93 protein-coding genes and 1 tRNA gene (1 of these 94 cut by a window edge) are annotated in these 115,343 nt (G+C 72.8%); 48 read left to right on the top strand and 46 right to left on the bottom strand.

What is annotated here, in order from left to right; genetic code table 11:
* The 4 genes from ACIRNI_RS13855 to pepN all read left to right on the top strand — a co-directional run.
* Positions 1-286, top strand: the 3' portion of a protein-coding gene (locus tag ACIRNI_RS13855) for a CGNR zinc finger domain-containing protein (RefSeq protein ID WP_403551276.1). 263 nt of this gene lie to the left of the window's left edge; the window shows 286 of its 549 coding nt (coding positions 264-549); its start codon lies beyond the left edge, outside the window; its stop codon occupies positions 284-286.
* A gap of 228 nt (positions 287-514) precedes the next feature.
* On the top strand, positions 515-3,862 hold the full coding sequence (locus tag ACIRNI_RS13850) for a S8 family serine peptidase (RefSeq protein ID WP_403551274.1): 3,348 nt from the start codon (positions 515-517) through the stop codon (positions 3,860-3,862).
* Positions 3,863-4,041: 179 nt separating this feature from the next.
* The gene (locus ACIRNI_RS13845) at positions 4,042-5,058 is read left to right on the top strand and encodes an aspartate-semialdehyde dehydrogenase (protein WP_403551272.1); all 1,017 of its coding nucleotides are present in this window, start codon (positions 4,042-4,044) and stop codon (positions 5,056-5,058) included.
* A 152-nt stretch (positions 5,059-5,210) separates the two neighbouring features.
* The gene (pepN, locus tag ACIRNI_RS13840) at positions 5,211-7,790 is read left to right on the top strand and encodes an aminopeptidase N (protein WP_403551270.1); all 2,580 of its coding nucleotides are present in this window, start codon (positions 5,211-5,213) and stop codon (positions 7,788-7,790) included.
* Between the two features lie 293 nt (positions 7,791-8,083).
* On the opposite strand, the gene alc is transcribed toward pepN, so the two are convergent.
* Positions 8,084-9,235, bottom strand: a complete 1,152-nt coding sequence (gene alc, locus ACIRNI_RS13835; protein WP_403551268.1) for an allantoicase — start codon at positions 9,233-9,235, stop codon at positions 8,084-8,086.
* A gap of 113 nt (positions 9,236-9,348) precedes the next feature.
* Positions 9,349-9,954, bottom strand: coding sequence for an NAD(P)H:quinone oxidoreductase (wrbA, locus tag ACIRNI_RS13830; RefSeq protein WP_403551266.1), 606 nt, complete (start codon positions 9,952-9,954; stop codon positions 9,349-9,351).
* Positions 9,955-10,111: 157 nt separating this feature from the next.
* On the opposite strand from wrbA, the gene ACIRNI_RS13825 reads away from it, so the two are divergent.
* Complete coding sequence (locus ACIRNI_RS13825) at positions 10,112-10,768, top strand: TetR/AcrR family transcriptional regulator (protein WP_403551264.1); 657 nt, start codon at positions 10,112-10,114, stop codon at positions 10,766-10,768.
* A 37-nt stretch (positions 10,769-10,805) separates the two neighbouring features.
* Here the strand turns inward: ACIRNI_RS13825 and ACIRNI_RS13820 are convergent, their stop codons facing one another.
* Positions 10,806-11,708, bottom strand: coding sequence for a LysR family transcriptional regulator (locus ACIRNI_RS13820; RefSeq protein WP_355360901.1), 903 nt, complete (start codon positions 11,706-11,708; stop codon positions 10,806-10,808).
* A gap of 191 nt (positions 11,709-11,899) precedes the next feature.
* On the opposite strand from ACIRNI_RS13820, the gene ACIRNI_RS13815 reads away from it, so the two are divergent.
* Positions 11,900-12,442 carry a peptidase inhibitor family I36 protein gene (locus ACIRNI_RS13815; protein ID WP_403551262.1) on the top strand — a complete coding sequence of 181 codons (543 nt, stop codon included), beginning with the start codon at positions 11,900-11,902 and terminating at the stop codon, positions 12,440-12,442.
* A gap of 208 nt (positions 12,443-12,650) precedes the next feature.
* Here the strand turns inward: ACIRNI_RS13815 and ACIRNI_RS13810 are convergent, their stop codons facing one another.
* On the bottom strand, positions 12,651-13,571 hold the full coding sequence (locus ACIRNI_RS13810) for a DMT family transporter (protein ID WP_403551617.1): 921 nt from the start codon (positions 13,569-13,571) through the stop codon (positions 12,651-12,653).
* Between the two features lie 37 nt (positions 13,572-13,608).
* Positions 13,609-14,550 carry an EamA family transporter gene (locus tag ACIRNI_RS13805; protein WP_403551261.1) on the bottom strand — a complete coding sequence of 314 codons (942 nt, stop codon included), beginning with the start codon at positions 14,548-14,550 and terminating at the stop codon, positions 13,609-13,611.
* Positions 14,551-14,654: 104 nt separating this feature from the next.
* Here ACIRNI_RS13805 and ACIRNI_RS13800 point away from each other — a divergent pair, with 104 nt between their 5' ends.
* Positions 14,655-15,185, top strand: coding sequence for a MarR family winged helix-turn-helix transcriptional regulator (locus ACIRNI_RS13800; RefSeq protein WP_403551259.1), 531 nt, complete (start codon positions 14,655-14,657; stop codon positions 15,183-15,185).
* Between the two features lie 123 nt (positions 15,186-15,308).
* On the opposite strand, the gene ACIRNI_RS13795 is transcribed toward ACIRNI_RS13800, so the two are convergent.
* Genes ACIRNI_RS13795 through ACIRNI_RS13785 form a run of 3 tightly spaced genes read right to left on the bottom strand, consistent with a single transcriptional unit; the run spans position 15,309 to position 17,980 of the window.
* Positions 15,309-15,539, bottom strand: a complete 231-nt coding sequence (locus ACIRNI_RS13795) for a hypothetical protein (RefSeq protein ID WP_403551257.1) — start codon at positions 15,537-15,539, stop codon at positions 15,309-15,311.
* 20 nt (positions 15,540-15,559) lie between these two features.
* Positions 15,560-17,686, bottom strand: coding sequence for a 4-alpha-glucanotransferase (gene malQ / locus ACIRNI_RS13790; protein WP_403551255.1), 2,127 nt, complete (start codon positions 17,684-17,686; stop codon positions 15,560-15,562).
* Positions 17,687-17,980, bottom strand: a complete 294-nt coding sequence (locus ACIRNI_RS13785; protein ID WP_403551253.1) for a hypothetical protein — start codon at positions 17,978-17,980, stop codon at positions 17,687-17,689. It lies immediately after the preceding gene.
* A 267-nt stretch (positions 17,981-18,247) separates the two neighbouring features.
* Between ACIRNI_RS13785 and ACIRNI_RS13780 the strand changes: the two genes are divergently transcribed.
* Positions 18,248-21,217, top strand: coding sequence for a beta-N-acetylglucosaminidase domain-containing protein (locus ACIRNI_RS13780; RefSeq protein ID WP_403551251.1), 2,970 nt, complete (start codon positions 18,248-18,250; stop codon positions 21,215-21,217).
* Positions 21,218-21,245: 28 nt separating this feature from the next.
* Here the strand turns inward: ACIRNI_RS13780 and ACIRNI_RS13775 are convergent, their stop codons facing one another.
* On the bottom strand, positions 21,246-21,812 hold the full coding sequence (locus ACIRNI_RS13775) for an HNH endonuclease (RefSeq protein WP_403551249.1): 567 nt from the start codon (positions 21,810-21,812) through the stop codon (positions 21,246-21,248).
* A gap of 247 nt (positions 21,813-22,059) precedes the next feature.
* Here ACIRNI_RS13775 and ACIRNI_RS13770 point away from each other — a divergent pair, with 247 nt between their 5' ends.
* Positions 22,060-23,178, top strand: coding sequence for a mechanosensitive ion channel family protein (locus ACIRNI_RS13770; protein ID WP_403551247.1), 1,119 nt, complete (start codon positions 22,060-22,062; stop codon positions 23,176-23,178).
* Between the two features lie 76 nt (positions 23,179-23,254).
* Here ACIRNI_RS13770 and ACIRNI_RS13765 read toward each other — a convergent pair whose 3' ends face one another.
* The gene (locus ACIRNI_RS13765) at positions 23,255-25,093 is read right to left on the bottom strand and encodes a LamG-like jellyroll fold domain-containing protein (protein WP_403551245.1); all 1,839 of its coding nucleotides are present in this window, start codon (positions 25,091-25,093) and stop codon (positions 23,255-23,257) included.
* Between the two features lie 411 nt (positions 25,094-25,504).
* Between ACIRNI_RS13765 and ACIRNI_RS13760 the strand changes: the two genes are divergently transcribed.
* The 10 genes from ACIRNI_RS13760 (at position 25,505) to ACIRNI_RS13715 (ending at position 39,815) form a co-directional block, all read left to right on the top strand.
* Entirely contained in the window at positions 25,505-26,713 is a 1,209-nt protein-coding gene (locus ACIRNI_RS13760) for an ROK family protein (protein ID WP_403551615.1), read from the top strand.
* A gap of 18 nt (positions 26,714-26,731) precedes the next feature.
* Positions 26,732-28,000, top strand: coding sequence for a 6-phospho-beta-glucosidase (locus ACIRNI_RS13755; RefSeq protein WP_403551243.1), 1,269 nt, complete (start codon positions 26,732-26,734; stop codon positions 27,998-28,000).
* On the top strand, positions 27,991-29,007 hold the full coding sequence (locus ACIRNI_RS13750; protein WP_403551241.1) for an N-acetylglucosamine kinase: 1,017 nt from the start codon (positions 27,991-27,993) through the stop codon (positions 29,005-29,007). The genes ACIRNI_RS13755 and ACIRNI_RS13750 overlap by 10 nt, the downstream gene beginning before the upstream one ends.
* A 337-nt stretch (positions 29,008-29,344) precedes the next feature.
* Positions 29,345-30,730 (top strand): hypothetical protein, encoded by a 1,386-nt coding sequence (locus ACIRNI_RS13745; protein WP_403551239.1) that lies wholly within the window; start codon positions 29,345-29,347, stop codon positions 30,728-30,730.
* A gap of 17 nt (positions 30,731-30,747) precedes the next feature.
* Positions 30,748-31,797: a glutamate ABC transporter substrate-binding protein gene (locus tag ACIRNI_RS13740; protein ID WP_403551237.1), complete on the top strand. Its 1,050-nt coding sequence runs from the start codon at positions 30,748-30,750 to the stop codon at positions 31,795-31,797.
* Between the two features lie 31 nt (positions 31,798-31,828).
* Positions 31,829-33,097: a hypothetical protein gene (locus tag ACIRNI_RS13735; RefSeq protein ID WP_403551235.1), complete on the top strand. Its 1,269-nt coding sequence runs from the start codon at positions 31,829-31,831 to the stop codon at positions 33,095-33,097.
* Positions 33,094-35,685 (top strand): tetratricopeptide repeat protein, encoded by a 2,592-nt coding sequence (locus ACIRNI_RS13730; RefSeq protein ID WP_403551233.1) that lies wholly within the window; start codon positions 33,094-33,096, stop codon positions 35,683-35,685. The genes ACIRNI_RS13735 and ACIRNI_RS13730 overlap by 4 nt, the downstream gene beginning before the upstream one ends.
* A 2-nt stretch (positions 35,686-35,687) precedes the next feature.
* A complete protein-coding gene (locus tag ACIRNI_RS13725) occupies positions 35,688-37,118 on the top strand; it encodes a PP2C family protein-serine/threonine phosphatase (RefSeq protein ID WP_403551231.1) in 1,431 nt (476 codons plus the stop codon).
* A 56-nt stretch (positions 37,119-37,174) separates the two neighbouring features.
* A complete protein-coding gene (locus ACIRNI_RS13720) occupies positions 37,175-38,536 on the top strand; it encodes a VWA domain-containing protein (protein WP_403551229.1) in 1,362 nt (453 codons plus the stop codon).
* Between the two features lie 52 nt (positions 38,537-38,588).
* Positions 38,589-39,815 carry an FHA domain-containing protein gene (locus tag ACIRNI_RS13715; protein WP_403551227.1) on the top strand — a complete coding sequence of 409 codons (1,227 nt, stop codon included), beginning with the start codon at positions 38,589-38,591 and terminating at the stop codon, positions 39,813-39,815.
* On the opposite strand, the gene ACIRNI_RS13710 is transcribed toward ACIRNI_RS13715, so the two are convergent.
* On the bottom strand, positions 39,812-40,813 hold the full coding sequence (locus tag ACIRNI_RS13710) for a methyltransferase domain-containing protein (protein WP_403551225.1): 1,002 nt from the start codon (positions 40,811-40,813) through the stop codon (positions 39,812-39,814). The two genes, ACIRNI_RS13715 and ACIRNI_RS13710, sit on opposite strands and share 4 nt — an antisense overlap.
* Before the next feature lie 86 nt (positions 40,814-40,899).
* On the opposite strand from ACIRNI_RS13710, the gene ACIRNI_RS13705 reads away from it, so the two are divergent.
* Positions 40,900-41,304, top strand: coding sequence for a globin (locus ACIRNI_RS13705; RefSeq protein WP_403551223.1), 405 nt, complete (start codon positions 40,900-40,902; stop codon positions 41,302-41,304).
* An 89-nt stretch (positions 41,305-41,393) separates the two neighbouring features.
* Here the strand turns inward: ACIRNI_RS13705 and ACIRNI_RS13700 are convergent, their stop codons facing one another.
* The 7 genes from ACIRNI_RS13700 to ACIRNI_RS13670 all read right to left on the bottom strand — a co-directional run bounded on the left by ACIRNI_RS13700 (position 41,394) and on the right by ACIRNI_RS13670 (position 49,970).
* Positions 41,394-42,065: a hypothetical protein gene (locus ACIRNI_RS13700; protein WP_403551221.1), complete on the bottom strand. Its 672-nt coding sequence runs from the start codon at positions 42,063-42,065 to the stop codon at positions 41,394-41,396.
* On the bottom strand, positions 42,062-42,535 hold the full coding sequence (locus ACIRNI_RS13695) for an acyl-CoA thioesterase (RefSeq protein ID WP_403551219.1): 474 nt from the start codon (positions 42,533-42,535) through the stop codon (positions 42,062-42,064). Before ACIRNI_RS13695 ends, ACIRNI_RS13700 begins: the two co-directional genes overlap by 4 nt.
* Before the next feature lie 10 nt (positions 42,536-42,545).
* The gene (gene ettA, locus ACIRNI_RS13690) at positions 42,546-44,210 is read right to left on the bottom strand and encodes an energy-dependent translational throttle protein EttA (protein WP_403551217.1); all 1,665 of its coding nucleotides are present in this window, start codon (positions 44,208-44,210) and stop codon (positions 42,546-42,548) included.
* 164 nt (positions 44,211-44,374) lie between these two features.
* Positions 44,375-45,793 carry a Cys-Gln thioester bond-forming surface protein gene (locus ACIRNI_RS13685; RefSeq protein ID WP_403551215.1) on the bottom strand — a complete coding sequence of 473 codons (1,419 nt, stop codon included), beginning with the start codon at positions 45,791-45,793 and terminating at the stop codon, positions 44,375-44,377.
* Positions 45,794-46,041: 248 nt separating this feature from the next.
* On the bottom strand, positions 46,042-46,488 hold the full coding sequence (locus ACIRNI_RS13680; RefSeq protein WP_403551213.1) for a single-stranded DNA-binding protein: 447 nt from the start codon (positions 46,486-46,488) through the stop codon (positions 46,042-46,044).
* 180 nt (positions 46,489-46,668) lie between these two features.
* The gene (locus ACIRNI_RS13675; RefSeq protein WP_403551211.1) at positions 46,669-48,393 is read right to left on the bottom strand and encodes a GTPase; all 1,725 of its coding nucleotides are present in this window, start codon (positions 48,391-48,393) and stop codon (positions 46,669-46,671) included.
* Positions 48,390-49,970 (bottom strand): dynamin family protein, encoded by a 1,581-nt coding sequence (locus ACIRNI_RS13670; protein WP_403551613.1) that lies wholly within the window; start codon positions 49,968-49,970, stop codon positions 48,390-48,392. The genes ACIRNI_RS13675 and ACIRNI_RS13670 overlap by 4 nt, the downstream gene beginning before the upstream one ends.
* Before the next feature lie 316 nt (positions 49,971-50,286).
* Here ACIRNI_RS13670 and ACIRNI_RS13665 point away from each other — a divergent pair.
* Positions 50,287-50,362, top strand: a tRNA-Arg gene (locus ACIRNI_RS13665).
* Positions 50,363-50,419: 57 nt separating this feature from the next.
* On the opposite strand, the gene ACIRNI_RS13660 is transcribed toward ACIRNI_RS13665, so the two are convergent.
* Genes ACIRNI_RS13660 through ACIRNI_RS13650 form a run of 3 tightly spaced genes read right to left on the bottom strand, consistent with a single transcriptional unit; the run spans position 50,420 to position 52,187 of the window.
* Positions 50,420-50,755: a GYD domain-containing protein gene (locus tag ACIRNI_RS13660; protein ID WP_403551209.1), complete on the bottom strand. Its 336-nt coding sequence runs from the start codon at positions 50,753-50,755 to the stop codon at positions 50,420-50,422.
* A gap of 31 nt (positions 50,756-50,786) precedes the next feature.
* Complete coding sequence (locus ACIRNI_RS13655) at positions 50,787-51,425, bottom strand: class F sortase (protein WP_403551207.1); 639 nt, start codon at positions 51,423-51,425, stop codon at positions 50,787-50,789.
* Positions 51,426-51,461: 36 nt separating this feature from the next.
* The gene (locus ACIRNI_RS13650; RefSeq protein ID WP_403551205.1) at positions 51,462-52,187 is read right to left on the bottom strand and encodes a DUF4142 domain-containing protein; all 726 of its coding nucleotides are present in this window, start codon (positions 52,185-52,187) and stop codon (positions 51,462-51,464) included.
* A 434-nt stretch (positions 52,188-52,621) separates the two neighbouring features.
* Between ACIRNI_RS13650 and ACIRNI_RS13645 the strand changes: the two genes are divergently transcribed.
* The gene (locus ACIRNI_RS13645) at positions 52,622-53,335 is read left to right on the top strand and encodes a DNA-binding response regulator (RefSeq protein WP_355360806.1); all 714 of its coding nucleotides are present in this window, start codon (positions 52,622-52,624) and stop codon (positions 53,333-53,335) included.
* Between the two features lie 76 nt (positions 53,336-53,411).
* Here the strand turns inward: ACIRNI_RS13645 and ACIRNI_RS13640 are convergent, their stop codons facing one another.
* Positions 53,412-54,281, bottom strand: coding sequence for an ABC transporter permease (locus ACIRNI_RS13640; protein ID WP_403551203.1), 870 nt, complete (start codon positions 54,279-54,281; stop codon positions 53,412-53,414).
* Positions 54,278-56,986: an alpha/beta fold hydrolase gene (locus ACIRNI_RS13635; protein ID WP_403551611.1), complete on the bottom strand. Its 2,709-nt coding sequence runs from the start codon at positions 56,984-56,986 to the stop codon at positions 54,278-54,280. Before ACIRNI_RS13635 ends, ACIRNI_RS13640 begins: the two co-directional genes overlap by 4 nt.
* A 133-nt stretch (positions 56,987-57,119) precedes the next feature.
* Between ACIRNI_RS13635 and ACIRNI_RS13630 the strand changes: the two genes are divergently transcribed.
* Positions 57,120-57,554 (top strand): GNAT family N-acetyltransferase, encoded by a 435-nt coding sequence (locus ACIRNI_RS13630; protein ID WP_403551201.1) that lies wholly within the window; start codon positions 57,120-57,122, stop codon positions 57,552-57,554.
* Between the two features lie 74 nt (positions 57,555-57,628).
* Positions 57,629-58,819 (top strand): S8 family peptidase, encoded by a 1,191-nt coding sequence (locus ACIRNI_RS13625; protein ID WP_403551198.1) that lies wholly within the window; start codon positions 57,629-57,631, stop codon positions 58,817-58,819.
* A 4-nt stretch (positions 58,820-58,823) separates the two neighbouring features.
* Here ACIRNI_RS13625 and ACIRNI_RS13620 read toward each other — a convergent pair whose 3' ends face one another.
* The 6 genes from ACIRNI_RS13620 to iolC form a co-directional block, all read right to left on the bottom strand.
* Positions 58,824-59,423, bottom strand: a complete 600-nt coding sequence (locus ACIRNI_RS13620; protein WP_403551196.1) for a DUF4291 domain-containing protein — start codon at positions 59,421-59,423, stop codon at positions 58,824-58,826.
* A gap of 64 nt (positions 59,424-59,487) precedes the next feature.
* Positions 59,488-60,990 (bottom strand): CoA-acylating methylmalonate-semialdehyde dehydrogenase, encoded by a 1,503-nt coding sequence (mmsA, locus tag ACIRNI_RS13615; protein ID WP_403551194.1) that lies wholly within the window; start codon positions 60,988-60,990, stop codon positions 59,488-59,490.
* Between the two features lie 22 nt (positions 60,991-61,012).
* Complete coding sequence (gene iolD / locus ACIRNI_RS13610; protein ID WP_403551192.1) at positions 61,013-62,902, bottom strand: 3D-(3,5/4)-trihydroxycyclohexane-1,2-dione acylhydrolase (decyclizing); 1,890 nt, start codon at positions 62,900-62,902, stop codon at positions 61,013-61,015.
* Complete coding sequence (gene iolB, locus ACIRNI_RS13605) at positions 62,899-63,717, bottom strand: 5-deoxy-glucuronate isomerase (RefSeq protein WP_403551190.1); 819 nt, start codon at positions 63,715-63,717, stop codon at positions 62,899-62,901. The genes iolD and iolB overlap by 4 nt, the downstream gene beginning before the upstream one ends.
* Positions 63,718-63,747: 30 nt before the next feature.
* On the bottom strand, positions 63,748-64,659 hold the full coding sequence (locus tag ACIRNI_RS13600) for a deoxyribose-phosphate aldolase (protein ID WP_403551189.1): 912 nt from the start codon (positions 64,657-64,659) through the stop codon (positions 63,748-63,750).
* The gene (gene iolC, locus ACIRNI_RS13595; RefSeq protein ID WP_403551187.1) at positions 64,656-65,615 is read right to left on the bottom strand and encodes a 5-dehydro-2-deoxygluconokinase; all 960 of its coding nucleotides are present in this window, start codon (positions 65,613-65,615) and stop codon (positions 64,656-64,658) included. Before iolC ends, ACIRNI_RS13600 begins: the two co-directional genes overlap by 4 nt.
* A 139-nt stretch (positions 65,616-65,754) precedes the next feature.
* Between iolC and ACIRNI_RS13590 the strand changes: the two genes are divergently transcribed.
* From ACIRNI_RS13590 to ACIRNI_RS13575, 4 genes are all read left to right on the top strand, one after another.
* Entirely contained in the window at positions 65,755-66,708 is a 954-nt protein-coding gene (locus ACIRNI_RS13590) for a sugar phosphate isomerase/epimerase family protein (RefSeq protein ID WP_403551185.1), read from the top strand.
* Positions 66,709-66,933: 225 nt separating this feature from the next.
* Complete coding sequence (locus ACIRNI_RS13585; protein ID WP_355360774.1) at positions 66,934-67,131, top strand: MerR family transcriptional regulator; 198 nt, start codon at positions 66,934-66,936, stop codon at positions 67,129-67,131.
* 217 nt (positions 67,132-67,348) lie between these two features.
* A complete protein-coding gene (locus tag ACIRNI_RS13580; RefSeq protein ID WP_403551183.1) occupies positions 67,349-67,669 on the top strand; it encodes a heavy-metal-associated domain-containing protein in 321 nt (106 codons plus the stop codon).
* Between the two features lie 93 nt (positions 67,670-67,762).
* Positions 67,763-70,030, top strand: coding sequence for a heavy metal translocating P-type ATPase (locus ACIRNI_RS13575; protein ID WP_403551181.1), 2,268 nt, complete (start codon positions 67,763-67,765; stop codon positions 70,028-70,030).
* A gap of 413 nt (positions 70,031-70,443) precedes the next feature.
* Here the strand turns inward: ACIRNI_RS13575 and ACIRNI_RS13570 are convergent, their stop codons facing one another.
* The 5 genes from ACIRNI_RS13570 to ACIRNI_RS13550 form a co-directional block, all read right to left on the bottom strand.
* Positions 70,444-71,733, bottom strand: coding sequence for a citrate synthase (locus ACIRNI_RS13570; RefSeq protein ID WP_355360765.1), 1,290 nt, complete (start codon positions 71,731-71,733; stop codon positions 70,444-70,446).
* A gap of 133 nt (positions 71,734-71,866) precedes the next feature.
* Positions 71,867-74,152, bottom strand: a complete 2,286-nt coding sequence (locus ACIRNI_RS13565) for an ATP-dependent RecD-like DNA helicase (protein WP_403551178.1) — start codon at positions 74,150-74,152, stop codon at positions 71,867-71,869.
* 272 nt (positions 74,153-74,424) lie between these two features.
* Positions 74,425-75,204, bottom strand: a complete 780-nt coding sequence (locus ACIRNI_RS13560) for a sugar phosphate isomerase/epimerase family protein (RefSeq protein ID WP_403551609.1) — start codon at positions 75,202-75,204, stop codon at positions 74,425-74,427.
* 26 nt (positions 75,205-75,230) lie between these two features.
* Complete coding sequence (locus ACIRNI_RS13555; protein ID WP_403551177.1) at positions 75,231-76,376, bottom strand: dihydrodipicolinate synthase family protein; 1,146 nt, start codon at positions 76,374-76,376, stop codon at positions 75,231-75,233.
* A complete protein-coding gene (locus ACIRNI_RS13550; protein ID WP_403551175.1) occupies positions 76,373-77,524 on the bottom strand; it encodes a Gfo/Idh/MocA family protein in 1,152 nt (383 codons plus the stop codon). The genes ACIRNI_RS13555 and ACIRNI_RS13550 overlap by 4 nt, the downstream gene beginning before the upstream one ends.
* A 162-nt stretch (positions 77,525-77,686) precedes the next feature.
* Here ACIRNI_RS13550 and ACIRNI_RS13545 point away from each other — a divergent pair, with 162 nt between their 5' ends.
* From ACIRNI_RS13545 to ACIRNI_RS13535, 3 genes are all read left to right on the top strand, one after another.
* Positions 77,687-78,751 (top strand): LacI family DNA-binding transcriptional regulator, encoded by a 1,065-nt coding sequence (locus ACIRNI_RS13545; protein ID WP_403551173.1) that lies wholly within the window; start codon positions 77,687-77,689, stop codon positions 78,749-78,751.
* A gap of 57 nt (positions 78,752-78,808) precedes the next feature.
* Positions 78,809-79,585 carry a sugar phosphate isomerase/epimerase family protein gene (locus tag ACIRNI_RS13540; protein ID WP_403551171.1) on the top strand — a complete coding sequence of 259 codons (777 nt, stop codon included), beginning with the start codon at positions 78,809-78,811 and terminating at the stop codon, positions 79,583-79,585.
* 169 nt (positions 79,586-79,754) lie between these two features.
* Positions 79,755-81,563: a glycoside hydrolase family 3 protein gene (locus ACIRNI_RS13535; RefSeq protein ID WP_403551169.1), complete on the top strand. Its 1,809-nt coding sequence runs from the start codon at positions 79,755-79,757 to the stop codon at positions 81,561-81,563.
* A 48-nt stretch (positions 81,564-81,611) separates the two neighbouring features.
* Here the strand turns inward: ACIRNI_RS13535 and ACIRNI_RS13530 are convergent, their stop codons facing one another.
* The 4 genes from ACIRNI_RS13530 to ACIRNI_RS13515 form a co-directional block, all read right to left on the bottom strand.
* Positions 81,612-83,024 (bottom strand): S28 family serine protease, encoded by a 1,413-nt coding sequence (locus tag ACIRNI_RS13530; RefSeq protein WP_403551167.1) that lies wholly within the window; start codon positions 83,022-83,024, stop codon positions 81,612-81,614.
* 85 nt (positions 83,025-83,109) lie between these two features.
* Positions 83,110-83,442, bottom strand: a complete 333-nt coding sequence (locus tag ACIRNI_RS13525; protein ID WP_403551165.1) for a hypothetical protein — start codon at positions 83,440-83,442, stop codon at positions 83,110-83,112.
* Positions 83,443-83,637: 195 nt separating this feature from the next.
* Complete coding sequence (locus tag ACIRNI_RS13520; protein WP_403551163.1) at positions 83,638-87,351, bottom strand: ABC transporter ATP-binding protein; 3,714 nt, start codon at positions 87,349-87,351, stop codon at positions 83,638-83,640.
* Positions 87,352-87,409: 58 nt separating this feature from the next.
* Positions 87,410-88,348, bottom strand: coding sequence for a serine hydrolase (locus ACIRNI_RS13515; protein ID WP_403551607.1), 939 nt, complete (start codon positions 88,346-88,348; stop codon positions 87,410-87,412).
* 144 nt (positions 88,349-88,492) lie between these two features.
* On the opposite strand from ACIRNI_RS13515, the gene ACIRNI_RS13510 reads away from it, so the two are divergent.
* The gene (locus ACIRNI_RS13510) at positions 88,493-88,870 is read left to right on the top strand and encodes a hypothetical protein (RefSeq protein WP_403551161.1); all 378 of its coding nucleotides are present in this window, start codon (positions 88,493-88,495) and stop codon (positions 88,868-88,870) included.
* Here the strand turns inward: ACIRNI_RS13510 and ACIRNI_RS13505 are convergent.
* Together ACIRNI_RS13505 and speB are read right to left on the bottom strand one after the other, a co-directional pair.
* Positions 88,854-90,569, bottom strand: a complete 1,716-nt coding sequence (locus ACIRNI_RS13505; RefSeq protein WP_403551159.1) for a thiamine pyrophosphate-binding protein — start codon at positions 90,567-90,569, stop codon at positions 88,854-88,856. The two genes, ACIRNI_RS13510 and ACIRNI_RS13505, sit on opposite strands and share 17 nt — an antisense overlap.
* 114 nt (positions 90,570-90,683) lie before the next feature.
* Positions 90,684-91,655, bottom strand: a complete 972-nt coding sequence (gene speB, locus ACIRNI_RS13500) for an agmatinase (protein WP_403551157.1) — start codon at positions 91,653-91,655, stop codon at positions 90,684-90,686.
* A gap of 122 nt (positions 91,656-91,777) precedes the next feature.
* On the opposite strand from speB, the gene ACIRNI_RS13495 reads away from it, so the two are divergent.
* The gene (locus ACIRNI_RS13495) at positions 91,778-93,190 is read left to right on the top strand and encodes a PucR family transcriptional regulator ligand-binding domain-containing protein (protein WP_403551155.1); all 1,413 of its coding nucleotides are present in this window, start codon (positions 91,778-91,780) and stop codon (positions 93,188-93,190) included.
* Positions 93,191-93,246: 56 nt separating this feature from the next.
* Here ACIRNI_RS13495 and ACIRNI_RS13490 read toward each other — a convergent pair whose 3' ends face one another.
* On the bottom strand, positions 93,247-93,852 hold the full coding sequence (locus ACIRNI_RS13490; protein ID WP_403551152.1) for a hypothetical protein: 606 nt from the start codon (positions 93,850-93,852) through the stop codon (positions 93,247-93,249).
* A 167-nt stretch (positions 93,853-94,019) separates the two neighbouring features.
* On the opposite strand from ACIRNI_RS13490, the gene ACIRNI_RS13485 reads away from it, so the two are divergent.
* The 3 genes from ACIRNI_RS13485 to ACIRNI_RS13475 all read left to right on the top strand — a co-directional run bounded on the left by ACIRNI_RS13485 (position 94,020) and on the right by ACIRNI_RS13475 (position 97,332).
* Positions 94,020-95,201: a helix-turn-helix domain-containing protein gene (locus ACIRNI_RS13485; protein ID WP_403551150.1), complete on the top strand. Its 1,182-nt coding sequence runs from the start codon at positions 94,020-94,022 to the stop codon at positions 95,199-95,201.
* Between the two features lie 104 nt (positions 95,202-95,305).
* On the top strand, positions 95,306-96,463 hold the full coding sequence (locus tag ACIRNI_RS13480; RefSeq protein WP_403551148.1) for an acyl-CoA dehydrogenase family protein: 1,158 nt from the start codon (positions 95,306-95,308) through the stop codon (positions 96,461-96,463).
* Positions 96,464-96,468: 5 nt separating this feature from the next.
* Entirely contained in the window at positions 96,469-97,332 is an 864-nt protein-coding gene (locus ACIRNI_RS13475; protein ID WP_403551146.1) for an acyl-CoA thioesterase, read from the top strand.
* Positions 97,333-97,374: 42 nt separating this feature from the next.
* Here ACIRNI_RS13475 and ACIRNI_RS13470 read toward each other — a convergent pair whose 3' ends face one another.
* A complete protein-coding gene (locus tag ACIRNI_RS13470) occupies positions 97,375-98,142 on the bottom strand; it encodes a phosphatase (protein ID WP_403551145.1) in 768 nt (255 codons plus the stop codon).
* Between the two features lie 112 nt (positions 98,143-98,254).
* Between ACIRNI_RS13470 and ACIRNI_RS13465 the strand changes: the two genes are divergently transcribed.
* Positions 98,255-98,656 carry a hypothetical protein gene (locus ACIRNI_RS13465; protein ID WP_403551143.1) on the top strand — a complete coding sequence of 134 codons (402 nt, stop codon included), beginning with the start codon at positions 98,255-98,257 and terminating at the stop codon, positions 98,654-98,656.
* On the opposite strand, the gene ACIRNI_RS13460 is transcribed toward ACIRNI_RS13465, so the two are convergent.
* The 4 genes from ACIRNI_RS13460 to ACIRNI_RS13445 form a co-directional block, all read right to left on the bottom strand.
* Positions 98,653-99,891 carry a DUF418 domain-containing protein gene (locus ACIRNI_RS13460; RefSeq protein ID WP_403551141.1) on the bottom strand — a complete coding sequence of 413 codons (1,239 nt, stop codon included), beginning with the start codon at positions 99,889-99,891 and terminating at the stop codon, positions 98,653-98,655. The two genes, ACIRNI_RS13465 and ACIRNI_RS13460, sit on opposite strands and share 4 nt — an antisense overlap.
* Before the next feature lie 165 nt (positions 99,892-100,056).
* Entirely contained in the window at positions 100,057-100,266 is a 210-nt protein-coding gene (locus ACIRNI_RS13455) for a helix-turn-helix domain-containing protein (RefSeq protein ID WP_403551139.1), read from the bottom strand.
* Entirely contained in the window at positions 100,266-100,742 is a 477-nt protein-coding gene (locus ACIRNI_RS13450; RefSeq protein WP_403551137.1) for a DUF2975 domain-containing protein, read from the bottom strand. The genes ACIRNI_RS13455 and ACIRNI_RS13450 overlap by 1 nt, the downstream gene beginning before the upstream one ends.
* A gap of 137 nt (positions 100,743-100,879) precedes the next feature.
* A complete protein-coding gene (locus ACIRNI_RS13445) occupies positions 100,880-101,491 on the bottom strand; it encodes a TetR/AcrR family transcriptional regulator (RefSeq protein WP_403551136.1) in 612 nt (203 codons plus the stop codon).
* Between the two features lie 76 nt (positions 101,492-101,567).
* On the opposite strand from ACIRNI_RS13445, the gene ACIRNI_RS13440 reads away from it, so the two are divergent.
* The 11 genes from ACIRNI_RS13440 to ACIRNI_RS13390 all read left to right on the top strand — a co-directional run bounded on the left by ACIRNI_RS13440 (position 101,568) and on the right by ACIRNI_RS13390 (position 115,226).
* Positions 101,568-103,184 (top strand): carboxyl transferase domain-containing protein, encoded by a 1,617-nt coding sequence (locus tag ACIRNI_RS13440; protein WP_403551605.1) that lies wholly within the window; start codon positions 101,568-101,570, stop codon positions 103,182-103,184.
* Between the two features lie 7 nt (positions 103,185-103,191).
* Positions 103,192-105,138, top strand: coding sequence for an acetyl/propionyl/methylcrotonyl-CoA carboxylase subunit alpha (locus ACIRNI_RS13435; protein WP_403551134.1), 1,947 nt, complete (start codon positions 103,192-103,194; stop codon positions 105,136-105,138).
* Positions 105,135-106,082, top strand: coding sequence for a hydroxymethylglutaryl-CoA lyase (locus ACIRNI_RS13430; protein WP_403551132.1), 948 nt, complete (start codon positions 105,135-105,137; stop codon positions 106,080-106,082). Before ACIRNI_RS13435 ends, ACIRNI_RS13430 begins: the two co-directional genes overlap by 4 nt.
* A gap of 7 nt (positions 106,083-106,089) precedes the next feature.
* Positions 106,090-107,250, top strand: a complete 1,161-nt coding sequence (locus tag ACIRNI_RS13425; protein ID WP_355353697.1) for an acyl-CoA dehydrogenase family protein — start codon at positions 106,090-106,092, stop codon at positions 107,248-107,250.
* 75 nt (positions 107,251-107,325) lie between these two features.
* Positions 107,326-107,757 (top strand): hypothetical protein, encoded by a 432-nt coding sequence (locus ACIRNI_RS13420; RefSeq protein WP_403551130.1) that lies wholly within the window; start codon positions 107,326-107,328, stop codon positions 107,755-107,757.
* Between the two features lie 66 nt (positions 107,758-107,823).
* Positions 107,824-108,882 carry an ABC transporter substrate-binding protein gene (locus ACIRNI_RS13415; RefSeq protein ID WP_403551128.1) on the top strand — a complete coding sequence of 353 codons (1,059 nt, stop codon included), beginning with the start codon at positions 107,824-107,826 and terminating at the stop codon, positions 108,880-108,882.
* A 4-nt stretch (positions 108,883-108,886) separates the two neighbouring features.
* Complete coding sequence (locus ACIRNI_RS13410; protein WP_403551126.1) at positions 108,887-109,750, top strand: siderophore-interacting protein; 864 nt, start codon at positions 108,887-108,889, stop codon at positions 109,748-109,750.
* Positions 109,751-110,181: 431 nt separating this feature from the next.
* The gene (locus ACIRNI_RS13405; protein WP_403551125.1) at positions 110,182-111,624 is read left to right on the top strand and encodes a pyridoxal phosphate-dependent decarboxylase family protein; all 1,443 of its coding nucleotides are present in this window, start codon (positions 110,182-110,184) and stop codon (positions 111,622-111,624) included.
* On the top strand, positions 111,608-112,879 hold the full coding sequence (locus tag ACIRNI_RS13400; RefSeq protein WP_403551123.1) for a lysine N(6)-hydroxylase/L-ornithine N(5)-oxygenase family protein: 1,272 nt from the start codon (positions 111,608-111,610) through the stop codon (positions 112,877-112,879). The genes ACIRNI_RS13405 and ACIRNI_RS13400 overlap by 17 nt, the downstream gene beginning before the upstream one ends.
* Positions 112,876-113,445 (top strand): GNAT family N-acetyltransferase, encoded by a 570-nt coding sequence (locus ACIRNI_RS13395; RefSeq protein WP_403551121.1) that lies wholly within the window; start codon positions 112,876-112,878, stop codon positions 113,443-113,445. Before ACIRNI_RS13400 ends, ACIRNI_RS13395 begins: the two co-directional genes overlap by 4 nt.
* Positions 113,442-115,226, top strand: a complete 1,785-nt coding sequence (locus ACIRNI_RS13390) for an IucA/IucC family protein (RefSeq protein ID WP_403551119.1) — start codon at positions 113,442-113,444, stop codon at positions 115,224-115,226. The genes ACIRNI_RS13395 and ACIRNI_RS13390 overlap by 4 nt, the downstream gene beginning before the upstream one ends.
* Positions 115,227-115,343 lie beyond the last annotated feature (117 nt).

Below are 115,343 nucleotides of genomic sequence, written 5' to 3'. Positions count from 1 at the left end.
CGAGGTCCTCGGACACGGCCGGATCCGCGCCCTGCTCACCGCGGAAGGCCCCGCCGAGGAGGCGGAGTTCGCCGACCCCTCCTGGGGCCCCGGCTGGCTCGCCGCCCGCGACTACCTGGACCTGCTGCGCACCGCACCCGACCGGATCCGCGCCTGCGCGCACGAGGCGTGCGTCCTGCACTTCTTCGACACCTCGCGCAACGGCACCCGGCGCTGGTGCTCCATGGCGGTGTGCGGCAACCGCGCGAAGGCGTCCCGCCACTACGCGCGCACCAAGGACAGTTGAGCGCTCAGCCATTGAATACTCAGCCGTTGAAGGCTCAGCCGAACAGCCTGCAGCAACCGGGGAATTGACCCGGTTTCTCCCCGCTGGCGTATCGGCGCCGGTGGCGGATGTACGCCAAGACCCGCATCCCGCCCCCGGCGCCCTCCACAAACCCCTGTCTCGTGCGTAAGGGTGAGCGGTCATCCGGCACCACATACCGGACCGTCTCTTTCACCAACAGGGATGCAGATGACCACCCTCGAATCCCAGAGCTCCATACCAGGGAGCTCGACCCCCGGCCACAGACGGACGGCTCGGCGCACCGCCCGCGTCGTCGCCGCCGCCGGCCTGGTGGCCGCGCTGGTCGCGGCCGGCACCGCCCCGGTGTTCGCCGCCGACGACCCGGCGGGCACCCCGGCGGGCACGGCCCCGGCCAAGTCGGGTGCCTCCTCCGCCGCCGACGCGAAGCTCGGCGCCGCCGACGCCGAGCGGCTGGCCGAGGCGGAGGCCCAGGGCGACCGGACCGTCACCGTCATGGTGGCCACGGCCCCCGGCCAGACCGAGCAGGTCGCCCGGCAGCTCGACGGCGTCGACGGCGCCACGATCGGCACGACGTACGACAAGCTCGGCTACGTCCGGGCCACGCTGCCCACCGCGAAGGCGAAGTCCGCGCTCACCGCGGCCGCCAAGCTGTCCTCGGTGCAGGGCATCGACCTCCAGTACGAGATCGCGCTGGAGGACCCGTCGCCGGACGCGGGCACCGTCGGGGAGGGCGGCGCCACGACCGGTTCGACGGCCACCACGTACCCCGGTCCCGACGCGCGGACGCCGGCGAAGAACCCGTACAACCCGTCCTTCGAGACCGGCGCGGTGGACTTCGTCAAGAAGTACCCGAAGGCCGACGGCCGCGGCGTGACCATCGGCATCCTGGACTCCGGCGTGGACCTGGGCCACCCGGCGCTGCAGAAGACCACCACCGGCGAGCGCAAGATCGTCGACTGGGTGACCGCCACCCACCCCGTCACCGACGGGGACGGCACCTGGCGGCCCATGAACAACCCGGCGGTGGCCGGCCCGACGTTCACCGCCGACGGCCGCACCTGGACGGCGCCCGAAGGCTCGTACCGCTACCGCGACTTCAAGGAAGCCGCCACCAAGGGTGGCGACATGAACGGCGACCTGAACCGCGACGGCGACACCACCGACGTGTGGGGCGTGCTGTACGACGCGGCCGCCGGCACCGTCCGCGTCGACCTGAACGGCAACAACGACTTCACCGACGACGTAGCGATGAAGCCGTACAAGGACGGGTTCCAGGTCGGCTACTTCGGCACGGACAAGCCGGAGACCGACGTCGTCGAGCGCATCCCGTTCGTGGTCGAGATCCGCAAGGACGTCGTCTACAACGCCAACAAGGACAAGGCCGACTTCGTCAACATCGGCGTCGTCAACTCCGACCACGGCTCGCACGTCGCCGGCATCACCGCCGCCCACGGCCTGTTCGGCGGGAAGATGAACGGCGCCGCGCCCGGCGCCAAGCTCGTCTCCTCGCGCGCCTGCACCTGGTCCGGCGGCTGCACCAACACCGCCCTGACCGAGGGCATGGCGGACCTGGTCGTCAACCGCGGTGTCGACATCGTCAACATGTCGATCGGCGGACTGCCGGCGCTCAACTCCGGTGACAACGCGCGCGCCGCGCTCTACGGCCGCCTCATCGACACCTACGGCGTCCAGCTGGTCATCTCGGCCGGCAACTCCGGCCCGGGCCTGAACACCATCGGCGACCCCGGCCTGGCCGACAAGGTCGTCTCGGTCGGCGCCGCGATCTCCAAGGAGACGTGGGCCGCCAACTACGCCTCGGTCGTCGAGAAGAAGTACGCCATGTTCCCCTTCTCCTCGCGCGGCCCGCGTGAGGACGGCGGCCTCACCCCGACGATCTCCGCGCCCGGCTCGGCGATCAACACCATCCCGACCTGGATGGCGGGCGCGGGCGTCCCGGAGACCTCCTACAAGCTGCCCGCCGGCTACGGCATGCTCAACGGCACCTCGATGTCGTCGCCGCAGGCGGCCGGCGCGAGCGCGCTGCTGATCTCCGCCGCCAAGCAGCGGAAGGTGGAGCTGTCCCCGCTATCCCTGCGCACCGCGCTCACCAGCACCGCGAACCGCATCTCCGGTGTCGCGGCGCACGAGCAGGGCGCCGGTCTGATCGACGTCGTCGACGCCTGGGAGTCCATCGAGGACGGGGCCACCGCGCACGAGTACACGGTCGCCGCGCCCGTCGACACGGCGCTGGAGCAGGAGCTGAAGAAGCCCGGCACCGGCATCTACGACCGTGAGGGCGGCCTGAAGGCCGGCCAGAAGAAGGTCTACGACGTCACCATCACGCGCACGACCGGCCCGGACCGGCCGATCGAGCACGAGCTGGACCTGAAGTACAACGACGGCACCTTCCGCATCCTCGGCGACGACGAGGTGGACCTGCCGCTGAACAAGCCCGTCACCGTCAAGGTGCAGGCCAAGCCGGGCTCCGCGGGCGTGCACAGCGCCATCCTGGAGGCCGACGACGAGGACACCGAGGGCGTCGACAAGCAGATCCTCGCCACCGTCGTCGTCGCGCACGACCTGGCCGCGCCGAGCGCGTACGCGTACAGCGCGACCGGCACCGTGCAGCGCAACAGCCACAAGTCCTACTTCGTCACCGTGCCGAAGGGCGCCAAGGCGCTGGAGGTCGCGCTCGGCGGGCTGAAGGAGAAGAGCCAGACCCGGTTCATCGCCATCCACCCGTACGGCGTGCCCGTCGACACCACCGCGTCCAACGCGTGCTACCCGCACTACAACCCGGCGAACACGTGCCGCCCCGACGCGCGCTCGTACGCCGACCCGACGCCGGGCGTCTGGGAGATCGAGGTCGAGGCGCGGCGCACGTCGCCGGACCTGGACAACCCGTACAAGCTGGACGTGTCCCTGCTGGGTGCGGCCTTCGACCCGGCGGTGCGGACCGTGCCCGAGGCGAAGATCGGCACGCCGGCCGCGGTGGACTGGAAGGTCACCAACGGCTTCGCCGCGATCGACGGCACGCTGAAGGGCGGCCCGCTCGGCTCCGCGAAGGTCGCCACGCCGAGCATCGCCAACCACGCCACGCAGACCAGCACGGTCACCATCGGTGAGGGCGTCGACCGCCTCGACATCGCCATCGGCAACACGTCCGACAAGGCGGCCGACCTGGACCTGACCGTCTCGCGGGACGGCGTGGAGGTCGGCTCGTCGGCGGACGGCGACTCGGAGGAGTCCGTCTCCCTGATCAAGCCGGCCGCCGGTACGTACACGATCGAGGTCATCGGCTACGAGATCCCGGCCGGTACGACCACGTACGACTACAAGGACGTGTACTTCTCGTCCGCGCTCGGCACGGTCAAGGTCGACGCCTCCAAGCCGGTCAAGCTGGCGACGGGCGCGTCGGCGCAGGTCGCGGCCGAGGTGCTGGTGAACGGCGAGGCCCCCGAGGGCCGGCAGTTCTTCGGCGAGGTGTCGCTGGTCACGGCGCGCGGCACGGCCGCGGGCAGCGGCAGCGTCATGATCGGCAAGGTCACGCCGTAGCACTGGGCACACGGTGAGTAGGGGCGGGCGTCCGGTTCGGGCGCCCGCCCTCCCTCGTCCCCGGGCGTGCTGCTTCTCACGTCGCGGACAATGAATTGGACAAGCCCGGTCAGGTGATACGCATCATGGGTGAGGCACCCAGGCCGCCAGGGCCGACAAGCACGTACGGAGGAGTCCCCGTGAAGGTAGGAATCGTCGGAGCGACCGGTCAGGTCGGCACGGTCATGCGCAAGATCCTTGCCGAGCGGAAGTTCCCCATCGACGAGCTGCGGCTGTTCGCCTCCGCCCGTTCCGCGGGCACCGTGCTGGACGGCGTGACCGTCGAGGACGCCTCCACCGCCGACTACACCGGCCTGGACATCGTGCTCTTCTCCGCCGGTGGCGCCACCTCCAAGGCGCTCGCCGAGAAGGTCGCCTCGCAGGGTGCCGTGGTGATCGACAACTCCTCCGCCTGGCGCCGGGACCCCGAGGTGCCGCTGGTCGTGTCCGAGGTGAACCCGCACGCGATCAAGGACCGCCCCAAGGGCATCATCGCCAACCCCAACTGCACCACCATGGCCGCCATGCCGGTGCTGAAGCCGCTGCACCAGGAGGCGGGCCTGACCGCCCTGGTCGCCACCACCTACCAGGCCGTCTCCGGCTCGGGCCTGGCGGGCGTCGCCGAGCTGGACGGCCAGGTCAAGGCCGTCGCCGAGCGCGCCACCGAGCTCACCCACGACGGCGAGGCCGTCGACTACCCCGAGCCCGGCGTCTACAAGCGCCCCATCGCCTTCAACGTGCTGCCGCTGGCCGGCTCCATCGTCGACGACGGCTCCTTCGAGACGGACGAGGAGCAGAAGCTCCGCAACGAGTCCCGCAAGATCCTGGAGATCCCGGAGCTGAAGGTCTCCGGCACCTGCGTGCGCGTCCCCGTCTTCTCGGGCCACTCCCTCCAGATCAACGCCCGCTTCGAGCGTCCGATCAGCGTGGAGCGCGCCTACGAGCTGCTCAAGGACGCCGAGGGCGTCGAGCTCTCCGAGATCCCGACCCCGCTGCAGGCCGCCGGCAAGGACGCGTCGTACGTCGGCCGCATCCGCGTGGACGAGACCGTCGAGCACGGCCTCGCCCTCTTCCTCTCCAACGACAACCTGCGCAAGGGCGCGGCGCTGAACGCCGTGCAGATCGCCGAGCTCGTCGCCGCCGAGCTGAACGGCTGACCGAGCTGATCGGCTGACCTTCGCTGAAGCGCTGACCTCCGGGTTCGTACCGATGGGGCCGCCCCGCCGTAACGGTGGGGCGGCCCTTCGGCGTCCGTGGAAGGATGGCCCGAAACGTCGCACAAAACGTCACACCACGAGGAGATGACCGGGTGCCTGGCACGAACCTGACCCGTGAAGAGGCGCAGCAGCGGGCGAAGCTGCTCACCGTGGACTCGTACGAGATCGACCTGGATCTCAGCGGCGCGCAGGAGGGCGGCACCTACCGGTCCGTGACCACTGTGCGCTTCGACTCCGCCGAGGAGGGCGCGGAGACGTTCATCGACCTGGTGGCCCCCGCCGTCCACAAGGTCACCCTGAACGGCCACGCGCTGGACGTCGCGGCCGTCTTCCGGGACTCGCGGATCGCGCTGAAGCACCTGAAGCAGGGGCGCAACGAGCTGACGGTCGTCGCGGACTGCGCGTACACGAACACCGGCGAGGGCCTGCACAAGTTCGTCGACCCGGTCGACGACCAGGCGTACCTCTACACGCAGTTCGAGGTGCCGGACGCGCGGCGGGTGTTCGCCAGCTTCGAGCAGCCGGACCTGAAGGCGACCTTCCAGTTCACCGTGAAGGCGCCGTCCGGCTGGACCGTCATCTCGAACTCGCCGACGCCGGAACCCAAGGACGGTGTCTGGGTGTTCGAGCCGACGCCGCGGATCTCGACCTACATCACGGCCCTGATCGTCGGCCCGTACCACGCGGTGCACAGCACGTACGAGGGCCCGGACGGGCAGGTCGTGCCGCTGGGCATCTACTGCCGTCCGTCGCTCGCCGAGTTCCTCGACGCGGACGCGATCTTCGAGGTGACGCGGCAGGGCTTCGACTGGTTCCAGGAGAAGTTCGACTACGCGTACCCCTTCGCCAAGTACGACCAGCTGTTCGTGCCGGAGTTCAACGCGGGCGCGATGGAGAACGCGGGCGCGGTGACCATCCGCGACCAGTACGTCTTCCGGTCGAAGGTGACGGACGCGGCGTACGAGGTGCGCGCCGAGACCATCCTGCACGAGCTGGCCCACATGTGGTTCGGCGACCTCGTGACGATGGAGTGGTGGAACGACCTGTGGCTGAACGAGTCGTTCGCCACCTACACCTCGATCGCCTGCCAGGCGGCGGCGCCGGGCTCGCGCTGGCCGCACTCGTGGACGACGTTCGCGAACCAGATGAAGACCTGGGCGTACCGGCAGGACCAGCTGCCGTCCACGCACCCGATCATGGCCGAGATCCGCGACCTGGACGACGTCCTGGTCAACTTCGACGGCATCACCTACGCCAAGGGCGCCTCGGTGCTGAAGCAGCTGGTGGCGTACGTCGGCGAGGACGAGTTCTTCCGGGGCGTGCAGGCGTACTTCAAGCGCCACGCCTTCGGCAACACGCGCCTGTCCGACCTGCTGGGCGCGCTGGAGGAGACCTCCGGGCGCGATCTGAAGACGTGGTCGAAGGCGTGGCTGGAGACGGCCGGCATCAATGTGCTGCGCCCGGAGATCGAGGTCGACGGGGACGGTGTCATCACCTCCTTCGCGGTGCGGCAGGAGGCCCCGGCGCTGCCGGCGGGCGCGAAGGGCGAGCCGGTCCTGCGGCCGCACCGGATCGCGATCGGCCTGTACGAGCTCGACGGGTCGGGGAAGCTGGTCCGTACGGAGCGGGTCGAGCTGGACGTCACGGCGACCGAGCGGACGGAGGTGCCGCAGCTGGCGGGCGTGCGCCGCCCGGCCGTGGTGCTGCTCAACGACGACGACCTGTCGTACGCCAAGGTGCGCCTCGACGAGGAGTCGCTGGCCACGGTCAAGCAGCACTTGGGCGACTTCACGGAGTCCCTGCCGCGCGCGCTGTGCTGGGCGTCGGCGTGGGACATGACGCGTGACGGGGAGTTGGCCACGCGCGACTACCTGGAGCTGGTGCTGTCGGGCATCGCGAAGGAGTCGGACATCGGTGTGGTGCAGTCGCTGCACCGCCAGGTGAAGCTGGCGCTCGACCTGTACGCGGCGCCCGAGTGGCGCGAGACGGGTCTCGCCCGGTGGACGGAGGCGGCGCTGACGCACCTGCGCACCGCCGAGCCGGGCAGCGACCACCAGCTGGCGTGGGCGCGCGCCTTCGCCGCGACCGCCCGTACGCCGCAGCAGCTGGACCTGCTGGCGGCGCTGCTGGAGGGCGGCGAGACGATCGAGGGCCTGGTCGTGGACACCGAGCTGCGCTGGGCGTTCGTGGAGCGGCTGGCGGCGACGGGCGTGTACGACGAGCCGGAGATCGCCGCCGAGCACGAGCGCGACAAGACGGCGGCGGGCGAGCGGCACGCGGCCACCGCGCGGGCGGCGCGCCCGACGGCGGAGGCCAAGGCCGAGGCGTGGGCGTCGGTCGTCGAGTCCGACAAGCTGCCGAACGCCGTGCAGGAGGCCGTGATCGGCGGCTTCGTCCAGACCGACCAGCGCGAGCTGCTGGCCCCGTACACGGAGAAGTTCTTCACGGTGGTCAAGGACGTGTGGGCGTCCCGCTCCCACGAGATGGCCCAGCAGATCGCGGTCGGCCTCTACCCGGCGGTCCAGGTCTCCGAGGAGACCCTGGCGGCGACGGACGCCTGGCTCGCGAGCGCGGAGCCGAACGCGGCGCTGCGCCGCCTCGTCTCCGAGTCCCGGTCGGGCGTGGAGCGGGCACTGAAGGCCCAGGCGGCGGACAGGGCGGCGGGTGCGTGAGACCTCGCGAGTGAGGTGAAGGGGCGCGGCGGTGTCGAAAGGGATGGGGGTCCCCCCGCCGAAGGTAGGGGGAGCGCGGAGGGTCGTGAGGAACGATCGACCCGAGCACGATCGACCGTCGACCCCGTCTTAGGCGCCCCGGAGCCGAACCGAGCGCCAAAAAAAGGGGCGCCCTCCCCCGGGGGGCGCCCCTTCGTCGTCGTGTCGCCGTGGTGAAATCCGCCCGGCGGGCGGGGGTTCGTGCGCGCCGCTCCGCCGGGCGGAAGCCGTCAGCCGGTCAACCCTTCAACCCTTCAGCCGTTCAGCCGCGCGTACCGGGCGCGCAGCTCGGCCGCGCCCTGCTCCGTGAGGGAGCCGTGCAGGCGCATGCGGGCGATGCCGCCGTCGGGGAAGGCGTCGAGGCGTACGTGGGTGACGACGGCCTCGGCGGGCAGCTTGAAGCGGTGGAGCGTGTCCGGCTGGAGCCGGGTGCGCGGGATGATCTCGAACCAGTCGCCGTCCTCGCCGTCGCGGCCCTGGAGGGAGATCCAGCCGGCGGAGTTGCCCTTGAGGTACGCGGTGTCGATCTCGACGGCCCGTACGGCGCCCTGCGCGGCGAGGCGGAAGCGCACCCAGTCGTTGGTGCCGCGGACGCGGCGGCGGCGGTTCTCCCAGCCGTCGTCCATCTTGCGGGAGGTGCCCGGCAGGATGATCTGCGTCGGCGACGAGTAGAACTTGTCGGACGCGTCCTCGTACACACCTCCGTTGAGTACGGAGACGAGGTCGAGGGTGCCGAGCAGGTCCAGCCACTCCGGGTCGGGGACGACCTCGCCGTGGACGCGGAGGCGGGCGACGCCGCCGTCGGGGTGCTGGCAGAGGCGCACGTGGGTGAAGCGGCGCTCGGCGTCGATCGCGAAGCCGTTGGCGGCGTGGCCGCGCACGGGGGTGGGCGGGAGGATCTCCTCCCACTTCACGTCGTCGGAGAGGAGCTGCTCGGGGCTCGGGGTTCCCTCGACGGCGGTGGCCTGGAGCGAGACGCGCTGCGGGTAGTTGCCGCGGAAGTGGGCGGTGTCGACGATGACGCCGCGGATGACGCCGGGGGCGCCGAGGCGGACGATCGCCCAGTCGTGGTCCTCGGGGGCGGGGAAGGGGTGTTCGCCGTCGGCGCCGCGCCGACGGCGGGTCTCCCAGCCGTCCATGATCTTGCCCTTGTGCCCGAAGTGCTCCGGATCGAACACCGCGCGCTCGCGCACCAGCAGGTTCTCGCGCTCGGCGAAGAACTCGTCGTTGGCGGCGACGACTCCCGCGCCGAGGCGGCGGTCGGCCAGGTCGACGAGGTCGGTGAACGGGAAGTCACCGGCGCGGTAGTCGGCGTACGGGTCGCCACCGCCGTACGGCGCGGCGTCGTTGGCGTGCGGGTCCTGGTCCTGGTCCGGGGCGTCCTGGGTGCTCGGGTCGAAGGTCATGGACCTACTGTCGGACCTGCGGAACGGACAGGTCCATCGAAAGTTCCTTCAATGGATCTTCAGTTCAGCTGAAAGGTCGGCCGGCCGGACGGCGGCCGGCCGGACGCGGTCGGTCAGACGGCGGTGGCGGCGAGGCGGGCGGTGATCGTGGCGAGGCGCCGGCCCTGGTAGCGGGCGGCGGTCAGCACGTTGTCCCCGGGGGCGCCGGCGCCGGAGGCGTGGGAGGTGCCGTAGGGGTTGCCGCCGGCGGCGTAGATCGCCGGGTCGGTGAAGCCGGGCGAGACGATGAGCGAGCCCCAGTGGTGCATGGTGTTGTAGAGCGCGAGCAGCGTGGACTCGTTGCCGCCGTGTGGGTTGGCCGCGCTGACGAAGCCGGTGGCCGGCTTGTCGGCGAAGGTGCCGCGCTGCCACAGGCCGCCGGTGGAGTCGAGGAACTGCTTCAGCTGGGCGGCGATGTTGCCGTAGCGGGTCGGCGTGCCGAAGGCGTACGCGTCGGCCCAGGCGAGGTCGTCGAGGGTGGCGACCTCCACGTCACGGGTGGCCTCGACGTGCTCGCGCCAGGCGGGGTTGGAGTCGATGGCCGCCTCCGGGGCGAGCTCGGGGACGCGGCGCAGCCGGACCTCGGCACCGGCCTTCTCGGCGCCCTCGGCGACCGCCTCGGCGAGGCGGTGGACGTTGCCGGTGGAGGAGTAGTAGACGACGGCGATCTTCGGAGCCATGACGAACCCTTCGACACGAACGACACGAACGACACGAACAGGGAAAGCGGATGGCTATCCGCTTCCGGTTCACGAGTTAAGCGGATAGGAATCCACATGGCAAGAGCTTTGCGGAGCGAAACCGGATAGTTTTCCGGTACTCCGCTATGCTCGGGCCATGAGCACGCCGCCGTCGTCGCGCCCGCCCCGCCGCATCGACCTGCCGCTGGTGGCGGGGCCCGCCGCCGCGCGCCCGGAGCGTCCGGAGCGCGCGGACGCCGCGGACAACCGCCGCCGGATCCTGGAGGCCGCCGCCGCGATCGTGGCCGAGAAGGGCCCGGCCGCCCTGACCATGAACGCGGTCGCGCACGCGACCGGCATCGGCGTGGGCACGGTCTACCGCCGCTTCGGCGATGTCGCGCAGTTGCTGTTCGCCCTGCTCGACGAGCGCGAGAAGCGCTTCCAGCAGGCCTTCATGTCCGGCCCGCCGCCACTCGGCCCAGAGGCGCCGCCCCTCCAGCGCCTGCGCGCGTTCCTGCACGCGCTGGCCGACCGGGTCGCCGAGCAGCAGGAGATGATGCTGGCGGCGGAGGAGGCGGCGCCGCTGGCGCGCTACGGCAGCGGTGCGTACGGGACGATGCACACGCATACGGCGATGCTCGTGGCCCGGATCCGCCCCGACGCGGATGCGGCGTTGCTGGCGCACATGCTGCTGGCGCCGTTCATGCCGAGCCTGATGCACCGGGTGACGCACATCGAGGGCCGCACGCTCGACGGCGTCAAGGCGGCGACGGACGAACTCCTGCTGGGGCTGGCGAGACCGCCGGCGGCCTGACCCGGTGCGGGCTCCCCGAGTGCCGCGCCGCAGGGCCCTACCGCAGTGACGCGACCTCGCGCAGCGCCGCCAGCACGCGGGCGACCGCCGGGGCCGACTCCGCGCCGCGGCGGGCCGCCGCGATGACGTGGCGGCGGGGCTGATCGGCCTCCAGGACCCGCATCACCACGCCCGTCGCCCGCTCGGCCGCCGCCATGCGCGGCACCAGGGCGATGCCCATGCCCGCCTCCACCATCGCGAGGATGGCCGTCCAGCCCGCCGCCGAGTGGGCCTGCTCGGGGACGAACCCGGCCGCCTCGCACGCCGCCGTGGTGATCTCCGACCAGGGGCCGCTGCCCCCGAAGATCCAGCGCTCCCCGGACAGGTCGGCCAGCCGCAGCCCCGGGGCCCCCGCCAGCGGGTGCGCCGCCGGCAGGGCGACGTCCAGCGGGTCGGCGAGCAGCGGCACCCGCGTGAACTTCGGGTCCCGGGCCGTCGGCGCGTGCGCCGCCAGCGACAGCGCCAGGTCCACCGCCCCCGCCGACAGCAGCTCGTACGCCTCGGCCGCCTCCGCCTCCCGGACCCGTACCTCCAGGCCCGGGTGGGCGGTGCGCAGCCGCAGCACCGCGGGGACCACGAGACCGGGCACGGCGGTGGAGAAGGCCCCGACGCGCACCTCGCCCGCCTCGCCCTGGAGGTATCCGGCCAGCTCCGCGTCGGCCCGCTCCAGCTGCGCGAACACCACCTCCGCGTGGCGCAGGACGAGGTGGGCGGCGTCGGTGAGCCGCACCCGCCGCCCGTGCGCCTCCAGCAGCCGTACGCCCAGCTGCCTGGAGAGGTTGGACAGCTGCTGCGAGACGGCCGAGGGGGTCATCAGCAGCGCCTCCGCCGTCGCGGTCACGGTGCCACGGTCCCGCAGCGTGCGCAGGATCTGGAGCTTCTTGATGTCCCACTCGGTCATGCCCCGCAACCTATCCGCCGCCGCCCGGACCCCTCCTCCGGCCCCGACAGGCCGCGCGCCGGGCGCCTTTGGCGTCTACCGGACATCCCGGCGGTAACCGGTTGCCCGGCGCTCGCACAGGCTTGGACACTCAGAGTCATGCCCGCCGCACCAACGAAGGGCATTCGTCCCGAAAACAGGGGGAACACCGCATGACACTGCGCAAGCTGACCGCGGCGCTGTTCGCGGTCATGGCACTCGTCGCCGCGATGGCGTTCGGCCTGACCAACCCGGCCGCCGCCGCGTCCGTCCCGGTGCACCACGACTTCGCCGCGGAGGCGGAGGCGGCGGGCCTGGACGACGACGAGGCCGAGGACCTTCAGGAGCAGGTCGACACCCACCTCGCCCGCCACGGCGGGACGCAGGTCGCCCTCAACCGGATCGCGATCGCCGACAAGGGAGAGATCGTGCTGCCGCTGCCGGGCGCACGGCAGGGCCGCGCCAGCTGCCCGGCCCAGAACTTCTGCATGTTCACCGGCACGAACTTCACCGGCGCGCAGTTCAACCTCTACCGGTGCGCCACGTACGCCCTCGACAACTGGACCGGCAACGGCTCCTGGATCAACAACCAGACGGCGGGCACCCGGGCCCGCTTCCTGGACAGCAACCGGAACACCATCTACACCACGCCGGGCGCGTACTCCGCCTCCTCCAGCTACAACTGGAACCCGGTCTGGTACGTCGTCAACTGCTGACACCCCGCTGACACCCGACGACCGACACCCCCCTCGCCGGGGTGACGCACCTCCCCGCGTCACCCCGGCACCCTCCCCGCACCCCCGAGCACGTGAGGGCCTCGCCCGCCGACTGACCACCGGCGACCGAGGCCCTCACTTCGCCCGTCCGTCACGCCTTCCCGTGTCCGTCACACCTTCGCGTGTCCCTCACGCCTTGGCGTGTCCCTCACGCCTTGGCGCGGCCCGTCCCGAGGATCACGCCACCCAGGATCAGCGCCATGCAGACCCCCTGGAGCACGCCCAGCCGCTCGTCGATCAGCAGCCAGGACAGCAGGGCCACGCACACCGGCTGGAGGTAGTAGACGACCCCCGCCCGCGCCGCGCCGATCAGCGAGACCGCCTTGTTCCAGGCGAAGAAGGCGACCGCGGACGAGAACACCCCGACGTACACCAGCGGCCCGACCGTGCCCGCCTCCACCGCGAAGCCGCCCTGCACCGCGACGCTGATCCCGTACGCCGGCAGCAGCATCACCGCGCCCAGCACGAACGTGGTGAGGAGGAAGACGGTCCCGCCGAGCTCCGCCGGCCGCCGCCTGAGCAGGGCGCTGTACGAGGCGAAGGAGACGGCCGCCGCCACCATCCACAGGTCTCCGGCGGCGAAGTCCGGCACGAGGGACCCGTTGCCCACCAGGAGCACCACTCCGGCGCAGGCGATCAGCAGACCGGCCACCCGACGCGGTCCCAGCCGCGCGCCGCCCAGCCGCTCGTACACCGCCATCAGGACGGGTGAGGCGGCCATCACCATGCCCATGGTGGAGGCGGAGGTGGTGAGGCCGGCCTGGTTGACGAGGGTGTTGTAGACGGTGACGCCGAGCAGCGAGGCGAGGGCGACAAAGCCGAAGTGCCGCCGGATGACCCGGCGCTGACGCCAGGTCGCCCGGGCCGCGAAGGGCGCGACGGCGAGGATGGCGACGACCCAGCGCCAGAAGGCGGCCTGGACGGGCGGCACGGAGTCGTGCAGGGCGCGGGAGGTGACGAAGCTGCCGGACCAGACGACCGTGGCGACGGCCGCGAGAAGAAGGCCAAGGCCGGAGGCCTGCCCCACTCTCCTCGCGGTCGTCGTCTCGCCGATACGGACGCGGTCCAGGACTGCCACGGTGATCCCCCTCTGGTGTGCGGTGGGCCTACCGTCGCACCCCCGGACCGATCGCGTCCATCGAAAGTTCCTGACCCTTCCCTTCAGTAGAGCTGAACGTTCCCGGGGTGACGGGGCGCGGCCTCGCCCACTGCCCGGCGAGCGTCGCACCGAATGCGATCACCATGCCGATCAGCTGCACCGGCCCCAGCGCCTGCCCCAGCGCGACCCACCCGACGACGGCGGCGGTGAGCGGCGAGAGCGGCCCGAGGAGGGTGACGGCGGTGGCGGTCAGCCGCTCGATGCCGCGGAACCAGAGCCAGTACGCGACGGCGGTGTTGGCGAGGGCGAGGTACGCGTACCCGGCGAGGTCCCGCGCGTCCAGCACCGGCGGGGCGCCCTCCACCAGGAAGGCGACCGGCGCGATGAGCAGGCCGCCGGCGCTCAGCTGCCAGCCGGTCAGGGCCAGCGGCCCGACCCCCTCGGGTCGGCCCCACCGCTTGGTCAGCACCGTCCCCGCCGACATGGACACCGCCGAGGCCAACCCGGCCAGCACCCCGATGAGATCGAAAGCGGCCCCCGCCTTCAGCACGACGAGGCTCACCCCGAAGGCGGCGGCGACCGCGGCCAGCAGCGACCGCACGGTGGGCCGCTCCCCCAGCAGCAGCGCGGCGAGTCCGACGACGAACAGCGGGCCCACCGCGCCGACGACGGCGGCGACGCCGCCGGGCAGGCGGTACGCGGCGAGGAAGAGCAGCGGGAAGAACGCCCCGATGTTCAGCGCCCCGAGCACCGCCGACTTCCACCACCAGGCGCCGCGCGGGAGCGTGCGGGTGAGTGCGAGCAGCGCGAGCCCGGCGGGCAGCGCCCGCATGAGCCCCGTGAACAGGGGCCGGTCCGGCGGCAGGAACTCCGTGGTGACGGCGTAGGTGGAGCCCCAGGAGACGGGGGCGAGGGCGGTGAGGGCTATGACTGCGGCCTTGCGGGACATCGGGATCCCCCTTCAACTAGCTTGTCATTAAGTAGCTTAGAGCTAAGCAACTTACTTGCAAGCATCTTTTGCGTCGCTTACCGCCGGGGAAGGAAACTGCGGCCATGACTCCGAGGACTCCCACGTCTCCGCAACCCGATCGCGAGCAGGACCCCGTCGACGCGATCACCGCCCAGTGGGCGGTCGTACGGCCCGATCTCGACACCGTCCCGATGGCGGTCTTCGGGCGCGTCTACCGGCTGGCCCACTCCATAGGGGCACGCGTCGACAAGGCGTACGCGCCCTTCGGGGTCTCCCGCGGGGAGTTCGACGTCCTGGCGACGCTGCGCCGCTCGGGCGAGCCCTACACGCTCTCGCCGCGCGAGCTGTCGGCGACGCTGATGCTCACGACGGGCGGCATGACGGGCCGCCTCGACAAGCTGGAGCGGGCCGGGCTGCTGACCCGCAACCCCGACCCCAACGACCGGCGCGGCCTGCGGGTGACGCTCACCGAGCGGGGCCGCGAGCTGGTGGACGAGGCCGTGGCGGCCGGGCTCGCGGTCCAACGGGAGGCCCTGGAGGCGGCGCTGGACCCGGCGGAGGCCGAACAGCTGTCGGCCCTGCTGCGCAAGCTGCTCAGAGCGACGGGCGCGTGACCGTAGGAACGTGTGAGCGTCTGAGCGCGTGAGAACGCACGAAGGCGCCGCACGGCGGTCTCCCCCCGTGCGGCGCCTTCGGAAAGCCTCGAAAAGCCTCTGACTCAAAAAGCCTCTGAGGCGTCAGACCTGCTTCTTGGACTTGTCGAGCACCATCACCAGGCCCGCGATCACCAGGAACAGCAGGATCGGGGCACCCACGAACAGACCGAGCGTGTCGATCAGGCTCAGGCCGGAACCCGGGTCGTCGCCGTCGTCTCGGGTGAGCGCGAGCGCGGGGGACGACATGAGCAGCATCATCAGCGTCGTACCGGTCGCGACGGCGCCGGCGCGCAGGGCGTTCTTCTTGTCCACGGTGCAAACGTAGCGAACGCCTAGAGGCCCCGCGCGCCCGGGGGTCCCATAGGAGGCTCCGCACCGGTGGCGAGCACCGCCATGAGGGCGTGCAACCGGGGCGAGGCGGCCAGCTCCTCCAGGGTGACGGGGCGGCCCTCCGCGTCCGCGACGGGCAGCCGCCAGTTCGGGTGCTGGTCCCACGTCCCGGGCAGGTTCTGCGGGCGGCGGTCGCCCACGGCGTCCGGCAGCCACACCCCGGTCATCCGCGCGGGCGTGCACCGCAGGAAGCGGTAGAAGGCACGGATCTCGGCCTCCTCGTCCCGAGCTTCCTGCCCGAGCCCGAGCACAGGGCCGCCCTCCAGCAGGCCCAGCTCACGCAGGTACGCGAGCCACTCGGCGACCTCCGCCGCGTCCTCGGCGCGCTCCTCCTCCAGCGGCCGGGCCAGCAGCCCGAGCCGGTGCCTCAGCTCGACGTGTTCGCCGGTGAGCCGCGCCGCCGTGGACGGCAGGTCGTGCGTCGTCGCCGTGGCCACGCAGTCCGCGCGCCACGCCTCGGGGGCCAGCGGCCGCCGGTCGCCCTCCCAGTCCCGCTCGAACCACAGCACCGACGTGCCGAGGATTCCGCGCCGCTGGAGGGCTTCCCGTACGCCGGGCTCGACCGTCCCGAGGTCCTCGCCGATCACGGCGGCACCCGCGCGGTGGGCCTCCAGGGCGAGGACCGCCAGCATGGCCTCGGCGTCGTACCGGACGTACGTGCCCTCGGTGGGCTCGCGGCCCTCGGGCACCCACCAGAGCCGGAACAGCCCCATCACGTGGTCGATGCGCAGGGCGCCCGCGTGCCGCAGCAGCCCGCGCAGCAGGTCGCGGTAGGGGACGTAGCCGGAGGCGGCGAGCGCGTCGGGGCGCCAGGGCGGCAGGCCCCAGTCCTGGCCGCGCGCGTTGAACGCGTCCGGCGGGGCGCCCACCGACATGCCGGCCGCGAAGGCGTCCTGCTGCGCCCAGGCGTCGGCGCCGTCGGGGTGCACGCCCACCGCGAGGTCGTGGACGATCCCGACGTCCATGCCGGCCTCCCGGGCGGCCCGCGCGGCGGTCGCGAGCTGCTCGTCGGTGAGCCAGGCGAGCCGGCAGTGGAAGTCGACCCGGTCGGCGAGCTCGGCCCGTACGCGCGCGGTGGCGTCGGAGCGCGGGTCGCGCAGGCCCTCGGGCCACTGGGCGCGGTCGGCGCCGTACCGCTCGGCGAGCGCGCACCAGGTGGCGTGGTCCTCCAGCGCACGCCCCTGCGCGGCGCGGAAGTCCCGCAGGGCGGCCTCGCGGCCGGGCCCGAGCGGCACGGCGTACAGCAGCTCCAGGGCGCGGCGCTTGAGCACCCACACCGCGTCCCGGTCGATCAGCTCGCCCTTGCGCAGCACCTTCTCGCGCAGCTCGGCCGCGCGCCCCACCAGGGCGTCCAGTTCGACGCGCTGCTCGGGCGCCAGGTGGCCGCGCGCGTACGCGTACTCGGGGACGTCCTCGATCCGCAGGTGCACGGGGTCGGGGAAGCGCCGCGAGGACGGACGGTACGGGGACGGGTCCGTGGGCGTGCCGGGCACGGCCGCGTGGAGCGGGTTGACCTGGACGAACCCGGCCCCCAGCTCCCGCCCGGCCCACGCGGCCAGCTCCCTCAGGTCCCCGAGGTCGCCCATGCCCCAGGAGCGGCTCGACAGCAGCGAGTAGAGCTGGACGAGCAGGCCGTACCCGCGTGCCGCGGGCGGCTGCGGCACGCGCGCGGGCGCCACGACGAGCGTGCTGTGCGCGGTGCGCCCGTCGGCGGCCCGGGCCTCCAGGCGGTGCGCCCCGAGCGGCAGCTCGTCCCAGGCCGCCGGGCGGTCGGCGCCGTCCTCGCCGAGGACCCGCAGCGCGGTGCCCGCCGGCAGCGTGGCCAGCGGGCGCGGCAGCCCGGCCCCGGCCTCCCGCCACAGGACCACCGTCGGCGGGAGCAGCCGCCGCGCGGCCGCCTCCTCGGTGGCGGCGAGGGACGCGCGGACCGCCTCGGGCGTGGCGGCGTCGACGTCGAGCGCGGCGAGCACCGCGACCACCGTCGTGTCGGGGACCGGGACGGTGACGCCCGGGGAGGGCGAGTAGGCGGTGGCGACACCGTGCAGCGCGGCGAGCCGGGCGAGGGTCATTCAGGCTCCTGGGGACTCCGGTCCGCCGGCCGTGCCGTGCGCGGTCGGCTCGCTGGTGAGGGGGGTGAAGTCGGTGAGGGCCGGTTCGCTGGTGAGCGGGGCGGCGTCGGCGAGCGGCGGCTCGGAGGTGAGGGGTCCGGCGGGGGCCGGCGCGGGGCCCGGGATCCGGGCGAGGAGCTGCGCGGTGGTCTGGGCGCGGGCTTGGGCGCGGGTCTGGGCGGTGGTCTGCGCGGGAACCGGTGCGGGAACCTGTTTGGAGAGGGCGGAGAGCAGGAGCTGGGCGGACGCGGCCACGGTGGCCTCCCTGGGCGTGGGGGAACAAGGGTCACAGCAGCCCTACCCAGCGGCCGCCGTCGCATCCGTAGAACGTGGCGTCGGTCACATGGAGTTCCCGCTTTCCGCGGGCAACTGTCGAACCGTTCCTGCTACCCCGGTAGGCAAATACGACACAACGGCCACGCACATTGACACTTTCGGCGAGGGGGTGGTGGGCTCGAAACCGTCCGGTTCAGCCACCGGCCAAGCTACTCGCGCAACAACGGAAAACGAGGGGAGACGCGCGTGCAGTTCGGGCGCATCGGGCACATCGGACCCGGAAAGCGGACCGCTACCGCCGTCGCGGTCGCCGTGATCGGCGGTCTGCTGGGCGGCGCGCCGGGCGCGCTGGCCGCCCCCGGGAACCCTGACTCCCCCTCCGCGACCGCCCCCGACCGGGACGGGCCCGGGCGGGCGGGTACCGAACTCCCCTCCGTCTGGCCGCGACCGCAGTCCCTGCGCCCCGCCGGCACCGCGATATCCCTCGGCGACACCGTGACCGTCGTCGCGGGCGCGGAGACCGATCCGTACGCCGTCGAGGCCCTGGAGGCCGTCCTGCGCGACGCGGGCGTCCGGACGGTGCGGACGGTGCGTGCCGCGCACCCGGCGCCCGCGGACGGAGCGGTGGTGTTGATGGGCGGCACCGGCGCGCAGCAGGCCCTGCGCGCCCTGCGTGCGCCGGAACGCGCGGACCTGCCGTCCGGCGGCTACCGGATCGCGACCGGCCGGTACGGCGAGCGCCCCACCGTCGCCCTCGACGGAGCGGGCCGGGATGGCCTGTTCCACGCGGTGCAGACGCTGCGTCAGCTCATCGGGGCCGACCGCACCGTGCCGGGCGTGCTCGTACGCGACTGGCCCGGCACCGCCGTACGCGGCATGGCGGAGGGTTTCTACGGCCGCCCCTGGAGCCACCAACAGCGCCTCGCACAGCTCGACTTCATGGGCCGTACCAAGCAGAACCGGTACCTCTACGCCCCGGGCGACGATCCGTACCGCCAGGCGCAGTGGCGCGACCCCTACCCGTCCGCGCAGCGCGCGGAGTTCCGGGAGCTGGCGGAGCGGGCCCGGCGCAACCACGTGACGCTGGCCTGGGCCGTGGCGCCCGCGCAGTCGATGTGCCTGGCGTCGGAGGGCGACGTCGGGGCGCTCAAGCGCAAGGTCGACGCGATGTACGCGCTCGGGGTGCGGGCGTTCCAGCTGCAGTTCCAGGACGCCAGCTACGACGAGTGGCACTGCTCCAAGGACGCCGACACCTTCGGCTCCGGGCCCGAGTCGGCGGCCCGGGCGCACGCGCGCGTGGCGAGCGAGCTGTCGCGGCACCTGGCCGAGCGGTACCCGGACGCGGAGCCGCTGTCGCTGATGCCGACGGAGTACTACCAGGAGGGCGCGACCGCGTACCGTACGGCGCTCGCCGAGGAGCTGGACCCGCGCGTCCAGGTGGCCTGGACGGGGGTCGGGGTGGTGCCCCGCACCATCACCGGGCGGGAACTGGCGGGCGCGCGGGAGGCGTTCAAGCAGCACCCGCTTGTCACCATGGACAACTACCCGGTCAACGACTACGCGCAGGACCGTATCTTCCTCGGCCCGTACACCGGCCGTGAGCCGGCCGTGGCGGCCGGTTCGGCTGTGCTGCTGGCCAACGCCATGGAGCAGGCCACCGCCTCCCGCATCCCCCTGTTCACCGCCGCCGACTTCGCCTGGAACCCGAAGGGCTACCGCGCGCAGGAGTCCTGGCGGGCCGCGATCGACGACCTGTCGGGCGGTGACGCGCGCACCCGCGAGGCGCTCGGCGCCCTGGCCGGCAACGACGCCTCCTCCATCCTCAGCGCCGACGAGTCCGCCTACCTGCGGCCGCTCCTCGCCGCCTTCTGGCGTACGCGCGCCGCGACGGACCCGGCGGCCCGCGAGAAGGCGGCCCGGGAGCTTCGCGCCGCCTTCACGGTGATGCGCGAGGCGCCGCAGCGGCTGGCGGGCGCGGCGGAGGGCCGGCTCGACGACGAGGTCCGGCCGTGGCTGGAGCAGCTGGCGCGGTACGGGCGCGCGGGCGAGGCCGCCGTCGACATGCTCGAGGCCCAGGCGCGCGGCGACGGCGCGGCGGCCTGGCGCTCCTCGCTGGCGCTGGAGCCGCTCCGTACGGCCCTGAAGGGCAGCTCCGTCAAGGTGGGGCACGGGGTGCTGGACCCGTTCCTGGCGCGGGCCGTCAAGGACGCGGAGGCGTGGACGGGCGCGTCGCGCTCCTCCGGTTCCGTGACCCGGGAGGACGGCGCGTACACCGTACGCCTGGACCGCCCACGGCCCCTGGAGGCGGTCACGGTGATGGCCGCCCCCGGCCCGGTGGACGGCAGCGTCGAGGCGTACGTCCCGGGCGAGGGCTGGCGGCGGCTGGCCGCGCTGTCGCCGACGGGCTGGACGCAGGTACCGGTGAAGGGACTGAGCGGGGACGCCCTCCGCGTCACCGGGGCGGCGGGCTCGGCGGACGTGCGGGCCCTGGTGCCGTGGTTCGCGGACGAGCCGGCGGCCCGGCTGGACCTGAGGCGTACGGAGACGGACGCGGTGATCGGCGGCGCCCCGCAGCGCGTGGACGCGGTCCTGTCCGCGCGGCGCCCCGCCGAGGTGCGCGGCGCGCTGACCGCCGGCGCGCCGAAGGGCGTCCGGGTCGCCGTCCCGAAGGAGGTCACCCTCCCGCGCGGCACGGCGGCCGTCGTCCCGGTCGAGATCACCGTTCCGGAGGGCACCCCCGCGGGCGAGTACCGGGTGCTCGTCTCCTTCGCCGGCCAGGAACGCGTCCTGACCGTACGCGCCTATCCGCCTACCGGCGGCCCGGACCTGGCCCGCACGGCGACGGCGTCCTCCTCGGGCGACGAGACCCCGGACTTCCCGGCCTCGGCCGCGATCGACGGCGACCCGAAGACCCGCTGGTCCTCACCGGCGGAGGACGGCGCCTGGTGGCAGGCGGAGCTGTCCGGGCAGCCGGTGCGCCTGGGCCAGGTGGTGCTGCACTGGCAGGACGCGTACGCGTCGAAGTACCGCGTCCAGGTGTCGGCGGACGGCCGTACGTGGCGTACGGCGGCCACCGTACGGGACGGGAAGGGGGGCCGCGAGGCGGTCCGGATGGACGCCCCGGGCACCCGCTTCATCCGCGTACAGGCCGACGCGCGTGCGACGCGGTTCGGGATCTCGCTCTTCGCGGTGGAGGCCTACGCGGTCCTGCCTTAGGCAGGATCCCTAGGGGGCGTCTTGCCCCCTAGGACGCACGAAGGCCCGGATCATCAGGCACGAGTCTCGTGCCGTCGATCCGGGCCAGGGCGTCGTCCGCGCCGAACGGCTGCAGGTACGGCAGCCAGCGCGGATCCCTATGGCCGGTCCCGATGATGCGCCAGGCCAGGCCGGTGGGTGGGGCGGGTTGCTGGTGGAGCCGCCAGCCCAGCTCGCGCAGGTGCCGGTCGGCCTTCACGTGGTTGCAGCGGCGGCAGGCCGCCACGACGTTCTCCCAGGCGTGCTTGCCGCCCCGGCTGCGGGGGATGACGTGGTCGACGCTGGTTGCGACGCCACCGCAGTACATGCAACGCCCTCCGTCGCGGGCGAAGAGGGCCTTGCGGGTCAGAGGAACGGGCCCCCTGTAGGGGACCCGGACGAACCGCTTGAGGCGGACGACGCTGGGTGCCGCGATGGCACGGGTCGCGCTGTGCATGAAGGCGCCGGACTCCTCGAGGCATATGGCCTTGTTCTCGAGGACGAGGACGAGCGCGCGGCGGAGCGGTACGACGCCGAGGGGCTCGTACGACGCGTTGAGGACCAGGACATGCGGCACGGATGCCTCCTTGTACGCCGGCGGCGCGTGGCTCGCGCCGGGACGATCTGCTCTCAGTTTCTCCTCATGCCAGGTCGAAGCGCCACCACGTACGGACAACAGGCCCCGAGTGTTTTCGACCACACCCCGGTACACACCCCGACACAACCAGGTCATCCCCAGGTGAGACGTACCTCTCCCTCGAACATGGCAACGAACCCCCCTCTGTCCCCCGTTAGATTGTTTTGTCTGCTCTTCTCTTCATGCCATGGCCCATGCCTGGAGGTACCCCGCCGTGTTCCGGTCCGCCCTACTGGCTGCCGACCCCACACCCCAGCCGGTGTCCCTCGACGAGGCCGCGAGGCAGGCCAACGAGGCCGCCGGCTGGGTCGAGGAGAACTGGTCCACCTGGCTGAACACCGGGCTGCGCATCCTGCTGATCCTGGTGGTCGCCTTCGTCCTGCGGATGCTGGTCCGCCGCGCGCTGACGAAGTTGATCGAGCGCATGAACCGCAGCGCCCAGGCGGTCGAGGGCACGGCCCTCGGCGGCCTGCTGGTGAACGCCGAGCGCCGCCGCCAGCGCTCGGAGGCCATCGGGTCCGTCCTGCGCTCGGTGTCGTCCTTCGTGATCCTCGGCACCGCCGGCCTGATGATCCTCGGCGCCTTCAACATCGACCTGGCCCCGCTGCTGGCCTCCGCCGGTGTCGCGGGCGTGGCGATCGGCTTCGGCGCGCGGAACCTGGTCACGGACTTCCTCTCCGGCGTCTTCATGATCCTGGAGGACCAGTACGGCGTCGGCGACTCCATCGACGCGGGCGTCGCCTCCGGCGAGGTGGTCGAGGTGGGCCTGCGCGTGACGAAGCTGCGCGGCGACAACGGTGAGATCTGGTACGTCCGCAACGGCGAGATCAAGCGCATCGGCAACCTCAGCCAGGGCTGGGCCACGGCCAACATCGACGTCACGGTCCGCCCCTCCGAGGACCTGGACCGCGTCCGCGCGGTGATCACCACCGCGGCCGAGGCCATGGCCAAGGAAGAGCCCTGGAACGAGCGCCTGTGGGGCCCGGTCGAGATCCTCGGCCTGAACGAGGTCCTGCTCGACTCCATGACCATCCGCCTCTCCGCCAAGACGATGCCGGGCAAGTCCCTGGGCGTCGAACGCGAACTGCGCTGGCGCATCAAGCGCGCCTTCGACGCGGAGGGCATCCGCATCGTGGGCGGCCTCCCCCAGCAGTCCGACGACGAACCGAAGCCGGACCCGACGGCCACGATGGCCGCCCCGTCGGCCTTCGCATCCACCACGTCCCCGCAGTCGGCGGCGGCGACGCCGCTGGCACCGCAAGCTCCGGCGGCACCGGTGGGGCCGGGGCCGAACCTGACGAAGTAGGCCCGGCATATGAAGGGCGCCCCCCTGCCATCACGGCGGAGGGGCGCCCTTTCTGCACGCACCGAACCGGCTGAGGCTACTGACCCGCCACCTCGGTGGCGACCTGGTGCGCCGTCATGGCACCCGTCCACACCCTCAACGACTTCAGCCCACCCGGGAGGAAGGCGCTCGTGCCGGACTCGCTGCCGACGGTCAGGGCACCGGTGCCCTGCTGGGGCGCACCGAACTCACTCCTGCGCTGGCCGGACGGACCGACGTAGAGGGTGATCTCTCCCTCCTTGCCGGAGCCCCAGGTCGGCTGGGCGTCGAAGACTCCCGTGATGTCGACCCACGTGTCCATCTCCGCCATTTCCTCCGCTCCCACGGTGACGGTCTCCCCCGCTGTGCCGTCCGTTCCGGCGGCGGTGCGCGAGAACTGCCACAGGTGGATGCCGGGCCCGTACTTGGTGACCCAAAGCCCCCATGAGGCCCCGGCGGCCGCACTCTGCCCCGCCACCTGGGCCCGGTAGCCGACCGGCTTGCTCTCCATGGCGACGCTGTCCAGCCGTACGCGGGCGGAGACCGTGAAGGAGCCGGTCTCGTCCACGACCGGCCCGCCCACCCTGGCGTATCCGCTCTTGCCGTCCAGCGCGAGGCCACCGCCGTTGCTCTGCAGCGTGGCCCCTGTGGGCGACAGTTCCATGGCACGGGCCGGGTACGGGGAGCGCTGCTCGATCCGGGACCCCTTCGAGACCGTCGCGTCCCAGTGGCCGGCGAGCACGACGGCCGGCTGCCCCTCCTCGTCGGCGACGGCCTCCGCGCGCAGCGCCTCCTCACCGAGGGCCCACTGGTAGGCGGTGACTTCGTCGACGCGGCCCCGGAAGTACTGGCCGTACGCGCCGGCGGTACGGCCGCGGCCGAACTGCAGACCGGACGTGGCGCGCCACGGCTCGTAGGCGGGCGCCACCGTCGCCACCACCACCGGCTCGCCCTGGGGGTGGCCGTTGACGTACAGCTGGACGGTGTCGTTGGACGGGTCCGCGTCGTACTTGGTGTCGAACACGCCGGCGACATGCGTCCAGACGTTGACGGGCGGGTTCGCCGTGTCGGCGAGCGAGCGGGCGCTCGTCGTGCCGGCCGCGTCCTGTGCAGCGCGCCGGAAGGCCCACTTCTTGTCCGCTGCGGAGTAGTACAGGGCGAACGCCGAGTCCTGCTTGCCACCCGCGGAGAGCACGACGCGATCGGCGGTGCGGTCGCCGAGATAGGCCCAGGCCGACACCGTGAAGGACTGGTCGGTGTTCACCACGGGCGCCGAGGTCGCCGCGTATTCGGCCGGCCGGCCGACGGGCGTGCGGTCCAGCAGCAGGGAGCGGTCCTGTGCGCCGCGGCGGGCGAGCGGCGACCAGGTCTCGCCATAGGCGTGGACGATCGCGTCATGCGGCTCGGCCACGGGCGCGGAGTCCTTGGCCACAGTGCTCGCCGGATCGGCCAGCCCGTCGTCGAAGCGCCAGCGGCCGGCCTGCTCGACGGGTTTCACCTTGAAGACGAACACGGCTGCGGGGCCGTAGCGGAGGCCCCGGTCCTTCGCCTCCACGCGGAGCGTGATCGGCCCCGCTTGGGAAGGAACCACCTCCACGGAAGCGGCCTCCTCCGCGCTGACCTCGTACACCGGCCCGCCAACCAGATGCACCCGGTAGCCGGTGACGTCCGTGTCCACCGGGTTCGGCACGATCGAGAAGCGGCCGGGCATCCCGGGCCCGCCCTCGCCCACGCACGCGTTCGCCGTGCACTCGCTGTAAGGCCCCAGCGACGTGACCCGCGGCGCCAGGGGCACGGGGTCGTCCGCCGTCTCGGCGTAGACGGGCCCCGCACCGGTTGCCAGCAGCGCCAGACCCGTCATCGCGACGACGGCCGTGCGCCCCCTTCTCCCCTTCATTCTGTTTCCCCCCACGTACGACATGCCCAAGGGCATGGAAACCCCCCACTTGTCGAGGTCTCCTCAGACCTCTCACCAACCACACACTTTGTTGAAGAACGTGGGGACGCTACGGAGCCACGCTGCGTGAGGTCAACGATGAGCGGAAGGCACTACTGCCATGTACAGGAACCTGGCCCTCGACACATCAACCCGCATCCCTAAAAAGGGCGACAACGCTGCCGTGGCGGGACATCAACACCGAGGACCGCCCGCCTGGTGGGCATTGACACGCCCCAGACCTGCGCCATACGTTCTGGCGCCACTGGTAGGAAACCTTCCTAACCACTTTCGGCAGGTGAACCGCCCGTGCCCGGAAACACCCACGGAAACACCGGTAACGTCCCCGGCACCCCCCGCGTGCTCCGCGCCATGAACGACCGGGCCGCGCTCGAGTTGCTGCTGGAGCACGGGCCTCTCTCCCGCACCCGGATCGGGACGCTCACCGGGCTGTCGAAGCCCACCGCCTCGCAGTTGCTCGCGCGGCTGGAGGCGGCCGGGCTGGTGGTGGCGACCGGGACGAGTGGCGGGCGGCCGGGGCCCAGCGCGCAGTTGTACGCCGTCAACGCGCGGGCCGCGTACGCCGCCGGGCTCGACGTGAACCCGCGCCGCATCCGTGCCGCCGTCGCCGATGTGACGGGGGCGGTGGCCGGCGAGTTCGAGCTCGCCACGCCCGAGCGGCCCGCCGGGAGCGCCGGCGGCGTCGTAGGGCAGGTGACCGACGCGCTGGACGGCGCCGTGAAGGCCGCCGGAATCACGCCGAGCGAGGTGCACCGGCTGGTGATCGGCACACCCGGCGCCTTCGACCCCGGCACAGGCCGCCTCCGGTACGCGAGCCACCTGCCCGGCTGGCACTCGCCCACGCTGCTGGAGGAGTTGGCCGCCGCGCTGCCGATGCCCGTCGCGTACGAGAACGACGTCAACCTCGTCGCCCTGGCCGAGCAGCGCCTCGGGGCCGCCCGCGGGCACGGCGACTTCGTCCTGCTGTGGAACGAGCAGGGCCTGGGCGCCGCGCTCGTACTGGGCGGGCGGTTGCACCGCGGGTTCACCGGGGGCGCCGGCGAAGTCGGGTTCCTGCCCGTGCCCGGCGCGCCGCTCGTACGGCAGGTCACCAGGGCGAACGCCGGCGGCTTCCAGGAGCTCGCCGGCGCCCAGGCGCTGCCCCGGCTCGCGCGGGAGTACGGCATCGACGACGTGCCTCCCGGCGCGTACGCGGAGGTCGCCGCCCGGCTCGTCGAGCGCGCGGCGCGGGACGACGCGCCCCCGGCGTACCGCAGGCTCCTCGACGCCTACGCGACCGGGCTCGCGACCGGGCTCGCCTCGCTGGTCGCGGTCCTCGACCCGGAGCTGGTGGTGCTGTCGGGGCGGGCGATCGTCGCCGGCGGCGAACCGCTGCGCGAGCGCGTGGAGGCCGAGCTCGGCGAGCTGGCCGCCTCGCGGCCGCGGCTCGTGGTCGGCGGCGTACAGCGGGATCCCGTGCTGCGCGGGGCCCTGGAGAGCGCGCTGGCCGCCACCCGGGACGACCTCTTCGACACCTCAGGGAGTCGTTCATCCGGAACCGGAACCGGCGTCAAAGGCTGAAGGGCTGAGGCACTGACCATGAAGTTGACTGTCGTGGGCGGCGGGTCCACGTACACGCCCGAACTGATCGACGGATTCGCGCGGCTGCGCGACACGCTCCCGATCAGCGAGCTGGTCCTCGTCGACCCGGCCGCCGACCGGCTGGAGGCGGTCGGCGGACTGGCCCGGCGGATCTTCGCCAAACAGGGGCACCCCGGTCGCATCACCACCACCTCCGACGTGGAGGCGGGCGTCGAAGGCGCCGACGCCGTCCTGCTGCAACTGCGCGTCGGCGGGCAGGCGGCCCGTGAGCGGGACGAGACGTGGCCGCTGGAGTGCGGCTGCGTCGGCCAGGAGACGACCGGCGCGGGCGGGCTGGCGAAGGCGCTGCGCACGGTGCCGGTGGTGCTGGACATCGCCGAACGCGTACGCCGGACGAACCCGGAGGCCTGGATCATCGACTTCACCAACCCGGTGGGGATCGTGACGAGGGCGCTGCTCCAGGCCGGCCACAAGGCGGTCGGGCTGTGCAATGTGGCCATCGGCTTCCAGCGGAAGTTCGCCCGCCTGCTGGGCGTCGAGCCGGGCGCCGTCCACCTGGACCACGTGGGGCTCAACCACCTCACCTGGGAGCGGGCGGTGCGGCTCGGCGGGCCGGACGGCGAGGACGTGCTGCCGCGGCTGCTCGCCGAGCACGGGGACGCCGTCGCGGCCGATCTGCGGCTGCCGCGCGCCGTCCTGGACCGGCTCGGCGTCGTCCCGTCGTACTACCTGCGGTACTTCTACGCGCACGACGAAGTCGTACGGGAGCTGAGGACCAAGCCGTCGCGGGCCGCCGAGGTGGCGGCGATGGAGCGGGAGCTGCTCGCGATGTACGGCGACCCGGCGCTGGACGAGAAGCCGGAGCTGCTGGCGAAGCGGGGCGGGGCCTTCTACTCGGAGGCGGCGGTGGAGCTGGCCGCGGCCCTGCTGGGAGGGGGCCCGGCGGCACGGGTGCAGGTGGTCAACACGTACAACAAGGGGACGCTGCCGTTCCTGCCGGACGACGCCGTGATCGAGACGCAGGCGGCGGTGGACGGCTCGGGCGCCGTGCCGCTGGCGGTGCCGGAGCTGGATCCGCTGTACGCGGGGCTGGTCGGGCACGTCACGGCGTACGAGGACCTGGCGCTGGACGCCGCGCTGCGGGGCGGGCGGGACCGGGTGTTCAAGGCGCTGCTGGCGCACCCGCTGGTGGGGCAGTACGCGCTCGCCGAAGGCCTGACGGACCGGCTCGTCGCGCACAACCGGGAGTACCTCGCGTGGGCGTGAATCCCGGGGTGGCCACCCTCGTCCTGGCGATCGACGCGGGCAACAGCAAGACGGACGTCGCCGTGGTGGGCGCGGACGGGGCGGTGCTCGGCGAGGCGCGCGGCGGGGGGTTCCAGCCGCCGGTCGTGGGGGTGGAGGCCGCGGTGGACGTGCTGGAGGACGCGGTGGGCGCGGCGGCCCGGGCCGCCGGGCTGAGCGGCCCGCCGTACGTCTCCCATGTGTCCGCCTGTCTCGCCAACGCCGACCTGCCGGTGGAGGAGCGCGAGTTGGCGGACGCGGTACGGGTCCGGGGCTGGAGCCGGGATGGCTCCGTCGAGGTGCGCAACGACACGTTCGCCCTCCTGCGGGCGGGGGTGGAGGAGCCCCGGGGCGTGGCGGTGGTGTGCGGGGCGGGCATCAACTGCGTCGGTATGACGCCGGACGGGCGCACGGCCCGCTTCCCCGCGCTCGGCCGGATCTCCGGCGACTGGGGCGGCGGCAGCGGGCTCGCGGAGGAGGCGATGTGGTGGGCCGCGCGCGCCGAGGACGGGCGCGGTGAGCCGACGGAGCTGGCGCGTGCGCTGCCCGCGCACTTCGGCCTCGACTCGATGTACGCGCTGATCGAGGCGCTGCACCGGGGGCGGATCGCGGCGGAGTGGCGGCACGAGCTGACGCCGGTGCTGTTCGCGACGAGCGCGGCGGGTGACCCGGTGGCCCGTGCGCTGGTGGAGCGGCTGGCGCGGGAGGTGGTGGCGATGGCCTCCGTCGCCCTGGCCCGGCTGGACCTGCTCGACGAGGAGGTTCCGGTGCTGCTGGGCGGCGGTGTGCTGGCGGCACGGCATCCTCGGCTCACCCCGCGGATCGCCGAACTGCTGGCGGCGAAGGCCCCGAAGGCGGCGGTGCGTGTCGTGACCGCGCCGCCGGTGCTGGGCGCCGGCCTGCTGGGGCTGGACCACGTGGGCGCGCCGGCGCGGGCGCGGACGCGGCTGCGGGCGCACTACGAGCAACGGGCGACGCAGTACGACTAATGGCGATGGCTGTGGACAACGGGGGCGGTACTTGCGTTCGGTTCGTCAGTATGGGGGCGGAACCGATGCGGGGCGGGTGGCGTATTCAAAGGGGGAGTTCGCACGGCGGTGCGAGTGGCGAGTGGGGGGGCACCACGGTGTTCCCGCACACCGTTCAGCACGATAGGAACAAGATCGAGTCAAGCCTGGTGTGAACGTCGGCCCCTACGGCCATACTGCGGGCAGCGACCGAGGGGGAGGTCACGTGACATACGCGCCGAATGTGCCGAACGGGCCGCGCGTGCCACCGCCACCGGCGGGCCCGCCGCCGTCGGCCGCACCCGCGACCGCGGGGCCCGTGCCCACACGCGTGGTGCCCGCGTCCGCGCCCGTGGTGCCCGCGCCCGCGGCGCCGAGCGGCGCACCCGTGCCCGCCGGGCGCGGCGCGTGGGCCGAAGGGCGGGCGCGGCTGCGTGGCGCCGCGACCACGGAGCCCGGGCGGCTGCAGATCATCGGCGCCGTACTGGCCCTGCTCGTGGTGGTGTTCGGTGCCGTCACCGCCTTCGAGGTGGCCGACCGCTCCGCGGCCGCCGACGACGTGGTCGGCCGCAGCCAGCCGCTGAGCGCCGACGCCGCGCACATCTACCGCTCGCTCGCCGACGCCGACACGGCGGCCGCCAGCGGTTTCCTGGCCGGTGCGCAGGAGCCCGCGGACGTGCGGGAGCGGTACGAGGACGACATCGCGACCGCGTCGCGGCTGCTGGTCAAGGCCGCGGCCAACACCGAGGGTTCGTCCCAGTCCGCGCGTGAGATCACCACGCTGAACGAGTGGCTGCCCCGCTACACGGGCCTGATCGAGCGCGCCCGCGCCGCCAACCGGCAGGGCCTGCCGCTCGGCGGCGCGTACCTGCGGTACGCCAACCAGCAGATGACGACCGAGCTGCTGCCCGCCGCCGAGCGGCTGTACGCGGCGGAGACCGCGCGGCTCGCGCGGGACGACCGGGATGCCCGCGCCTGGCCGTGGCTTTCCCTCGCGGTGGGGGTCGTGGTCGTCGGCGCGCTGGTGTGGGCGCAGCGGCGCACGTATCTGCGGACCAACCGGGTGTTCAACCAGGGGCTGCTCGCCGCGACGGCCGCCTCGGTGGTGGTGCTGCTGTGGCTGGCGGCCGGGCACACGGTCGCGCGCAGCCAGCTGACCGACGCCGGCCGGCACGGCCAGGATTCGCTCAAGGTGCTGAACGAAGCGCGGATCAACTCCCTGAAGGCCCGGGCCAACGAGAACCTGACCCTGGTGGCGCGGGGTGCCGTGCTGACCGACGACGGCAAGAAGGACAAGTACGAGACCGAGTACGGCGCGGGCATGGGCAAGCTGAGCGCGGCGCTCGCCGAGGCGGGCCGGCTCGCCGACGACAGTGAGGGCCGCGAGCCGGTCAAGGCTGCGGTGGAGCAGGTCGACGAGTGGCAGAAGCGGCACGCGGCGGCGCGCGCCACGGACGACGCGGGCGAGTACGAAGGAGCGCTGGCCAAGGTCATCGGTGACGACGGGTCCACCGGCCAGGCGTTCGACGAGGTGGACGCGGCGCTGAAGAAGGCGCTCGACCATGAGCAGGGCGAGTTCACCCGCGCCGCCGAGGACGGCCGCTCCGCGCTGACCGGCCTGCCGGTCGGGGCCACGGCGCTGGCCGTCCTGGGGGCGGTGGGGGCCATCATGGGCATCAACCGCAGGCTGTCGGAGTACCGGTGAGGGTGAGGGGAGGCACGATGAGCAAGCTGGACTTCGATGCGGCCGGCACCCCCGGCGAGCGGAGCCTGACCCGGCGGGCCGCCGGGCGGCTGCGCGGGTGGGGCGGGGTCGCCGCGATGGCGGCCGCGTGCGGGCTGACCGCCGCGCTCACCCTGGTGCCGCTGTCGCAGGGCACCGGACTCGGGGCGTCCGCCGTGTCCGGCGCGAGCGGCGCGGTCCCGGCCAAGGCGGACACCTGCAAGGACCCGGAGGCCTCCCTCACCCCGTCCGCCGCCGACGGACCCGCAATCGCCGCCATCAAGGCGCGCGGCAAGCTGATCGTCGGCGTCGACCAGAACAGCTACCGGTGGGGCTACCGCAACCCCGCCAGCAAAACGCTGGAAGGTTTCGACATCGACCTCGCCCGCGCCATCGCCGCCGACATCCTCGGCAGCCCGGACGCGGTCATCTTCCGCGCCATCCCCACCAACCAGCGGATCGCCGCGCTGGAGAGCGAGAAGGTCGACCTCGTCGTCCGGACGATGACGATCACCTGCAAGCGCATCGAGCAAGTCGCCTTCTCCACCGCCTACTTCCAGGTGGGGCAGCAGGTCCTCGCGCCCAAGGAGTCGACGGTCACCGGCTACAACAAGTCCCTGTCCGGCAAGCGCGTCTGCTCCGGCGAGGGCACGACGGCGTACGAGGCGCTGGTGAAGGAGTCGTTCGGCGCCACGTTCGAGGACGAGGACGACGGCGGCAAGGGCGACAAGGACGTCTACACCGTGCCCAACCAGCTGGACTGCCTGGTCCGCCTGCAGATGGGCGAGGTCGACGCGGTGGTGACGGACAACGCGCTGGCGGCCGGCCAGGCGGCGCAGGACCCGGCCGTCGAGCTGAAGGGCCGACCGTTCACCACGGAGTACTACGGCATCGCCGCGAAGCTCGGCAAGGACGACCTGGTGCGCCGGGTCAACCAGGTGCTCGTCGAGTACCGGCAGGGGGCGTGGAAGCAGGCGTACACGAAGTGGCTGAGCGCCGACTTGCCGGGGATAGCCGGGCCTCCGGCACCGAAGTACCGGAGCAGCTGACCGACATGGGCACGAGGCGAAGAGGTGATCGATGGGCGTCACGGAGCCCCCTGGGCCGGTGATGGACCGGGACGAGGTGGACCGTGCGCTGGCGCGGCTCGGGGCGGAGCACAAGGCGGTCGAGGACTCGCTGCTCGCCCTGCAGGACCACGCGGGCCGCAGGCTCCTCGAGGGCGCCGAGCTGACCGGTACGACCAAGGAGCGCTGGGCCGCCACCGAGCGGACGATCAGCCTGCTGTGGACGTACTTCGACGCGTACACCGCCGCCGTGCACGAGGCCCGGGAGGTGCGCGCGCGGCGCCGCTGGCCGGGCCGCGAGGAGCTGTCCGAGCTGACGGAGCGGCTGCGCGGCGAGAGCGTCACGGTGTCGGGGACCTCCACGCTGGCCGAGCGGTTCACGCTGGAGCGGCTGGTGGCCCGGATGAACGAGCTGTACGCGAGCTCCCTCGACATGGTGGTCACGGCGGACGCGGTGTGGTCGGCGCTGCCCGCGCGCATAGACCTGCTCGCCGCCGAGCTCGGTCGTACGCGCTCGTTGGCGCACTCCGTGGGCGTACGGCCCGGGGAGCACCCGGCGGGGGACGACCTGGAGGCCATCACCCATGAGCTGGCCGCGCTGCGGGCGCAGGTGGTGACGGACCCGCTGGCGTTCTGGCGGCCGGCCACCGGCAGTTCGGCGCCCGGCGGCGGACGGCCGGACACCGACCGGTACGACCGGGCGGCCCGGGCCCTGGAGGACGTGCGGCGTGAGATCGAGGCCGTGCTCCAGGTCCGGCAGGACTCCGAGGCACGGCTGCTGCGCCTGCGGGACGTGCTCTCGCGCGCGGACCGGACGCTCGCGGAGGCGCGGGCGGCGCGGGGCGAGGTGCTGGCGAAGATCGCCGCCTCCGAGGTGCCGGCGGTGAGCGGCCCGCCGACCGCGCTCCAGGAGCGGCTGGCCACCGCCGCCGAGTACCGTCGCCACGCCCAGTGGCACCGGCTGTCGCCGCTCCTGGAGGCGCTGGAGCAGGAGGCCGAGGAGGAGCTGCTGCGCGCCCGCGAGCAGTTGACGGCCGTCACCGCGCCGCTCGCGGTCCGCGCGGAGCTGCGCGGCCGGCTCGACGCGTACAAGGCGAAGGTGGCCAGGCACGGCATGGCGGAGGATCCGCTGCTGATCGAGCGGTACGACCAGGCGCGCCGGATGCTGTGGAGCGCCCCGTGCGACCTGCGCGCCGCCGAGCAGGCCGTGCTGCGCTACCAGCAGGCCGCCATGGACATGGTGTCGGGGGCCGGGCCGGTCGACCGTAGGGGGAATCAGTGAAAACGTGTCAGCGACCGGGCTGTGGGGGCTCGTACGAGGACGTGGGCGGCGGCGAGCTGTACTGCGACACGTGCGGGCTGGCGCCCGTCGTCTCGCCCGGCGGCATGGTGTCGTCACCGCCGACCGGTGTGGCGGGCGGCAAGGGCTCCGGCAGCAGCTCCCGCTCGTCGTCCCGGTCCTCCCGCTCCTCGTCACGGTCGTCGCGCCGCTCGGTGTCGGGCCGGCTGTCGCGTTCCCTGACGGGCGGTACGGAGTCGTCGCGTTCGGTGTCGGTGCGCAGCTCCGGCTCGTCCACCGGCCAGTCCGGGCGCAACCGGCTGGGCGCCGGACTCGTCGCGATCCCGTCCGTGCCGCGCCCCGACCCGCGCTCGGTGGTCATGGAGAACCCCGAGGTCCCCGAGCGGAAGCGGTTCTGCTCGCGCTCCGACTGCGGGGCGCCGGTGGGCCGGGCGCGCGGGGGCCGGCCGGGGCGCACGGAGGGCTTCTGCACCAAGTGCGGCCACCCGTACTCCTTCGTGCCGAAGCTGCGGGCCGGTGACATCGTGCACGGGCAGTACGAGGTGGCGGGCTGCCTGGCCCACGGCGGCCTCGGCTGGATCTACCTGGCCGTGGACCGCGCGGTCTCCGACCGGTGGGTCGTCCTCAAGGGCCTGCTGGACACCGGTGACCAGGACGCGATGGCGGCGGCGATCTCGGAGCGGCGGTTCCTCGCGGAGATCGAGCACTCCAACATCGTCCGCATCTACAACTTCGTGGAGCACCTGGACCAGCGCACGGGTTCGCTGGACGGGTACATCGTCATGGAGTACGTCGGCGGCAAGTCGCTCAAGGACATCGCCAACGAGCGGCGGGGCCCGGACGGCCGGCGCGATCCGCTGCCGGTCGAGCAGGCGTGCGCGTACGGCATCGAGGCGTTGGAGGCGCTGGGGCACCTGCACAGCAGGAACCTGCTGTACTGCGACTTCAAGGTCGACAACGCGATCCAGACCGAGGACCAGCTCAAGCTCATAGACATGGGCGCGGTGCGCCGGATGGACGACGACGAGTCGGCCATCTACGGCACGGTCGGCTACCAGGCGCCGGAAGTCGCGGAGGTCGGGCCGTCGGTCGCGTCCGACCTGTACACGGTGGCGCGGACGCTGGCGGTGCTGACGTTCGACTTCCAGGGGTACACGAACGTGTTCGTGGACTCGCTGCCGGACCCGGACAACATCGAGGTGTTCCGGCGGTACGAGTCGTTCTACCGGCTGCTGGTGCGGGCGACGGACCCGGACCCGGCGCGCCGGTTCGCCTCCGCGCAGGAGATGGCGGAGCAGCTGACGGGTGTGCTGCGCGAGGTGGTCGCCCTGCAGACGGGCCGGCCGAGGCCCGCGCTGTCGACGCTGTTCGGGCCCGAGGTCCGCGTCACGGACACGGTGTTGTTCGCGGAGCCGCCGGCCGAGGTGTCGGTGCTCGGCGCACGGGAGGTGCCGCGAGGCCTGTTCGGCGGCCGGAGGCGGGGCGGGACGGCGGCCGCGGCACCGACCGCACCGCCGCCGGTGCCGGGTTCCGCGCTCGCGCCCGCCGGGCCGGGTCAGGTGCCGGGGCGGGTGCCGGTGACGGGTCAGGGGCAGGTGCCCCGGCCGCGTACCGAGTCCGTGGCGCCCCGCCCCGCCGCGCCGCTGCTCGGGGCGCTGGACGCGCGGGCCATCGCGCTCGCGCTGCCCGTGCCGCACGTGGACCCCGGCGACCCGAACGCGGGCTTCCTCGCCGGGCTGATGGCGGCCGGACCCGCCGAGCTGATCGCCGCGCTGCACACCGCGCCCGCGAGCTCCGTCGAGCTGCGGCTGCGCGAGCTGCGCGCCCACCTGGAGACGGGCCAGGTCCCCTCGGCGCAGAGGGCCCTGGAGGACCTGGAAAGCGGGCACCCCGACGACTGGCGGGTCGTCTGGTACCGGGGCGTGGCGTCCCTGGCGACCGGCGACAACGAGAACGCCGCGCTCTCCTTCGACGCCGTCTACGACGCGTTCCCCGGAGAGCCCGCGCCCAAGCTGGCGCTCGGCGTCTGTGCCGAGGTGCTGGGCCAGTTGGACAACGCCGCCGAGTACTACCGCCTCGTGTGGACGACCGACCCGAGCTATGTGAGCGCGGCGTTCGGCCTCGCCCGGGTGCAACTGGCCGCGGGCGACCGGGTCGGAGCCGTACGGACACTGGAGTCGGTGCCCGAGGCGTCGATCCACTACACCGCCGCGCGCGTCGCGGCCGTACGGGCCCGGCTGCGCCACCGTTCCCCCGCCGACCCGCTGTTCGCGGACCTGGCGGCGGCGGCCGAGCAGGTGTCCGCGCTCCAGCAGTTCGGTCTGGACGCGGTGCGCCGCGAGCGGTTGGCTACGGAGGTGCTGGGTACCGCGCTGGACTGGGTACTCTCCGGAAGCCCCGGGGCCGGCCCGGTACAGACGTCGCTGCTGGGCAGCGAACTGGACGAGCGCGGCCTGCGCTTCGGACTGGAGCGCTCCTACCGGGTGCTCGCCCGGCTCGCTCAGCGCGGCGAGGAGAGGATCGAGATGGTGGAGCGGGCGAACCGGTTCCGCCCCCGGACATGGGTGTGAAGATGTCGCAGATGCACCAGCTGTCCACCTGCCCCGGCTGCGAGGAGCCGCTGGAGCGGGGGGACCTGTTCTGCGGGGCGTGCGGGTACGACCTGTCGGCCGTACCGGAGCCGCCCCGCGACAACCCGACCGTGGTGATGAGCTCACCGGTGGAGGGGGCGGCGTTGCCGCCGGAGCCCGGGCAGGCCGGGCAACAGCCGATACGGTTCGACGCCCGTGCCTCGGACGGCCCGGAACGCCCCGATGCGGGAGCCGCCGGCGCGGGAGCCGTCGGCCCGGACGCCGACTTCCCGCTGCCCGCGCCCGCGCCGGTACCCGCGCCCGACCCCGTGTCGACGCCGACGCCACCTGCACCACCGGCCCCGCCCGCGCCACCTGCACCACCGGTCCCGCCCCCGGCGGTCCCGCCCGTGCCCGCCCAGGCGCCCATGGCTGCGCCCGTGCCCGCGCCCGCCGTGCCGGATCCGCGGACCGCCGAGCACGCGCACACCCCGCCCGCCGGCACGAAGCTGTGCGTCGCGTGCCGGGCCGGGCACGTGGACCCGGACGGCTACTGCGAGAACTGCGGCCACGCGCAGCCGCGCGAGCGCGATCACATGGAGGAGGAGCTCGGTTCGGTCGCCGCCGTCAGCGACCGCGGTCTGCGCCACCACCGCAACGAGGACGCGTTCGCCGTGTCGTCGACGGCCCTGCCCGACGGTTCGCCGGCCGTCGTCGCGATCGTCTGCGACGGCGTGTCCTCGGCGACCCGCCCCGACGAGGCGTCCGCCGCCGCTGCGGCCGCCGCCAGCGAGTCGCTGCTGGAGTCGCTGCCGCGCGGCACGCACCCCCAGCAGGCGATGCACGACGCGATCGTCGCCGCGTCCGAGGCGGTCAACGCCCTCGCCGACGCCGCCGACGGCCATGGCACCGCCATGGAGCACGACCCTCACCGCCACCAGAACGCCCCGGCGTGCACGCTGGTCGGCGCGGTGGCGGCGGGCGGGCTGCTGGTGGTCGGCTGGGTCGGCGACAGCCGTGCCTACTGGGTGCCGGACGACCGCACCGGCCCGCCGGCCCGCCTCACCGAGGACGACTCCTGGGCCGCGCAGATGGTGGCGGCGGGCCTGATGAGCGAGGCGGAGGCGTACGCCGACGAGCGCGCCCACGCGATCACCGGCTGGCTCGGTGCCGACGCGTACGAAGTGGAGCCGCACACGGCGGCGTTCAAGCCGGACCGCCCGGGTGTCGTGGTGGTGTGCACGGACGGGCTGTGGAACTACGCGGAGGGCGCGGAGGACATGGCCAGGGTCGTGCCCCCGGACGCGGCGGGCCGACCGCTGCACAGCGCGCAGGTCCTCGTCGGGCACGCGCTCGACGGCGGCGGGCACGACAACGTAACGGTGGCCGTGCTGCCGTTCACCATGGCACCGCAAGGGGCAGGATCGGCCTGATTCAACCTGCCTGTCCGTTCCGTCTTTTGTGCGTGGAGTCCCGAGGAGCCCCTCAGATGGCGAACTTCTCCAAGTCGAACGTGCCGCGGTTCTCGGTCGACGTGTACCAGAACGAGTACCTGCCGGAGGGCGGGCGTGAGGTGAACGCGATCGTCACGGTCACCTCGACCGGCGGCGGCACGACCGGAGGGGCGCCGCTGGCCGGAGCGTCGCCCTCCCCTTCGTACATACCGGGTCGGGCGCCGACCGCCGCCGTGGTGGTCATGGTGGACTGCTCGGGTTCGATGGACTATCCGCCGACGAAGATGCGCAACGCGCGGGACGCGACGGCCGCCGCGATCGACACGCTGCGCGACGGAGTCGCCTTCGCCGTGGTCGCCGGGACGCATGTGGCGAACGAGGTGTACCCGGGCGAGGGGCGGCTGGCCGTCGCCGACGCCCGTACCCGGGCCGAGGCCAAGCAGGCGCTGCGCCGGCTGAGCGCGGGTGGCGGCACCGCGATCGGCACCTGGCTGAAACTGGCCGACCGGCTCCTGAACTCGGCCGAGGTGCCGATCCGCCACGGCATCCTGCTGACCGACGGCCGCAACGAGCACGAGTCGCCCGAGGATCTGCGGGCCGCCCTCGACGCCTGCGCGGGCCGCTTCACCTGCGATGCCCGCGGCGTGGGCACCGACTGGGAGGTCAAGGAGGTCACCGGCATCGCGTCGGCACTGCTCGGCACGGCCGACATCGTCGCCGACCCGGCCGGCCTGGCCGCGGACTTCACGCGGATGATGGAGCACGCGATGGGCAAGGAGGTCGCGGACGTCAGCCTGCGCCTGTGGACGCCCGTCGGCGCGGAGATCGTCTTCGTCAAGCAGGTCGCGCCGACGGTCGAGGAGTTGACCGACCGGCGCACGGAGGCGGGGCCGCGCGCCGGGGACTACCCGACGGGTTCGTGGGGCGACGAGTCCCGCGACTACCACGTGTGCGTACGGGTGCCCGAAGCCGGCCTCGGCCAGGAGATGCTGGCGGCCCGCGTCTCGTTGATCCTCCCCGACCCGACGGGTGGCGGGTCGCCGCAGACGCTGTCCCAGGGTCTGGTGCGGGCGGTGTGGACGGACGACATGGCGGCTTCGACGTCCATCAACCCGCAGGTCGCGCACTACACAGGACAGGCCGAACTCGCCCAAGTCATTCAGCAGGGGCTGGAAGCGCGCAAGTCCGGCGATTTCGACGGTGCGACGGCGAAACTGGGGCGTGCCGTGCAGTTGGCGGCCGCCTCGGGGAACGCGGACACTGCGAAACTGCTTGCGAAGGTGGTGGACGTGGTCGACGCGGCGACAGGTACTGTGCGACTGAAGGCGAAGGTCGCGGAAGCGGACGAGATGACGCTCGAAACCCGCTCCACCAAGACGGTTCGCGTGAAGAGATGAAGCACGATCTGCTCGGCCTGCGGGCCGGATGAGGAGAGGGGGAAGCGCCGACATGCCGACCTGCCCGAACGGACACCAGTCGGGTTCCGACGACTGGTGCGAGGTCTGCGGCCACCGCATGTCCGGGGCGAGCGCGCCTGCGGGCGCCGTGCCGCCGCCTCCCCCGCCCCCGCCGCCGCCCGCGTACGGCTATCCGGGCCCCGGGGGGCCGCAGGGAGGCGGCCCGGCCGGCGACCCCAACGCCACCGCCCAGGCGGAGCTGTGCCCGCAGTGCCGTACGCCGCGCGAGGCCATGGCGCCGTTCTGTGAGGAGTGCCGCTGGAACTTCCTCACCAACACGGCGACCTCCTACACTCCGGCCGCCCCGCCGCCGGGCCGCCTCGGCGGTCCGGGTGGACCGGGCGGACCGGGCGGACCGGGTGGACCGGGCGGACCGGGCGGACCGGGTGGACCGGGTGGACCTCCCGGGCCGCCGCCGGGGCTGAACCTGCCGCCGGGCTTCCAGGCCCAGCAGCAGCAGCCGCGGCCGCCGGATCCGTTCGAGTACCAGCGTTCACGCCCGTCGCAGATGAACCGCCCGGCGGAGCCGCTGCCGCCCGAGCCGCAGACGCCGCAGGGCCCGCCGCAGCCGGGCCCGCCGCCGGTTCCGCAGGGGTTCCAGCAGCCGGGTCCGCCGCCCCCGCCCGCGCCACAGGCGTTCCAGCAGCCCGGCCCGCCTGCCCCGCCGCGGCCTCAGCACCCGCATGCGCCGCAGCCGCCGCAGACCGGTGGCGGTGGAGGTGGCGGTGACGACTGGCTGCTGCCTCCGCCCTCGCACGCGCAAGCGCCCCAGCAGCCCCAAGCACCCCAACAGCCCCAGCAGCCCCAAGCGCCGGTCGGCTGGACCGCCGTGGTCGGCCCCGACCGCGAGTACTTCATGGCGATGATGCGGCGCAGCGGCCCGGAGGCCGCGGGCCTCAACCTGCCCGCGTACTCGCCGGAACAGCGGCTCACGCTGTCGGGCAACCAGATCACCATCGGGCGTCGCCGCCACTCCACGGGCGAGTCCCCCGACATCGACCTGTCGGTGCCGCCGGAGGACCCGGGCGTCTCCCACAAGCACGCGGTGCTGGTCCAGCAGCCCGACGGCTCCTGGGCCGTGGTGGACCAGAACTCCACCAACGGCACCACACTCAACGGCGCGGAGGACCCGATCCAGCCCTACGTCCCCGTCCCGCTCAAGGACGGCGACCGGGTCCACGTCGGCGCCTGGACGACGATCACCATCCGCCGCGGCTAGCCGGCGGGCGGGCCGAGGGGCCAGAGGTACGGCCCCTCGGGTTCGTCCAGCCACGCCCACTGCCGCTCGCCGCCGACCGTCACGCCGAACCGCTCCCGCTCGGGCCGCCCCTCGCGCTGCCAGAGCGAGTAGGCCTCCTGCGGGTCCAGGCTCCCCGCCGTGAGCGTCAGCAGGAAGCGGAACAGGTCGTCCTCGGTCGCGTGCCGGGGCAGCCCGCCGGTGTGCGGTGGCACGGCGGCCGGGACCGCGCCGCGCAGTGGGACGAAGTACGCGGAGGTGCTCAGGAACCGGCCCTCGGCGTGCTCCGCGTCCCGTACGCGCAGCGAGATCACCCCGGTGGCCATCGGCGCCAGGACGCGCGCGTCACCGGGGCGGCACTGCGCGAGCCACTCCCTCGGCACGGACGGTACGGCGCAGGTCGCGATGATCCGGTCGAAGGGCGCCCGCTGCGGGCAGCCGCGCGCCCCGTCGCCGGTGACCACGGTGGGCCGGTGGCCGGCCGCCGCCAGGTGGACCCGCGCCGCCTCGGTGATCTCCTCGTCCAGGTCGATGGTGGTCACGTGCTCGTCGCCCAGCCGGTGCGCCAGCAGCGCCGCGTTGTAGCCGGTCCCGGCGCCGATCTCCAGGACGTCGTGCCCGTCGCGTACGTCCAGGGCCTCCAGCATGTACGCCATGAGGGAGGGCTGACTGGCGGAGGAGACCAGGTCACCGTTGCGCACGCGCGTGGCGAGCGGCCGGTCCTCGTAGGCGCCCGCCAGCCAACGCTCGCGCTGGGCCGGATCCGGGTCGTCGCACCAGAGGCGCTCGTATCCGCCCATGACGCCGACGTAGTAGTACGGCACGAACAGGTGCCGGGGCACCTCCTCGAACGCCTCTCTCCAGGCCGGGTCGGTCAGGTCCCCGCCCTCGGCGATCCCGCGCACCATCGCGCGCCGCGCCTCGGCGGCCCGTTCGGCGAACGGGTCCTCTCCCCCTGTCCCCATACGTCCTGTCCCCATACGTCCACTTTCCTGCGGGCGGGGAGCAGAAGCGAGCAGGACCTAGGACCCGGGACCTGGGCCGGTCCGTCTGAGACCATGGACGGGTGATTGAGATTCCGCGTGGCACGCTTCAGGAGCAGACGTTCTACGAGCAGGTCGGCGGCGAGGAGACCTTCCGGCGCCTCGTCCGCCGTTTCTACGAAGGTGTCGCCGAGGACCCGGTGCTGCGGCCGATGTACCCGGAGGAGGACCTGGGTCCGGCCGAGGAGCGGCTCGCGCTCTTCCTGATGCAGTACTGGGGCGGCCCCCGCACCTACAGCGACCACCGCGGTCACCCGCGGCTGCGGATGCGCCACGCGCCGTTCACCGTCGACAAGGCCGCGCACGACGCCTGGCTGAAGCACATGCGCGCCGCCGTGGACGAGCTCGGGCTGTCCGAGGAACACGAGCGGCAGCTATGGAACTACCTGACGTACGCCGCGGCGTCGATGGTCAACACCGCGGACTGAGCCCCCGTCCCCCTTACCGCTGGTTGACCACCGCTGGTCGACCACCGCTGATCAACCATCGCTGGTTGGCTACCGCTGATTGACCCTGCTTACCGCTGGTGGGGGACCGCGGTGACGGTCAGGCCGCCGAGACCGCCCGCCGCGCGGACCGCGACCGAGCCGAAGGGCGTCCGCAGGCGGACCCAGGCTCCGGCGCCGAGCAGCGCCACCGGCACCTCGTGCGAGGGCAGGAAGCCCAGCGCCTGGGCGGCGTGGACGGCGCGCAGCGGCAGGCCCGTCGAGCCGATCGTCCGGGACCAGATCTCGCGGCCGATCCGGTCGCGCTCCGCACGGGTCCGGTGCTCGGCCGGCAACGCCTCGTCCCGTGCCCGGAATTCGGCCACCGCGGCGGCGACAGCGCCGCGCAGCTCGCCGGCGTCCGGCAATCCGGGTATCTCACTCCAGCCGCCGCGCGGGGGCAGCAGCCCGGTCCAGGGCGGTCCGGTGACGGGTGCCGGCACCATCGCCTTGCCCGCCGACTCCTCGATGCCCTCCAGGAGCTGACCGGCGGAGACGGTGATGTCCAGCGGCGCCTCGTCCATGAGCGTGGCCGTGCGGATGGCCAGCACCTCGAAGGACGGCGGGCGCCCGAACACGGCCAGGGCCCCGCCGGCCGCCTGGAGGCGGACGACGGCGGCCCGGTCGTAGTGGATCAGCCGGGCCAGGAAGGCGGCGAGGTCCGCCGCCTCCCTGGCGTCGGCGAAGTGCAGCGGCGCCGTCATACGGCCGCGGCCTCCCCCGGCGCCGGGGCCTGTGCCGACGCCCGGGCCGGCTGCGCGTGCATGCCGTCGTCCACGTACTCCTCCAGGAACGACCGCTCCTCCGCGGTGATGCGGCGCGGCCGCTGCGCCTCCAGGTCGAACGGCACGACGACCGTCGAGGCGCGCACGTACACCTGGTCGGGATCCTTGACCTCGTACGCGATCGTCAGCGACGCCGCGCCGATCTTGGTGACCCAGGACTCGATGGTCACCGGCTCGTGCCGGTGGACCAGCGGCCGTACGTAGTCGATCTCGTGCCGGGCGACGACCGACCCGCCGGAGAACGACGGCGAGCCGTTGCCCGGCGCCAGCCGGAACATGAAGTCGATGCGGGCCTCCTCCAGGTAGCGGAGGAAGACCACATTGTTGACGTGCCCGAAGGCGTCCATGTCCGACCAGCGCAGCGGGCACCGGTAGATGTGACGAGCCACTGCCTCCGCCTCAGCCCCGGGTGAGCTTCTTGTGCGTGGCGCGGTGCGGACGGGCGGCGTCCGGGCCGAGGCGCTCGATCTTGTTCTTCTCGTACGACTCGAAGTTGCCCTCGAACCAGAACCACTTGGAGTCGCCCTCGTACGCCAGGATGTGCGTGGCGACCCGGTCCAGGAACCAGCGGTCGTGGGAGACGACCACGGCCGCGCCCGGGAACTCCAGCAGCGCGTTCTCCAGGGAGGACAGGGTCTCGACGTCGAGGTCGTTGGTGGGCTCGTCGAGGAGCAGCAGGTTGCCGCCCTGCTTGAGGGTCAGCGCCAGGTTCAGGCGGTTGCGCTCACCGCCGGAGAGGACGCCGGCCGGCTTCTGCTGGTCCGGGCCCTTGAAGCCGAACGCGCTGACGTAGGCGCGCGACGGCATCTCGACCTGGCCGACGTTGATGTAGTCGAGCTCGTCGGAGACGACGGCCCACAGCGTCTTCTTCGGGTCGATGTTGGCGCGGGACTGGTCGACGTAGCTGATCTTGACGGTCTCGCCGACCTTGATCGAGCCGGAGTCGGGCTGCTCCAGGCCCTGGATCATCTTGAACAGCGTGGTCTTGCCGGCGCCGTTCGGGCCGATGACGCCCACGATGCCGTTGCGCGGGAGGGAGAAGCTCAGGTCCTCGATGAGGACCTTGTCGCCGAAGGCCTTGCTGAGCTTCTCGACCTCGACGACGACGCTGCCCAGGCGCGGGCCCGGCGGGATCTGGATCTCCTCGAAGTCCAGCTTCCGGGTCTTCTCCGCCTCGGCGGCCATCTCCTCGTAGCGGGCGAGACGGGCCTTGGACTTGGCCTGGCGTCCCTTGGCGTTGGAGCGGACCCACTCCAGCTCTTCCTTGAGCCGCTTGGCGCGCTTGGCGTCCTTCTGGCCCTCGACCTTGAGACGGGTCTGCTTGGTCTCCAGGTACTTGGAGTAGTTGCCCTCGTAGGGGTAGGCGCGGCCGCGGTCGAGCTCGAGGATCCACTCGGCGACGTTGTCGAGGAAGTACCGGTCGTGGGTGATGGCGACGACGGTGCCGGCGTACTTGGCGAGGTGCTGCTCCAGCCACTGCACGGACTCGGCGTCCAGGTGGTTGGTGGGCTCGTCGAGCAGCAGCAGGTCGGGGGCCTCCAGCAGCAGCTTGCAGAGCGCGACGCGGCGCTTCTCACCACCGGAGAGGTTGGTGACCTGCCAGTCGCCGGGCGGGCAGCCGAGGGCGTCCATGGCCTGCTCGAGCTGGGCGTCGAGGTCCCACGCGTTGGCGTGGTCGAGCTGCTCCTGGAGCTTGCCCATCTCCTCCATGAGCTCGTCGGTGTAGTCGGTCGCCATCTGCTCGGCGATCTCGTTGAACCGGTCGAGCTTGCCCTTGATCTCGGCGACACCGTCCTGGACGTTCTCCAGGACCGTCTTCGTCTCGTCGAGCGGCGGCTCCTGGAGGAGGATGCCGACGGAGTAGCCGGGCGAGAGGAAGGCGTCGCCGTTGGACGGCTGCTCCAGGCCCGCCATGATCTTGAGGACGGTGGACTTACCGGCGCCGTTCGGGCCGACCACACCGATCTTCGCACCGGGCAGGAAGCTCAGCGTCACGTCATCGAGGATGACCTTGTCGCCGTGCGCCTTGCGCGTCTTGCGCATCGTGTAGATGTACTCAGCCAAGAGAAACCGTCCGGCAATCCGTGAGTGGGCAGATACACCCCATCTTGCCTGACGTCCATCCCTCGATGGAAACCAGTTCGTGAGGGGGCGGGTGGGGGGAGCGGTGGCGCGCCGCCGTTGGGCCCGCCGTCACCGGCGGATCGTCACCGCCCGCGCGCGGTGCGTCACGACTTCTTGCGGAGGAAGAGCACCGCCGCCCCGCCGACGAGCAGGAACGCGATGGCCGTCCCGGCGATCATGGGCGTGGCGCCGGACGCGCCGGTCTCGGCGAGGTCCAGGTCGGTCTCGCCGCCCGCCGCGGCCGTCCCGGCGCCGGTGGTGGCACCGCCGGACAGGGGGCTGGGCTGTGAGCCCGGCTGCCCGGCCAGGGTGGCCGTGCCGCCGGTGGTCTTGCAGTCGAGGACGCCCTTGAAGGTCTTGGTGAAGCCGCCGGGCGCGGTGACCGTGAGGTGGTACGCCTGGTCCTCGGCGACCGGGACCGTCACCGTCTTCGTCCCACCCGCCTCGATCGCGTACCGCAGGCCCATGAGCTCGAAGGAGAAGGGGGCGTCGCCCTTGTTGGTGGCGGTGATGTCCACGCCGCCCTTGGCGCAGTTCTTCCGGGCGGAGAGTGCCGGTATGGCACCCGTGGTGGCCCAGGTGGCGGTGGCCGTCGCGGAGACGGTCGACTTGCTGGACCCGGCGAGGATCTGCGTCTGGCTCCTGGTGACCCCGGCGAACGCGCGGCCCACCGGTACGGAGGTGGTGGCCTGCACGCTCAGCGCGGCGGTCCCGTCGGCGGCGCCCGCGGGCACGTCGAAGTAGAGGCTGCTGCCGTTGACGGCCGAGTCGACCGGCTTCCCGGTGGCGTCGGTGATCCTGATGCCGCTGGCGGCGGCGTCGGCGGGCGGGCTGACCGCGACGCGGTCGGCGTTGGTGCGCACGGTGACCGGTCCGAGCCGGGTGCCGGCCGGGCCGGAGACCGCGCCGGGCTCCAGGCTGAGCGAGGCCGCGGGCTCGGCGACACTGCCGGCCTCCCCCTGCAGCCAGTCGGCGAGCTTCTCGGCGGCCGGGTCGAGCGCCTCGACCTCGGCCCCGTCCGAGTACCGCCAGATCGCCACCTGGGTGCCGGCGGCGGCCGTCTCCGGCGTGAGCGGCCCGGTGCCGGCCTCCTTGGCGAGGCCCACGAGGTCGTCGACCTGCGGGTAGGAGTGCTGGAGGATCCAGCGGATCCGGCCCGCGTCCTTGTTTCCGCCGAGGGAGGTCTGGTCCCAGGAGGTCTCCAGGTACCTGGCCTTCTCCTGGGTGGGGTTGTGTACGTCGATGCAGTACGTCTTGAGGGTGCCGCCGCCGTCGACGGTCATCTCGAAGAGGCCGGCGGGGAGCTGCTGCGTCTGGTTGCCGAGGTGCAGGACGGCCTGGTGGAAGGTGGTCAGGCCGTTGAGGGTGGCTGCCGCTCCCCCCTGGTGCTGGGGCGCCTCGTCGGCGGCGGCGGGGGTCACGCCGGCGGCGGCGCCGGCCGCCACCAGTCCGGACGCGACGGCCGCGGCGGCGAAGCGGGCGGCGCGGCGCTTCCGCCTCCGTACACAAAACGCAGCAAACACAGAATTCCCCTCTGGGCGAGGTGCTGTCGCGCGGGACGCGTGGGGGGTGTGCCTCGCCTGCCGACTCAAGTGGCCCGTGGGTACCAGGAGCACTCCGGTGATCCTAAAGAGGCGACCCGACACAGTCCCCTGTCATACCGTCAGATAACCATTCCGAATCGCAATCGTTATCGCCGCGCGGTGGCGCGCCGGAAATAGCCCGTTCCCGGGCCCGTTCCCGGGCCCCTTCCCGACCGCGCGTGACCCCGTCATCCGCCGAACTCCCCGGCGGAGGCGGTGTTCGGCGCCATTTCACCATCAGCGATGCCCTCTTGACGCTCCGTCAGGTGCGGATCGGGGCGCGCCGCTCGTCTGAACGCCGACGTGCCGCGCGTCAGGTCGTGCCCCGCCGCCACCGCGTCGATGTCGACGAACGTCCTGCGCTGGCCCTCCCACTCCTCCTCCCGCACCTTCAGCCGGCCGTGGACCACCAGCGGATCGCCGACGGCGACGGACGCGGCGAGGTTCGCGCCGAGCGTCCGCCAGGCGCTCACCGAGTAGAAGCTGGTCGGCCCGTCGACCCAGGTCGCCTTCTCGCGGTCCCACCGCCGCGCCCGCGCCGCGAGCCGGAACTTCGCCACTCCGCCGGCCGCGGTGTCCCGGTAGTCCACGCTCGTCGCCACATTGCCCACGACGGTCACCATCGTCTCGGCCATGACGCCCACCCCGTCTCTTTTCTCCGCCCGCCGGCCCCGCACCGGCTGTCGACGTCACCCATGCTGGCCGCCGCTGCGAATTCCCGCTGACGGGTGTGGACAACGCCGGGCCTGTGCACAACTCCGTCACCCACACGGGCGAGTCCCCCGCGCCGCCGCCGGGGGCCACCGCGGCCTCCGTCACCCCACCCGGCGGCCCGCCTCCACCGTCGCGTACTGCTCGCGCACCTCGCGGTAGCGCATGAGCTCGGAGGCGATCGGGTCGAGGACCATCGCCCGCCCGCACCCCGCCGCCGCCTCGCGCAGCCGCCGCTCGGTCTCCTGGCCGTACCGGCGCGCGGGCCCCCGGGCCGCCGCCGCGCAGCCCCACTCCACCAGCGGCCCGCCGACGACGCCGGACAGCATGATCAGCACGGGCACCATGAGCCCCGGCTCCAGCACACCGACGATCTGCCCCACCAGCCACAGCCCGCCGTAGAACTGGAGCAGCGTCATCGCCGCCTGCGCCAGCACCGCCGCCGGCCACCAGGCGGGGCGCGGCGGCTTGCCGTCCCGCCCCGGCCGACCGACCGTCGCCGCCAGCTCGTCCAGCGCCTCCGGCAGCCCCTGCGCCCCGCGCACCGCCGCCTCGCGCACGGCCTGCGCCCACGGCGCCGGAAGCCCGCGCGAGGCCTCGTCCGCGACCACGCGTACGGCCTGCTCCACGCGCTGCCGCGCCGTGAGCTCGTCCTCCACGGGCGTCTCGGCGTCGCCTTGCGTCTGTGTACCGCCCGGCGTACGCACCCGCTCGTACCAACGCCACAGCCGGAGCCACGGTGTCCCGCACGCGCGTCCGGCGTTGCGGCGCCACTCGCGTTCGGCGGCCTCGCCCGCGGCGTGGGCGCCGACGGCGACCGCGAGCCGGGCCCCGAAGTCCTCGCGGGACCGCTCGCCGAGCCCGGGCCGGCCGTCGGCGACGTACACGGGGCGCAGCCGCCGCGCCGTCGCGTCCACGTCCGCCGACAGCCGCCGCTGGGCGGCGTTGCGCTGCTGGACGAACGCGCCGAGCATCTCGCGCAGTTCGCCGACGCCCTCCCCGGTGAGCGCCGACAGGGCGAGGACCGTGGCGCCGGGCTCGCCGTGCTCGCCGAGCGCCATCCCGTCCTCGTCGAGGAGCCGCCGCAGGTCGTCGAGGACCTGGTCGGCGGCGTCGCCGGGAAGCCGGTCCACCTGGTTGAGGACGACGAACGTCACCTCCGCGTGCCCGGCGAGCGGCCGCAGGTAGCGCTCGTGCAGCGCGGCGTCCGCGTACTTCTCCGGGTCGACCACCCAGATCACCGCGTCCACCAGGGCCAGCAGCCGGTCGACCTGCTCCCGGTGGGCGGTGACCGCCGAGTCGTGGTCGGGCAGGTCGACCAGGACCAGGCCCTGGAGCGCCTCGTCGCCGACCCCGCCCGCCAGGGGCCTGCGGCGCAGCCGTCCCGGGATGGCGAGCCGGTCCAGCAGCCCGCCCGCGCCCTCGGACCAGGCGCACGCGATGGGCGCGGAGGTGGTCGGCCGGCGCAGGCCGGTCTCCGAAACCGGTACCCCTGCCAACGCATTGATCAAAGTTGACTTCCCGCTCCCTGTGGCACCGGCGATGGCGACCACCGTGTGCCGGGAGGAGAGCCTCTGACGGGCCGACGCCTCCTCCAGGACGCGTCCCGCCTCGGCCAGCGTGTGGCCGTCCAGCCGGGTCGCCGAGAGCCCCACCAGCTTGCGCAGGGCGTCGAGCCGGCCGCGCAGGGCGGTCGCGTACGGGCCGGTCGGCGCCTGCGGGTCGTCCGGGGCGGCATCCTCCTCCCCCGTCACCGCCTGCTGCTCCTGCACACGCCGGGCGATGAGCCCGTCGTCCCAGCGTTCCTCCACGGTGCTCACCGCGGTCACCTCTCCCTCTGGAGGACGGACAGCGCGGCGATCAGCTCGGCCTGCGGCTCTGGTGTGATGTCCAGCCGGTCGAGCGGTGCGAGGCGCCGGTCCCTCTCCTCGTGCAGTACGCGGTCGATGTACGTCTCCACCAGCTCGCCGCCCCGGTCGCGCAGCCTCAGCGCGCCCTGCGCGCCGAGCAGTTCGGCGAGCCGCTCCCCCGCGCCGCGGGTGCGGCGCGCGCCGAGGAGCGCGGCCGCCAGCAGCGCGGCGACGGTGTCGGCGTCGGGGGCGGCGGAGCGCTCCATGCGCCGCACCTCCTCCTCGGCGAGCTCCTCCAGCACGCGCCGCCAGCGCCGTACAGCCATCCCGATCCGCTCGCCGGCCTCCGCGTCGGGCGGCGCCTGCCCGCCGCCGACGGCCCCGGCGGCCGGTTCTCGCCGCCAGGCTTCCTGTACGTGCTCGTCGGCGGCGGCGACGGCGCACTGCAGCAGCGCGCCGAGCGACTCGGTGAGCGAGTCCAGCAGTTCGGCGGCCGTGCAGTCGCGGGGATAGGCGCGCCAGCGCGTGCGCGCGTCCCCGGCGAGGACGGCCCCGCGCCCCAGCTCCCGGCGTACACGCTCGCCCTCCTTCTCGTACGCCGCCTCCACGGTGCCGGAGAGCCGTACGGCGGCGGCGTACTGCGCGGCGACGGCGCCGGCCAGCTCGGGCATGCGCAGGCGCAGCGAGTCGATGACGCCCTTGGCGGTCCGCCCGACGGCCTGGCGGCGGGCGGCCGGGTCCTGGGCGTGGTACGCCAGCCAGGCACGCAGCGCGGCCACGGCGTTCTCCGGCAGCAGTCCGCTGCCGCCGCCGGCCGATTCGGGCAGCTCGGGGATGGTGAAGCGCGGTACGTCCCCGAGCCCGGCCCTGGCCAGGAGGGCTTCGTACTGGCGTGACACCTCGCCGATCACCTGGTGGGGGACCCGGTCGAGGACGGTGACCAGCATGGCGTCGTACTCCTTGGCGGTACGCAGCAGATGCCACGGCACGGCGTCGGCGTAGCGCGACGCGGTGGTGACCATCACCCACACGTCGGCGGCGCACATCAACTCGGCGGCCAGTTCCCGGCTCTCGACGACGAGGGAGTCGATGTCGGGGGCGTCGAGGAGGGCGAGCCCGCGCGGCAGGCTGTGTGCGGTCTCGACGCGCAGCGCCTTCTCGCCGGTGGGCTCCTGTTCGCCGTCCTCGGGCACCCACACACGGGTGAGGTGCGGCAGCACCCGCATCCCGGCGAACCAGTGGTGGTCTTCGGGGTGGCAGACGAGGACGGGCGTCCGCGTGGTGGGCCGCAGCACCCCGGCCTCGCTGACGCGTCGCCCGACCAGAGAATTGACGAGCGTCGACTTCCCCGCCCCGGTGGAACCGCCGATGACGGCGAGCAAGGGCGCTTCGGGCTCTTTCAGCCGTGGCACCAGATAGTCGTCGAGCTGCGCGAGCAGCTCGGCCCGCGTCTGCCGGGCCCGCGGCGCCCCTGGAAGGGGAAGGGGAAGACGCACGGCGGCGACACGGTCGCGCAGGGCGGAAAGTGCGTCGATGAGCTGAGGCCGTACGTCCAAGGTCACCACATGCGAAGAATGCCCAATTTCGGCACGCTTTTGAAGCGTATGCACGCCTCTGCGCGCCGATCAAGGGCAGGGGACACACGGGACGAGTGGGACGCAGGCATAACGAGTGCACAACACCCGGCGCGCGTGGCGCAAAAAGCGCTGCGAGAATCGCACCTGCCTGCGATTATCGGTTCGCTTCACCGAACCTCCACATCGTGCCACGCAGGTGAAGCGACCGGGCCAAGGGGATCGGAGCCCTATCCTTGTGCCCGGCAAGGTCACGGACCACCCGACCAGGGGCTCCAGGCCACCCAGGCCACCACCGGCCCCCGTAGCTCAGTGGATAGAGCAGGCGCCTTCTAAGCGCTTGGCCGCAGGTTCGAGTCCTGCCGGGGGCGCCACTGACACGAGCCCGTACGAGCCCGCATCTCACCGGCGTCGACCAACCGCTCTGCGGCTCAGCCGCGTTGGGCTCCCGGAGGCCGGTACGCGATCCGCTCCGCCTTGCGCAGGGCGTCCAGGGTCTCGTCGACCGTCAGGAGCACGGTCGTCTCGAACGAGCTGAGCGCGCCGCCTCCGCTGATCGCCAGGGCGACCGCGGCCATGGAGACGTTGTCCGGCGCTTCCCACAGGGTGTAGCCGTCATGGGTGCCGAAGGCGTACCAGAAGCCGTGCAGCGTGCCGCCGACGGACTCGATGTACGTCCGGGCGGCCTCGGTGCGGTCCTCGGGGTGGCCGATCATCCTCGCCCACGTCTGGGGCGTGTAACCGAACCTCGACAGGTAGAGCGGCATCGTTTCCCTCTCTCGTTTCGGGGGTTCGCTCTCAGCGCGGTACGCCGTAGAGGACGAGGTTGTCGGCGTACGCGTGGGCGTCCGGGTCGAAGAGGCCCGCGCAGGTCACCAGGGCGAGTCGCGGGACGCCGTCGGCGCTGAAGAGGTCGGTGGGGAGGTCGGCCTTCGGGTACGTACGGCGGGCGACGATCTCGTACGTGTGCCGGGCGCCGTCGGCCGTGGTGACGTGGACGCGGGCGCCGATCGGGACCTCGTGCAGCGCTTCCAGGGGGCCCGCGCCTTCGTCCGCCGAGTCGAGGTGACCGGCGAGAAGGAGCGTGCCCCGGGTGGCGCCGGGGTGGGCGCCGAGGGCCCACCAGCCCAGGCGGGCCGGGGATTCCGGTACGGCGAGGACGCCATTGGTGTCGGCGGTGACGGGGTCGACCGGGGTCCGTTCGACATGGCCAGGAATGGCGAGGGTGAGGGGTGGGGAGGCGGCGTGGGCGGCGCCGCCGGCGGAGGTGGCCGACGGGAGCGCCCCCGCGTCGGGCGCGCGGACGGCGGGGTCCGCGGCCGCCCCCGGCCACAGGCAGGTCAACGCGACCGAGGCGGCCGCGGCGAGCCCGGCCCAGACCAGCAGCCGGTCGGGGCCGGGCTCACCGCGCAGCCAGAGGCCGCCCTTGTCCGTCACGGGCGCAACCACCGTCGACGCCGGCGGCCGACGGCGTCAGCGGCCGTCGTTGCGGCGGATGCGGTTCGCGGCCCAGAAGGCGCCGCCCGCGACGAGGACGCCGCCGAGCGCGAGCGCGGGCACGGCGAGCATCACCGGCACGTCGGCCGCGAGGGCGACCTGTCCGCCATTGCCCGCGTGGATCGACTTCGGCGTGGTCGCGGCGTCGGCCGCGGCGCCGTGGCAGGTGCCGCCGCGCACCATGTCCAGGTGCATGGCGACGACCGGCCGCGCCGACTTGGCGGCGGCGGTCACCTCGGCGTTCTTGCCGTGGGCCACCTGGTGGTCGATCATCGACAGCGTCTTCTCGTGGGCCGCGGACTGGGCCTGGAGCCAGGCGGTGTCATACGCGCTGGTGCCGGCCTTCTTCATCACGTTCGCGAGCGTCCCCTGCTGCTCCGCCGTGGGGGCGAGGGGCAGGTCGACGCCGAGCTTGTCGGCGAGGGACTTGGTCGCGGCGTCCATCTTGGTGTGGTCGCGGACCAGGACCTTGCCGACGTTCTTGACGCACTCGGTGGTGGCATTCTTCTGGGCGTCCTGGCCGGCGGCGATCTCCGCCAGGTTGCCCTGGTGGGAGGCGCGCAGGAAGGCGTTGTCGACGGGCAGCGCGCTCGCGTCGCCGTTGGCGAACGCGGGGGCGGCGGCGCCTGTGGCTATGCCGCCGAGGGTCAGGCAGGCGAGGGCCGTGGCGGCCCAGCGTCGGGGGGAGCGGGAGCGGATCACGATGTCTTGTCCGTTTCTCGTCGATCTCGTCGGTCTCGCCGAGCTCGTCCGTCTCGTCGATCGGTCCGTGACCCTTCCGGGCGAGGGTCCACGGTCACCATCCGAAACCGGCCGTGCGCCGCCCGCCATCGGCGCTACTGCAAACGGAGCACCACCGACCGATCGCCGCTTGTCCGGCGATGGCTTGGACTCGCCAACCCCTGAACTGGGTCTTGTCACCGTGCGCAGTCACGTGCGTACATGGAGTTGCGTACGTTTCAAGGGGATGACGGGGGTGGTCAGCCGTGGCGAACGCTCCGAGCTCTGTGCTCGGCCGAACGGCTCCGAGAGACACGTCGACGTCTACGCCGGTGCGAGCGGTGTCACCGCGGTCACCTCGGCGCGTGGCGCCTTTCATACCGCAACAGGCAGCAGCACAGCAGGCGACGCAGCAGATGACACGTCAGCAGGTACCGCACCAGGCACCGCCGCGGCAGGAACCGCGACCGGCGGGGCAGTCGGTGCGCGGTACGCGGCAGATCTGCGCGGCGCTCGCGGCGCTCGCCGAGTCCGCCCGCCGAGAGCTGCTGACCTTCGACGACCCGGCCGCGTGCCTCGGGCAGTCGATCCCTCAGCCCTTCCTGGAGCTCGCCGGCGCGTGCGTGCGCACCGCGACCGAGCGGGTGGAGCGGGTGGGCACGGTCCGCCAGATCGTGCCGCGGCACGCGCTGGACCGGGTGACGGCCGCCGACGTCACCGCGGCGGCGCGGCTGACGGGGCGGGCGCGGCTGACCGAGTCGATCCCGTTCAAGATGATCGTCGTGGACCGTACGGTCGCGGCGGTCCCGCTCGACCTCGAGCTCCTCTACAACGGTCTGCTGCTGATCCGCGACCCCGTGATCGTCCAGGCGCTGGTGCGCGCGCACCACGCCTGGTGGGAGGCGGCCGACGACGTGACGGCGACGCCCGCCCCACCGGGCTCGCTGCCACCGCACCTGCGGCCGGTCCTGGAGGCCCTGCTGGCCGGGCTCACCGATGAGACGGCCGCCGCCCGGCTCGGGATATCGGGGCGTACGTACAGCAGGCGCGTGGGCGAGTTGCTCGCCGCCCTCGGCACGACGAGCCGCTTCCGGGCGGGAGCGGAAGCGGCCCGCCGCGGATGGGTCTGACCTCCAAGTCCGGAGCCGGAGGCGTGTGCGGCCGGGCGCGGCCGGGCGTGGTGATCCCCGGTGGGCGAGACGCTCCCTAGGACACGATGTCCTTGCGGGCGAAGCCCCGGAAGGCGAGCGCGAAGAGCACGACGGCGTACGTCACCGACACCGCCGCGCCCTTGGCCATGCCGCCCCACTCCAGGTGCGGCTGGAGGGCGTCCGCCCAGGCGAACTGCCAGTGTGCGGGCAGGTAGTCCCGCCAGGAGCCGAGTGCCGTCACCGCGTCCAGCACATTGCCGATGATCGTCAGCCCGACCGCGCCGCCGACCGCGCCGAGCGGTGCGTCGGTCCTGGTCGACAGCCAGAAGGCGAGCCCTGCCGTGACCAGTTGGGAGACGAAGATGTACGCCACGACCAGCGCCAGCCGCGGCAGTGTGTCCGCCGTGGCCAGGGAACCGCCCGTGGGCAGCCGCAGCGGCCCCCAGCCGTAGGCCAGGGTGCCCACGGCGAGCGCCACCAGGGGCAGCAGCACCATCGCCGCCGCGCTGAAGGCGAGCGCCACGGCCAGCTTGGACCACAGCAGCCGGGCGCGCGGCACCGGCGCGGCGAGGAGGTAGCGCAGCGACGACCAGCTCGCCTCCGATGCCACGGTGTCCCCGCAGAACAGCGCCACCGGGATCACCAGCAGGAAGCCGGCCGAGACGAACAGGCAGGTCGCGGCGAAGTTGGCGCCGGACGCGGTCGCCGTGTCCATCAGCGTGATCCGGGTGTCGCCCGGACCGTCCGGACCGCCGCCGATCGCGAAGGCGACGACCAGGACGAAGGGCAGGGCAGCCAGGATTCCGCCCATGACCAGGGTGCGGCGCCGCTTCAGCTGGCGTACGGCTTCGACGCGCAGCGGCAGGGTGTGCCGGGCCCGGTAGCCGGGTGCGGCGGTCGTGGTCTTGGCCGTGGTGGTCGTCACGCGGGTCCTCCTCCGATCAGGGTGAGGAACGCGTCCTCCAGGCGGCGGTGCGGCCCGACCCCGGTCAACGGCAGGTCGAGCCGGACGAGTTCGGCGAGCAGGGCGGCCGTGGTGGTCGTGCCGTCCAGGCGTACCAGCAGCCCGCCGTCGGTGCGCACGGCCGAGTCGACGCCCGGCAGCGCGCCGACCTTCTCGACCAGCGGCTCCGGCACCTCGCCGTCCGTGGTGACGAGCAGGGTGTCGCCCGCGCCGGTGATCTCCGCGACCGGGCCCGCCTGGACGAGCCGGCCGCGGTCCATGACGACCAGGTGGGTGCAGGACTGCTCGACCTCGGAGAGGAGGTGGGAGGAGACGATGACGGTCCGGCCCCCGGCCGCGTACCGGATCATCACGTCGCGCATCTCGCGGATCTGCGGCGGGTCGAGTCCGTTGGTGGGTTCGTCGAGGATGAGGAGGTCCGGCAGGCCGAGCATGGCCTGGGCGATGGCGAGCCGCTGCCGCATGCCCTGCGAGTACGTGCGCACGGCGCGGGCCAGGGCTTCGCCGAGGCCCGCGATCTCCAGGGCCTCCTCCAGGTGCGCGTCCTCGGCGGGGCGGCCGGTGGCGCGCCAGTACAGCTCCAGGTTCTCGCGGCCGGACAGGTGCGGCAGGAAGCCCGCGCCCTCGACGAAGGCGCCCACCCGGGACAGGACGGGTGCGCCGGGCCGGATCGCGTGGCCGAACACGCGGATCTCGCCGGCGTCGGGGGTGATCAGGCCCATGAGCATGCGCAGGGTGGTGGTCTTGCCGGCGCCGTTGGGCCCGAGGAGCCCGAGGACCTGGCCCTTCTCGACGCGGAACGACAGGTCGCGGACGGCATACCGCTCGGCGGACTTGGCGTACCGCTTCGTCAGGCCGCTGATGGTGAGGGGGACGTCGGCGAGCGCCGGGTCGGGCGCGGGCGCGGCGGTGCGGCGGCGGGCGGTGAGCAGCAGGGCGGCGGCGATCAGGGCGCCGGCGGCCGGCAGGCCCCACACCCACCACGGCAGGCCCACCGCCTGCGTGCGGACACCGGGCGCGGTGGGGACGGACAGCCCGCTCGCCGGCTCGACGGTGTACGTCGCGGGGGCCGCCGGGGAGGCGTAGGCGAGGTCCGTGGCGGCGAGGACGAGCCGCAGCCGGTGCCCGGCCTCGACCTCGTGGTCGATGGCGGGGAGCGTGAGCTCGACGTCCTTGCCCTTCGCGGCCCCCTCGATGCGCACCGGGGCGACGAGCTGGGCGGGCAGCACCTGGCCGCGGCCGTCGGGGCCGACGTCGTACACCTTGGCGAAGAGGACCGCTTCTCCGCTGTCGGAGGCGACCTTGACGCGGACGGTGGGCGAGCCGGTGACGCGCAGGGTCTTGGTCAGGGGTGCCGTTTCGAAGCGGGCGTGCTGCCCGGGGAAGTCGAGGGAGAGGCCGACGCCGAAGGAGGAGAACCGGGACAGTCCGGCGCCGATGCCGGGCACGGTGGAGATGGCGGGCGGGTTGGCGCCTGCGGGGTTGCGGAAGGTCTGCGGGGGGCCGGTGAGGGCGAGGGTGCGGGCGCCGCCGCGCAGCCCCGGGTAGGTGTCGGCGGTGGCGCCGCGCAGCTGGGCCTGCCCGTCGGTGGAGTCGACGCCGCCGGTGCGGCTGACGCGGAAGGCGGGGCCGGTGTCGGCGCCGGTGTCCTGCTTGAGGTGCCGGTCGAACCAGTCGGTGATGCGCGCTTCGACGCGGGCGGTCTCGCGGTCGCCGCCGTCGTGCCCGCCGGCGATCCAGTCGACGGCGACGGGTGCGCCGTTGGCGCGGATCGTCCGGGCCATGGCGTCGGCGTGCGACAGCGGGAAGAGGGAGTCGGACTGCCCCTGCACGATGAGCGCGGGCACCTTGATGCGCCCGGCGACAGCGGAGGGGCTGCGCGCGGCGAGCAGCTCGCGCGCCGCCGCGTCCGGCTTCCCGGCGACGGCGACCCGCTCGTACATGCGGCACAGCTCGTCCTGGAACCGCCCGCAGGCACCGGCCCCGGCGCCCCGGGACGCGGGGCCAGGGCCCGGGCCCGGGCCCGCGGTGTCACCGGTGCCCGCGGTGTCCGTGGAGGCCGCGGTGCCGGTGGAGAAGAAGATCCCCGCCCAGAGCTTCTTGAAGACGCCGTCGGGGAAGAGGGCGTCGGAGAGGTTCCAGTAGGCGATCTGCGGGGCGACCGCGTCGACCCGCTTGTCGTGGCCGGCGGCGAGGAGCGAGATCGCCCCGCCGTACGAGGAGCCCGACATCCCCACGCGCGGGTCGCCCGGGGCGTCGAGCCGGACCTCGGGGCGCTGGGCGAGCCAGTCGATGAGCCGCGAGACGTCCTTGACCTCGAACTCCGGGTCGTTCAGGCCGATCCGCCCGGTGGAGGCGCCGAAGCCGCGCGCGGACCAGGTCAGCACGGCGTAGCCGTCCTTCGCCAGCCGCTCCGCCTGGGCGCGTACGTCGTCCTTGCTGCCGCCGAAACCATGGCCGAGGAGCACGGCGGGGCGGCGGCCGGCGTCGGGACCGGAGGTGAAGAACGACGTGTCGATCCTCGCCCCCGGCATCTCCAGCACCCGGTCCTCGCGGTGCGGGGCGGGCTCGTCGTCCGAGGCGACGGCGGTCCACGTCCCGGCGCCGGCGAGCAGCACGACGGCGGAGACGAGGGCCCACGCGGCGCGGCGTAGTCGGATCTGCATGCCTGGCATGCCTAGACCCTAAGGGCCGCCGGGCCCGCCCGTCCGCTGCCGCCGGGCGGAGCCGGCAGACCTCCTTGGGGCGTACGCACTACCGTCGCCGTACACCAGCCGCGGTATGCCAGGAGGGCCCTCGATGGAGATCCGACGCGCCACGACCGTCGCCGAACTCGTCGCCGCCGAGCACCTCTACGACGGCCCGGCGCGCCCCGAGTGGGCCGAGCGGTTCCTCGCCGCGCCCGGCCACCTGATGCTGATCGCGTACGCGGACGACGGCGTGCCGGCCGGGATGGTGTCGGGCGTCGAGATGCTCCACCCCGACAAGGGCGCGGAGATGTGCCTGTACGAGCTGTCCGTCGACGAGCGGTTCCGGCGGCGCGGCATCGGCCGGGCGCTGACCGAGGCGCTCGCCGCCGCGGCCCGTGCGCGCGGCTGCTACGACATGTGGGTCGGCGTGGACACGGACAACGACCCCGCCCTGGCGACGTACCGCTCGGCGGGCGCGGCCGACGATGGAGAATTCGCCATGCTGACGTGGGAATTCGGCGACGAAGTGAGGAGGAGCGACTAGCAGTCTTGTGCGGTACATGACCAGCCGAGACGCTGTGGGGCCGTCCGGTAGAAGAAAGGTCAGGTGCCCCCGAGATGAGAGCCCCCTCCCGCAGGCCCCGGCGCCGCGTCGGCGCGCTGATACCCGTCATCGCCCTCACGGCCGGTCTGCAGTTCGCCGCCACCCCCACCGCACAGGCGGTCCAGGTCGGCGACCTCCGTCTCGCCCCCGCGGAAACCGCCGTTCCCCACAGCTGGATCGTCGTCCTCAAGGACGGCTCCACCCGCGCCGCCGACCTCGGCGTCACACCGAAGCACGAGTACCGCAGCGCGCTCGACGGGTTCTCCGCCACCATGTCCCGGGCGAAGGCGGAGGCCCTCGCCGCCGACCCGAGGGTCGCGTACGTCGAGCAGAACGAGACCGTCCGCCTCAACGCGACCCAGGCGAACGCCACCTGGGGCCTCGACCGCGTCGACCAGCGCAGCCTGCCGCTGTCGACGACGTACACGTACGACACCTCCGCGTCGAACGTGAACGCGTACATCATCGACACCGGCATCCGCACCTCGCACAGCGAGTTCGGCGGGCGGGCCGTGGTCGGCACGGACACCGTCGGCGGCGGGCAGAACGGCCAGGACTGCCAGGGCCACGGCACGCACGTCGCCGGCACGGTCGGCGGGAGGACGTACGGCGTGGCGAAGGCCGCCAAGCTGGTCGCGGTCCGCGTGCTGGACTGCAACGGCTCGGGCACCACGGCCGGGGTCATCGCGGGCGTGGACTGGGTGACGGCCAACGCCGTCAAGCCCGCGGTCGCCAACATGAGCCTGGGTGGCGGCGCCAACACCTCGCTCGACAACGCCGTCAAGCGGTCGATCGCGTCGGGCGTCTCGTACACGATCGCCGCCGGCAACGGCAACATCCTGGGCCTGCCGGAGAACGCCTGCGCCACCTCCCCGGCCCGCGTCCCCGAGGCCATCACCGTCGGCGCGACCGACAGCGCCGACCGGCGTGCCTCCTTCTCCAACTACGGCACCTGCCTGGACCTCTTCGCGCCCGGCGTGAAGATCACCTCGGCCTGGCGCACCGGCGACACGGCGACGAGCACCCTCTCCGGCACGTCGATGGCGGCCCCGCACACGGCGGGTGTGGCGGCCCTGTACCTGGCGAAGAACCCGACCGCGTCCCCGGCCCAGGTGAGCGCCGCGCTGGTGAACAACGCGACGAGCGGCAAGGTGCAGAACGCCCTCACGGGCTCCCCGAACAGGCTGCTGCACTCCCTGTTCTAAGCCTTCACGGCACCAGGTGCCCGAGGAGCTCCGCACCCGCCGGGTACGGGCGCTCCTCGGGCATCAGCCGTGCCGCGCCCTCCAGGTCCCCGTCCCGCACCAGGGCGTGGATCTCGTGCGCGAGCGGTGTCACGTCCCGGATGGAGACCGTCCACTCGTCGGCGTACCGTGTCGACGCCTCCCCCGACAGGCCCAGCTGGAGTGAGCGGTACGGCAGCGGCGACAGGTGCAGGTCCCGTTCGGGGTCCCACTGGACGCGAGCCGGCGACCGGCGCAGCTGCCGCTTCCAGTCGGCCTGGTCGGGGTGGAGGCCCCGCTGGTAGTGGGACAGGCAGGAGTGGCGCAGCGCCCACTCGAAGCCCTCGCGGCTGATCTCGACGGCGAGGACCGTCTCCTGGCCTTCCTTGGTGGCCCAGCCGCAGCGGTACATCATCCACAGGAAGCTGGGCTTGATCCACGTCATCCGGTCCCGCTTCCAGGCGGCCGGGAAGCGGCCGTCGCGGGCGGCGGGGCCACCGATGGCGGGCCTGTAGGCCTGGTAGACGGTGATCGTGTCCTCGGTGTGGAGGGCGCGGATGCGGTACTTCGGTTCGCTCTCGTTCATCCCCGCAAGGATCAACGGCCGACCCCGGTCGGGGCCAGCCGTTTTCTCCGGACCGCCGAAGCCGTCAGTGGTTGCGCGGGAAGCCCAGGTCCACGCCCGCCGGGGCCTCGGACGGGTCGGGCCAGCGGGTGGTGACGACCTTGCCGCGCGTGTAGAAGTGCACGCCGTCGTTGCCGTAGATGTGGTGGTCGCCGAAGAGGGAGTCCTTCCAGCCGCCGAAGGAGTGGTAGCCGACGGGGACCGGGATCGGCACGTTCACGCCGACCATGCCCGCCTCGACCTCCAACTGGAAGCGGCGGGCGGCGCCGCCGTCGCGGGTGAAGATGGCGGTGCCGTTGCCGAACGGCGAGTCGTTGATGAGGCGGACGCCGTCCTCGTAGGTGTCGGCGCGCAGCACGCACAGCACCGGGCCGAAGATCTCGTCGCGGTACGCGTCGGAGTCGGTCGACACCTTGTCGAGCAGGGACAGGCCGATCCAGTGGCCGTTCTCGTAGCCGTCCACCGAGTAGCCCGTGCCGTCGAGGACGACCTCCGCGCCCTGGGCGGCGGCGCCGGTGACGTACGAGGCGACCTTGTCGCGGTGGGCGGCCGTGATCAGCGGGCCCATCTCGGAGGCGGGGTCGGTGCCGGGGCCGATCTTGATCTTCTCGGCGCGCTCGCGGATCTTCTCCACGAGCTCGTCGCCGATGGCGCCGACCGCGACGACCGCCGAGATCGCCATGCAGCGCTCGCCCGCCGAGCCGTACGCCGCCGAGACCGCCGCGTCGGCGGCCGCGTCGAGGTCGGCGTCCGGGAGGACGAGCATGTGGTTCTTGGCGCCGCCGAGGGCTTGGACGCGCTTGCCGTTGGCGGAGGCGGTGGTGTGGATGTACCTGGCGATCGGCGTGGAGCCGACGAAGGAGACGGCGGCGACGTCCGGGTGCTCCAGCAGGGCGTCGACGGCCACCTTGTCGCCGTGGACGACGTTGAGCACGCCGTCGGGCAGACCGGCCTCGGAGGCCAGCTCGGCGAGGAGGTTCGCGGCGGACGGGTCCTTCTCGCTGGGCTTCAGCACGAAGGTGTTGCCGCAGGCGACGGCCAGCGGGAACATCCACATCGGCACCATCGCCGGGAAGTTGAACGGCGTGATGCCGGCGACCACGCCGAGCGGCTGGCGGATGGCGGCGACGTCGACCCGGTTGGAGACCTGGGTGGACAGCTCGCCCTTGAGCTGGACGGTGATCCCGCAGGCCAGCTCGACGATCTCCAGGCCGCGCGCGACCTCGCCCAGCGCGTCGGAGTGGACCTTGCCGTGCTCGGCGGTGATCAGGTCGGCGATCTCGCTGCGGTGGGCGTCCAGCAGCGCGCGGTACTTGAACAGGATGCCGGTGCGCTGCGCCAGCGAGGAGGTGCCCCAGGTGGCGTACGCGGCCTTGGCGGAGGCGACGGCCGCGTCGACCTCGTCGGCCGAGGCGAGCGCGACCCGCGTGGTGACGGCGCCGGTCGCCGGGTCGGTGACCGGGCCCCAGTTGCCCGACGTGCCCTCGACGGTCTTGCCACCGATCCAGTGGTTGACGGTCTTCGTCATGACGAAAGCTCCTTCAGATGCTTCACAGGTGGCGGCGTCGGGCTGCGACATGCCGGTCGTACTCCTCGCGGGCCTTGACCGCCGCCGTGCGGGTCGCGGTCTCGGCCACGGGCACATCCCACCATGCCTCGGCGGGGGGCGCGCCCGACACTGTGTCTGCCGTTTCGGTCTCCACGTAGACACATGTGGGAACGGTCGCCGCCCGCGCTTCGGCGAGGGCTTCCCGCAGGTCACCGACGGTGTGCGCGCGCAGGACGCGCATGCCGAGGGAGGCGGCGTTGGCGGCGAGGTCGACCGGGAGCGGCTCTCCGGTGTACGTCGTGTCGGGGGCGCGGTAGCGGTAGGCGGTGCCGTACCGCTCGGCGCCCACGGACTCGGACAGGCCGCCGATGGAGGCGTACCCGTGGTTTTGGAGGATGACGACCTTGATGGGGACGCGTTCCTGGACGGCGGTGACGATTTCGGTGGGGTTCATCAGGTACGTACCGTCGCCGACGAGCGCCCAGACCGGGCGCCCGGGGGCCGCGAGGGCGACGCCGATGGCGGCGGGGATCTCGTATCCCATGCAGGAGTAGCCGTACTCGACGTGGTACTGGTCGCGGGAGCGGGCGCGCCACAGTTTGTGCAGGTCGCCGGGGAGCGATCCGGCGGCGTTGATCAGGATGTCGTCCCCGGTGACCAGGGTGTCGAGTACGCCGAGGACCTGCGGCTGGGTGGGGCGCGCGTCCTCGCTCCGCGGGGTGTAGGCGGCGGTGACGCGGGACTCCCAGTCGGCCTTGAGCCCGGCGTACTCGGCCGCGTACGACGGTGGGACGGTGTGCCCCGCCAGGGCGACGGTGAGGTGTTCCAGGCCCGCGCGGGCGTCGGCGACCAGCGGGAGGGCGGCCATCTTGTGGGCGTCGAAGCCGGTGACGTTGAGGTTGACGAACCGGACGCCGGGGTGGGCGAAGAGCGTCGAGGAGGCGGTGGTGAAGTCGGTGTAGCGGGTGCCGACGCCGAGGACGAGGTCGGCGGTGCGGGCGAGGTGGTCGGCGGTGGCGGTGCCGGTGTGGCCGATGCCGCCGACGTCGGCCGGGTGGTCGTGGGGCAGCGAGCCCTTGCCCGCCTGGGTCGAGGCGACGGGGATGCCGGTCGCGGCGGCGAAGGCCGCGAGGGCGGCTTCGGCGCGGCTGTGGTGGACGCCGCCGCCCGCGATGATCAGGGGCCGGTCCGCCGCCCTGACGGCGCGGGCGGCGGCGTCGAGCTCGGCCGCGTCGGGCTGGGGGCGGCGCACTCGCCAGACGCGTTCGGCGAAGAACTCCTCCGGCCAGTCGTGGCCTTCCGCCTGCACGTCCTGCGGCAGCGCCAGCGTGACGGCGCCGGTGGCGGCCGGGTCGGTGAGCACGCGCATCGCCTGGAGCGCGGCCGGGATCAGCGCCTCGGGGCGGGTGACGCGGTCGAAGTACGCCGAGACGGGCCGCAGCGTGTCGTTGACGGACACGTCACCCGCGTACGGGACTTCCAGCTGCTGGAGCACCGGGTCGGCGGGGCGGGTGGCGAAGGTGTCGCCGGGGAGCAGCAGCACCGGCAGGCGGTTGATGGTGGCGAGGGCGGCGCCGGTGACGAGGTTGGTGGCGCCGGGGCCGATGGAGGTGGTGACGGCGTGGGTGGACAGGCGGTTCGACTGGCGGGCGTGGCCGACGGCGGCGTGCACCATGGCCTGCTCGTTGCGGCCCTGGAGGAACGGCATGTCGTCGGCCGACTCGATCAGGGCCTGGCCGATGCCCGCCACATTGCCGTGGCCGAAGATGCCCCAGGTGGCGCTGATGAGGCGGTGGTACTGCCCGTCGCGCTCGGTGTACTGGCGGGCCAGGAAGGCGATGAGCGCCTGGGCCGTGGTGAGTCGTCGCGTACCGGTCGTGCGGCTGCTCATCGGTATCCCTCCGTGCGGTGGTCGGGATGGAAACGGATCCTCCACTCCCTCTCCTCCCCCGGTCCCGCCATGACGTTGAGGTAGTACATGGTGTGCCCCGGCTGCGCGATGGACGGGCCGTGCCAGCCGTCCGGTACGAGGACGGCGTCGCCGGTGCGGACCTCGGCGAGGACGTCGGCGCCGCCGGGGCGGGAGGGGGACACGCGCTGGTAGCCCAGCCCGCCGCCCTCGATCTCGAAGTAGTAGATCTCCTCCAGCTCCGCCTCCTCGCCGGGGAGGTGCTCGTCGTGCTTGTGCGGCGGGTAGGAGGACCAGTTGCCGCCGGGGGTGAGGACCTCGACGGCGATGAGCCGGTCGCAGTCGAAGGTGTCGGCGGCGGCGAAGTTGCGCACCTCGCGGGCGCAGGTGCCGCTGCCGCGTGCCTCGACCGGGACCTCCGGCGCGGGGCCGTAGCGAGCGGGGAGTCGTCGCTCGCACCTCGCTCCTGCCAGGGCGAAACGGCCTCCCGCGCCGGAGGCGATCTGGGCGTGGGCGTCGCGCGGTACGTACGCGAAGTCCGAGACGTCGCTGAACACGCTTGCGCGGCCCGCCAGTTCGAAGCGTTCGCCCCCGTCCACCTGCACCGTACAACCACCGGTGAGCGGAAGCACGATCCATTCGGTGTCGTGGGTGGCGAGTTCGTGCGCCTCGCCGGGGCCGAGGTCGAGGACCCGAAGGGCGGAGTGGGCCCAGCCCGCGTGCACGGGGTCGATGTGGAGGGCGTACGGGCCGTCGGCGGCCGCGCCCCTCGGTACGTACAGCTGCCGTTCGCGCATGGTCCTCGCGCACTCCTCGATGTCGTCGTCTCAGAGCAGGCCCACGGCCGTGTCGACGGCCGCCGCCACATCGTCGTCGGGCGGGTAGAGCAGTGAGCGTCCCACCACCAGGCCCTGGACGGTGGGCAGGTGGAGGGCTTTGCGCCACTTCTCGTACGTGGCGTCCTGGTCGCGGCCGACCTCTCCGCCGAGCAGCACGGCGGGCAGGGTGGAGGTCTCCATCACGCGTGCCATGGCGTCCGGGTCGTCGGTCACGGGCACCTTGAGCCAGGTGTACGCGGAGGTGCCGGCGAGACCGGAGGCTATGGCGATGGCCGTGGTCACGGCGTCGGCGCCGAGGTCGTTGCGCAGGCGGCCGTCCGGGTCGCGGCGGCAGAGGAACGGCTCGACGAAGACGGGCAGCCGGTACGCGGCCATGGCGTCGATGGCGCGGGCGGCGGAGTGGAGGGTGGTCAGGGAGCCGGGGTCGCCGGGGTCGATGCGCAGCAGCAGTTTCCCGGCGTCGAAGCGGAGGCGCGCGAGGTCCTCGGGGCGGGGGCCGGTGAAGCGGTCGTCGAGCTCGAAGGCGGCGCCGGCGAGGCCGCCGCGGTTCATGGAGCCCATGACGACCTTCTCTTCGAGGGCGCCGAGGAGGAGCAGGTCGTCGAGGATGTCGGCGGTGGCGAGGACGCCGTCGACGCCGGGGCGGGAGAGGGCGAGGCAGAGGCGTTCGAGGAGGTCGAGGCGGTTGGCCATGGCGAGCGGGCGGTCGCCGACGGCGAGGGCGCCGCGGGCGGGGTGGTCGGCGGCGACGATCATGAGGCGACCGTGACGGTCGGGGCGCTCGCGCCCGGTGGCGGGGGCGCGGAGGAGGGGCCTGCGCCGGCGGCGGGCGGCGGCCTCGGCGACGGCTTCGGGGTGGCGGGTGCGGACCGCGACGAGGTGCGCGAGGTCGACGCTCACGGCGTGCCGCCGCTCCCGAGCGCCTGCTCGACCTCCTCGGGGAACGGCATCGCGGAGGAGCACGCGAGGCGGGAGGCGACGAGGGCGCCGGCGGCGTTGGCGTACCGGACCGTCCGCTCCAGGTCCCAGCCGGCGAGCAGCCCGTGGCACAGCGCCCCGCCGAACGCGTCCCCCGCCCCCAGCCCGTTGACGACCTCGACCGGGACCGGCGGTACGTCGGCGGTCTCGCCGTCGGCGGCCATGGCGAGGACCCCCTTGGGGCCCTGCTTGACGACGGCGAGGCGGACACCCGCGTCGAGCAGCGCGCGGGCGGCGGCGTACGGCTCGCGCTCGCCGGTGGCGATCTCGCACTCGTCGAGGTTGCCGACGGCGACGGTGGCGTACCGGAGGGCCTCGCGGTAGTGCGGGCGGGCGCTGTCGGCGTCGGCCCAGAACATCGGCCGCCAGTCGAGGTCGAAGACGGTGGTGCCGCGCTTGGCCCGGTGTGCGAGGGCGGCGAGGGTGGCCGTGCGGCTGGGCTCGGCGGACAGGCCGGTGCCGGTGATCCAGAAGACGCGGGCGGCGGCGAGGGCGGCCAGGTCCAGCTCGTGCGGGTGGATCTCCAGGTCGGGGGCCTTGGGGTACCGGTAGAAGTAGAGCGGGAAGTGGTCGGGCGGGAAGATCTCGCAGAAGGTGAGCGGCGTCGGGTACGCCTCGACGGGCGTCACCCAGCGGTCGTCGACGTCGAACGCCCGCAGCTCCTGGTGGAGGTAGTCGCCGAACGGGTCGGCGCCCGTGCGGCTGATCAGCGCGGTGCGGCGGCCGAGCCGGGCGGCGGCGACGGCGACGTTGGCGGCGGAGCCGCCGAGGAACTTGCCGAAGGCGTCCACCTGGGCGAGGGGCACGCCCGTTCGCAGCGGGTAGAGGTCCACCCCGATGCGCCCCATGGTGATCAGGTCGTACGGATCGGTCGCCATCCATGCCCCCTTCACATCGGCCCCTTCACATCGGCACCGCGCTCAGGTCTAGTCCCCCTCGGAACACCTGTCAACATTTTGTCCTTACATTCGGACTATCTCTTGACGCTCGCTTCCGGCCACCTCCAAGCTGGCCCCCATGACGCCGCAGTCACCGCAGTCGCCGCCGCCGCAGTCGTCGCCGCCGCTGTCACCACCGCCGCTGTCCCGCATCCGGATCGGCTCCGCCCCCGACTCGTGGGGCGTGTGGTTCGCCGACGATCCCCGGCAGGTCCCCTGGGAACGCTTCCTGGACGAGGTGGCCGCAGCCGGTTACGAGTGGATCGAGCTGGGCCCGTACGGCTATCTCCCCACCGATCCGGCGCGACTCACCGAGGAGACCGCGCGCCGGGGCCTCAAGGTGTCGGCCGGCACGGTCTTCACCGGCCTGCACCACGGCGAGGCCGTCTGGGAGAAGACCTGGGCCCACGTCGCCGACAACGCCGCCCTCGCCCGGGCCATGGGCGCCGACCACCTCGTCGTCATCCCGTCCTTCTGGCGGGACGACAAGACCGGCCGGGTGCTGGAGGACCGGACGCTGACGCCGGAGCAGTGGCGGAACCTGACCCGCCTGACGGAGCGTCTGGGCCTGGAGGCGCAGGACCGCTTCGGGCTGCGGATCGTCGTCCATCCGCACGCCGACACGCACATCGACACCGAGGAGAACGTCACCCGTTTCCTCGACGCCACCGACCCCGGCCTGGTCGCCCTCTGCCTGGACACCGGGCACTACGCGTACTGCGGCGGCGACAGCGTCAAGCTGATCGAGACCTACGGGGAGCGGATCGGCTACCTCCACCTCAAGCAGGTGGACCCCACGGTCCTGGCTCAGGTCGTCGCCGAGGGGACCCCCTTCGGCCCGGCCGTGGCGCGCGGCGTGATGTGCGAGCCGCCGTCCGGGGTGCCCGCGCTCGAACCGGTGCTGGCCGCCGCCCAGGCGCTGGACGTCGACCTCTTCGCCATCGTCGAGCAGGACATGTACCCGTGCCCGCCCGACAAGCCGTACCCCATCGCGGAGCGGACGCGCCGCTTCCTCCGCTCCTGCGGCGCGTGACCGGTGACCGGGCGCGTCGATGCTACGTGCGTAACAGGGGTCTCTTCCTCGTCACACTTGTCTCCACTACGCGGGACTTCCGTCACAGCCCTTCGACAGCCGCTCCCCGCCGTTCACTGAGCGTCGTTGTCCGGGCACAGGCTCAGTGATCGCCAGCGTCCCGCCGCGGCTCCCCCGACGGCCCTCCCGGGCCGCCGCCGCGGCGCCCGCAGGGAGGTGCCACAGATGACGGACAGAAGGCTCTGGTCCTACAAGGAGATCGCCGCACACATCCGGGTACAGCCGGACACCGTCCGGTCGTACCGCAAACACGGCCTGCTCCCCCAGCCCGACCACGTCGAGGGCGGCAAGCCCTACTGGTACGCGGACACCATCCGCGTCTGGGTCGCCAACCGGCCGGGCAACCGGGGGCGCAAGGGCTGACCGCCCGCCATTCCGAGGCCTGGTGCCGCCCGTGGCCCCGCACCCTCCCCGGTGCGGGGCCGCGGGCATTGGGGGGGGCGTCGCGCCGGGTCTCGGAAACGACCGCCGGATCACCTGGCATTCATACCCCCTAGGGGTATAGAGTGATGAGTGTCAGGCAGCCACGGCATCCCCGTGGGCCCCTGGCGCACCATGACCGACCCCAAAGGAGTACGCCATGACCGCCGAGACGAAGACCGAACTGCCCCAGGCCACCTCCGGTTCCTGCTGCTCGCCCTCGGGCGGCTGCCACGACGGTGCCGCCGACACCCCGGCCGCCGCCGGCACGGTCACCACCGTCTACCAGGTCAAGGGCATGACGTGCGGCCACTGCGAGGGCGCCGTCGCCGGCGAGATCTCCGAGATCCCGGGCGTCACCTCCGTCACGGCCGTCGCCGCCACGGGCCGCGTTACCGTGGTGTCCGAGGCCGCGCTGGACGAGGACGCGGTACGCGCGGCCGTCGACGAGGCGGGCTACGAGCTCGTCGGCCAGGCCTGAGCGAGAGCCCACCGAAAGGCTCCCACGGCTCCCACGGCCGGGCCGTACCGTGACGACGGTCGGCCCGGCCCCGTCCCGCTCCTGGAAACGCCCATGACCAGCACCGCCACCACCGCACCGGAGACCTCCACCACCGAACTGATCATCGGTGGCATGACCTGCGCCTCCTGTGCGGCCCGCGTGGAGAAGAAGCTCAACCGCATGGAAGGCGTCACCGCGACCGTCAACTACGCGACCGAGAAGGCGACGGTCACCCACCCGAAGGGTGTGGAGGTCGCCGACCTGATCGCCACGGTCGTGAAGACGGGTTACACGGCGCAGGAGCCGGCTCCGCCGCCCCCGCCGCCTCCCGCCTCGGAGCCCACCGCCCCGGAGTCCACCGCCCCGGACACGCGCGACACCGGCGGGACACAGAGCGAACACGACGCGCTACGGCAGCGGCTCGCCGTCTCCCTCCTCCTCGCCGCGCCCGTCGTCCTGCTCGCGATGGTGCCCTCGCTCCAGTTCGATCACTGGCAGTGGCTCTCGCTCACCCTCGCCGCGCCCGTCGTCGTCTGGGGCGGCCTGCCGTTCCACCGAGCCGCCTGGACCAACCTCCGGCACGGCGCCGCGACGATGGACACGCTCGTCTCGGTCGGCACCCTCGCGGCCTTCGGCTGGTCCCTGTGGGCGCTGTTCCTCGGCCACGCCGGCGTACCCGGCATGCGCCACGGCTTCGACCTCACGCCCGCCCCCGGGGACGGCGCGTCGACGATCTACCTGGAGGTCGCCGCCGGGGTCACCGTCTTCATCCTCCTCGGCCGCTACCTGGAGGCCCGCGCCAAGCGCAGCGCCGGTGCGGCCCTCCGCGCGCTCATGCGCCTCGGCGCGAAGGACGTGGCCGTCCTGCGCGGGGGCCGCGAGGTGCGGATCCCCATCGGCGACCTGCGGCCCGGCGACCGCTTCGCGGTCCGCCCCGGGGAGAAGATCGCCACCGACGGGACGGTCGTCGAGGGCGCCTCGGCGGTCGACGTGTCGCTGCTCACCGGCGAGTCCGTCCCCGTCGACGTCACCGTCGGCGACCCCGTCACCGGGGCCACGCTCAACACCTCCGGCCGCCTCGTCGTCGAGGCCACCCGCGTGGGCGCCGACACGCAGCTCGCCCGGATGGCACGGCTGGTCGAGGAGGCGCAGACCGGCAAGGCGCGGGTGCAGCGGCTCGCGGACCGGATCTCCGCCGTCTTCGTGCCCGTCGTGCTGCTGATCTCGCTCGGTACGCTGCTGACCTGGCTGGCGGTGACCGGTGACGCGACCGCGTCCTTCACCGCGGCCGTCGCCGTCCTGATCATCGCCTGCCCGTGCGCGCTGGGCCTCGCCACGCCGACCGCGCTCATGGTCGGCACCGGGCGCGGCGCCCAGCTCGGCATCCTCATCAAGGGCCCGGAGGTACTGGAGTCCACGCGCCGCGTCGACACCGTCGTCCTGGACAAGACCGGAACGGTCACCACCGGCCGCATGACCCTCCAGGGTGTGTACGCCGCCGAGGGCACGGACGAGCGCGAGCTGCTGCGCCTCGCGGGCGCGCTGGAGCACGCCTCCGAGCACCCGGTCGCCCGCGCGATCGCGACCGGCGCCGCCGAGCGCCTGGGCGAGGGCGAGCTGCCGTCGCCCGAGAGCTTCGAGAACGTCCCGGGGCTCGGCGTACGGGGTGTCGTCGACGGCCACAAGGTCGTGGTCGGCCGCGCGGCCCTGCTGGACGGCGCGGAGAGCGCGCCGGTTGCCTCCGACGACGGCGCCACCCTGGTCCACGTCGCCTGGGACGGCCGGGTGCGCGGCAGCCTCGCCGTCGCCGACGCCGTCAAGGAGACGAGCCCGGAGGCGGTGCGGCGGCTGCGCGCCCTCGGCCTCACGCCGGTCCTGCTCACCGGCGACAACAGGGCCGTCGCCGAGCGGGTGGCGGCCGAGGTCGGCATCGACGAGGTGTACGCCGAGGTGCTGCCCGAGGAGAAGGTGGACGTCGTCAAGCGCCTCCAGGCCGAGGGCCGCTCGGTGGCGATGGTCGGCGACGGCGTGAACGACGCGGCCGCCCTCGCCCAGGCCGACCTGGGGCTGGCGATGGGCACCGGCACGGACGCGGCCATCGAGGCGGGCGACCTCACCCTCGTACGCGGGGACCTACGGGTCGCGGCGGACGCCATCCGCCTCGCGCGGCGCACCCTCGCCACGATCAAGGGAAACCTCTTCTGGGCCTTCGGCTACAACGTCGCCGCGCTGCCGCTGGCGGCCGCCGGGCTCCTCAGCCCCATGATCGCGGGGCTCGCCATGGCTTTTTCATCCGTTTTCGTGGTGACTAACAGCCTTCGTCTGCGATCGTTTACGTGAGTTTGCCTTCACGTGACACACAAGACCTTCACAAAGAGACCTAGATCACAGATATTTGGGGGTAACCATTTGGACGGCTCGCGAGTCTAAATGGGCGATGCCACGAACGTCTTGGGGGACGTTCATGGGATGTCTTGGGGGACGTCCCAGGCAAGCGTTGGCCGGGGCACGTGCACCGGGGAGCTTTGAGCGGCCCTCCCGTACGTACGTACCCCGGCAGATCGCACACGCGAGCTTCTGCTGAACCCGGCAGACGCCCGGCCGGATCCCGTGGGGGGAATCCGCTCCGGGGTAAGGAAGCGCCCCGCTCGCCGACCCGTGGGGGGATCGGCGGCGGGGCGCTTTTGCTTCCCCCGTGGGGAACTTTCCGTGGGGAACTTCCCGAGGGGAACTTCCCGAGGGGGAAGCGAGGCTCAGCGGGCCTCGACCGGCACGAAGTCGCGCAGGACCTCGCCCGTGTAGATCTGGCGCGGGCGGCCGATGCGGGAGCCCGGCTCCTTGATCATCTCGTGCCACTGGGCGATCCAGCCCGGCAGTCGGCCCAGGGCGAAGAGGACCGTGAACATCTCGGTCGGGAAGCCCATCGCCCGGTAGATCAGACCCGTGTAGAAGTCGACGTTGGGGTAGAGGTTGCGCGAGACGAAGTACTCGTCGGCGAGCGCGTGCTCCTCCAGCTTCAGCGCGATGTCGAGCAGCTCGTCGGACTTGCCGAGGGCCGACAGGACGTCGTGCGCCGCCGCCTTGATGATCTTCGCGCGCGGGTCGAAGTTCTTGTAGACGCGGTGGCCGAAGCCCATCAGGCGGACGCCGTCCTCCTTGTTCTTCACCTTGCGGATGAAGGAGTCGACGTCGCCGCCGGTGGCCTGGATGCCCTGGAGCATCTCCAGCACCGACTGGTTGGCGCCACCGTGCAGCGGGCCCCACAGGGCCGAGATGCCGGCGGAGATCGAGGCGAACATGTTCGCCTGCGAGGAGCCGACCAGGCGCACGGTGGACGTGGAGCAGTTCTGCTCGTGGTCCGCGTGCAGGATCAGCAGCTTGTCCAGCGCGGAGACCACGACCGGGTCGAGCTCGTACTCCTGCGCGGGGACCGAGAAGGTCATGCGCAGGAAGTTCTCGACGTACGAGAGGTCGTTGCGGGGGTAGACGAAGGGGTGACCGATCGACTTCTTGTACGCGTACGCCGCGATCGTCGGCAGCTTGGCCAGCAGCCGGATCGTGGACAGGTGGCGCTGCTTCTCGTCGAAGGGGTTGTGGCTGTCCTGGTAGAAGGTGGACAGCGCGCTGACGACGGAGGACAGCATCGCCATCGGATGGGCGTCGCGCGGGAACCCGTCGAAGAACCGCTTGACGTCCTCGTGCAGCAGCGTGTGCTGCGTGATCTCGTTACGGAAGGCCGCCAGCTCGTCGACCTTCGGCAGCTCGCCGTTGATCAGCAGGTACGCCACCTCGAGGAAGGTGGAGCGCTCGGCCAGCTGCTCGATGGGGTAGCCGCGGTACCGCAGGATGCCCTGCTCGCCGTCGAGGTAGGTGATCGCGGATTTATAGGCGGCGGTGTTGCCGTAACCACTGTCCAGGGTCACCAGACCGGTCTGGGCTCGGAGCTTCCCGATGTCGAAGCCCTTGTCACCGACGGTGCTCTCGACCACCGGGTAGGTGTACTCACCGTCCGCGTACCGCAGTACTACAGAGTTGTCGCTCACGTCATCCCTCACCGACGTAGTGCCTCTTCTTCGAGGTGCCCTGACTGTCTCTACCATCCCCCACTTGGCTCAGCAGAGTGCACTCGGGGTCGACCATTCGGCCAATTGGCGGCACTCAGTGCCGTCAACCTGCTCATCCTGCCCTCTTCGCCCCGGTTAGGAAAGTCCTGCGATCTCCCGGGGGCCCCTGGGTGATGTTTCCCACCCGCACCTCACCTGTCAGGCGGTGGCGCAGTGAGGTAAAGCGCCGGCCGGCGGAGACGGTGCGGACGGCCTGGGCGATCGCCTTGCGCGAGCCGACGAGGACGACGAGCTTCTTGGCGCGCGTGACGGCGGTGTAGAGCAGGTTGCGCTGGAGCATCATCCACGCTCCCGTGGTCACCGGGATCACCACGGCCGGGTACTCGCTGCCCTGGGAGCGGTGGATCGTGACGGCGTACGCGTGTGCCAGCTCGTCGAGCTCGTCGAAGTCGTACGGCACCTCCTCGTCCTCGTCCGTCAGTACCGTCAGGCGCTGGTCGTCCACGTTCAGGGACGTGACCACGCCGACCGTGCCGTTGAAGACTCCGTTCGCTCCCTTTTCGTAATTGTTGCGAATCTGGGTGACTTTGTCGCCGACGCGGAAGACCCGGCCGCCGAACCTCTTCTCGGGCAGATCGGGGCGGGCGGGGGTGATCGCCTGTTGCAACAGCCCGTTGAGGGTGCCCGCGCCGGCCGGGCCGCGGTGCATGGGCGCGAGGACCTGGACGTCCCGGCGGGGATCAAGGCCGAATCTCATCGGTACGCGGCGGGCCGCGACGTCCACCGCGAGGCGGCCGGCCTCCTCCGTCTCCTCCGCGACGAAGAGGAAGAAGTCGGGGAGCCCCGAAGTGAGGGGCTGCTGACCGGAGTTGATGCGGTGGGCGTTGGTGACGACGCCGGACTGCTGGGCCTGCCGGAAGATCCTCGTCAGCCGTACGGCGGGGACGGGGCTGCCCGGGGCCAGCAGGTCGCTCAGCACCTCGCCCGCCCCGACGCTCGGCAGCTGGTCCACGTCGCCCACCAACAGCAGGTGGGCGCCGGGGGCGACCGCCTTGACCAGCTTGTTGGCCAGCAGCAGGTCCAGCATGGAGGCCTCGTCGACGACGACCAGGTCGGCGTCGAGCGGCCGGTCGCGGTCGTACGCCGCGTCGCCGCCCGGCTTGAGCTCCAGGAGCCGGTGCACGGTGGACGCCTCGGCGCCGGTCAGCTCCGCCAGCCGCTTGGCCGCGCGGCCGGTCGGCGCGGCGAGGATGACCTTGGCCTTCTTGGCCCGGGCCAGCTCCACGATGGACCGCACCGTGAAGGACTTGCCGCAGCCGGGGCCGCCCGTCAGCACGGCCACCTTCTCGGTGAGGGCCAGGCGCACGGCCTGCTCCTGCTCGGGCGCCAGCTCCGCCCCCGTACGGTCCGCGAGCCACGCCAGCGCCTTGTCCCAGGCGACGTCCCGGAAGGCCGGCATCCGGTCCTCCTCGGTGCGCAGCAGCCGCAGCAGCTGGGCGGCGAGGGAGACCTCGGCACGGTGGAACGGCACCAGGTAGACGGCGGTCAGCGGCTCCCCCTCCGGCCCCGGCACCCGCTCCCGTACGACCCCGCCCTCCTCCTCGTCCGCGACGAGCTCGGCGAGGCACTCGATGACCAGGCCCGTGTCGACCTGGAGCAGCTTCACCGCCTCCGCGATCAGCTGCTCCTCGGGCAGGAAGCAGTGCCCCTGGTCGCTGGACTGCGACAGCGCGTACCGCAGCCCCGCCTTCACGCGCTCCGGGCTGTCGTGCGGTATGCCGACGGCCTGCGCGATCCGGTCGGCGGTGAGGAACCCGATGCCCCACACGTCGGCGGCCAGCCGGTAGGGCTGGTTCTTCACGACCGAGATCGAGGCGTCCTCGTACTTCTTGTAGATCCGCACCGCGATGGAGGTGGAGACGCCCACCCCCTGGAGGAAGACCATCACCTCCTTGATGGCCTTCTGCTCCTCCCACGCGGCCCCGATGAGCTTGGTCCGCTTGGGCCCGAGCCCCGGCACCTCGACGAGCCGCTTCGGCTCCCGCTCGATGACGTCGAGCGTCTCCACCCCGAAGTGGTCGACGATCCGCTCGGCGATGCGCGGCCCGATGCCCTTGATCAGCCCCGACCCGAGGTACCGACGGATGCCCTGCACGGTCGCGGGCAGCACGGTGGTGTAGTTCTCCACGGTGAACTGCCTGCCGTACTGCGGATGCGACCCCCACCGCCCCTCCATCCGCAGCGACTCCCCCGGCTGCGCGCCGAGCAGCGAGCCGACCACCGTGAGGAGCTCCCCACTGCCGCGCCCGGTGTCGACCCGCGCGACGGTGTAGCCGCTCTCCTCGTTGGCGTACGTGATCCGCTCGAGGACCCCTTCGACGACTGCCAGATTGGACATGCCCCGACGCTACCGGGCAGGTCGGACAGTGCGGCAGGGCTGTGGAAACTCCCCCTGTGGACGACTCGCCCGCGCGTGACTGCCGGCGGGCACTCGAGGGGCCCGGTCCGATGACCGGGCCCCTGTGCGCTCCCCCGCCCCTCAAGGCCTCCCGAATCCCCCCAGATTCCCCCCGGAAGCCCTGACGCCATGTACGACTCCCCTCACCGCCGGTTGGTTGCACGAATGCGGGGGGTAATTTTTCCGGAAGCCGGATTCCACAAGCGGCCGCCCTACAACGCGTGTTCCACGTACCGGCGGGCCGTCTCCTCCAGGACCTCCAGGCCGTCGCGGGCCCACAGCTCGTCGTTGAAGAGCTCGACCTCGATGGGGCCGGTGTAGCCCGCCGCGTCGACGCGTTCGCGCCAGGTGCGGAGGTCGATCGTGCCGTCGCCGAGCTGGCCGCGGCCGGTGAGGACGCCGGCCGGGAGGGGGAGGGTCCAGTCGGCGAGCTGGAAGGAGTGGATGCGGCCCTGCGCGCCCGCGCGGGCGACCGCCGCCGGGGCGCGGTCGTCCCACCAGACGTGGTACGTGTCGACGACGACGCCGACCTGCTCGGCCGGGAAGCGTTCCGCGAGGTCGAGGGCCTGGTCCAGGGTGGAGACGGCGCAGCGGTCGGCCGCGTACATGGGGTGCAGCGGCTCGATCGCCAGGCGGACGCCGCGCTCGGCGGCGTACGGGGCGAGCTCGGTGAGGGCGTCCGCGATGAGGGCGCGGGCGGCGGGCAGGTCCTTGCTGCCGGGGGGCAGGCCGCCGGAGACCAGGACCAGGGTGTCCGTACCGAGGGTCGCCGCCTCGTCGACGGCGGCGCGGTTGTCGTCGAGGTCGGCCGCGGTGGTGAAGAAGCCGCCGCGGCACAGGGTGGTGACCGTCAGGCCCGCGTCCCGGACGAGCTTGGCCGTGGCCTCCAGGCCGTACGCGGCGACCGGCTCGCGCCAGAGGCCGACGCCGGGGACGCCGAGGCGGACGCAGGCCTCCGTCAGCTCGGGGAGGGGGAGTTGCTTGACCGTCATCTGGTTGATGCTGAAGCGGGAAAGGTTCACCGGTCGGCTCCGTACACCGTCAGCAGGCTCCTCATGCGGGATTCGGCCAGTTCCGGGTCCGGGAACAGCCCGAGCCGGTCGGCGAGTTCGTACGCCTTCGCCAGGTGCGGCAGCGAGCGCGCCGACTGCAGGCCGCCGACCATCGTGAAGTGGTCCTGGTGGCCGGCCAGCCACGCCAGCAGCACCACGCCCGTCTTGTAGAAGCGGGTCGGCGCCTGGAAGAGGTGACGGGAGAGCGGGACCGTCGGGTCGAGGAGGGCGCGGAAGCCGTCCGTGTCACCGGTGTCGAGGCGGCGGACCGCCTCGGCCGCGAGCGGGCCCAGCGGGTCGAAGATGCCCAGCAGCGCGTGGCTGAAGCCCTGGTCGTCGCCCGCGATCAGCTCGGGGTAGTGGAAGTCGTCGCCGGTGTAGCAGCGCACGCCCCTCGGGAGGCGGCGGCGCAGGTCGACCTCGCGCCGCGCGTCCAGCAGGGACACCTTGACGCCGTCGACCTTGTCCGGGTGCTCGGCGATGATCTTCAGGAAGGTGTCGGTCGCCGTGTCCAGGTCCGCCGAGCCCCAGTAGCCCTCCAGAGCCGGGTCGAACATCGGGCCCAGCCAGTGGAGGATGACGGGCTCGGCCGACTGGCGCAGGAGGTGGGTGTAGACGGCCAGGTAGTCGTCGGGGCTCGTCGCGGCCGCCGCGAGGGCGCGGGACGCCATGAGGATGGGCTGCGCGCCGGTGGATTCGACGAGGGCCAGTTGTTCCTCGTAGGCCGCCGTCACCCGGTCCAGGCCGTGCGCACCCGGTGGCAGCTGGTCCGTGCCGACGCCCGCCGCGATCCGGCCGCCCACGGCCTTCGCCTCCGCCGCCGAGCGGCGGATCAGCTCGGCGGCCCCCGCCCAGTCCAGGCCCATGCCCCGCTGCGCGGTGTCCATGGCCTCCGCGACGCCGAGCCCGTGCGACCACAGGTGGCGGCGGAAGGCGAGCGTGGCGTCCCAGTCGACCGCCGCCGGGGAGTCGGGCGAGACGTCCGCAAACGGGTCGGCCACGACGTGCGCGGCGGAGAAGACCGTACGGGAGGCCAGGGCGGCGCCCGGTGCGCCGAAGGCGGCGGGCTCGGTGCGCGGCTCGTACGTGCCGTGCGGCAGTCGGATGGTCACAGCGACAGCTCCGGTACGTCGTGGCGGCGGCCCTCCGCCGAGGACTTCAGGCCCAGCTCGGCGAGCTGGACGCCGCGCGCGCCCGCCAGCAGGTCCCAGTGGTACGGCTCGTCGAGCGCGACATGGCGCAGGAACAGCTCCCACTGGGCCTTGAAGCCGTTGTCGAACTCGGTGTTGTCCGGGACCTCCTGCCACTGGTCGCGGAAGGAGTGCGTGACCGGCAGGTCCGGGTTCCAGACGGGCTTGGGGGTCATGGAGCGGTGCTGGACGCGGCAGCCGCGCAGTCCGGCGACGGCCGAGCCGTGCGTGCCGTCGACCTGGAACTCGACGAGCTCGTCGCGGTGGACGCGTACCGCCCAGGAGGAGTTGATCTGGGCGACGGCGCCGCCCTCCAGCTGGAAGACGCCGTACGCGGCGTCGTCGGCGGTGGCGGCGTACGGCTTGCCGTCCTCGTCCCAGCGCTGCGGGATGTGGGTGGTGACGTGGGCGGAGACCGAGGTCACGCGGCCGAACAGCTCGTGGAGCACGTACTCCCAGTGCGGGAACATGTCGACGACGATGCCGCCGCCGTCCTCGGCGCGGTAGTTCCAGGAGGGACGCTGGGCCTCCTGCCAGTCGCCCTCGAAGACCCAGTAGCCGAACTCCCCCCGTACGGAGAGGATCTCGCCGAAGAAGCCGCCGTCGATGAGGCGCTTCAGCTTCAGCAGGCCCGGCAGGAAGATCTTGTCCTGGACGACGCCGTGCTTGATGCCCGCGGCCCGGGCCAGCCGGGCCAGCTCCAGGGCGCCGGCGGTGTCGGTGGCGGTGGGCTTCTCGGTGTAGACGTGCTTGCCGGCGGCGATGGCCTTGGTGAGTGCGTCGACGCGGGCGGAGGTGACCTGGGCGTCGAAGTAGACGTCGGTGCGCTCGTCGGCGAGGACCGCGTCGAGGTCGGTGGTCCACTCGGTGAGGCCGTGGCGTTCGGCGAGGGCGCGCAGGGCGTGCTCGCGGCGGCCGACGAGGACGGGCTCGGGCCACAGGACCTCGCCGCCGCCGAGGTCCAGGCCGCCCTGCTCGCGGATCGCGAGGATCGAGCGCACCAGGTGCTGCCGGTAGCCCATCCGCCCCGTGACGCCGTTCATGGCGATCCGCACTGTCCTGCGTGTCACGAAGGTCCCTCCAAGACTCGAGCGCCGTGCCGGCGCGGTAAGCGCGGCGCAGACGCGGTAAGCGCGGCGTAGTAAGCGCTTTCTACGGGTGATGACGCTAGCCTGCGGACAGCGGCGCGTACAAGAGCCACGCCCGACTCTCCTCGGAGGAACGCGATAGCGATGACAGTCACCCTGGCCGATGTGGCGGCGCGCGCCCGGGTGTCCCCGGCGACCGTGTCGCGCGTCCTGAACGGCAACTACCCGGTCGCCGCGTCCACGCGCGAGCGCGTGCTGCGCGCGGTGGAGGAGCTCGACTACGTCCTCAACGGTCCGGCCAGCTCGCTGGCCGCCGCCACCTCCGACCTGATCGGCATCCTCGTCAACGACATCGCCGACCCCTTCTTCGGGATCATGGCGGGCGCGGCGCAGAGCGCGATCGGCGAGGGCGCGCCGGGCCGCGCGGGCGGCGAGAAGCTCGCCGTCGTCTGCAACACCGGCGGCTCTCCGGAGCGCGAGCTGCGGTACCTGACGCTGTTGCAGCGCCAGCGCGCGGCGGCCGTCGTACTCACGGGCGGCGCGCTGGAGGACCCCGCGCACACGGCCGCGATGGCCGCCCGGTTCGCCAAGCTGGCGGACGCGGGCACGCGCGTGGTGCTGTGCGGGCGGCCGCCGGTGGAGAACGGCGACGCCGCGATCGCGGCCGCCCTGACCTTCGACAACCGCGGCGGCGGGCGGCGGCTCACCGAGCACCTGCTGGCGCTCGGGCACCGGCGGATCGGTTACGTCGCCGGGCCCGCCGAGCGCACTACGACCCGGCACCGGCTGGAGGGCCACCGCGAGGCGATGGCCGCGGCCGGTCTGGCGGGCCCGGAGCTGGATGGGCTCACCGTGCACGGCTCGTACGACCGCCGCTCGGGCTACGACGCGACGCTGGAGCTGCTGCGGCGCGACCCGGACCTGACGGCGGTCGTCGCCGCCAACGACACCGTGGCGTTGGGCGCCTGCGCCGCGCTGCGGGACCGGGGGCTGCGCATCCCCGACGACGTCTCGGTGGCGGGCTTCGACGACCTGCCCTTCTCGGTGGACGCGGTACCGGCGCTGACGACCGTGCGGCTTCCGCTGTCGGAGGCGGGCGCGCGGGCGGGCCGCCTCGCGGTGGGCGCCGAGGCCACGCCCCCCGGCGGCATCGCGACGATCCCGGCGGAGCTGATGGTGCGGGCGTCGACGGGGCGGCCGCGGGGGTAGTCCGGGGCGTCGAGCCGTTCGGTCATAGGAGCGCGGAGAGCGGGTAGGTTCGCGCCCATGAAGTACGCCTTCTCCACGCTCGGCGTCCCCGGGACGCCCGTCGCCGACGTCGTACGCCTCGCCGCCGAGACCGGCTACCACGGGGTCGAGCTGCGCGCCCACCCCGAGGAACCCGTGCACCCGGGGCTGGTGGCGCACGAACGGCGGGCGGTGGCCGAGGAGTTCGCGCGCGCCGGCGTCGAGATCCTCTCCGTCGCCGGGTACGCGCGGGTCGCGGCGGCGGGTGACGACGAGGCCGTGTACGAGGAGCTGCACGGGCTGCTGTACCTGGCGGCCGACCTGGGCGCGCCCTACGTACGGGTCTTCCCGGGCGGCGGCGACCAGGACCCGGCGGACGCGGACGCGACGGCCGCGCGGCGGCTGGGCGCGGCGGCGGAGGTCGCGGCGGAGCTGGGCGTACGGGTCCTGCTCGAGACCCACGACTCGCACCGCACGGGCGCGGACGTCGCCCGCGTCGTGGGCGCGGTCGGCCACAAGCACGTCGGCGCGCTGTGGGACGTGATGCACCCCTGGCTCGCGGGCGAGGCCCCGGAGGCGACGCACGCGGTCCTCGCGCCGTACCTCGGGTACGTCCAGGTCAAGGACATCGCCTCCCGCGAGGACACGACCCCGCTCCCCCTGGGCACCGGGGTGCTGCCCCTCGCGGAGTGCCTGGGCCTGATGCGCGGTGAGGGCTGGGCGTGCTGGGAGTACGAGAAGCGCTGGTACGCCGACGCGGCGGAGCTGCCGCCCCTGCTGGCGGCGGGGCGCGAGCGGCTGGCGGGCCTGGGGTAGGGCCTCCACCCGCGCGTGACGGAGCGACACCTCGGGGGCCGGCCAGGGGCTTTGCCGCGTGCTGCGGTCCCGGTTCTTGACCTGGCAGTTACTTTCCGGCTATGCGTGGCTCCTTGGAAGTTTCCTTCACCGCCCCCCACTCCCCTCCGCACGGCCGGAAGGAGCACCAGTGCACCACCGCGCCACCACCTCCAGACGTACCCTCCTCACCGTCACCGCCGCCGCGGCGGCCGCCGCCGCCACCGGGGTCGCCACCCCGGCGCGAGCCGCCGACGACCGCCGCCTCCAGCAGCTCATCTCGCGGATGAGCCTGGAGGAGAAGGTCGGCCAGCTCTTCGTCTCCCGCGCGTACGGGCACTCCGCCACCGCGCCCGACCCGGCCGACGTCGACGCGAACCTCAAGGAGATCGGCGTCCGCACCGCCGCCGAGCTCGTCGGCCGGTACCACGTCGGCGGCGTCATCTACTTCACCTGGGCGCACAACACCCGCGACCCGCACCAGATCGCCGACCTGTCCAACGGCATCCAGCGCGCCGGGCTCGCCCAGCCCACCCCCGTACCGCTCCTCATCTCCACCGACCAGGAGCACGGCATCGTCGCCCGGATAGGGGAACCCGCCACCCTGGTGCCCGGCGCGATGGCGCTCGGTGCGGGCGGGTCCCGCTCCGACGCCCGCCGCGCCGCGCGCGTCGCGGCCCGGGAGCTCGCCGCGATGGGCATCCGCCAGAACTACGCGCCCGTCGCCGACGTCAACGTCAACCCCGCCAACCCCGTCATCGGCGTCCGCTCCTTCGGCGCCGACCCCCAGGCCGTGGCCGAGCTGGTCGCCGCCCAGGTGAAGGGGTACCAGCGGGCCGGGGTCGCGGCCACGTCCAAGCACTTCCCCGGCCACGGCGACACCGAGACCGACAGCCACTACGGGCTGCCGAGGATCGGCCACACACGCGAGCAGTGGGAGAAGCTCGACGCGCCGCCGTTCCGGGCGGCCATCGCCGCCGGCATCGACTCGATCATGACGGCGCACATCGTCGTCCCGGCCCTCGACCCCGCCGAGGACCCCGCGACCCTCTCCCGCCCCATCCTCACCGGGATCCTGCGCGAGCGCCTCGGCTACGACGGCGTCGTCGTCACCGACTCGCTCGGCATGGAGGGCGTCCGCACCAAGTACGGCGACGCCCGCGTGCCCGTCCTCGCCCTGCAGGCGGGGTGCGACCAGCTGCTCAACCCGCCGCACCTGCCCACCGCCTGGAACGCCGTCCTCAAGGCCGTACAGAGCGGCGAGATCAGCGAGGCCCGCATCGAGGAATCGATTCTCCGCATCCTGCGCCTCAAGGCGAAGCTCGGCCTCTTCCGCGAGCCGTACGTCACCCACGAGGGCGTGGACCGCACCGTCGGCTCCGCCCTGCACCTCGCCACCGCCGACCGGATCGCGGAGCGGACCACGACCCTCCTGCTCAACGAAGACGGCCTGCTGCCCCTCGACCGCCGCGAGCGGCCCCACCTGCTCGTCGTCGGCGCCGACCCGGCGTCCCCCTCCGGCACCACGGGGCCGCCGACCGTCACCCTCGCCGCCGCCCTCACCGAGCTGGGCTTCACGGCGGCGGCGCTGTCCACCGGCACCGCGCCCTCCACCGCGAAGATCGACGAGGCGGTGGCGGCCACGGCGGGCAAGGACGCGGTCGTCGTGGGCACGTACAACGTCTCGGCGACCAGTACGCAGCGCACGCTGGTCTCCCGGCTCGCCGCGACCGGCGTCCCGGTCATCACGGTCGCCCTGCGCAACCCGTACGACATCGCACGCCTCAGCGGCCAGCGCGCCACCCTCGCCGCGTACTCCTGGACCGACGTCGAACTGCGCGCCGCCGCACGGGTCATCGCCGGGCGGGCGCGGCCCGGGGGGCGGCTGCCGGTGCCCGTGCAGCGCGCCGACGACCCGGCGCAGGTGCTGTATCCGATGGGCTACGGCCTGACGTACTGATCGGAACGGAACGGCCGGGCGGGGGTCGCACCCCGCCCGGCCGCCGCCCTACGGACGCAGTGTCTGCTCGCGCACGAGCGTGCGCTTGTCCAGCCCCGGGACGGTGCGGACCGGCGCCGGGGCGATGCCCGCCCACTCCTGGATCCGTGCCGTGGCCTTCGTACGCTCGGCCTCGACCAGCGCGGAGACGCTCGCCCCGTGGTTGGCGCCGGGCGCCGCGAAGACGTAGCTGTCGCGGGCGCCCTTGTCGACGCGGAACCGCTCCGCGCCCCAGGGGTCGTTGGCGCCGTACACGAAGAGCATCCGGTGCGCCCGCGTGCGCACCCAGGTGTCGACGTCCCGCATCACCCACGACTGGAAGCGGGGCAGCGGGACGTCACGCGGGACGAAGGCCCGGGCGGGCTGGTAGCCGTACCGCGTCAGGCCCTTGAGGTGGTCCATCCGCAGGCTCGGCGAACCCAGCTGCGTGGCGGCCTGGTAGTAGTACGGGACCGCCCACTCCAGGCCCTGGTCGGTGTAGTACGACCAGCCCGAGTAGCCGTCGATGGTGTCGTAGACGGTCTGGTCGGAGGCGGTGGCGGCGTCGGGGATGTCGGCGCACTCGGCCTCGGTGTGGTACTGCCAGAAGCCCCAGACGAAGTCGAGGACGACCGCTTCGTACGCCTTGTCGAGGCTGCCGAGGGTGGTGAAGGTCGCGCCCGTCTCGTCCGCCCACGCGCGGTACTTCTTCTGCAGCGGCTCACGGCGGACCAGCGCCTCGCGCTGCATGGCGTTCAGCCGGTCGCGGCACTCCTTGGTCCCGACGGTCGCGAAGAACCGGTCGTACGCCGAGTCCTCCTTCTCCACCACGTCGTTGGGCGCGACGTACGCGACGACGCCGTCCATGTCCCGCGGGTAGAAGCGCTCGTAGTACGTCGCCGTCATGCCGCCCTTGGACACGCCGGTGGCCAGCCACTTGCGGTCGTACAGCGGCTTCAGCGCGGTGAAGACGCGGTGCTGGTCGGAGGCCGCCTGCCAGATGTCGAGCTTCGACCAGTCGGCGGGCTCCGGGCGGGACGGGGTGAAGAAGCGGTACTCCATGGCGACCTGGTTGCCGTCGACGATGGCCGCCGGCTCGCTGCGCCAGGGGCGGGTGCTGAGCGCGTACCCGCTCGTGTAGAAGACCGTCGGGCGGGCGGTGTCCTTGTGCAGCACGGTGACGCGCTGCTGGAAGGTGCCGCGGGTCGGGTCACGGTGGTCGACCGGCTGGGTGTAGCCGAGGACGAAGAAGCGGTAGCCGGGGTAGGGCTTCTCCTCCAGCAGGGTCATCCCGGGAATCGCCAGGATGCGGTCCTTGATGTCCCTGTCCGTGGTCGTGCGGCTGTCGGTCGGTACGACGGCGGTGGCCGTGGCCGTACCGGTCGCACTCACGGTGCCTATGAGCACCACGAGCGACAGCAGCCATCTGAGCGCCTTACGCATGCACCCTCCACTTGGGTCACGGTGGTCGCCGTGAACCTAGCGGGGCCAATGCCCCTGCCACCAGAGGCACTTGCCAGGCACGTGCTCAGCAGAGGAACCAGCCGGTGGTTCCGCCCTTGCCGGCGACGGTGCCGGACGCGCGGACGCAGCGGTTGAGGGCGTGCACCGTGACGGGCCCGGCCTGCCGGGTGAACCGCCCCTTGTCGACGGCCGCGCGTCCGCCGCGCGCCTGGATGGTGACGGCCATGGCGCGGCGCACGCCCGGCTTCTTGGCGACGGCGACGGCGCACGCGTACTGGCGGTTCTTGTAGACCCTCAGCTCTCCGGTGGAGAACGCCACGGTCTTGACGAGCCGTCCGGAACAGGCGGCCGCCGCCTCGGCGCGGGCGCCGTGCCCGGCGAGGGTGAGGGTGCTCACGGCGACGAGAACCGCCAGAACGCGCGTGCACAGTCGCCTTGTCGCCCCGGCCGCGGCCGTCGCCCCACCGAACACCCTTGTCCTCCTTCGCCTCGTGAGCGTACGTGCGTACGACGCAGGGGGCGGACGGATGGTTGCGTCCCGCCCCCCTGAGCGCGCGGTGCCGTACCGCTGGGTCGGCTCGTGGGGTGCCGCTCAGGCGACCACGGGCGCCTCGCCCACGAACGTCGCCCACAGGCGCGCGTACCGCCCGCCACGGGCCAGCAGCTCCTCGTGGGTGCCGTCCTCCGCGACGCGGCCGTCGTCCATGACGACCACGCGGTCCGCGCGGGCCGCCGTGGTCAGGCGGTGGGCCACCACCAGGGTGGTGCGGCGCCCGGCCAGGCGGTCGGTCGCGGCGTTGACCTGGGCCTCGGTCGCGAGGTCCAGCGCCGCCGTCGCCTCGTCGAGGAGGAGGACGTCCGGGTCGACGAGCTCGGCGCGGGCGAGGGCGATCAGCTGGCGCTGGCCGGCCGAGAGGTTGCGGCCGCGCTCGGCGACCTCGTGGAGGTAGCCGCCGTCGAGCGTGGCGATCATGTCGTGCGCGCCGACGGCCCGCGCCGCCGCCTCGACCTCCGCGTCGCTCGCGTCGGGGCGCCCGTACGCGATGGCGTCGCGGACGGTGCCCGGGAAGAGGTACGCCTCCTGGGGGACGACGCCGAGGCGGTGGCGGTACGCGGTGAGGTCGAGGTCGCGCAGGTCGGTGCCGTCGACGGTGACGCGGCCGGCCGTCGGGTCGTAGAAGCGGGCGACGAGCTTGACGAGCGTCGACTTGCCGGCGCCGGTCTCGCCGACGAAGGCGACGGTCTGGCCGGCCGGGATGCGCAGGTCGACGCCGGTGAGGGCCTCCTCCTCGTCCCCGTAGGCGAAGGAGACCTTCTCGAAGGCGATCTCGCCCCGCAGCGCGTCCACCTCCCGCGGCCGCGCGGGCGCGGCCGTCGACGTCGGCTCCCGCAGGAGCTCCTGGATGCGGCCGAGGGAGACCGCGGCCTGCTGGTAGCCGTCGAAGACCTGCGACAGCTGCTGCACGGGCGCGAAGAACAGGTCGATGTAGAGCAGGTACGCGACGAGGGCGCCGGTGGTGAGGGTGCCCGCCTCCACGCGGCCCGCGCCCACGATGAGGACGGCGGCCGCGGCGACGGACGACAGGAGCTGGACGAAGGGGAAGTAGATCGAGATGAGCCACTGGCCCCGGACGCGGGCCTCGCGGTACGACGAGCTCCGCTCGGCGAAGCGCGCCGCGCCCGTGCGCTCGCGCCGGAACGCCTGCACGATCCGCAGCCCGGACACCGACTCCTGGAGGTCGCCGTTGACGGCGCTGATGCGCTCGCGCGCGAGCTCGTACGCCTTGACGCTCGACCGGCGGAAGAACACCGTCCCGATGACCAGCACGGGCAGGGTGGCGAAGACGACCAGGGCGAGCTGCACGTCGATCACGACGAGGGCGACCATGATGCCGAAGAAGGTCACCACGGAGACGAAGGCGGTGACGAGGCCGGTCTGGAGGAACGTCGACAGGGCGTCGACGTCGGTGGTCATGCGGGTCATGATGCGGCCGGTCAGCTCGCGCTCGTAGTAGTCGAGCCCGAGCCGCTGGAGCTGCGCGAAGATCTTCAGCCGCAGCGCGTACAGCACCCGCTCGCCGGTGCGGCCGGTCATCCGTATCTCGCCGGTCTGGGCCGCCCACTGCACGACGACGGTGAGCAGCCCCAGCGCCGAGGCGGCCCACACCGCGCCGAGGGCGAGCTGCTCCACGCCTTCGTCGATGCCGTGCCGGATGAGGATGGGCAGCAGCAGGCCCGCGCCCGCGTCGAGGGCGACGAGCCCCAGGCTGACCAGGAGCGGCAGGCCGAAGCCGCGCAGCAACCGGCGCAGCCCGTACGACTCCTCGGGCGTGACCGCCCGCGCCTCGTCGATGTCCGGGGTGTCGGCCGCCGGGGGCAGGGCTTCGACCTGCGCGAGCAGCTCGGGCGTGGCGCCGGGGGTCTCGGAGGCGGCGCCGGCCGGGTCGGCGTCGCGCTCCCAGAGGGCGGGCGTGATGCCGCGTTCCGCGTCGAACTCGGCGTCGAGCTCCTCGCGGACGGTGTGGTCCTCGGGGACGTCCACGGGGAGGGCGTGGCCGGGCGAGACGCCGCCAAGCTCGTCGGGGTCGGTGAGGAGCCGCCGGTAGAGCGCGGAGCGCCGCTGGAGCTCGTCGTGGGTGCCGATGTCGGAGAGCCGTCCGTCGTCGAGGACGGCGATCCGATCGGCGAGGTTCAGGGTGGAGCGGCGGTGGGCGATGAGGAGGGTGGTGCGCCCGGCCATGACGGAGCGCAGCGCCTCGTGGATCTCGTGCTCGACGCGCGCGTCGACGGCGGAGGTGGCGTCGTCGAGGAGCAGGAGCCTGGGGTCGGTGAGGATGGCGCGGGCGAGGGCGACGCGCTGGCGCTGGCCGCCGGAGAGGGTGAGCCCGTGCTCGCCGACCTTGGTGTCGTAGCCGTCGGGGAGGTCGCTGATGAAGCCGTCGGCCTGGGCGGCCCGCGCGGCGGCGCGGATCTCGTCCTCGGTGGCGCCGGGTCTGCCGTAGGCGATGTTCGCGCGGACGGTGTCGGAGAAGAGGAAGCTGTCCTCCGGGACGAGCCCGATGGCGTCGCGCAGGGAGGCGAGGGTCAGCTCGCGCACGTCGTGCCCGCCGACCAGGACGGCGCCGCGCGTCACGTCGTAGAAGCGGGGCAGGAGCAGCGAGACGGTGGACTTGCCGCTGCCGGAGGAGCCGACGACGGCGACGGTCTCGCCGGGCCGGATCTCCAGCGAGAAGCCGTCCAGGACCGGGCGCCCGTCCTCGTACGCGAAGGACACGTCGTCGAACTCGACGCTCGCGGGCGCGTCCGCCGGGAGCTCCTTCGTGCCGTCCTTGATGACGGGCTCGGTGTCGATGAGCTCCAGGACCCGCTCGACGCCCGCGCGGGCCTGCTGGCCGACGGTGAGGACCATGGCGAGCATGCGGACCGGGCCGACGAGCTGGGCAAGGTAGGTGGAGAAGGCGACGAAGGTGCCGAGGGTGATCTGGCCGCGGGTGGCGAGCCAGCCGCCGAGCGCCAGCATGGCGACCTGCCCGAGGGCGGGCACGGCCTGGAGCGCCGGGGTGTACCGGGCGTTCATCTTGATGGTGCGCAGCCGGCCGGCGAAGAGCTTGCGGCTGGCCTGGCGCAGCTTCTGCGTCTCCTGTTCCTCCTGCCCGAAGCCCTTGACCACGCGGACGCCCGACACGGCGCCGTCGACGACGCCCGCGACGTGTCCGGCCTGGGCCTGGGCGTACCAGGTGGCGGGGTGGAGGCGGGTGCGGCTGCGCTTGGCGATGAACCACAGGGCGGGGCCGACGGCGACGGCGACGAGGGTGAGCGGGAGGGAGAGCCACGCCATGACGCCGAGCGAGATGAGGAAGAGCAGGATGTTCCCGATGGTCATCGGGAGCATGAAAAGAAGACCCTGGATAAGTTGCAGGTCGCTGGTGGCGCGGCCGACGACCTGGCCGGTGGACAGCTGGTCCTGCCGCCGCCCGTCGAGCCGCATGATCGTGTCGTACATCTCGGTGCGCAGGTCGTGCTGCACGTCGAGCGCGAGGCGTCCGCCGTAGTAGCGGCGGATGTACGTCAGGACGTAGACGACGACGGCGGCGGCGATGAGGAGCCCGGTCCATACCGCGAGGGACCGGGTTCCGGAACCGATGACGTCGTCGATGACGATCTTGGTGATCAGCGGGACGACGGCCATGACGGCCATGCCCGCGAGGGAGGAACCGAGGGCGAGCACGACGTTGCGCCGGTATCGCCAGGCGTAACCGGCCAGCCGCCGTGCCCATCCTCGTTCCGCGGTCGTGTCCGCCGCCACCACTGGTGCCTCCCGTTGTCTGTTCCGCCGGAAGCACCAACACGCTGAAATGCGATTTTCATCCCGCCGGGTGGGCGGGTCCCGTTTCCGGTACCGGAGGCATGGCCTCCTGGGGGACGGCGGGCAGCTGGAAGGTCTTGCCCATCGTCGACGCGGTCGGGTTGAGGTCGCGGTGGACCACCCGGGAGACGGCCTGGATGGTGTTGATGCCGTCGTTCATCGTCTTGTTGTCGTGCGTGAGGACGGTGATCGAGTAGTTCGCGGTGCTGCTGGTGAAGAGGCCGATGCTGTGCACCCGCCAGCCGTGCGTGGCGCGCGACAGCCAGCCGTTCTTGACGTGGACGGTCATGCCGGCGGGCGCGCCGGCGGGGGTCCCCCAGCGCTGGGAGGAGACGACGTTCCGCATGAGCTTGCGGATGTACGTGCGGGAGCTGTCGGTCAGGACGGTGTTCTTCACGGTGACCAGGTCCAGCAGCTTGCGCTGGTCACGGGCGGTGATCTGGGTGAGGCCCCAGTAGCCGCCGGAGCCGGGCACGGTCTGCGTCATGCCGGCGGCCCGCAGGAAGCCGTTGATCTTCGCCACGCCGAGCTGCTTCCACAGGGTGCTGGTGGAGGCGTTGTCCGACTTGGTGATCATGGCCGTGGTCAGGTTCACCTCGCGCTGGGTCAGCCCGCGGCCCTGCTTGCCCGCGTCCCACAGCAGGGCCGCGAGGACGGTCGTCTTCACGATGCTCGCCGAGTCGAACTTCTGCGTCGCGCGGAGCTCGCAGTGCGTGTTGGTGGTGCGGTCGTGCACGGCGACGGCCGTCATGGACGCGCGGCCCTTGAGGGCCGCGGCGATGTCCTGCGACAGCTTGGCGGCCAGTCCGGACTTGCCGGACGTGCACGTCACGGCCGGGGGCGCGGCGCTCGCGGGCGTCGCCGTGGCGACGACGGGCAGCAGCACCCCGAGGGCGAGGGCGGCGCGGAGCGCGCCGCGCCGGGGATGGCGGAATATGGAGGTCACGCCTTTCCAGACGCGCGACCGGCCGGAAGGTTGTACGCGACATGCGGCACGGCGGGCGCTGATCGACGTTCCCGCCCGCCTGGTGAGGGGTAGTCAGTTCCGGAGCGATCGGAGGCGACGGGACGGGGGACGGCCATGTCGGGTGGTGAGCGGACGGCTCCGCATCTGTGCGGCCGGCTGTACGCGACGCTGGAGGCGCTGTGCGCCCTCGGCACGGGCGGCACGTGGATGGCGCGTCCGGAAGAGGTCCGCAAGGCCATGCAGCCGCCGCGCACCGTGCTGCTGCGCCACCTGCGGGCGGTGGGCGAGCACCTGCACCTCGCCGTACGGCGCGGCCCCGCCCACGGGGAGGCCGCCGCCGAGGTCTTCGCGGCGATACCCGGCTTCGTCCCGACCGGCGGCCTGCCCGCCGGCAACCTCGGCGTGGCGGAGGCCGCCGAGTTCACGGCCGGTTACGAGGCGCAGCGGGCGGTGTACGAGGAGAAGCACGGGCCCCTCACGCGCCGGGGGTGAGCGGCTCCGTGAGGTGCGTCGGCGCGAACATCCGCAGCACCGCCGGGAGGACGACCACCGAAGGGCCGGGCGTGGCGAGGGACGCGGCGAGGTCCTCGCGCAGCGCGTCCGGCGTCGTCCGGACGGCCGGGACACCGAAGGACCCGGCGAGGGCGACGAAGTCGGGGCGGGCCAGCTCCGTGCCGGTGGCCCGGCCGAAGGCGTCCGTCATGTACTCGCGCAGGATGCCGTAGCCGCCGTCGTCGACGATGAGCCAGGTGACGTCGAGGCCGTACTGCCGCGCCGTCGCGAGCTCGGCGAGGGAGTACATGGCGCCGCCGTCGCCGGAGACGGCGAGAACCGGTGTCGTGGGGTCGGCGACCGCCGCCCCGAGCGCCGCCGGGAAGGCGTAACCGAGGCCGCCCGCGCCCTGGGCGGAGTGCATGGTGTTGGGGCGGCGGGCGTCGAAGGCCGACCAGGCCCAGTAGGCGAGGATCGTCATGTCCCAGAAGCTGGGCGCGTCGTCCGGCAGGGCCTCGCGTACGGCGCCGAGGACCCGCTGCTCCAGGGTCAGGTCCTGGGCCGCGAGCCGGCCCTGCACCTTGCCCAGGACCGTACGGACGCGCTCGGCGGCCGTGCCGTCCTCGCGCGGCGGAACCGCCTCCAGCGTCTCCAGCAGGGCGGAGAGCGCGAGCCGCGCGTCGGCGTGGATGCCGAGGGCCGGGTGGTTGGACTCCAGCTTGCCGAGGTCGGCCTCGATCTGGACGACCCGGCCGCGCGGGGCGAACGTGTGGTAGTTCGAGGACAGTTCGCCGAGCCCGGAGCCGACGACCAGCAGGACGTCCGCGTCCTCGAGGAAGTCCGTCATGTGGCGGTCCTCCAGCCAGGACTGGAGGGACAGCGGGTGGGTCCAGGGGAAGGCGCCCTTGCCGCCGAAGGTCGTCACCACCGGCGCCTGGAGCCGCTCCGCCAGGGCCCGCAGCTTGCCGGACGCGTCGGAGCGCACGACTCCGCCGCCCGCGATGATCGCCGGGCGCTCGGCGTGCGCCAGCAGGTGCGCGGCGACGGCGGTGAGCTCCGGGCGGGGCACCAGCTCGTCGGGGAAGGCGTCCGGGGCGGTGACGACCGGCAGGAGGGTCTCGGCGAGCAGCACGTCCTGCGGGATCTCCACCCAGACGGGCCCGTGCGGCGCGGTCAGCGCGGAGCGCCACGCGGCGGCGACCGCCGACGGGATCTGCGAGGCGGTACGGACCGTGTGCACCGACTTCACGACGTCGCGGAACGACGCCTGCTGGTCGCGCAGCTCGTGCAGGTGCCCGCGGCGGCCCCCGCCCAGCCCGGCCGCCGGCACCTGGCTGGCGATGGCGACCACGGGCGCGCTGGCCGCGGCGGCCTCCTGGAGCGCCGCGAGCGACATCAGGGCGCCCGGCCCGGTCGACAGCAGGAGCGGCGCGGCCTCGCCGGTGATCCTGCCGTACGCGTCGGCGGCGAAGCCCGCGTTGTTCTCGGTGCGCAGGCCCACGTACCGGAGCGTCGAACGGCCCACGGCGTCGAAGAGGGCCAGCGCGTGCTGGCCCGGCAGACCGAAGACCGTGGTGGCCCCCAGCCCGGCCAGCGTCTCCACGACGAGATCGCCGCCGGTGCGGCCGGGCGGGGGGTTGAGGGCGGCGGCCGTCTGCGCGGCGGTGGGCCTCAGCACCAGGTCGTGGTCGTGCGTCACGCGTCGTTCCTTTGCGAGGGCTCGGTTCGGCTCCGGCCCAGTCTCCCCGACACGGCCCGGACGCCCCGACCCGACCCGGGGGGGGGAGGCGGGGGCGGGGCGTCCGGAGATTCGTCAGGCGCGGGCCGCGGCGATCTGGCGGGACATGATCGTGGTCAGCTCGTACGCCGTGTGCGAGGCGGCGACCGAGGTGATCTCGGCGTGGTCGTACGCCGGGGCGACCTCGACGACGTCGGCCGAGACGAGGTTGCAGGAGGCCAGGCCGCGCAGGATCTCCAGCAGCTCGCGGGAGGTCATGCCGCCCGCCTCGGGGGTGCCGGTGCCGGGGGCGTGGGCCGGGTCGAGGCAGTCGATGTCGATGGAGATGTACAGCGGGCGGTCGCCGATGCGCTGGCGCAGCTGGTCGGCGATCTCGTCGGCGCCGCGCCGGTAGACGTCGGCGGAGGTGACGATGCCGAAGCCCATCTTCTCGTCGTCGGTCAGGTCCTGCTTGCCGTACAGCGGGCCGCGGGTACCCACGTGGGAGAGCGCCTCGGTGTCGAGGATGCCCTCCTCGACGGCCCGGCGGAACGGCGTGCCGTGCGTGTACTCGGCGCCGAAGTAGGTGTCCCACGTGTCGAGGTGGGCGTCGAAGTGGAGCAGGGCGACGGGACCGTGCTTCTTGGCGACCGAGCGCAGCAGCGGCAGCGCGATGGTGTGGTCGCCGCCCAGCGTCATCAGGCGGGCGCCGGTGCCGAGCAGCTCGTCGGCGGCGGCCTCGACCGTCTCGACGGCCTCGTTGATGTTGAAGGGGTTCACGGCGATGTCGCCGCCGTCCGCGACCTGCGCGAGCGCGAAGGGGGAGGCGTCCTGCGCCGGGTTGTACGGGCGCAGCAGGCGCGAGGCCTCGCGGATGGCGTTGCCGCCGAAGCGGGCGCCGGGGCGGTAGGACACGCCGGAGTCGAAGGGCACGCCGATGACGGCGACGTCGGCGGTGCCGACCTCGTCGAGCCGCGGCAGCCGCGCGAACGTCGCGGGTCCGGCGTACCGCGGGATGCGGGACGAGTCGATGGGGCCGCGCGGCGTCGTGGGGGTGCTGCTGGTCATGTCGGTCGCCTTCTGCCTTCTGTTCGGATTTCAAACTCCTGCACTGGACAGTAGGTGGCCGCACAGCCCAACTGAAGTGTACTTTTCCTCCACTGTTCCGGTTTCTGATGGAAGAAGTGTCCATGTCCGAGGCGAAGCCGACCCCGCCCGGCCCGGTCATCCCCCTGTCTGCGCTCCTCGCCCGTGAGGACCTGGGCCTGCGGCTGATCGCCGGGTCTCCGGAGGCGGAGCTCCACTGGGTGCACACCTCCGAGATGGCCGACCCGTACCCGTACCTGCTCGGTGGCGAGCTGCTGCTGACGGCGGGCGTGCAGCTGACGGACCCCGAGCGGTACGTCGGGCGCGTGGTCGCGGCGGGCGCGGCGGCGCTCGGGTTCGGGGTGACGCCGGTCTACGACACCGTGCCGGACGCCCTGGTCGCGGCCTGCGCCCGCCATGGGCTGCCGCTGCTGGAGGTGCCGCCGAGGACGCCGTTCACGGCGGTGGGGCGCGCGGTGTGGCGGCTCATGGCGCAAGCGCGCCACCACGAGCTGCGGCGCGTGACGGAGGCGCAGCAGTCGCTCGCGACCGCGGCGGCGCGGCCGGACCCGGTACCGGCGGTGCTGCACGCGCTGGCGTCCCGCCTGTCGGGCCGGGCCGCCCTGTACGCGCCGGACGGCACGGAGTACGCGGCGGCCGGGCGGCCCGTGGAGCCGGGGGCCCGGGAGGCGCTGGAGCGCCTGGCCGGGGTGCTCCGGGCCGGGCGCGGGACCGGGAGCCGGGCCGCCTCCGCGACCGACACCTCGGGCGGCGTCCACCTCGCGGCGTACGCGCTCGGGGGCGACCTGCGTCTGACGCTCGCTCTCGCCACCGCGCGCCGCGAACCGGGCGACCACACGATCGCGGGCGTCGCGGTGGTCCTGCTGTCGCTGCTGACCGCGCCGCACCAGGGCGCCGACGAGGCCGCGCGGTCCACCGCCCTGGTGCGGCTACTGCTGGGCGCGGCGCCCGCCGACGTGGCCCCGCTGCTGGGCGAGGCCCCGTGGACCGTGGTGCACGCGCGCGGCGAGGGCCCGCCGCCGCCGCTGGGCACGCCGCTGCTGGACCTAGGGGAGCCGGGCGCCGTACGGGCCCTGCTGCCCGCCGGACGGGAGCCGGCGCCGCACCCGGGCTGGACGCTCGGGGTCAGCGCCCCGGCCGCCCCCGACGGGCTCGGCGAGGCGGACCTCCAGGCGGCCCGCGCCCTGCGCCGCGCCGAGGCCGGGCACGTACCGCTGGCGCGCCACCACCGGGAGGCGGGCCTGGCCGGGCTGGTGGCGCCCGAGGAGGCGGCCGCGTACGCCCGCACCGTCCTGGACCCGCTCTCGGAGCCCCTGACCGAGACCCTGCGGGTGTGGCTGTCGCTGCACGGCAGCTGGGACCGTACGGCCACGGCGCTCGGGGTGCACCGCAACACCGTCCGCCAGCGGATCGCGCGGTGCGCGGCGCTGCTCGACGCGGACCTGGACGACGCGGAGGTGCGGATGGAGCTGTGGTTCGCGCTGCGCTGGCGCTGAGTCGTGGTGACTGGACAGCAGGACGCCGGCGTGAGCCCTTGGGGGAGCCCCCCGGGTCAGTGGAGCTTGTTGACGGCGGTCTTCGTCGTGGTGCGGAAGGCGGTCAGCGGGGCGTCCTTGAGGTCGCCCGTCTGACCCCAACGGACGAGGGTGACGGTGCGGCCGTCGCGGCCGACGGAGAAGAGGTGGATGTCGGTGATGCCGATCTGCGGGTCGGCGGTGTCCAGGCTGTAGACCCAGGCGCCCTCCTCGACGGCGAGCTTGCCGTGCGAGGCGCTGACGGCCTTCAGGCCCGGGTTCTGCCGCTCCAGCAGGGGCCCGCAGCCGGCGAGGGCCGTGCGGAGGGTGTCGACCAGCTTCACGGCGTCGGCCTCGGTGCGGGCGACGGTGGTGACCTGGACGCCGTTGGTGTCGAGCTCGGTGCTGAACTCGCGGTAGCGGGTGTTCTGCGCCGGGATCTTGTACGGGGCGCAGAGGACGCCGCCGTTCTCCGGGACGCCGGTGAAGACCTGGGTGGCGGTCCACGGCGTCGACGACGGCGGCATCTCGGAGGCGGCGAGGAAGGCGGGCTGGGCAGCGGCCTGCGCCGGGGCCGTGGCGAGGGCCGCGAGGCCCAGGGCGGCAGCGGCGGCGGTGGCGAGTGCGGTACGGAGCTTGTTCATGGTGGTGGATCCCCCGTCGGGTCGTTCGTTCGGTCAGTGCTCAACCAGCGTGGGGCCGGCGCCCGCCGCCCGCAACGATCACACGCACCCCATCCGTCCCGGAACCATTCCACCCCCGTTGACGTGCAAGGACGTGAAGGATGGGACGCAGGTTCGAGGGGGATGGAATGCCGAAGGACGCCGCCGTCGAGGAGTTCGCGGGGCTCGTCCGCACGCTGAAGGCGCGGGACGGGAGGAGTTACGAGGCGCTGGGCCGGCGCCTGAGCGTCAGCGCGTCCACGCTCCACCGCTACTGCTCGGGCGCGACCGTCCCGGAGGGGTTCGCCGTGGTCGACCGCCTCGCCCTGCTGTGCGGGGCGGACGAGGAGGAACGGCGGGCCCTGGAGGCGGCCTGGACGGAGGCGGACCGCGCCCGCCGCCGAACGGCCTCGCCCGTGCCTTCGCCTACGCCCGTGCCGGCCGCGCCGGAGCCGGACCCGGAACCGTCCGCGCCGGAACCGGGCCCCGACCCCGCCCCGGACCCGACCGCGCCGGAGGCGCCCCGCGCCCGCCCCCGTCGTGCCGTCCCCGCTCCCCTCCTCGTCGCCGCCGCCGTCGCCCTCGTCGTGCTCGCCCTCGCCGCCGCCCTGCTCGGCCGCCCCACCCGTACGGCCTCCGCCCCCGCTCCCGCTTCCACCCCTCCGGGGCGGACCGCGGCCCCCCTCCCCTTCACCTGGACCATCGGTTCCCAGCTCTGGCAGGGCGGCTGCGGGCACACCTACCTCGTGGACCGGGCCCCCGGCGCGGTCGCCCCGCCGCCGGTCGCGGCCGACTCCGGGGCGTGGGCCGGGACGCACGGCGCCGTGCACGGCGGGGAGGCGCTGGTGCGGATCACGCTCCAGGGCCGGTCCCCGTCCGACGCCGTCGTCCTCCACGCCCTGCACGTGCGCGTGGTCGACCGGGCCGCACCACTGCCGTGGAACGCGTACCGGATGGACAACGGCTGCGGCGGCGCCGTCACCCCCCGCCACTTCGCCGTGGACCTCGACCGGCCGCGCCCGCTCGCGAGGCCCGTCGACGGCGTTGACGCCTCCGGCGCCGAGGTCCGGACGATCCCGGCCGTCTCCTTCCCGTACAAGGTCACCTCCTCCGACCCCGAGGAGCTGCTCGTCTCCGCCCGGACGGCGGGCTGCGACTGCCGCTGGTACCTGGAGCTGGAGTGGAGCGCCGGGGGCCGTTCGGGGACGGTACGGATCACGGACGGCGGGAAGCCGTTCCGCACGAGCGGGACCGCGGGGAGGCCGGCGTACCTGTACGACTCCGCCGAAGGGCGCTGGATCACAGACGCGGAGTCTGGACAGACCGGGTGACCGATGAGTAACTTCGTCTGACATAGGCTGAGCAAGCGCTTAGGCACATGCCGGAGCGTCGGAGCGACCGGCCGGACCAGGACAGGAACCGAAGGAGGCGGCTCGTGCGCCGTACCGTATTCAACGAGGACCACGAGGCGTTCCGGGAGACCATCCGCGCCTTCATCGAGGCCGAGGTCGTCCCCGTCTACGACGAGTGGTTCGCGGCGGGCCAGGCGCCGCGCGACTTCTACTACAAGCTCGGCGAGCTGGGCGTCTTCGGCATCAACGTGCCCGAGGAGTTCGGCGGCGCGGGCCTGGACACCCACAAGTTCGAGGCCGTCCTGTACGAGGAGACCGCCCGCGCGGGCGTGCAGTTCGGCGGCTCGGGCGTGCACGTCCTGCTGGCCCTGCCCTACCTCAAGATGCTCGCCACCGACGAGCAGAAGAAGCGCTTCCTGCCGAAGTTCGTCACCGGCGAGGAGATGTGGGCGCTGGCGATGACCGAGCCGGGCACCGGCTCCGACGTCGCGGGCATGAAGACCACCGCCAAGCTGTCCGAGGACGGCACGCACTACGTCCTCAACGGCGCCAAGACCTTCATCACCGGCGGTGTCCACGCGGACCGCGTCATCGTCTGCGCCCGCACCGCCGCCCCCACCGCCGAGGACCGCCGCTTCGGCATCTCGCTCTTCGCGGTGGACACCAAGTCCGAGGGCTACTCGGTGGGCCGCAAGCTGGACAAGCTGGGCCTGAAGACCTCCGACACCGCCGAGCTGGCCTTCGTCGACGTCAAGGTCCCGGTCGAGGACCTGCTCGGCGAGGAGGGCAAGGGCTTCTACTACCTCGGCCACAACCTGGCCTCCGAGCGCTGGGGCATCGCCTTCGGCGCGTACGCGCAGGCCGCGGCGGCCATCCGGTTCGCCCAGCAGTACGTCACCGACCGCACGGTCTTCGGCAAGCCGGTCGCGTCCTTCCAGAACACCAAGTTCGAGCTGGCCGCCTGCCAGGCCGAGGTGGACGCCGCGCAGGCCGTCGCCGACCGCGCCCTGGAGGCCCTGGACGCCGGCGAGCTGACCCCGGCCGAGGCCGCGAGCGCCAAGCTGTTCTGCACCGAGGTCGCGCACCGCGTGATCGACCGCTGCCTCCAGCTGCACGGCGGCTACGGCTACATGAACGAGTACCCGATCGCCCGCCTGTACGCCGACAACCGCGTCAACCGCATCTACGGCGGCACCAGCGAGATCATGAAGACCATCATCGCCAAGTCGATGGGCCTGTAAGCCAGGTGACGGAAGCGCTCGACTCCCTGCTCGATCTGCTCGACCTGGAGCGGATCGAGCAGGACATCTTCCGCGGCGAGTCCCGGTCGGCCCTCGTCCCGCGCGTGTTCGGCGGCCAGGTCGCCGCGCAGGCGCTGGTCGCGGCCGGCCGGACCGTCCCGGAGGACCGGCTCGCCCACTCGCTCCACGCGTACTTCCTGCGCCCCGGGGACCCGGGCGCGCCGATCGTCTACACCGTGGACCGCATCCGCGACGGCCGCTCCTTCACCACGCGGCGGGTCGTCGCCGTCCAGCACGGCCAGCCGATCTTCCACCTCTCGGCGTCGTTCCAGACGTACGAGGAGGGCCTCGACCACCAGGCGGCCATGCCGCCCGCGCCGGACCCGGAGACCCTCCCGACGGCCGCCGAGACCCTGCCGCGCCACCTCCCGGCCCCGGTCGCCGAACGCCTGATCGAGGCCCGCGCGGCGGTCGACCTGCGGTACGCCGAGACCCCGCCCTGGGGCAGCGTCGGCGAGCGGCGCGAGCCCCGGTCGCAGGTCTGGTTCCGCACCAACGGCAAGCTCGCCGACGACCCGCTGCTGCACGTCTGCCTCGCGACGTACGTCTCCGACATGACGCTGCTCGACTCGGTGCTCCTCGCCCACGGCCGCGGCGGCTGGGCGGTCGGCGACGTGGTGGGCGCGTCCCTGGACCACGCGATGTGGTTCCACCGCCCCTTCCGCGCCGACGACTGGCTCCTCTACGACCAGGAGTCCCCGTCCTCCGCGGGCGGACGCGGCCTGGGCCAGGCCCGCATCTGGACGCGGGACGGCCGCCTCGCGATCTCGGTCATCCAGGAGGGCGTGGTGCGGGTGCCGCGGGGGTGAGGCGGCGGCGGGCCACCGCCCGGCCCACGCCGTGGGGCGCGATCAGAGCAGCCCCGCCGCGCCCAGCAGGTACTCCGTCATCGGCTCGTAGAAGCGCGGGTCGAGGACGTGGTCGTCGAGCGGGATCGTGACCTGCATGGTGCCCTCCGCCTCGCCGATGAAGAGGGCGGGGTCGTTGCAGTCGGCGTACCCGATGGAGTCGATGCCGCGCTGGCCGGCCCGTCCGGCCCAGCCGTGGTCGGCGACGACGAGGTCGGGCTGTACGTCGAGCCGGTCCAGGATGGCGTTCATCGGCTCCGGCGAGTGCGTGTGCCACAGGCTCGCGCCGCGCTCGAACACGGCGACGTCCGCGAACTGCACGACGTACCCCTCGTCGGCCGTGAGGCCACCCGGGATCCGCACGATGTCGCAGCCGGCGGCCCGCAGCGCCGCCGCGGTCCTGCTGTGGACGTCGAGCAGCGACCCGGGGTGCCCGGTCGCGAACAGCACCCGCTCCTTGCCGGCGGCGGCCTTGCGCAGCCGGGCCGCCATCCGGTCGAGCCCGTCGACGGTGAGCTCGGGGTCGATGGTGTCCTGCCCGGCCCGGTGCGACGGGTCGTCGTTGACCCCGCACCGCTCGGCCATGACGGCGAGCACGTCCTGCTCGTCCGTCCACCGGTCGCCGAGCTCCAGCCCGAGCCAGTAGTGGCGGTCGCCGTTCGCGAGCTTGCGGTAGTGGGAGAGGTTGTTGTCGCGGGGCGTGGCGACGTCTCCCGCGATGCGGGTGCGGACGAGGTGCTCGACGAGGGCGGCGCGGCTGGGTATCGGCATGGCCCCCATTGTGCCGCCCGCCACGCCCTGCGGCCGCGCCATTCCGTCGACCTCACCATCCGAGGCGGACGCGTCTTGACCTCAACCAAGGTTGAGGTGCCACGTTGGAGCAATGACCACTCACGACAGCTCAGTTCTTCTCTTCCGCAACACCATGCGCATCACCGATGGCCACCTGGACGGCTTCCGCGACGCCATCGCCCGCGCCGTGGCGTTCGCGGAGCGGCACGGGCCGCAGTTGATGGTGCAGACGTTCCTGGACGAGGAGCGGATGCTCGCGCACAGCTTTCAGCTCTACCGGGACTCCGACGCGGTCCGCAGACACTGGGAGCTGGCGGACCCGTACATCCGGGAGGTGATGGAGCACTGCCGGGTGGAGCGCTTCGAGGTGTTCGGGGAGCCGGATGCCGAGGTGGTGGCCGGCGTGCGGGCGGGGGTCGGGGAGGAGTGCGAGGTGACGTTCGCGCCGCGCATCGCGGGCTTCGTCCGTTTCGCCGGGAGGCCGGAGGCCTAGGGGGTGCCCGAGGTGTGGCCGGAGCGGCGCGGCGGCCTGCCCAGCGTCACGGTGCGCAGCACCCACTCCACGGGGCCCTGGGCGAAACGCCGCAGCAGCCGGGAGCTGAGGAACAGCTGCGCCGCGTACAGGGCGAGGCCCACGGCGACGGCGACGGCCGCGCCCACCCGGCCGTACAGCGCGAGCCCGTACCCGGTGAAGACCAGCGCCATGACCAGTGACTGGGACAGGTAGTTGGTGAGCGCCATGCGGCCCGCGGGCGCGAGCAGCGCGGCCACCCGGGCGCCGCGGGGCGTGCCGAACCACAGCATCAGCGCGCTCACGTAGGCGGCGGTGAGCGCCGGGGCGGCGGCCATGCCCAGGGCGAAGCACAGGAGCTCCCAGCGCTCCGGCAGAGGGGCGACGGTGCCCGCGGCCATGAGGAGCCCGCCCGGTACGCCCACGGCGAGACCGAGGGCGCGCGTGCGCCGCAGCCGGTCCGGGGCGACGACGCCGCCGGTGAGCAGCTGCCGCTTGCCCGCCCCGCAGCCCACCAGGAAGGCCGCGATGACCGAGCCGCCCGCGAGCAGCAGCGCGCCCAGGGCGTCGGGCCAGGTGGCGAGGTTGGCGGCGATGACGTCGCCGGCGTCGCCCCGTATGCCGTCGGCGAGCCGGGCGGCTTCGCGGGCGGCGTCGGCCGCGGCCGACGGGTCGGGGGTGAACGTGGCGGCGACCAGCAGGCCCACGAGGAGCAGCAGGACCAGGGGGACGGCGAAGAACCAGCGCGCGGCCCGCCACAGCCGCTCGGCGGGCGCCTTGCGCGCGACGAGCAGGACGAGTCCCAGCACGGCGTACATGGTGAGGATGTCGCCGTTGTACAGCAGCGCCATGTGCGCGGCGCCGAGAAGCAGCAGCCCGGCCAGTCGGCGCAGCATCCGGGGGACGAACGCGGCGCCCGCCCGTCGCGCCGACTCCATCTGGAGGGTGAAGCTGTATCCGAAGAGGAAGGAGAAGAGCAGGTAGAACTTGGTTTCGACGAGGGCGGTGACCAGCCAGTGGGCGACGAGGTCGGCGCCGGACCGGGCCGGGTCGACCGCCGTGGGGCCGAAGGTGCCCGACATCACCAGGATGTTCGCCAGGGCGATGCCGCCGAGTGCGAAGCCGCGCAGCGCGTCCACCTCCAGGACGCGCCGCCCTCCGGTGTCCCCCCGCCGCGTGTCCGGCTGGGCGCCGGCCCCCGCCTGCTCCTGCGTCACGTAACGTCACGTCCCCGTCGTCCGATGGCGTCAACTCCGGTGACGAGCATGTCAGTCGGGGGTGGCTGCGGCATCACACCTGGGCAGGACCGCCGCTTCCGCCGCTCCGACCTGGGGTGGAGATACGGCTCCGACTTCCAGCAGGCGCCCAGGGCCCCCGGCCCCTCAACCCTCCGGCTCCCAGCGCAGCAGATCCCCGGGCTGGCAGTCGAGTGCCTCGCAGAGTGCGGCGAGCGTGGCGAAGCGGACGGCCTTGGCACGGCCGTTCTTGAGGACCGCCAGGTTGGCGGGGGTGATGCCGACGCGTTCGGCGAGCTCGCCCACGGACATCTTCCGCTTCGCCAGCATCACGTCGATGTCGACGGTGATCGGCATCAGATCACCTCGGCCAGCTCGGCCTGCATCCGCGTCGCCTGGGCGAGCAGCATCCGCAGGACGAGCACGACGAGCGCGACCCCGAGGACCGCCAGGCTGACCCCGCAGATGAGGAGCACGATCCCCGGCGCGACGGCCTCGCCCGGCGCCAGGACGACCGCGAGGGCGAACACCAGCAGGGCGGCCGCCACGAAGGCGCCGGTCACGACGTCGACGTACCGGAAGGCGGCGTGGGAGAACACCGTCCCGCGCCGCACCATCGTCACCAGGCGCCACACGCAGACCAGGACGACCTGGAACGCCACGACCCCCAGGAACATGATCGTGAGGAGCGGGGTCCGCAGGTACGCGTACTCCGGGGCCAGCTCCCTCAGATCGATGGCCAGCAGCGGCACCATCACCGCCTCCACGAACACCGACCCGGCGAGCAGCACCCCGAGCACGGCGCGCAGCGCGAGCACTGTCAGCTTTCCCATCGCCCCTCCTTCGATCGAATAACGATGGGAATCTATCGAAATTCGATAGGCGGAGGCAAGAGGGCGCGAGGGACCCGCGCCGGGACGCGCCCACGCCGGAAGGCTCCCGCACCGGGAGCCGGGTTCAACCGGTCAGCTCACTCCGCCGGCACCGACGCCAGCGCCCCGAACGCCCCGTGCGCCAGGCGGCGCAGCAGCGACTCCGTCGCCGCGCGGTCCAGGACCGCGCCGCCCGTGGAGGCGGAGCCGAGGTGCGGGGTGGAGTTCAGCAGGCCGAACACCGCGTGGACCGTCGCGCGGGCCTCGGCCTCGGGGGGCGCGGGGTACAGGCGGCGCACCACCGCCACCCACAGTTCGACGTACTGGCGCTGGAGCTGGCGCACCCGTTTGCGGTCCGTGTCGCGGAGGCGGTCCAGCTCGCGGTCGTGCAGGGTGATCAGCGGGCGGTCGTCGAGCGCGAAGTCGATGTGGCCGTCGATGAGCGCGCCGAGCAGGGCCTGCGGGTCGCCGTCCGACTCCTCCACGCGCTGCCGGCCGCCGTCGAGCAGCCGCTCGCTGATGCCGACCAGCAGCTCCGCGAGCATCGCGTCCTTGCCGGGGAAGTGCCGGTACAGGCCGGGGCCGCTGATGCCGACCGCCGCCCCTATCTCGTCGACACCCACGCCGTGGAAGCCGCGCTCGGCGAAGAGGCGGGCGGCCTCCTTGAGGATCTGTTCGCGGCGCGTCGGGGCGTCGGTCCTGGTGCTCATGGATTGATTCTAGACAAGGCGGTTAGCGGTCGTTAACCTGAAGGACATACGTTAACGCTCATTAACTGGGGGCATGATGCAGCAGGCACCCGTGCTGACCAGCGCGGCTGATCCCGCCTCCGCGGCCTGGCAGGCCAACGAGGCCGCGCACCAGGAGCTCGTGGAGGATCTGCGCGCCCGGCTGGCGGCCGCGCGGCTGGGCGGTGGCGAGAAGGCCCGGGCGCGGCACACCGCGCGGGGCAAGCTGCTGCCGCGCGAGCGGGTCGACACCCTGCTGGATCCCGGTTCGCCGTTCCTGGAGCTGGCGCCGCTGGCGGCGAACGGCATGTACGACGACCAGGCTCCGGCCGCGGGCGTCATCGCCGGGATCGGTCGGGTCAGCGGCCGCGAAGTGGTGGTCGTCGCCAACGACGCCACCGTCAAGGGCGGCACGTACTACCCGATGACGGTGAAGAAGCACCTGCGCGCGCAGGAGGTGGCGCTCGAGAACCGGCTGCCCTGCGTGTACCTGGTGGACTCCGGCGGGGCCTTCCTGCCGATGCAGGACGAGGTGTTCCCGGACCGCGAGCACTTCGGGCGCATCTTCTTCAACCAGGCCCGCATGTCGGGCGCGGGGATCCCGCAGATCGCCGCCGTCCTCGGCTCCTGCACGGCCGGCGGGGCGTACGTCCCCGCGATGAGCGACGAGGCCGTGATCGTACGGAACCAGGGCACGATCTTCCTCGGCGGCCCGCCGCTGGTGAAGGCGGCGACCGGCGAGGTCGTGACGGCGGAGGAGCTGGGCGGTGGCGAGGTCCACTCCCGGGTCTCCGGAGTGACCGACCACCTCGCGGAGGACGACGCGCACGCGCTGCGGATCGTGCGGAACATCGTCTCCACGCTCCCCACCCGGGGTCCGCTGCCGTGGTCGGTGGAGCCGGTCGAGGAGCCCAAGGTCGATCCGTACGGGCTGTACGGCGCGGTGCCGGTCGACTCGCGCACCCCGTACGACGCCCGGGAGATCATCGCGCGGATCGTCGACGGGTCGCGGTTCCAGGAGTTCAAGGCGGAGTTCGGGCAGACGCTGGTGACCGGCTTCGCCCGGATCCACGGTCATCCGGTGGGGATCGTCGCCAACAACGGCATCCTCTTCGCCGAGTCCGCACAGAAGGGCGCCCACTTCATCGAGCTGTGCGACCAGCGCGGCATCCCGCTGCTGTTCCTGCAGAACATCTCCGGCTTCATGGTCGGCCGGGACTACGAAGCGGGCGGCATCGCCAAGCACGGCGCCAAGATGGTCACCGCCGTCGCCTGTACGCGCGTACCGAAGCTGACCGTGGTCGTCGGCGGCTCCTACGGCGCGGGCAACTACTCGATGTGCGGCCGGGCCTACTCCCCCCGCTTCCTGTGGATGTGGCCGAACGCCAAGATCTCCGTCATGGGCGGCGAGCAGGCCGCCTCCGTCCTCGCCACGGTCAAGCGCGACCAGCTGGAGGCGCGCGGCGAGCAGTGGCCCGCCGAGGACGAGGACGCGTTCAAGGACCCGATCCGCGCCCAGTACGAGCGGCAGGGCAACGCCTACTACGCGACGGCCCGGCTCTGGGACGACGGCGTGATCGACCCGCTGGAGACCCGGCAGGTGCTGGGTCTGGCCCTGACCGCCTGCGCCAACGCGCCTCTGGGTGACCCCCAGTTCGGCGTCTTCCGGATGTGAGGGACTGATGTTCACGACTGTTCTGGTCGCCAACCGGGGCGAGATCGCGGTCCGCGTCATCCGTACGCTGCGGGCCCTCGGCATCCGCTCGGTCGCCGTCTTCAGCGACGCGGACGCCGACGCCCGCCACGTACGGGAGGCCGACACGGCCGTACGGATCGGCCCGCCCGCCGCCACCGACAGCTACCTGCGCGTCGACCGGCTCCTGGAGGCCGCCGCCCGCACCGGCGCGCAGGCCGTCCACCCCGGGTACGGCTTCCTCGCCGAGAACGCCGCCTTCGCCCAGGCCTGCGAGGACGCCGGGCTCGTCTTCATCGGGCCCCCGGCCCAGGCCATCGCCCTGATGGGCGACAAGATCCGCGCCAAGGAGACCGTGAAGGCCGCCGGTGTGCCGGTCGTGCCCGGCTCTTCGGGCAGCGGGCTGAGCGACGAGGAACTTGCGGCCGCCGCCCGCGAGATCGGCATGCCCGTGCTGCTCAAGCCCTCGGCGGGCGGCGGCGGCAAGGGCATGCGCCTCACGCGGGTCGAGTCGGCGCTGCTGGACGAGATCGCGGCCGCACGGCGCGAGGCCCGCGCCTCCTTCGGCGACGACACGCTCCTGGTGGAGCGGTGGATCGACCGGCCCCGCCACATCGAGATCCAGGTCCTGGCCGACGGCCACGGCAACGTCGTCCACCTCGGTGAGCGCGAGTGCTCCCTCCAGCGCCGCCACCAGAAGATCATCGAGGAAGCGCCGTCCGTCCTGCTGGACGACAAGACGCGTGCGGCGATGGGCGAGGCGGCCGTCCAGGCGGCCCGCTCCTGCGGCTACCGGGGCGCGGGCACCGTCGAGTTCATCGTCCCGGGCAAAGACCCCTCCTCCTATTACTTCATGGAGATGAACACCCGCCTCCAGGTCGAGCACCCGGTCACCGAGCTGATCACGGGGCTGGACCTGGTGGAGTGGCAGCTGCGCGTCGCCGCCGGTGAGCCGCTGCCCTTCACCCAGGACGACATCACCCTCACCGGGCACGCCATCGAGGCCCGCCTCTGCGCGGAGGACCCCTCCCGGGGCTTCCTCCCCTCCGGCGGCACCATCCTCGCCCTGCGCGAGCCGGCCGGCGAGGGCGTCCGGACCGACTCCGGCCTCAGCCAGGGCACCGAGGTCTCCAGCCTCTACGACCCCATGCTCGCCAAGGTCATCGTCCACGCCCCCGACCGGCCCACGGCCTTGCGCAAGCTCCGCGCCGCCCTCGCGGACACCGTCACCCTCGGCGTCCCGACCAACGCCGGGTTCCTGCGCCGCCTGCTCGCGCACCCGGACGTCGTCTCGGGCGACCTCGACACCGGCCTGGTCGAGCGCGACGTGGACACCCTCGTCCCCGACGGCGTCCCGGAGGAGGTCTACGAAGCCGCCGCGGCCGTACGGGAAGCCGCGCTCACGCCCCGCCCCGACACCGCCACCGGCTGGACCGACCCGTTCGACGTGCCCAGCGGCTGGCGCCTCGGGGGGCAGCCCGCGCCCCTGACGCACTGGCTCCGAGTAGCGGGACTCGAACCCGTTGCCCACCGCACCCGGGGCACGGCCCGCGTCACGGACGACCGCGTCACCGTCACCCTCGACGGTCTCACCCACACCTTCCACCGCGCGGGCACCTGGCTCGGCCGCGACGGCGACAGCTGGAACGTCCTGGACCACGACCCCGTCGAAGCGTCCCTGAGCCGCGCCGCCCACTCCGGCGCCGACTCGCTCACCGCGCCCATGCCGGGCACGGTCACCGTCGTCAAGGTCGCCGTCGGGGACGAGGTCACCGCCGGGCAGGGCCTCGTCGTCGTCGAGGCGATGAAGATGGAGCACGTCATCTCCGCCCCGCACGACGGCACCGTCGCCGAGCTCGACGTCACGCCCGGAACCACCGTCGCCATGGACCAGGTACTGGCCGTCGTGGTCCCCAAGGAGGAGGCGCAGGCATGACCGAAGGACTTCCCATGACCGTCCCCGCGCCCGGGCTGCCCGCCCGCGTGCGGATCCACGAGGTCGGCCCGCGCGACGGTTTGCAGAACGAACAGGGCACCGTCCCCACCGAGGTGAAGGCCGAGTTCATCCGGCGCCTCGCCGCCGCCGGGCTCACCACCGTCGAGGCCACCAGTTTCGTGCACCCCAAGTGGGTGCCCCAACTGGCCGACGCCGAGCAGCTGTTCCCGCTCGTCCGCGCCACCGGCGTACGCCTGCCCGTGCTCGTGCCGAACGAGCGCGGGCTGGACCGGGCGCTGGCGCTCGGGGTCCGGGACGTCGCCGTGTTCGCCAGCGCCACGGAGTCCTTCGCGAAGGCCAACCTCAACCGCACGGTCGACGAGTCGCTCGACATGTTCGCGCCGGTCGTCACGCGCGCCATAGAGGCGGGCCTGTCCGTGCGCGGCTACCTCTCCATGTGCTTCGGCGACCCGTGGGAGGGCCCCGTCCCCGTCGAGCAGGTCGTCCGGGTCGCCCGCCGCCTGAAGGACATGGGCTGCGACGAGCTGAGCCTGGGCGACACCATCGGCGTGGCCACCCCCGGGCACGTCCAGCGGCTCCTCACGGCACTGAACGAGGCGCAGGTCCCCACCAGCGCCCTCGCGGTGCACTTCCACGACACGTACGGCCAGGCCCTGGCCAACACGCTGGCCGCGCTCCAGCACGGCGTGACGACGGTCGACGCCTCGGCGGGCGGCCTCGGCGGCTGCCCGTACGCCAAGTCCGCCACCGGCAACCTCGCCACCGAAGACCTCGTGTGGATGCTCCACGGCCTCGGCATCGAGACCGGGGTCGACCTCGGCCTGCTCACCGCCACGAGCGTGTGGCTGGCCGGACACCTGGGCCGCCCGAGCCCCTCCCGTACCGTCCGCGCCCTCGCCGGCGCGGCCTCCCACAAGGAGTGACCGACCCATGTCCCTGGACCACCGGCTCTCACCGGAACACGAGGAACTGCGCCGTACCGTCGAGGAGTTCGCCCACGAGGTCGTCGCCCCGAAGATCGGGGACTTCTACGAGCGCCACGAGTTCCCGTACGAGATCGTCCGCGAGATGGGGCAGATGGGCCTGTTCGGCCTTCCCTTCCCCGAGGAGTACGGCGGCATGGGCGGCGACTACCTCGCGCTCGGCATCGCGCTGGAGGAGCTGGCGCGCGTCGACTCGTCCGTCGCCATCACCCTGGAGGCGGGCGTCTCGCTCGGCGCGATGCCGGTCTACCGTTTCGGCACCGAGGAGCAGAAGCGGGAGTGGCTGCCGCGCATGTGCAGCGGCGAGATCCTGGGCGCGTTCGGGCTGACGGAGCCGGAGTGCGGCTCGGACGCGGGCGGCACCCGCACCACGGCCGTGCGCGACGGCGACGAGTGGGTCATCAACGGCAGCAAGTGCTTCATCACCAACTCCGGTACGGACATCACCGGCCTGGTCACGGTCACCGCCGTCACCGGCCGTACGCCCGAGGGCAAGCCGCTGATCTCCTCGATCATCGTCCCGTCCGGCACGCCGGGCTTCACGGTCGCCGCGCCCTACTCCAAGGTCGGCTGGAACGCCTCGGACACCCGCGAGCTGTCCTTCTCCGACGTCCGCGTCCCGGCGGCGAACCTGCTGGGCGAGGAGGGCCGCGGGTACGCGCAGTTCCTGCGCATCCTCGACGAGGGCCGGATCGCCATCTCGGCGCTCGCCACCGGCCTGGCGCAGGGGTGTGTGGACGAGTCGGTGAAGTACGCCAAGGAGCGCCGGGCGTTCGGGCGGCCCATCGGCGACAACCAGGCCATCCAGTTCAAGCTCGCCGACATGGAGATGCGGGCCCACATGGCCCGGATCGGCTGGCGCGACGCCGCCTCGCGGCTCGTGCACGGCGAGCCGTTCAAGAAGGAGGCGGCGCTGGCGAAGCTGTACTCGTCGACGGTCGCGGTGGACAACGCCCGGGAGGCCACCCAGATCCACGGCGGCTACGGCTTCATGAACGAGTATCCGGTCGCGCGCATGTGGCGGGACTCGAAGATCCTGGAGATCGGCGAGGGCACGAGCGAGGTGCAGCGCATGCTGATCGCGCGGGAGCTGGGCCTGTCCGCCTGAGCCCAGGCCTGAGCCCGGGCCTGAGCTCCGCCTGACGCCGTACGCTGTTCCCTCCGTCAAAATCGGGGGGAACAGGTGTTTTTCGAATCTGCCGTCGCCATCATCGGCATGCTCGCGCCGCTCATCGGCTTCGTGGCCCTGGTCGTCTGGATCGTCGTCAGGATCACGTCCGGCAACCGCTGGGCGCGTGCGGCGGTCTTCCTGGCGCTGGGCACGGGGCTGCTCTTCCTCTGGGGCCTGGGCAGCATGTTCGTGCTGGACGTCGAGGAGGCCTGCACGCTGTCACGGGGCCAGGAGTACGCGCCCGAAGAGACCGGCGCGCAAACGCTGTTGCCGATGTCGTACAAGTGCAACGCGTCGTACGACCTGGTGCCGGGCTATGTGAATCCGGGCCTCGCGGTGGGGGCGGTGAGCACCGTGGTGTGCGCGGTGCTGGCGGTGCGTCACACGTGGCGCCGGGTAGCGCGCGAGCGGAGTGTGGCGGGGGCCACTCTGGACAACCGCTGAGGTTAGGCTAACCTACCCTCGAAGTTGCCCGGTGGCCGAAAACGGCCGTACGAAAGCGAACCCGCCATGCCCAGCACCGCCCGAGCCACCCATCTCACCCGTCGCGGCCTGCTCGCCGCAGGCGGCGCCCTCGGGCTCGGCGCCGCGCTCGTGGCCTGCGGCGGCAAGGACGAGAAGAAAGACGGCGGCAAGGACTCCGCTTCCGGCGCCGCCAAGTCCGGCCCCTTCACCTTCAAGGACGACCGCGGCGAGAGCGTCGAGCTGAAGTCCGCGCCGAAGAACATCGTCGCCTTCACCGGCATGGCCGCCGCCCTCCACGACTTCGGCATCGAGGTCAAGGGCGTCTTCGGCCCGACGTACGTCGAGGACCCGAAGACCAAGAAGCGCACGCCCGACGTCCAGGCCGGCGACCTCGACATCAACAAGGTCGAGATCATCGGCAACGTCTACGGCGAGTTCAACGTCGAGGCGTACCTCAAGCTCCAGCCCGAGGTGCTCATCACCGACATGTGGGACAAGGGCCAGCTCTGGTACGTGCCGGACGAGAAGAAGGACCAGATCCTCAAGATCGCGCCGAGCGTCGCCCTGTGGGCGGCCGACGCCACCATGCCCAAGGTGCTCCAGCGCCACGTCGAACTGGCCGAGGCGCTCGGCGCCGACGTCAAGGCGAAGAAGGTCCAGGACGACAAGGCCCGCTTCGAGAAGGCGGCCGCGCGGCTGCGGGCGGCCGCCAAGGCCAAGCCGGAGATCAAGGTCCTGATCGGTTCGGCCGCCGCCGACACCTTCTACGTCTCCGACCCGGCCCGTCCGTCGGACACGCTCTACTTCAAGGAGCTCGGCGTCAATCTGGTCACGCCCACCAAGCTGGACGAGGGCGGCTGGTTCCAGAGCCTCAGCTGGGAGGAGGTCGACACGTACAAGGCCGACATCATCCTCCTGGACAACCGTTCCTCCGCGCTCCAGCCCGAGGCCCTCAAGGCGAAGCCGACCTGGGCGCAGCTGCCCGCCGTCAAGGCCGGCCAGGTCGTGCCGCGCGTGACCGAGCCCGTCTACTCGTACGGCAAGTGCGCCCCCATCCTGGAGGCGCTCGCCCAGGCGCTCGAGAACGCCAAGAAGGTGGCCTGACCCGATGACGACAGCCGAGTCCGCCACCGTTCCGTTCCGCTTCTTCGCCCTGCGGGTCGCCCGGACCAGGCGGCTCGGCCCGTCGCTCGTCCGCGTCACCTTCACGGGGGTTCCGGAAGACGCGCTGAAAGGTTTCGCCTCCGGCGGCCGCGACCAGTCGCTCTCGCTCTTCCTGCCGCACCCGGGCCAGCCGGAGCCCGTCCTGCCGCCGCTGGACACCGAGGACCTGTACGCGGTCCTCGGCGCCTGGCGGGCCATGGACGACGACGTACGGGCCGTCATGCGCTCGTACACCGTGCGGGAGCAGCGCCGGAACCCGGACGAGGTCGACATCGACTTCGCCCTCCACGAGGACGGCGGCCCGGCGTGCCGCTGGGCCGAGCAGGCCTCCGAGGGTGACCGCGTGGTCGTCCTCGGCCCCGCCGTCGCCGACAACACCGGGGTGCGCTTCCGGCTCCCGGAGGACGCCGACGAGGTGCTGATCTGGGGCGACGAGACGGCGTTGCCCGCCGCCTCCGCCATCCTGGAGTCCCTGCCGGCCGGCCTGCCGGCGCGGGTCTGGCTCGAAGTGCCGTACGCCGCCGACCGCCTGGAGCTGTCGACGGACGCGGACGCGACCATCACCTGGCTCGTACGGGAGGAGGGCGCGCCCGCCGCCGTCGACGCCGTGCGCGCCGCGGAGCTGTCCGGCTCGTCCCCGTACGCCTGGATCGCGGGCGAGTCGGGGTCGGTGAAGGCGCTGCGCCGCCACCTGGTGAACGAACGTCACATCGACCGCCGCCGCGTGACGTTCGTGGGCTACTGGCGCAAGGGCATGAGCGAGGACGCGCTGCGCGAGACCCCGGAGACCTCCGAGGACGAGGCGTAGGGAGTGTCGTCAAAGTAGCGTCGTCCGCCCGAAGGGCGGGCCCGGCGGCGTCTGGTGCGTGCAGATGCAAGGCGGAGGAGGGAGCCACTGCGGTGGGGGCACCTCCCGTGCCCGAAGGGCTACGGGGGCCATTGGCGACCGACGACAACGCGGCAGATGCGCGTGCCGGGCGTCGCCGGGCAGACGGGACTTTGACGACACGACCTAGGGGCCCGCTCGGCCCGCCACGGCGGCCTGCGTCCAGGGGCACCCCGCCCCGGGAAGGCGCAGGCCGCCGTGGCGTAGCACGCCCGCATGTCGCTGTGCCCCCTGAGACCCCTGTGGTCATTGGTATTTAAACTTAGGTTAGGCTAACCTTACTAACCACACGGCCCCTCGCCCCTCCTGTCCCCTGAGGGCCGATCAAGTCCCCGCACCCGGGAGGACATTCCATGCGCTCGCACCTGCTCAATGACGCTACCGCCGAGCAGTACCGGCGTTCCGTCACCGAAGGAGTCGAGCGGGTGGCGAACCGACTCGCCTCCACCCGGCGGCCGTTCACCGGCGTCACGCCGGACGAGCTGGCCCCGCTGATCGCGGCGGTCGACCTCGACCAGCCGCTCGGTGACGCCACCGCCGCCCTCGACGAGCTGGAGAGCGTCTACCTCCGCGACGCCGTCTACTTCCACCACCCCCGCTACCTGGGCCACCTCAACTGCCCGGTGGTCATCCCGGCCGTCCTCGGCGAGGCCGTCCTCTCGGCCGTGAACTCCTCCCTCGACACCTGGGACCAGAGCGCCGGCGGCACCCTCATCGAGCGCAAGCTCATCGACTGGACCAACGGCCGCATCGGCCTCGGCCCCGCCGCCGACGGCGTGTTCACCAGCGGCGGTTCGCAGTCCAACCTCCAGGCGCTGCTCCTCGCCCGCGAGGAGGCCAAGACGGACGACCTGGCCGCCTTGCGCGTCTTCACCTCCGAGTGCAGCCACTTCAGCGTCCAGAAGTCGGCCAAACTCCTCGGCCTCTCCCCGCAGGCCGTCGTGTCCATCCCGACCGACCGCGACAAGCGCATGCAGTCCGTCGCCCTCGCCGCCGAGCTGGAGCTGTGCGCCGCCCAGGGCCTGACGCCCATGGCGATCGTCGCCACCGCCGGCACCACCGATTTCGGCTCCATCGACCCGCTGCCCGAGATCGCCGAGCTGGCCGCCCAGTACGGCGCCTGGATGCACGTCGACGCCGCGTACGGCTGCGGCCTGCTGGCCTCCCCGACCCGCCGCCGGCTCCTCGACGGCATCGAGCGCGCCGACTCCGTCACGGTCGACTACCACAAGTCCTTCTTCCAGCCGGTCAGTTCCTCGGCCGTGCTGGTCCGGGACGGGGCCACCCTGCGCCACGCGACGTACCACGCGGAGTACCTCAACCCCCGGCGCACCGTCGAGGAGAGGATCCCGAACCAGGTCGACAAGTCGCTCCAGACGACCCGGCGCTTCGACGCGCTCAAGCTGTGGATGACGCTGCGCGTCATGGGCGCCGACGGTGTGGGGCAGCTCTTCGACGAGGTCTGCGACCTGGCCGCCGCCGGCTGGGACCTGCTCGCCGCCGACCCGCGCTACGACGTCGTCGTCGAGCCGTCGCTGTCGACCCTGGTCTTCCGCTACATCCCGGACGCCGTCACCTCCCCCGCGGAGATCGACCGCGCCAACCTCTACGCCCGCAAGGCGCTGTTCGCCTCGGGCGAGGCCGTCGTCGCCGGTACGAAGGTCGACGGCCGCCAGTACCTGAAGTTCACCCTGCTCAACCCCGAGACGACCGTGCACGACATCGCCGCCGTCCTCGACCTGATCGCCGGCCACGCCGAGCAGTACCTTGGAGAGAACCTTGTCCACGCCTCGTGACATCCACGACTTCATCGGTATCGGACTGGGTCCGTTCAACCTCGGCCTCGCCTGCCTCACCGAGCCGATCGACGAGCTGAACGGCGTCTTCCTGGAGTCGAAGCCGGACTTCGAGTGGCACGCGGGGATGTTCCTGGAGGGCGCCCACCTCCAGACGCCCTTCATGTCGGACCTGGTCACCCTCGCCGACCCGACGTCGCCGTACTCCTTCCTCCAGTACCTCAAGGAGAAGGGCCGGCTGTACTCGTTCTACATCCGCGAGAACTTCTACCCGCTGCGCACCGAGTACAACGACTACTGCCGCTGGGCCGCCGCCAAGCTGAGCAGCATCCGGTTCGACACCACGGTGACGACGGTCGAGTACGACGACGAGGCCGGCCTCTACACGGTCCGCACCGAGGGCGGCGAAACGTTCCGCTCCCCCCGCCTCGTCCTGGGCACCGGCACCCCGCCGTACATCCCGGAGTCCTGCCGGGACCTCGGCGGCGACTTCATCCACAACTCGCGCTACCTGCCGAACAAGGAAGCGCTGCAGAAGAAGAAGTCGATCACCCTCGTCGGCAGCGGCCAGAGCGCCGCCGAGATCTACTACGACCTGCTGAGCGAGATCGACGTCCACGGCTACCGGCTGAACTGGGTCACCCGCTCCCCGCGCTTCTTCCCGCTGGAGTACACCAAGCTCACGCTGGAGATGACGTCCCCGGACTACATCGACTACTTCCACGCCCTGCCGGAGTCCACCCGCTACCGCCTGGAGGCGCAGCAGAAGGGCCTGTTCAAGGGCATCGACGGCGAGCTCATCGACGCGATCTTCGACCTGCTGTACCAGAAGAACCTCGGCGGCCCGGTCCAGACCCGCCTGCTCACCAACGCGTCGCTGAACTCGGCGGCGTACGAGAACGGCACGTACACCCTGGGCCTGCGCCAGGAGGAGCAGGGCAAGGACTTCGAGCTGGAGACCGAGGGCCTGATCCTGGCCACCGGCTACAAGTACGTCACGCCCGCCTTCCTGGAGCCGGTCAAGGACCGCATCCGCTGGGACGGGCAGGGCCGCTTCGACGTCGCCCGCAACTACTCCATCGACACGACCGGCCGGGGCATCTTCCTCCAGAACGCCGGCGTGCACACCCACTCGATCACCAGCCCCGACCTGGGCATGGGCGCCTACCGCAACGCGTACATCATCGGCGAGCTGCTGGGGTCCGAGTACTACCCCATCGAGAAGTCCATCGCGTTCCAGGAGTTCGCCGTATGAGCACCACCAGCACCCTCAACACCACCCGGTCGGTCGGGAGCTTCTCCTTCCGGCCGCTCGACCCCCTCTCCGACGCCGAGCTCGTGCACGGCTGGGTCACCCACCCCAAGGCGGCCTTCTGGCTGATGGCCGAGCACTCCGTCGCCGACGTGCGGCGCGACTACGCGGCCATCGCGGCCCACCCGCACCACGACGCCTTCATCGGCCTCCACGACGGCGAGCCCGCCTTCCTCATGGAGCGGTACGACCCCTCGAAGGTCGAGCTGGTCGGGCTGTACGACGCCCAGCCGGGTGACGTCGGCATGCACTTCCTCGTCGCCCCGAGCGACACCCGGATCCACGGCTTCACCCGCGCCGTCATCACCGCCGTGATGGCGGAGCTCTTCCGCGACCCGGCGACCGCGCGGGTCATCGTCGAGCCCGACGTCCGCAACAAGGCCGTCCACGCGCTCAACGAGGCCGTCGGCTTCGAGATCGTCGAGAAGATAGCCAAGCCGGAGAAGGACGCGTACCTGAGCGTGTGCACCCGGGAACAGTTCCACGCCGCCGTGGGAGCCGCCCGATGAGCACCACGCACCCCATGAACCCCGTCGCGCACCTCACCCCCGAGCGCTGGGCCCTGGCCAACCGCCTCCTCATCCGTAAGGGCCTCGCCGAGTTCACCCACGAGCGCCTGCTCACCCCCGAGCCGCTCGGCGAGGACCGCTACCGCGTCCGCACCGACGACGGCACGGCCGAGTACCGCTTCACCGCCCGCCGCTACGCCCTGGACCACTGGCAGGTGGACGCCGACTCCATCAGCCGCCACCAGGACGGCGAGGAGCTCCCGCTCGACGCGCTGCGCTTCATCATCGAGCTGCGCGGCTCGCTCGGCCTGAGCGACGAGATCCTCCCGGTCTACCTGGAGGAGATCTCCTCCACCCTCTCCGGCACGGCGTACAAGTCCGCCAAGCCGCAGGTCCCGGCCGCCGAGCTCGCCAAGGCCGACTTCCAGGCCGTCGAGACCGGCATGACCGAGGGCCACCCCTGCTTCGTCGCCAACAACGGCCGGCTCGGCTTCGGCATCGACGAGTACCACGCGTACGCGCCCGAGGCCGCGAGCCCGCTGCAGCTGGTGTGGCTGGCCGCGCGCCGCGACCGCACCACCTTCACGGCGGGCGCGGGCATCGACTACGAGACCTTCGTCCGCGCCGAGCTGGGCGACGCGGCCGTCGACGGCTTCGCCAAGACCCTCGCCGACCTGGGTCTGGACTTCGCCGACTACCTGCTGGTGCCCGTGCACCCCTGGCAGTGGTGGAACAAGCTGTCCGTCACCTTCGCCGCCGAGATCGCCCAGCAGCGGCTGGTCTTCCTCGGCGAGGGCGACGACCGCTACCTGGCCCAGCAGTCGATCCGCACCTTCTTCAACACCAGCGACCCGGCCAAGCACTACGTGAAGACGGCCATCTCCGTCCTCAACATGGGCTTCATGCGCGGCCTGTCCGCCGCGTACATGGAGGCCACCCCGGCCATCAACGACTGGCTGGCGAACCTCATCGCCGGCGACGACACCCTCCGGTCCGTGAACTTCTCGATCATCCGCGAGCGCGCCGCGGTCGGCTACCGGCACCTGGAGTACGAGGCCGCCACCGACCGGTACTCGCCGTACCGCAAGATGCTCGCCGCGCTGTGGCGCGAGAGCCCGGTGCCGACCATCGCCGAGGGCCAGCGCCTCGCCACCATGGCGTCGCTGCTCCACGTCGACCACGCGGGCGCGTCGTTCGCGGGCGCGCTCATCGCCGAGTCGGGGCTCACGCCGACGGAGTGGCTGCGCCGCTACCTGGACGCGTACCTGCTGCCGATCCTGCACACCTTCTACGCGTACGACCTCGCGTGGATGCCGCACGGCGAGAACGTCATCCTCGTCATCGAGGGCGGCGCGGTCCAGCGCGCGATCTTCAAGGACATCGCCGAGGAGATCGTGGTGATGGACCCGGACGCGGTGCTGCCGCCGGCGGTCGAGCGCATCCGGGTGGACGTGCCGGACGACACGAAGCTGCTCTCCGTCTTCACGGACGTCTTCGACTGCTTCTTCCGCTTCCTGGGCGCCACGCTCGCGAGCGAGGGCGTCCTGGACGAGGACGACTTCTGGCGCACGGTCGCCGCGTGCGTGAAGGCGTACCAGGCGTCGAAGCCGGAGCTGGCGGAGAAGTTCGCGCAGTACGACGTCTTCGCGGACGAGTTCACGCTGTCCTGCCTCAACCGCCTCCAGCTGCGCAACAACAAGCAGATGGTGGACCTGGCGGACCCGTCCGCCGCGCTGCAGTTCGTCGGCACGCTGAAGAACCCGATCGCGCGGTTCGCGTAACCGCGCCCACGCGATCCGGCCGGGGGGGGGGGGGGGGGGGGGGGGGGGGGGGCGGGGGGCCCGGGGCCCCCGGGGGGGGGGCAGGCCGCCGCCCACACCGACACCGGCGCGCGGCGG

The sequence above is a fragment of the Streptomyces sp. NPDC093546 genome (genome assembly GCF_044765045.1).
GTDB lineage: Bacteria > Actinomycetota > Actinomycetes > Streptomycetales > Streptomycetaceae > Streptomyces.
Note: the sequence above shows the minus strand (reverse complement) of the source record. Positions and strands in the feature narration are given on the sequence as shown.

Bases quoted from the DNA above. Each gene is read 5' to 3' on its own strand.
- ACIRNI_RS13850 (WP_403551274.1), top strand. From the start codon at position 515: ATGACCACCCTCGAATCCCAGAGCTCCATACCAGGGAGCTCGACCCCC.
- alc (WP_403551268.1), bottom strand. From the start codon at position 9,235: ATGACCTTCGACCCGAGCACCCAGGACGCCCCGGACCAGGACCAGGAC.
- wrbA (WP_403551266.1), bottom strand. From the start codon at position 9,954: ATGGCTCCGAAGATCGCCGTCGTCTACTACTCCTCCACCGGCAACGTC.
- ACIRNI_RS13825 (WP_403551264.1), top strand. From the start codon at position 10,112: ATGAGCACGCCGCCGTCGTCGCGCCCGCCCCGCCGCATCGACCTGCCG.
- ACIRNI_RS13820 (WP_355360901.1), bottom strand. From the start codon at position 11,708: ATGACCGAGTGGGACATCAAGAAGCTCCAGATCCTGCGCACGCTGCGG.
- ACIRNI_RS13815 (WP_403551262.1), top strand. From the start codon at position 11,900: ATGACACTGCGCAAGCTGACCGCGGCGCTGTTCGCGGTCATGGCACTC.
- ACIRNI_RS13805 (WP_403551261.1), bottom strand. From the start codon at position 14,550: ATGTCCCGCAAGGCCGCAGTCATAGCCCTCACCGCCCTCGCCCCCGTC.
- ACIRNI_RS13800 (WP_403551259.1), top strand. From the start codon at position 14,655: ATGACTCCGAGGACTCCCACGTCTCCGCAACCCGATCGCGAGCAGGAC.
- malQ (WP_403551255.1), bottom strand. From the start codon at position 17,686: ATGACCCTCGCCCGGCTCGCCGCGCTGCACGGTGTCGCCACCGCCTAC.
- ACIRNI_RS13770 (WP_403551247.1), top strand. From the start codon at position 22,060: ATGGCCCATGCCTGGAGGTACCCCGCCGTGTTCCGGTCCGCCCTACTG.
- ACIRNI_RS13765 (WP_403551245.1), bottom strand. From the start codon at position 25,093: ATGAAGGGGAGAAGGGGGCGCACGGCCGTCGTCGCGATGACGGGTCTG.
- ACIRNI_RS13760 (WP_403551615.1), top strand. From the start codon at position 25,505: ATGAACGACCGGGCCGCGCTCGAGTTGCTGCTGGAGCACGGGCCTCTC.
- ACIRNI_RS13755 (WP_403551243.1), top strand. From the start codon at position 26,732: ATGAAGTTGACTGTCGTGGGCGGCGGGTCCACGTACACGCCCGAACTG.
- ACIRNI_RS13740 (WP_403551237.1), top strand. From the start codon at position 30,748: ATGAGCAAGCTGGACTTCGATGCGGCCGGCACCCCCGGCGAGCGGAGC.
- ACIRNI_RS13735 (WP_403551235.1), top strand. From the start codon at position 31,829: ATGGGCGTCACGGAGCCCCCTGGGCCGGTGATGGACCGGGACGAGGTG.
- ACIRNI_RS13725 (WP_403551231.1), top strand. From the start codon at position 35,688: ATGTCGCAGATGCACCAGCTGTCCACCTGCCCCGGCTGCGAGGAGCCG.
- ACIRNI_RS13720 (WP_403551229.1), top strand. From the start codon at position 37,175: ATGGCGAACTTCTCCAAGTCGAACGTGCCGCGGTTCTCGGTCGACGTG.
- ACIRNI_RS13715 (WP_403551227.1), top strand. From the start codon at position 38,589: ATGCCGACCTGCCCGAACGGACACCAGTCGGGTTCCGACGACTGGTGC.
- ACIRNI_RS13710 (WP_403551225.1), bottom strand. From the start codon at position 40,813: ATGGGGACAGGACGTATGGGGACAGGGGGAGAGGACCCGTTCGCCGAA.
- ACIRNI_RS13700 (WP_403551221.1), bottom strand. From the start codon at position 42,065: ATGACGGCGCCGCTGCACTTCGCCGACGCCAGGGAGGCGGCGGACCTC.
- ACIRNI_RS13680 (WP_403551213.1), bottom strand. From the start codon at position 46,488: ATGGCCGAGACGATGGTGACCGTCGTGGGCAATGTGGCGACGAGCGTG.
- ACIRNI_RS13660 (WP_403551209.1), bottom strand. From the start codon at position 50,755: ATGCCGCTCTACCTGTCGAGGTTCGGTTACACGCCCCAGACGTGGGCG.
- ACIRNI_RS13645 (WP_355360806.1), top strand. From the start codon at position 52,622: ATGACACGTCAGCAGGTACCGCACCAGGCACCGCCGCGGCAGGAACCG.
- ACIRNI_RS13635 (WP_403551611.1), bottom strand. From the start codon at position 56,986: ATGCAGATCCGACTACGCCGCGCCGCGTGGGCCCTCGTCTCCGCCGTC.
- ACIRNI_RS13630 (WP_403551201.1), top strand. From the start codon at position 57,120: ATGGAGATCCGACGCGCCACGACCGTCGCCGAACTCGTCGCCGCCGAG.
- ACIRNI_RS13625 (WP_403551198.1), top strand. From the start codon at position 57,629: ATGAGAGCCCCCTCCCGCAGGCCCCGGCGCCGCGTCGGCGCGCTGATA.
- ACIRNI_RS13620 (WP_403551196.1), bottom strand. From the start codon at position 59,423: ATGAACGAGAGCGAACCGAAGTACCGCATCCGCGCCCTCCACACCGAG.
- mmsA (WP_403551194.1), bottom strand. From the start codon at position 60,990: ATGACGAAGACCGTCAACCACTGGATCGGTGGCAAGACCGTCGAGGGC.
- iolD (WP_403551192.1), bottom strand. From the start codon at position 62,902: ATGAGCAGCCGCACGACCGGTACGCGACGACTCACCACGGCCCAGGCG.
- iolB (WP_403551190.1), bottom strand. From the start codon at position 63,717: ATGCGCGAACGGCAGCTGTACGTACCGAGGGGCGCGGCCGCCGACGGC.
- iolC (WP_403551187.1), bottom strand. From the start codon at position 65,615: ATGGCGACCGATCCGTACGACCTGATCACCATGGGGCGCATCGGGGTG.
- ACIRNI_RS13590 (WP_403551185.1), top strand. From the start codon at position 65,755: ATGACGCCGCAGTCACCGCAGTCGCCGCCGCCGCAGTCGTCGCCGCCG.
- ACIRNI_RS13585 (WP_355360774.1), top strand. From the start codon at position 66,934: ATGACGGACAGAAGGCTCTGGTCCTACAAGGAGATCGCCGCACACATC.
- ACIRNI_RS13580 (WP_403551183.1), top strand. From the start codon at position 67,349: ATGACCGCCGAGACGAAGACCGAACTGCCCCAGGCCACCTCCGGTTCC.
- ACIRNI_RS13575 (WP_403551181.1), top strand. From the start codon at position 67,763: ATGACCAGCACCGCCACCACCGCACCGGAGACCTCCACCACCGAACTG.
- ACIRNI_RS13565 (WP_403551178.1), bottom strand. From the start codon at position 74,152: ATGTCCAATCTGGCAGTCGTCGAAGGGGTCCTCGAGCGGATCACGTAC.
- ACIRNI_RS13560 (WP_403551609.1), bottom strand. From the start codon at position 75,204: ATGACGGTCAAGCAACTCCCCCTCCCCGAGCTGACGGAGGCCTGCGTC.
- ACIRNI_RS13545 (WP_403551173.1), top strand. From the start codon at position 77,687: ATGACAGTCACCCTGGCCGATGTGGCGGCGCGCGCCCGGGTGTCCCCG.
- ACIRNI_RS13540 (WP_403551171.1), top strand. From the start codon at position 78,809: ATGAAGTACGCCTTCTCCACGCTCGGCGTCCCCGGGACGCCCGTCGCC.
- ACIRNI_RS13530 (WP_403551167.1), bottom strand. From the start codon at position 83,024: ATGCGTAAGGCGCTCAGATGGCTGCTGTCGCTCGTGGTGCTCATAGGC.
- ACIRNI_RS13510 (WP_403551161.1), top strand. From the start codon at position 88,493: ATGTCGGGTGGTGAGCGGACGGCTCCGCATCTGTGCGGCCGGCTGTAC.
- speB (WP_403551157.1), bottom strand. From the start codon at position 91,655: ATGACCAGCAGCACCCCCACGACGCCGCGCGGCCCCATCGACTCGTCC.
- ACIRNI_RS13495 (WP_403551155.1), top strand. From the start codon at position 91,778: ATGTCCGAGGCGAAGCCGACCCCGCCCGGCCCGGTCATCCCCCTGTCT.
- ACIRNI_RS13490 (WP_403551152.1), bottom strand. From the start codon at position 93,852: ATGAACAAGCTCCGTACCGCACTCGCCACCGCCGCCGCTGCCGCCCTG.
- ACIRNI_RS13485 (WP_403551150.1), top strand. From the start codon at position 94,020: ATGCCGAAGGACGCCGCCGTCGAGGAGTTCGCGGGGCTCGTCCGCACG.
- ACIRNI_RS13470 (WP_403551145.1), bottom strand. From the start codon at position 98,142: ATGCCGATACCCAGCCGCGCCGCCCTCGTCGAGCACCTCGTCCGCACC.
- ACIRNI_RS13465 (WP_403551143.1), top strand. From the start codon at position 98,255: ATGACCACTCACGACAGCTCAGTTCTTCTCTTCCGCAACACCATGCGC.
- ACIRNI_RS13455 (WP_403551139.1), bottom strand. From the start codon at position 100,266: ATGCCGATCACCGTCGACATCGACGTGATGCTGGCGAAGCGGAAGATG.
- ACIRNI_RS13450 (WP_403551137.1), bottom strand. From the start codon at position 100,742: ATGGGAAAGCTGACAGTGCTCGCGCTGCGCGCCGTGCTCGGGGTGCTG.
- ACIRNI_RS13445 (WP_403551136.1), bottom strand. From the start codon at position 101,491: ATGAGCACCAGGACCGACGCCCCGACGCGCCGCGAACAGATCCTCAAG.
- ACIRNI_RS13440 (WP_403551605.1), top strand. From the start codon at position 101,568: ATGCAGCAGGCACCCGTGCTGACCAGCGCGGCTGATCCCGCCTCCGCG.
- ACIRNI_RS13435 (WP_403551134.1), top strand. From the start codon at position 103,192: ATGTTCACGACTGTTCTGGTCGCCAACCGGGGCGAGATCGCGGTCCGC.
- ACIRNI_RS13430 (WP_403551132.1), top strand. From the start codon at position 105,135: ATGACCGAAGGACTTCCCATGACCGTCCCCGCGCCCGGGCTGCCCGCC.
- ACIRNI_RS13425 (WP_355353697.1), top strand. From the start codon at position 106,090: ATGTCCCTGGACCACCGGCTCTCACCGGAACACGAGGAACTGCGCCGT.
- ACIRNI_RS13415 (WP_403551128.1), top strand. From the start codon at position 107,824: ATGCCCAGCACCGCCCGAGCCACCCATCTCACCCGTCGCGGCCTGCTC.
- ACIRNI_RS13410 (WP_403551126.1), top strand. From the start codon at position 108,887: ATGACGACAGCCGAGTCCGCCACCGTTCCGTTCCGCTTCTTCGCCCTG.
- ACIRNI_RS13405 (WP_403551125.1), top strand. From the start codon at position 110,182: ATGCGCTCGCACCTGCTCAATGACGCTACCGCCGAGCAGTACCGGCGT.
- ACIRNI_RS13395 (WP_403551121.1), top strand. From the start codon at position 112,876: ATGAGCACCACCAGCACCCTCAACACCACCCGGTCGGTCGGGAGCTTC.
- ACIRNI_RS13390 (WP_403551119.1), top strand. From the start codon at position 113,442: ATGAGCACCACGCACCCCATGAACCCCGTCGCGCACCTCACCCCCGAG.